The organism is Pseudescherichia sp. L3, from assembly GCF_024656065.1.
In the GTDB taxonomy this organism is placed as follows: Bacteria; Pseudomonadota; Gammaproteobacteria; order Enterobacterales; family Enterobacteriaceae; genus Pseudescherichia.
This window is the reverse complement of sequence record NZ_JANKYC010000004.1, coordinates 57,672-170,594: the sequence shown is the minus strand read 5'-3', so window position 1 is coordinate 170,594 and position 112,923 is coordinate 57,672. Positions and strand designations below refer to the sequence as shown.

At 56.1% G+C, this 112,923-nt stretch carries 114 protein-coding genes, 2 tRNA genes and 1 other RNA gene (2 of these 117 running past the window's edge); 49 read left to right on the top strand and 68 right to left on the bottom strand.

Features of this window, described 5'->3' with window-relative positions; all coding sequences use genetic code 11:
• Positions 1–269, top strand: the 3' portion of a protein-coding gene (gene ygjG, locus NR795_RS18275) for a putrescine aminotransferase (protein WP_257758951.1). 1,111 nt of this gene lie to the left of the window's left edge; 269 of the gene's 1,380 nt are visible here — the last part of the coding sequence; its start codon lies off the left edge, out of view; its stop codon occupies positions 267–269.
• Between the two features lie 38 nt (positions 270–307).
• Here the strand turns inward: ygjG and NR795_RS18270 are convergent, their stop codons facing one another.
• Complete coding sequence (locus NR795_RS18270) at positions 308–562, bottom strand: hypothetical protein (protein ID WP_257758950.1); 255 nt, start codon at positions 560–562, stop codon at positions 308–310.
• A 251-nt stretch (positions 563–813) separates the two neighbouring features.
• Here NR795_RS18270 and NR795_RS18265 point away from each other — a divergent pair, with 251 nt between their 5' ends.
• Positions 814–2,832, top strand: a complete 2,019-nt coding sequence (locus NR795_RS18265; protein WP_257758949.1) for an NADPH-dependent 2,4-dienoyl-CoA reductase — start codon at positions 814–816, stop codon at positions 2,830–2,832.
• Between the two features lie 56 nt (positions 2,833–2,888).
• Here NR795_RS18265 and rlmG read toward each other — a convergent pair whose 3' ends face one another.
• The gene (rlmG, locus tag NR795_RS18260; RefSeq protein ID WP_144817539.1) at positions 2,889–4,025 is read right to left on the bottom strand and encodes a 23S rRNA (guanine(1835)-N(2))-methyltransferase RlmG; all 1,137 of its coding nucleotides are present in this window, start codon (positions 4,023–4,025) and stop codon (positions 2,889–2,891) included.
• An 86-nt stretch (positions 4,026–4,111) separates the two neighbouring features.
• On the opposite strand from rlmG, the gene NR795_RS18255 reads away from it, so the two are divergent.
• From NR795_RS18255 to sstT, 4 genes are all read left to right on the top strand, one after another.
• Positions 4,112–4,615, top strand: coding sequence for a YgjP-like metallopeptidase domain-containing protein (locus NR795_RS18255; RefSeq protein WP_144817538.1), 504 nt, complete (start codon positions 4,112–4,114; stop codon positions 4,613–4,615).
• Positions 4,616–4,682: 67 nt separating this feature from the next.
• Positions 4,683–5,684, top strand: a complete 1,002-nt coding sequence (locus tag NR795_RS18250; protein ID WP_257758948.1) for a Gfo/Idh/MocA family protein — start codon at positions 4,683–4,685, stop codon at positions 5,682–5,684.
• Between the two features lie 248 nt (positions 5,685–5,932).
• The gene (locus NR795_RS18245) at positions 5,933–6,901 is read left to right on the top strand and encodes a TerC family protein (RefSeq protein WP_144817536.1); all 969 of its coding nucleotides are present in this window, start codon (positions 5,933–5,935) and stop codon (positions 6,899–6,901) included.
• A 208-nt stretch (positions 6,902–7,109) separates the two neighbouring features.
• Positions 7,110–8,351 (top strand): serine/threonine transporter SstT, encoded by a 1,242-nt coding sequence (sstT, locus tag NR795_RS18240; RefSeq protein ID WP_257758947.1) that lies wholly within the window; start codon positions 7,110–7,112, stop codon positions 8,349–8,351.
• 117 nt (positions 8,352–8,468) lie between these two features.
• Here sstT and NR795_RS18235 read toward each other — a convergent pair whose 3' ends face one another.
• Together NR795_RS18235 and uxaC are read right to left on the bottom strand one after the other, a co-directional pair.
• Positions 8,469–9,956, bottom strand: a complete 1,488-nt coding sequence (locus NR795_RS18235) for a UxaA family hydrolase (protein ID WP_144817534.1) — start codon at positions 9,954–9,956, stop codon at positions 8,469–8,471.
• Between the two features lie 17 nt (positions 9,957–9,973).
• Positions 9,974–11,386 carry a glucuronate isomerase gene (gene uxaC, locus NR795_RS18230; protein WP_144817533.1) on the bottom strand — a complete coding sequence of 471 codons (1,413 nt, stop codon included), beginning with the start codon at positions 11,384–11,386 and terminating at the stop codon, positions 9,974–9,976.
• A 467-nt stretch (positions 11,387–11,853) separates the two neighbouring features.
• Here uxaC and NR795_RS18225 point away from each other — a divergent pair, with 467 nt between their 5' ends.
• The 10 genes from NR795_RS18225 to NR795_RS18180 all read left to right on the top strand — a co-directional run bounded on the left by NR795_RS18225 (position 11,854) and on the right by NR795_RS18180 (position 18,590).
• Positions 11,854–13,158, top strand: coding sequence for an MFS transporter (locus NR795_RS18225; RefSeq protein ID WP_222889507.1), 1,305 nt, complete (start codon positions 11,854–11,856; stop codon positions 13,156–13,158).
• A 136-nt stretch (positions 13,159–13,294) separates the two neighbouring features.
• Complete coding sequence (exuR, locus tag NR795_RS18220) at positions 13,295–14,071, top strand: transcriptional regulator ExuR (protein WP_144817531.1); 777 nt, start codon at positions 13,295–13,297, stop codon at positions 14,069–14,071.
• A 251-nt stretch (positions 14,072–14,322) separates the two neighbouring features.
• Positions 14,323–14,985 (top strand): DedA family general envelope maintenance protein YqjA, encoded by a 663-nt coding sequence (yqjA, locus tag NR795_RS18215; RefSeq protein WP_144817530.1) that lies wholly within the window; start codon positions 14,323–14,325, stop codon positions 14,983–14,985.
• Entirely contained in the window at positions 14,969–15,370 is a 402-nt protein-coding gene (gene mzrA / locus NR795_RS18210; RefSeq protein ID WP_144817529.1) for an EnvZ/OmpR regulon moderator MzrA, read from the top strand. The genes yqjA and mzrA overlap by 17 nt, the downstream gene beginning before the upstream one ends.
• A gap of 118 nt (positions 15,371–15,488) precedes the next feature.
• The gene (locus tag NR795_RS18205) at positions 15,489–15,857 is read left to right on the top strand and encodes a DUF1090 domain-containing protein (protein WP_042390222.1); all 369 of its coding nucleotides are present in this window, start codon (positions 15,489–15,491) and stop codon (positions 15,855–15,857) included.
• Between the two features lie 33 nt (positions 15,858–15,890).
• Entirely contained in the window at positions 15,891–16,202 is a 312-nt protein-coding gene (locus tag NR795_RS18200; protein WP_042390221.1) for a YqjD family protein, read from the top strand.
• A gap of 2 nt (positions 16,203–16,204) precedes the next feature.
• Positions 16,205–16,600, top strand: a complete 396-nt coding sequence (locus NR795_RS18195; RefSeq protein WP_144817528.1) for a phage holin family protein — start codon at positions 16,205–16,207, stop codon at positions 16,598–16,600.
• A 38-nt stretch (positions 16,601–16,638) separates the two neighbouring features.
• A complete protein-coding gene (locus NR795_RS18190; RefSeq protein ID WP_144817705.1) occupies positions 16,639–16,899 on the top strand; it encodes a YqjK-like family protein in 261 nt (86 codons plus the stop codon).
• A 231-nt stretch (positions 16,900–17,130) separates the two neighbouring features.
• Positions 17,131–17,523, top strand: a complete 393-nt coding sequence (locus tag NR795_RS18185; protein WP_186370561.1) for a DoxX family protein — start codon at positions 17,131–17,133, stop codon at positions 17,521–17,523.
• An 80-nt stretch (positions 17,524–17,603) separates the two neighbouring features.
• The gene (locus NR795_RS18180) at positions 17,604–18,590 is read left to right on the top strand and encodes a glutathione S-transferase family protein (protein WP_257758945.1); all 987 of its coding nucleotides are present in this window, start codon (positions 17,604–17,606) and stop codon (positions 18,588–18,590) included.
• Positions 18,591–18,626: 36 nt separating this feature from the next.
• Here the strand turns inward: NR795_RS18180 and yhaJ are convergent, their stop codons facing one another.
• Positions 18,627–19,523, bottom strand: coding sequence for a DNA-binding transcriptional regulator YhaJ (gene yhaJ, locus NR795_RS18175; RefSeq protein WP_042390213.1), 897 nt, complete (start codon positions 19,521–19,523; stop codon positions 18,627–18,629).
• Between the two features lie 104 nt (positions 19,524–19,627).
• Between yhaJ and NR795_RS18170 the strand changes: the two genes are divergently transcribed.
• Entirely contained in the window at positions 19,628–20,326 is a 699-nt protein-coding gene (locus tag NR795_RS18170; RefSeq protein ID WP_144817525.1) for a pirin family protein, read from the top strand.
• Between the two features lie 56 nt (positions 20,327–20,382).
• Here the strand turns inward: NR795_RS18170 and NR795_RS18165 are convergent, their stop codons facing one another.
• The 7 genes from NR795_RS18165 to NR795_RS18135 all read right to left on the bottom strand — a co-directional run bounded on the left by NR795_RS18165 (position 20,383) and on the right by NR795_RS18135 (position 28,087).
• The gene (locus tag NR795_RS18165) at positions 20,383–21,687 is read right to left on the bottom strand and encodes a serine dehydratase subunit alpha family protein (RefSeq protein WP_257758944.1); all 1,305 of its coding nucleotides are present in this window, start codon (positions 21,685–21,687) and stop codon (positions 20,383–20,385) included.
• 34 nt (positions 21,688–21,721) lie between these two features.
• A complete protein-coding gene (locus NR795_RS18160; RefSeq protein ID WP_257758943.1) occupies positions 21,722–23,050 on the bottom strand; it encodes an amino acid permease in 1,329 nt (442 codons plus the stop codon).
• 367 nt (positions 23,051–23,417) lie between these two features.
• Positions 23,418–23,800, bottom strand: an RNA gene (gene rnpB / locus NR795_RS18155) — RNase P RNA component class A.
• A gap of 32 nt (positions 23,801–23,832) precedes the next feature.
• The gene (gene garK, locus NR795_RS18150; RefSeq protein WP_257758941.1) at positions 23,833–24,978 is read right to left on the bottom strand and encodes a glycerate 2-kinase; all 1,146 of its coding nucleotides are present in this window, start codon (positions 24,976–24,978) and stop codon (positions 23,833–23,835) included.
• Positions 24,979–25,039: 61 nt separating this feature from the next.
• Positions 25,040–25,930, bottom strand: coding sequence for a 2-hydroxy-3-oxopropionate reductase (gene garR, locus NR795_RS18145; protein WP_144817520.1), 891 nt, complete (start codon positions 25,928–25,930; stop codon positions 25,040–25,042).
• 28 nt (positions 25,931–25,958) lie between these two features.
• On the bottom strand, positions 25,959–26,729 hold the full coding sequence (garL, locus tag NR795_RS18140; protein ID WP_042390201.1) for a 2-dehydro-3-deoxyglucarate aldolase: 771 nt from the start codon (positions 26,727–26,729) through the stop codon (positions 25,959–25,961).
• Positions 26,730–26,755: 26 nt separating this feature from the next.
• Positions 26,756–28,087: an MFS transporter gene (locus NR795_RS18135; protein WP_257758940.1), complete on the bottom strand. Its 1,332-nt coding sequence runs from the start codon at positions 28,085–28,087 to the stop codon at positions 26,756–26,758.
• Positions 28,088–28,496: 409 nt separating this feature from the next.
• On the opposite strand from NR795_RS18135, the gene garD reads away from it, so the two are divergent.
• From garD to NR795_RS18120, 3 genes are all read left to right on the top strand, one after another.
• Positions 28,497–30,068: a galactarate dehydratase gene (gene garD, locus NR795_RS18130; protein ID WP_257758939.1), complete on the top strand. Its 1,572-nt coding sequence runs from the start codon at positions 28,497–28,499 to the stop codon at positions 30,066–30,068.
• Between the two features lie 201 nt (positions 30,069–30,269).
• Complete coding sequence (locus NR795_RS18125; RefSeq protein ID WP_257758938.1) at positions 30,270–30,638, top strand: type II toxin-antitoxin system RelE/ParE family toxin; 369 nt, start codon at positions 30,270–30,272, stop codon at positions 30,636–30,638.
• Positions 30,625–30,924 carry a helix-turn-helix domain-containing protein gene (locus NR795_RS18120; protein ID WP_144817516.1) on the top strand — a complete coding sequence of 100 codons (300 nt, stop codon included), beginning with the start codon at positions 30,625–30,627 and terminating at the stop codon, positions 30,922–30,924. Before NR795_RS18125 ends, NR795_RS18120 begins: the two co-directional genes overlap by 14 nt.
• Before the next feature lie 117 nt (positions 30,925–31,041).
• On the opposite strand, the gene rsmI is transcribed toward NR795_RS18120, so the two are convergent.
• Entirely contained in the window at positions 31,042–31,902 is an 861-nt protein-coding gene (gene rsmI, locus NR795_RS18115; protein ID WP_238082839.1) for a 16S rRNA (cytidine(1402)-2'-O)-methyltransferase, read from the bottom strand.
• Positions 31,903–31,964: 62 nt separating this feature from the next.
• Between rsmI and NR795_RS18110 the strand changes: the two genes are divergently transcribed.
• The 4 genes from NR795_RS18110 to dolP are packed head-to-tail and all read left to right on the top strand — an operon-like array spanning position 31,965 to position 35,637.
• Positions 31,965–34,085 carry a penicillin-binding protein activator gene (locus NR795_RS18110; protein WP_257758935.1) on the top strand — a complete coding sequence of 707 codons (2,121 nt, stop codon included), beginning with the start codon at positions 31,965–31,967 and terminating at the stop codon, positions 34,083–34,085.
• Positions 34,043–34,441, top strand: a complete 399-nt coding sequence (locus NR795_RS18105) for a YraN family protein (RefSeq protein ID WP_144817513.1) — start codon at positions 34,043–34,045, stop codon at positions 34,439–34,441. The genes NR795_RS18110 and NR795_RS18105 overlap by 43 nt, the downstream gene beginning before the upstream one ends.
• A 20-nt stretch (positions 34,442–34,461) precedes the next feature.
• Positions 34,462–35,052, top strand: coding sequence for a DnaA initiator-associating protein DiaA (gene diaA, locus NR795_RS18100; RefSeq protein WP_144817512.1), 591 nt, complete (start codon positions 34,462–34,464; stop codon positions 35,050–35,052).
• Positions 35,053–35,061: 9 nt separating this feature from the next.
• Positions 35,062–35,637: a division/outer membrane stress-associated lipid-binding lipoprotein gene (gene dolP / locus NR795_RS18095; RefSeq protein ID WP_144817511.1), complete on the top strand. Its 576-nt coding sequence runs from the start codon at positions 35,062–35,064 to the stop codon at positions 35,635–35,637.
• Positions 35,638–35,690: 53 nt separating this feature from the next.
• Here the strand turns inward: dolP and NR795_RS18090 are convergent, their stop codons facing one another.
• Positions 35,691–36,731, bottom strand: coding sequence for a permease (locus tag NR795_RS18090; RefSeq protein WP_257758934.1), 1,041 nt, complete (start codon positions 36,729–36,731; stop codon positions 35,691–35,693).
• A 75-nt stretch (positions 36,732–36,806) separates the two neighbouring features.
• Positions 36,807–37,454: an NAD-dependent epimerase/dehydratase family protein gene (locus NR795_RS18085; protein WP_257758933.1), complete on the bottom strand. Its 648-nt coding sequence runs from the start codon at positions 37,452–37,454 to the stop codon at positions 36,807–36,809.
• A 124-nt stretch (positions 37,455–37,578) separates the two neighbouring features.
• On the opposite strand from NR795_RS18085, the gene NR795_RS18080 reads away from it, so the two are divergent.
• Positions 37,579–38,097, top strand: a complete 519-nt coding sequence (locus NR795_RS18080) for a type 1 glutamine amidotransferase domain-containing protein (protein ID WP_144817508.1) — start codon at positions 37,579–37,581, stop codon at positions 38,095–38,097.
• Here NR795_RS18080 and NR795_RS18075 read toward each other — a convergent pair.
• Positions 38,083–38,520: a YhbP family protein gene (locus tag NR795_RS18075; RefSeq protein WP_257758932.1), complete on the bottom strand. Its 438-nt coding sequence runs from the start codon at positions 38,518–38,520 to the stop codon at positions 38,083–38,085. The two genes, NR795_RS18080 and NR795_RS18075, sit on opposite strands and share 15 nt — an antisense overlap.
• 38 nt (positions 38,521–38,558) lie before the next feature.
• On the opposite strand from NR795_RS18075, the gene NR795_RS18070 reads away from it, so the two are divergent.
• Entirely contained in the window at positions 38,559–38,876 is a 318-nt protein-coding gene (locus NR795_RS18070; RefSeq protein WP_257759087.1) for a GIY-YIG nuclease family protein, read from the top strand.
• Here the strand turns inward: NR795_RS18070 and NR795_RS18065 are convergent.
• Positions 38,863–39,366 (bottom strand): GNAT family N-acetyltransferase, encoded by a 504-nt coding sequence (locus tag NR795_RS18065; protein WP_144817505.1) that lies wholly within the window; start codon positions 39,364–39,366, stop codon positions 38,863–38,865. The genes NR795_RS18070 and NR795_RS18065 overlap by 14 nt on opposite strands.
• Positions 39,360–39,884, bottom strand: a complete 525-nt coding sequence (locus NR795_RS18060; RefSeq protein ID WP_144817504.1) for an SCP2 domain-containing protein — start codon at positions 39,882–39,884, stop codon at positions 39,360–39,362. Before NR795_RS18060 ends, NR795_RS18065 begins: the two co-directional genes overlap by 7 nt.
• Before the next feature lie 234 nt (positions 39,885–40,118).
• Here NR795_RS18060 and NR795_RS18055 point away from each other — a divergent pair, with 234 nt between their 5' ends.
• From NR795_RS18055 to NR795_RS18045, 3 genes are all read left to right on the top strand, one after another.
• Positions 40,119–41,114, top strand: coding sequence for a peptidase U32 family protein (locus tag NR795_RS18055; RefSeq protein ID WP_222889494.1), 996 nt, complete (start codon positions 40,119–40,121; stop codon positions 41,112–41,114).
• A complete protein-coding gene (locus tag NR795_RS18050) occupies positions 41,105–41,998 on the top strand; it encodes a U32 family peptidase (protein WP_042390171.1) in 894 nt (297 codons plus the stop codon). Before NR795_RS18055 ends, NR795_RS18050 begins: the two co-directional genes overlap by 10 nt.
• 80 nt (positions 41,999–42,078) lie before the next feature.
• The gene (locus NR795_RS18045; protein WP_257759086.1) at positions 42,079–43,086 is read left to right on the top strand and encodes a luciferase-like monooxygenase; all 1,008 of its coding nucleotides are present in this window, start codon (positions 42,079–42,081) and stop codon (positions 43,084–43,086) included.
• A 52-nt stretch (positions 43,087–43,138) separates the two neighbouring features.
• Here NR795_RS18045 and mtr read toward each other — a convergent pair whose 3' ends face one another.
• From mtr to NR795_RS17990, 12 genes are all read right to left on the bottom strand, one after another.
• On the bottom strand, positions 43,139–44,383 hold the full coding sequence (gene mtr, locus NR795_RS18040; protein WP_257758930.1) for a tryptophan permease: 1,245 nt from the start codon (positions 44,381–44,383) through the stop codon (positions 43,139–43,141).
• Between the two features lie 134 nt (positions 44,384–44,517).
• A complete protein-coding gene (locus tag NR795_RS18035; RefSeq protein ID WP_257758929.1) occupies positions 44,518–46,449 on the bottom strand; it encodes a DEAD/DEAH family ATP-dependent RNA helicase in 1,932 nt (643 codons plus the stop codon).
• Positions 46,442–46,522: a protein YrbN gene (gene yrbN, locus NR795_RS20745; protein ID WP_144817703.1), complete on the bottom strand. Its 81-nt coding sequence runs from the start codon at positions 46,520–46,522 to the stop codon at positions 46,442–46,444. The genes NR795_RS18035 and yrbN overlap by 8 nt, the downstream gene beginning before the upstream one ends.
• Positions 46,523–46,632: 110 nt before the next feature.
• Positions 46,633–47,517, bottom strand: a complete 885-nt coding sequence (gene nlpI, locus NR795_RS18030) for a lipoprotein NlpI (RefSeq protein WP_042390165.1) — start codon at positions 47,515–47,517, stop codon at positions 46,633–46,635.
• A gap of 112 nt (positions 47,518–47,629) precedes the next feature.
• On the bottom strand, positions 47,630–49,765 hold the full coding sequence (gene pnp, locus NR795_RS18025; protein WP_144817500.1) for a polyribonucleotide nucleotidyltransferase: 2,136 nt from the start codon (positions 49,763–49,765) through the stop codon (positions 47,630–47,632).
• A gap of 243 nt (positions 49,766–50,008) precedes the next feature.
• Entirely contained in the window at positions 50,009–50,278 is a 270-nt protein-coding gene (gene rpsO / locus NR795_RS18020; protein WP_004385056.1) for a 30S ribosomal protein S15, read from the bottom strand.
• 152 nt (positions 50,279–50,430) lie between these two features.
• Positions 50,431–51,378: a tRNA pseudouridine(55) synthase TruB gene (gene truB, locus NR795_RS18015; RefSeq protein WP_144817499.1), complete on the bottom strand. Its 948-nt coding sequence runs from the start codon at positions 51,376–51,378 to the stop codon at positions 50,431–50,433.
• Positions 51,378–51,779, bottom strand: a complete 402-nt coding sequence (gene rbfA / locus NR795_RS18010) for a 30S ribosome-binding factor RbfA (RefSeq protein ID WP_042390148.1) — start codon at positions 51,777–51,779, stop codon at positions 51,378–51,380. The genes truB and rbfA overlap by 1 nt, the downstream gene beginning before the upstream one ends.
• Before the next feature lie 82 nt (positions 51,780–51,861).
• Entirely contained in the window at positions 51,862–54,576 is a 2,715-nt protein-coding gene (gene infB, locus NR795_RS18005; protein ID WP_257758928.1) for a translation initiation factor IF-2, read from the bottom strand.
• A gap of 24 nt (positions 54,577–54,600) precedes the next feature.
• Entirely contained in the window at positions 54,601–56,088 is a 1,488-nt protein-coding gene (nusA, locus tag NR795_RS18000) for a transcription termination factor NusA (protein WP_222889490.1), read from the bottom strand.
• 28 nt (positions 56,089–56,116) lie between these two features.
• Entirely contained in the window at positions 56,117–56,569 is a 453-nt protein-coding gene (gene rimP, locus NR795_RS17995) for a ribosome maturation factor RimP (protein ID WP_238085515.1), read from the bottom strand.
• A gap of 207 nt (positions 56,570–56,776) precedes the next feature.
• Positions 56,777–56,853, bottom strand: a tRNA-Met gene (locus NR795_RS17990).
• A gap of 353 nt (positions 56,854–57,206) precedes the next feature.
• Here NR795_RS17990 and argG point away from each other — a divergent pair.
• Entirely contained in the window at positions 57,207–58,553 is a 1,347-nt protein-coding gene (gene argG, locus NR795_RS17985; protein WP_144817496.1) for an argininosuccinate synthase, read from the top strand.
• 60 nt (positions 58,554–58,613) lie between these two features.
• Here argG and agp read toward each other — a convergent pair whose 3' ends face one another.
• Together agp and NR795_RS17975 are read right to left on the bottom strand one after the other, a co-directional pair.
• Entirely contained in the window at positions 58,614–59,849 is a 1,236-nt protein-coding gene (agp, locus tag NR795_RS17980; RefSeq protein ID WP_257758927.1) for a bifunctional glucose-1-phosphatase/inositol phosphatase, read from the bottom strand.
• An 89-nt stretch (positions 59,850–59,938) separates the two neighbouring features.
• The gene (locus tag NR795_RS17975) at positions 59,939–60,298 is read right to left on the bottom strand and encodes a helix-turn-helix domain-containing protein (RefSeq protein ID WP_257758925.1); all 360 of its coding nucleotides are present in this window, start codon (positions 60,296–60,298) and stop codon (positions 59,939–59,941) included.
• Between the two features lie 100 nt (positions 60,299–60,398).
• On the opposite strand from NR795_RS17975, the gene NR795_RS17970 reads away from it, so the two are divergent.
• Positions 60,399–61,148, top strand: coding sequence for an SDR family oxidoreductase (locus NR795_RS17970; RefSeq protein WP_257758924.1), 750 nt, complete (start codon positions 60,399–60,401; stop codon positions 61,146–61,148).
• Between the two features lie 35 nt (positions 61,149–61,183).
• Here the strand turns inward: NR795_RS17970 and NR795_RS17965 are convergent, their stop codons facing one another.
• The 19 genes from NR795_RS17965 to rlmE form a co-directional block, all read right to left on the bottom strand.
• Positions 61,184–61,843: a metallophosphoesterase gene (locus tag NR795_RS17965; RefSeq protein WP_257759083.1), complete on the bottom strand. Its 660-nt coding sequence runs from the start codon at positions 61,841–61,843 to the stop codon at positions 61,184–61,186.
• A 133-nt stretch (positions 61,844–61,976) separates the two neighbouring features.
• Positions 61,977–62,063: transfer RNA gene (locus NR795_RS17960), tRNA-Leu, on the bottom strand.
• A gap of 9 nt (positions 62,064–62,072) precedes the next feature.
• The gene (gene secG / locus NR795_RS17955; protein ID WP_042390130.1) at positions 62,073–62,408 is read right to left on the bottom strand and encodes a preprotein translocase subunit SecG; all 336 of its coding nucleotides are present in this window, start codon (positions 62,406–62,408) and stop codon (positions 62,073–62,075) included.
• 232 nt (positions 62,409–62,640) lie between these two features.
• Positions 62,641–63,306 carry a M23 family metallopeptidase gene (locus tag NR795_RS17950; RefSeq protein ID WP_257758922.1) on the bottom strand — a complete coding sequence of 222 codons (666 nt, stop codon included), beginning with the start codon at positions 63,304–63,306 and terminating at the stop codon, positions 62,641–62,643.
• Between the two features lie 89 nt (positions 63,307–63,395).
• Positions 63,396–64,226, bottom strand: a complete 831-nt coding sequence (locus NR795_RS17945) for an A24 family peptidase (protein ID WP_257758921.1) — start codon at positions 64,224–64,226, stop codon at positions 63,396–63,398.
• A 5-nt stretch (positions 64,227–64,231) separates the two neighbouring features.
• A complete protein-coding gene (locus NR795_RS17940; RefSeq protein WP_257758920.1) occupies positions 64,232–65,101 on the bottom strand; it encodes a hypothetical protein in 870 nt (289 codons plus the stop codon).
• Positions 65,102–65,114: 13 nt separating this feature from the next.
• Positions 65,115–66,140 carry a type II secretion system F family protein gene (locus NR795_RS17935; protein ID WP_144817489.1) on the bottom strand — a complete coding sequence of 342 codons (1,026 nt, stop codon included), beginning with the start codon at positions 66,138–66,140 and terminating at the stop codon, positions 65,115–65,117.
• A complete protein-coding gene (locus NR795_RS17930; RefSeq protein ID WP_144817488.1) occupies positions 66,124–67,662 on the bottom strand; it encodes an ATPase, T2SS/T4P/T4SS family in 1,539 nt (512 codons plus the stop codon). Before NR795_RS17930 ends, NR795_RS17935 begins: the two co-directional genes overlap by 17 nt.
• Positions 67,659–68,045, bottom strand: coding sequence for a hypothetical protein (locus NR795_RS17925; protein WP_257758919.1), 387 nt, complete (start codon positions 68,043–68,045; stop codon positions 67,659–67,661). Before NR795_RS17925 ends, NR795_RS17930 begins: the two co-directional genes overlap by 4 nt.
• 101 nt (positions 68,046–68,146) lie before the next feature.
• Positions 68,147–69,052: a hypothetical protein gene (locus NR795_RS17920; RefSeq protein WP_257758917.1), complete on the bottom strand. Its 906-nt coding sequence runs from the start codon at positions 69,050–69,052 to the stop codon at positions 68,147–68,149.
• Positions 69,053–69,055: 3 nt separating this feature from the next.
• A complete protein-coding gene (locus NR795_RS17915; protein WP_257758916.1) occupies positions 69,056–69,598 on the bottom strand; it encodes a pilus assembly protein in 543 nt (180 codons plus the stop codon).
• 16 nt (positions 69,599–69,614) lie between these two features.
• Positions 69,615–71,069 (bottom strand): type II and III secretion system protein, encoded by a 1,455-nt coding sequence (locus NR795_RS17910; RefSeq protein WP_257758915.1) that lies wholly within the window; start codon positions 71,067–71,069, stop codon positions 69,615–69,617.
• A gap of 15 nt (positions 71,070–71,084) precedes the next feature.
• Entirely contained in the window at positions 71,085–71,447 is a 363-nt protein-coding gene (locus NR795_RS17905) for a toxin co-regulated pilus biosynthesis Q family protein (protein WP_257758914.1), read from the bottom strand.
• Between the two features lie 32 nt (positions 71,448–71,479).
• Positions 71,480–73,393 carry a type II secretion system protein gene (locus NR795_RS17900; RefSeq protein WP_257758913.1) on the bottom strand — a complete coding sequence of 638 codons (1,914 nt, stop codon included), beginning with the start codon at positions 73,391–73,393 and terminating at the stop codon, positions 71,480–71,482.
• 66 nt (positions 73,394–73,459) lie between these two features.
• On the bottom strand, positions 73,460–74,173 hold the full coding sequence (locus NR795_RS17895; RefSeq protein ID WP_144817481.1) for a type IV pilus major pilin: 714 nt from the start codon (positions 74,171–74,173) through the stop codon (positions 73,460–73,462).
• A 158-nt stretch (positions 74,174–74,331) separates the two neighbouring features.
• Positions 74,332–75,669 carry a phosphoglucosamine mutase gene (gene glmM, locus NR795_RS17890; RefSeq protein ID WP_257758911.1) on the bottom strand — a complete coding sequence of 446 codons (1,338 nt, stop codon included), beginning with the start codon at positions 75,667–75,669 and terminating at the stop codon, positions 74,332–74,334.
• Entirely contained in the window at positions 75,662–76,510 is an 849-nt protein-coding gene (gene folP / locus NR795_RS17885; RefSeq protein ID WP_144817479.1) for a dihydropteroate synthase, read from the bottom strand. The genes glmM and folP overlap by 8 nt, the downstream gene beginning before the upstream one ends.
• Positions 76,511–76,641: 131 nt before the next feature.
• On the bottom strand, positions 76,642–78,552 hold the full coding sequence (gene ftsH, locus NR795_RS17880; protein WP_042390103.1) for an ATP-dependent zinc metalloprotease FtsH: 1,911 nt from the start codon (positions 78,550–78,552) through the stop codon (positions 76,642–76,644).
• A 102-nt stretch (positions 78,553–78,654) separates the two neighbouring features.
• The gene (rlmE, locus tag NR795_RS17875; protein WP_042390101.1) at positions 78,655–79,281 is read right to left on the bottom strand and encodes a 23S rRNA (uridine(2552)-2'-O)-methyltransferase RlmE; all 627 of its coding nucleotides are present in this window, start codon (positions 79,279–79,281) and stop codon (positions 78,655–78,657) included.
• A gap of 126 nt (positions 79,282–79,407) precedes the next feature.
• Here rlmE and yhbY point away from each other — a divergent pair, with 126 nt between their 5' ends.
• Positions 79,408–79,701 carry a ribosome assembly RNA-binding protein YhbY gene (gene yhbY, locus NR795_RS17870; RefSeq protein WP_042390674.1) on the top strand — a complete coding sequence of 98 codons (294 nt, stop codon included), beginning with the start codon at positions 79,408–79,410 and terminating at the stop codon, positions 79,699–79,701.
• A gap of 154 nt (positions 79,702–79,855) precedes the next feature.
• On the opposite strand, the gene greA is transcribed toward yhbY, so the two are convergent.
• Positions 79,856–80,332, bottom strand: a complete 477-nt coding sequence (greA, locus tag NR795_RS17865) for a transcription elongation factor GreA (protein ID WP_042390099.1) — start codon at positions 80,330–80,332, stop codon at positions 79,856–79,858.
• Positions 80,333–80,580: 248 nt separating this feature from the next.
• Between greA and dacB the strand changes: the two genes are divergently transcribed.
• Positions 80,581–82,014, top strand: coding sequence for a serine-type D-Ala-D-Ala carboxypeptidase (dacB, locus tag NR795_RS17860; protein ID WP_042390098.1), 1,434 nt, complete (start codon positions 80,581–80,583; stop codon positions 82,012–82,014).
• A gap of 60 nt (positions 82,015–82,074) precedes the next feature.
• On the opposite strand, the gene cgtA is transcribed toward dacB, so the two are convergent.
• The 4 genes from cgtA to rplU form a co-directional block, all read right to left on the bottom strand.
• Positions 82,075–83,244, bottom strand: coding sequence for an Obg family GTPase CgtA (cgtA, locus tag NR795_RS17855; protein ID WP_144817477.1), 1,170 nt, complete (start codon positions 83,242–83,244; stop codon positions 82,075–82,077).
• Positions 83,245–83,259: 15 nt separating this feature from the next.
• A complete protein-coding gene (locus NR795_RS17850; RefSeq protein ID WP_257758909.1) occupies positions 83,260–84,225 on the bottom strand; it encodes a DMT family transporter in 966 nt (321 codons plus the stop codon).
• 96 nt (positions 84,226–84,321) lie between these two features.
• Positions 84,322–84,579: a 50S ribosomal protein L27 gene (gene rpmA, locus NR795_RS17845; RefSeq protein ID WP_017457338.1), complete on the bottom strand. Its 258-nt coding sequence runs from the start codon at positions 84,577–84,579 to the stop codon at positions 84,322–84,324.
• Between the two features lie 20 nt (positions 84,580–84,599).
• Positions 84,600–84,911, bottom strand: a complete 312-nt coding sequence (gene rplU / locus NR795_RS17840) for a 50S ribosomal protein L21 (protein ID WP_042390095.1) — start codon at positions 84,909–84,911, stop codon at positions 84,600–84,602.
• A gap of 260 nt (positions 84,912–85,171) precedes the next feature.
• Between rplU and ispB the strand changes: the two genes are divergently transcribed.
• Complete coding sequence (ispB, locus tag NR795_RS17835; RefSeq protein WP_144817475.1) at positions 85,172–86,143, top strand: octaprenyl diphosphate synthase; 972 nt, start codon at positions 85,172–85,174, stop codon at positions 86,141–86,143.
• A gap of 211 nt (positions 86,144–86,354) precedes the next feature.
• Entirely contained in the window at positions 86,355–86,639 is a 285-nt protein-coding gene (gene sfsB / locus NR795_RS17830) for a DNA-binding transcriptional regulator SfsB (protein WP_144817474.1), read from the top strand.
• Between the two features lie 65 nt (positions 86,640–86,704).
• Here the strand turns inward: sfsB and murA are convergent, their stop codons facing one another.
• The 7 genes from murA to mlaF form a co-directional block, all read right to left on the bottom strand.
• Positions 86,705–87,964: a UDP-N-acetylglucosamine 1-carboxyvinyltransferase gene (murA, locus tag NR795_RS17825; protein WP_144817473.1), complete on the bottom strand. Its 1,260-nt coding sequence runs from the start codon at positions 87,962–87,964 to the stop codon at positions 86,705–86,707.
• Between the two features lie 53 nt (positions 87,965–88,017).
• A complete protein-coding gene (gene ibaG / locus NR795_RS17820) occupies positions 88,018–88,272 on the bottom strand; it encodes a BolA family iron metabolism protein IbaG (RefSeq protein ID WP_042390090.1) in 255 nt (84 codons plus the stop codon).
• A 125-nt stretch (positions 88,273–88,397) separates the two neighbouring features.
• A complete protein-coding gene (gene mlaB, locus NR795_RS17815; RefSeq protein WP_144817472.1) occupies positions 88,398–88,691 on the bottom strand; it encodes a lipid asymmetry maintenance protein MlaB in 294 nt (97 codons plus the stop codon).
• The gene (gene mlaC, locus NR795_RS17810; RefSeq protein ID WP_144817471.1) at positions 88,691–89,326 is read right to left on the bottom strand and encodes a phospholipid-binding protein MlaC; all 636 of its coding nucleotides are present in this window, start codon (positions 89,324–89,326) and stop codon (positions 88,691–88,693) included. The genes mlaB and mlaC overlap by 1 nt, the downstream gene beginning before the upstream one ends.
• A 13-nt stretch (positions 89,327–89,339) precedes the next feature.
• The gene (gene mlaD, locus NR795_RS17805) at positions 89,340–89,894 is read right to left on the bottom strand and encodes an outer membrane lipid asymmetry maintenance protein MlaD (RefSeq protein ID WP_144817470.1); all 555 of its coding nucleotides are present in this window, start codon (positions 89,892–89,894) and stop codon (positions 89,340–89,342) included.
• Positions 89,895–89,898: 4 nt separating this feature from the next.
• Positions 89,899–90,681 carry a lipid asymmetry maintenance ABC transporter permease subunit MlaE gene (mlaE, locus tag NR795_RS17800; RefSeq protein WP_144817469.1) on the bottom strand — a complete coding sequence of 261 codons (783 nt, stop codon included), beginning with the start codon at positions 90,679–90,681 and terminating at the stop codon, positions 89,899–89,901.
• 7 nt (positions 90,682–90,688) lie between these two features.
• Positions 90,689–91,501, bottom strand: coding sequence for a phospholipid ABC transporter ATP-binding protein MlaF (gene mlaF, locus NR795_RS17795; protein WP_103821353.1), 813 nt, complete (start codon positions 91,499–91,501; stop codon positions 90,689–90,691).
• Between the two features lie 223 nt (positions 91,502–91,724).
• Between mlaF and NR795_RS17790 the strand changes: the two genes are divergently transcribed.
• From NR795_RS17790 to yrbL, 12 genes are all read left to right on the top strand, one after another.
• On the top strand, positions 91,725–92,690 hold the full coding sequence (locus NR795_RS17790) for a calcium/sodium antiporter (protein WP_144817468.1): 966 nt from the start codon (positions 91,725–91,727) through the stop codon (positions 92,688–92,690).
• A 13-nt stretch (positions 92,691–92,703) separates the two neighbouring features.
• Complete coding sequence (gene kdsD / locus NR795_RS17785) at positions 92,704–93,690, top strand: arabinose-5-phosphate isomerase KdsD (RefSeq protein ID WP_257758907.1); 987 nt, start codon at positions 92,704–92,706, stop codon at positions 93,688–93,690.
• Positions 93,691–93,703: 13 nt separating this feature from the next.
• Entirely contained in the window at positions 93,704–94,270 is a 567-nt protein-coding gene (gene kdsC, locus NR795_RS17780) for a 3-deoxy-manno-octulosonate-8-phosphatase KdsC (protein ID WP_257758906.1), read from the top strand.
• On the top strand, positions 94,267–94,842 hold the full coding sequence (gene lptC / locus NR795_RS17775; RefSeq protein ID WP_144817465.1) for an LPS export ABC transporter periplasmic protein LptC: 576 nt from the start codon (positions 94,267–94,269) through the stop codon (positions 94,840–94,842). The genes kdsC and lptC overlap by 4 nt, the downstream gene beginning before the upstream one ends.
• A complete protein-coding gene (lptA, locus tag NR795_RS17770) occupies positions 94,811–95,365 on the top strand; it encodes a lipopolysaccharide ABC transporter substrate-binding protein LptA (RefSeq protein WP_222889463.1) in 555 nt (184 codons plus the stop codon). The genes lptC and lptA overlap by 32 nt, the downstream gene beginning before the upstream one ends.
• A 6-nt stretch (positions 95,366–95,371) precedes the next feature.
• Positions 95,372–96,097: an LPS export ABC transporter ATP-binding protein gene (gene lptB / locus NR795_RS17765; RefSeq protein WP_042390075.1), complete on the top strand. Its 726-nt coding sequence runs from the start codon at positions 95,372–95,374 to the stop codon at positions 96,095–96,097.
• Between the two features lie 47 nt (positions 96,098–96,144).
• Entirely contained in the window at positions 96,145–97,578 is a 1,434-nt protein-coding gene (gene rpoN, locus NR795_RS17760; RefSeq protein ID WP_042390074.1) for an RNA polymerase factor sigma-54, read from the top strand.
• 22 nt (positions 97,579–97,600) lie between these two features.
• Positions 97,601–97,888 carry a ribosome hibernation promoting factor gene (gene hpf, locus NR795_RS17755; protein ID WP_042390073.1) on the top strand — a complete coding sequence of 96 codons (288 nt, stop codon included), beginning with the start codon at positions 97,601–97,603 and terminating at the stop codon, positions 97,886–97,888.
• A gap of 82 nt (positions 97,889–97,970) precedes the next feature.
• Positions 97,971–98,462 (top strand): PTS IIA-like nitrogen regulatory protein PtsN, encoded by a 492-nt coding sequence (gene ptsN / locus NR795_RS17750; protein ID WP_144817462.1) that lies wholly within the window; start codon positions 97,971–97,973, stop codon positions 98,460–98,462.
• 45 nt (positions 98,463–98,507) lie between these two features.
• Positions 98,508–99,362: an RNase adapter RapZ gene (gene rapZ / locus NR795_RS17745; RefSeq protein WP_042390071.1), complete on the top strand. Its 855-nt coding sequence runs from the start codon at positions 98,508–98,510 to the stop codon at positions 99,360–99,362.
• Positions 99,359–99,631, top strand: a complete 273-nt coding sequence (gene npr / locus NR795_RS17740; protein WP_042390070.1) for a PTS phosphocarrier protein NPr — start codon at positions 99,359–99,361, stop codon at positions 99,629–99,631. The genes rapZ and npr overlap by 4 nt, the downstream gene beginning before the upstream one ends.
• A gap of 190 nt (positions 99,632–99,821) precedes the next feature.
• Entirely contained in the window at positions 99,822–100,418 is a 597-nt protein-coding gene (gene yrbL, locus NR795_RS17735; RefSeq protein ID WP_308219189.1) for a PhoP regulatory network protein YrbL, read from the top strand.
• Here the strand turns inward: yrbL and mtgA are convergent.
• The 3 genes from mtgA to NR795_RS17720 form a co-directional block, all read right to left on the bottom strand.
• Entirely contained in the window at positions 100,393–101,121 is a 729-nt protein-coding gene (gene mtgA, locus NR795_RS17730; RefSeq protein ID WP_257758905.1) for a monofunctional biosynthetic peptidoglycan transglycosylase, read from the bottom strand. The two genes, yrbL and mtgA, sit on opposite strands and share 26 nt — an antisense overlap.
• A gap of 234 nt (positions 101,122–101,355) precedes the next feature.
• Positions 101,356–103,695 carry an aerobic respiration two-component sensor histidine kinase ArcB gene (gene arcB, locus NR795_RS17725; protein WP_257758904.1) on the bottom strand — a complete coding sequence of 780 codons (2,340 nt, stop codon included), beginning with the start codon at positions 103,693–103,695 and terminating at the stop codon, positions 101,356–101,358.
• Between the two features lie 190 nt (positions 103,696–103,885).
• Positions 103,886–104,806 carry a TIGR01212 family radical SAM protein gene (locus NR795_RS17720; protein ID WP_257758903.1) on the bottom strand — a complete coding sequence of 307 codons (921 nt, stop codon included), beginning with the start codon at positions 104,804–104,806 and terminating at the stop codon, positions 103,886–103,888.
• A gap of 671 nt (positions 104,807–105,477) precedes the next feature.
• On the opposite strand from NR795_RS17720, the gene gltB reads away from it, so the two are divergent.
• Both gltB and NR795_RS17710 read left to right on the top strand, forming a co-directional pair.
• Positions 105,478–109,938, top strand: coding sequence for a glutamate synthase large subunit (gltB, locus tag NR795_RS17715; RefSeq protein WP_257758902.1), 4,461 nt, complete (start codon positions 105,478–105,480; stop codon positions 109,936–109,938).
• A 9-nt stretch (positions 109,939–109,947) separates the two neighbouring features.
• Positions 109,948–111,366 (top strand): glutamate synthase small subunit, encoded by a 1,419-nt coding sequence (locus tag NR795_RS17710; protein WP_257758901.1) that lies wholly within the window; start codon positions 109,948–109,950, stop codon positions 111,364–111,366.
• A gap of 99 nt (positions 111,367–111,465) precedes the next feature.
• Here the strand turns inward: NR795_RS17710 and NR795_RS17705 are convergent, their stop codons facing one another.
• Complete coding sequence (locus NR795_RS17705) at positions 111,466–112,335, bottom strand: N-acetylmannosamine kinase (protein ID WP_257758900.1); 870 nt, start codon at positions 112,333–112,335, stop codon at positions 111,466–111,468.
• On the bottom strand, positions 112,332–112,923 hold the 3' portion of the coding sequence (locus tag NR795_RS17700) for an N-acetylmannosamine-6-phosphate 2-epimerase (protein WP_257758899.1). The gene runs 98 nt beyond the window's last position; only the last 592 of its 690 coding nucleotides appear in the window; its start codon lies beyond the right edge, outside the window; its stop codon occupies positions 112,332–112,334. The genes NR795_RS17705 and NR795_RS17700 overlap by 4 nt, the downstream gene beginning before the upstream one ends.

The following is a 112,923-nucleotide window of genomic DNA, read 5'->3' as shown; positions in this document are numbered from 1 at the left end:
GCCTGCTGGCGCGTCAGTACCCGGCGCTGGTGCACGACGTGCGCGGGAAAGGGATGCTGATGGCGATTGAGTTTGTCGATAACGAGAGTGGATATAACTTTGCCAGCGAGATGTTCCGCCAGCGCGTTCTGGTGGCGGGCACGCTGAACAATGCTAAAACCATTCGTATCGAACCGCCGTTAACCCTGACGGTTGAACAGTGCGAGCAGGTGCTAAAAGCTGCCGGGCTGGCGCTGGCGGCCCTGAACGTCTCCACTGAAAAAGCCTGACTACGTTGGCCCCCGTTTTCAGATGGGGGCCAACGCCACTATTTAGTGAAAAAACGTAGGCTCTGCATAATGATGTTATAGAGCACTATCGCGACCAGCAGTGAACCACCGACGTTCACGTAAAACCAGAGATCGTCAAAATTGTCCTGGCTTGCATAACCGTACATCCACTGTGAAAAATTCGATGTTGTCTCTTCGCTGATAAATGCCGATGCATCAATTACTTTTGCACACAGGCAAAAAAGAAGGGTAAAGAGCGCTGTTTTCGCCACCCTACGGGCAAGAGTTGCCATTGCTGATTACCTCAATAGAGCCAAACATCACGCGTAAATCCTCAGTCAAAATTAACCACTTATATTGTATGGTTTTATCGATTGCATTTAGTACATTTCGTGCGCATCGCTAAGATAGCCTTATGAATGTCCTTCGCGCCATTCTTTGAATCCCATCACAACTGCTTCACGCGCCTTTTCCCTTTTATCTTGCGACGGCTAAATTAGAACTCATCCGACCACATAACAATAATTTTATACTGGAAGAGACAATGCGCTATTCGTCGCTGTTTGCCCCTCTCGATCTGGGCTTTACCACCCTAAAAAACCGCGTGCTGATGGGTTCGATGCATACTGGCCTTGAAGAGCGGCCCGACGGTCCTGAGCGCCTCGCCGCTTTTTACGCCGAGCGCGCCCGTCACGGTGTGGCGCTGATTGTCACCGGTGGCGTGGCTCCGGCGCTATCTGGCGTGACGATGGCGGGTGGCGCGGCGCTGTGCGATGCCAGTCAGCTCCCGCATCATCAGTTAGTCACCGAGGCGGTACACCAGGAGGGCGGTAAAATCGCCCTGCAGATCCTGCATACCGGCCGCTATAGCTATCAGCCGCAGCTGGTGGCTCCCTCGGCTATTCGAGCCCCCATTAACCGCTTTACCCCTCATGCTCTGACCCCCGATGAGATCCTTGCCCTGATCGAGGATTTTGCCCGCTGCGCCCTGCTTGCCCGCGAGGCGGGCTACGACGGGGTGGAGATCATGGGCTCTGAGGGGTATCTGATTAACGAATTTCTCGCGGCCCGTACCAACCAGCGCGAGGATGAGTGGGGAGGCGATTACACCCGACGGATGCGTTTTGCCACCGAAGTGGTGCGCGCCGTTCGCCAGCGCGTGGGCAGCGATTTTATTATTATCTACCGCCTGTCGATGCTCGACCTGGTTGAGGATGGCGGCACGTTCGAGGAGACGGTGCAGCTGGCAAAAGCCGTTGAGGCCGCAGGCGCAACCCTGATCAACACCGGGATTGGCTGGCACGAGGCGCGCATTCCCACCATTGCGACGCCGGTGCCGCGCGCCGCTTTTAGCTGGGTGACGCGCAAGCTAAAGGGCCACGTCTCGGTGCCGCTGATTACTACCAACCGGATTAACGATCCCGGCGTTGCAGATGAGGTGCTGACGCGCGGCGATGCCGATATGGTGTCGATGGCCCGCCCTTTTCTCGCCGATGCAGAGATCTTGTCGAAGGCGCAGAGCGGCCGTGAGGGGGAGATCAATACCTGTATCGGCTGCAACCAGGCCTGCCTCGATCGGATTTTCGCTGGCAAAGTAACTTCCTGCCTGGTTAATCCCCGCGCCTGTCACGAGACGATCATGCCGATCGTTCCGGCGTTAACCGCGAAAAAGCTGGCGGTGGTTGGTGCAGGCCCGGCGGGGCTGGCCTTTGCGGTGAACGCCGCCCAGCGCGGCCATCAGGTGACGCTGTTCGATGCCGGGGCGGAGATCGGCGGGCAGTTTAATATCGCCAAACAGATCCCCGGCAAAGAGGAGTTCTATGAAACCCTGCGCTACTATCGGCGGATGATCGATATTACCGGTATCCGTTTGCAGCTCAACCGGCTGGTCACCGCAGAGGATCTTATCGACTTTGACGAGACGATCCTCGCCTGCGGCATCGAGCCGCGGATCCCGCCGATCGATGGGATCGATCATCCAAAGGTGCTGACTTACCTGGCGGTGCTGCGCGATAAGGTGCCGGTGGGTGCGAAGGTGGCCATTATCGGCTGCGGCGGCATTGGCTTTGATACCGCCATGTATCTGAGCCAGCCGGGGGAGCCATCCAGCCAAAACATTGCCGAGTTTTGCGTTGAGTGGGGAATCGATACCGGTTTACAGCAGCCAGGAGGCCTGCGTCCCGAGGGGGCAGTGCAGCCTAAAAGCCCGAGGCAGATTGTGATGCTCCAGCGTAAGCCCGGTAAGCCCGGCGACGGGCTGGGGAAAACCACCGGCTGGATCCACCGCGCCACCCTGCTGTCGCGAGGGGTGAAGATGATCCCGTCCGTGAGCTATCAGAAGATCGACGACGAGGGGCTGCACGTGCTGATCGACGGCGAACCGCAGCTGCTGGCGGTGGATCACGTTGTGCTTTGCGCGGGCCAGGAGCCGCGCCGGGATCTGGCCGATCCGCTACGTGCGGCAGGAAAAACGGTGCATCTGATTGGCGGCTGCGACGTGGCGATGGAGCTGGACGCCCGCCGCGCCATTGCCCAGGGGACAACGTTAGCGTTAGCGATTTAAGCAACGCCGAAGCAACGTAGGCCGGGCAAGCGCAGTGCCGCCCGGCAACGCTGCTATCAGCGCCTGCGCGCCAGCTTCACCGCCTTCAGCACCACAAACTTACTGTTGGTGGCGACGGTGGTGCAGTTGCCGAAGATCTTCTTCAGCTTATGGAAGTAGTCCAGGTGACGGTTAGCCACGATATACAGCTCACCGTTGGTTTTCAGGCAGCGGCGGGCGTGGTGGAACATCTCCCAGGCGATATGATCCGTCAGGGCATGCTTCTGGTGGAACGGCGGGTTGCAGAACACCGCGTTGAAGCGGTATGGCTCTACGCCGGAGAGCGCGTTGTTGATCATAAACTCGCAGCGATCCTGCGCGTCGGGCATGTTGGTCTCGACGTTCAGGCGGCTGGAGGCCACCGCCATCGGCGACTCATCAACAAACACTACCTGCGCCTCGGGGTTCTTCTCCAGCAGGGTCAGGCCAATCACGCCGTTACCGCAGCCGAGATCGACAATCTCCCCTTCCAGGTTTTCCGGCAGGTGCTGGAGGAAGAAGCGCGCGCCAATGTCCAGCCCGGTGCGGGAGAAGACGTTGGCGTGGTTATGGATAGTCCACGGCGTACCGTCCAGCGTCCAGCTCAGGGTCTCTTGCACATCGTTTAACGCCGGGGCGTTAAAGGTACAGTTCACCAACCGCGCTTTTTTCCACGCCAGCGTGGTGGTGGTCGGGCCGAGGATCTTCTCGAACAGCTCCAGCGTCGAGTTGTGGATATCGCGGGCCTTGGTGCCAGCGATAATCCGCGTCTCTGGCGTCACGACCTGACGCAGGGCGCGCAGCTGCTGCTCCAGCAGGGCCAGGGTTTTTGGGATCTTGATCAGTACGACGCCCGGCGCGGCCGGATAGGCGGCGGTGCTGTCGAGGAAGGTGACGCTGCCCTCATCCAGCTCGTTGTGACGCAGGTTCTCCCGGGTCGCCAGCTCGCTTAAGTAGGAGTCGCCGATGCTGAAAGGCGTATGTTCCACCAGCGCGCAGGCCAGCGCCCCAAAAGTATCATTAAAAATCAGGACCGGGCCGCTGATTTCGGTTTCGTCCAGCTGCTGCAGCAGATATTCATCGGCTGCTTCCCACGCCTGCAGCGGGTTGACGTCGTCCGTTTCCGGAAAACGCTTTAAGTTTAGTGAACGGAAACCGTTGTCTGAATGGCTCATCGGCCCTCCTGGATGGTAAAATTCGGTGTTGTCCCCTGAGCGGGGGCGTGAGTATACCCTTTTTTAACTGTTATCGCGGGGCAATAATGAGCAATCTTCTCTATCTCCAGGGCTATCCGGAAAATCTGCTGGCCCAGGTGCAGTCGCTCATTGCGCAAAATCGCCTTGGCGAGGTGCTGGAGAAGCGCTATCCGGGCCAGCACAGCGTCACCACCGACAAGGCGCTCTATGGCTATATCCAGGATCTCAAAAGCGAGTTTCTGCGCAACGCGCCGCCGATTAACAAGGTGGCCTATGACAACAAGATCCACGTCCTGAAGAACGCCCTCGGTCTGCATACCGCCGTCTCTCGGGTACAGGGTGGCAAGCTGAAGGCCAAGGCGGAGATTCGCATCGCCACCGTCTTTCGCAGCGCACCGGAGCCTTTCTTGCGCATGATCGCCGTCCACGAGCTCGCGCACCTGAAGGAGAAGGAGCACGATAAAGCCTTCTACCAGCTGTGCTGCTATATGGAGCCGCAGTACCACCAGCTGGAGTTCGATACCCGCCTGTGGCTGACGCACCGCTCCCTTAGCGATTTTGCGCAATAGCGCACTCGTTTTGTCATCCTGACATGCTACATTGGGCGGACTGTCCCCGATGGAGCATAAAGGATTTATGATACGTTTCGCAGTCGTTGGCACCAACTGGATCACCCGCCAGTTCGTTGATGCCGCCCATGAGACCGGCAAGCTGAAGCTGACCGGCGTCTACTCCCGCAGCCTTGAGCAAGCCGAGCACTTTGCCAGCGATTATCCCGTTGAGCATCTCTTTACCTCGCTCGACGCCCTGGCCCAGAGTGAATCTATCGACGCGGTATATATCGCTAGCCCAAACTCGCTGCACTTCCCGCAAACCGAACTCTTTTTGCGGCATAAGAAGCATGTGATCTGCGAGAAGCCGCTGGCCTCAAACTTACAGGAGGTCGAGGCGGCCATCGCGGTTGCGCGGGAAAACGGTGTAGTGCTGTTTGAAGCGTTTAAGACTGCCGCGCTGCCCAACTTCCAGCTGGTACAGCAGTCGCTGCCGAAGGTGGGCAAGCTGCGGAAGGTGTTCTTCAACTACTGCCAGTACTCCTCACGCTATCCGCGCTACCTCAACGGCGAAAACCCCAATACCTTCAATCCGGCCTTCTCTAACGGCTCGATCATGGATATTGGCTTCTACTGCCTGGCTTCAGCGGTGGCGCTGTGGGGCGAGCCGCAGAGCGTGCAGGCTAGTGCCAGCCTGCTGCCGAGCGGCGTTGACGGTCACGGCGTGGCGGTGCTGAACTACGGTGACTTTAGCGTCACATTACAGCACTCCAAGGTCAGCGACTCCTCGTTGGCAAGTGAGATTCAGGGGGAAGATGGCGCGCTGGTGATTGAACATCTCTCCGAGTGCCAGCGTGTGTCGTTTGTGCCCCGGGGCGGTAAGCCGCAGGAGATCACCCAGCCGCAGCATATCAACACCATGCTCTATGAAGCGGAGCGGTTTGCCCACCTGGTGGATGAGAACGCGGTTAACCACGCAGGACTTGAGGTGAGCCGCATTACCGCCAGGCTGCTGACCGAGATCCGCCGCCAGACGGGCGTTGTGTTCCCGGCAGACACCACGCCTGCCACTAGGTCACCGGCGTAAAGGTATGTAAAACAGGAGGGGGCTGACATTGACGCCCTCTCTGCTCTGACATATTTTGTTACTAGCAAAGGGGAGTAACTTCTTCGCCGGCAGGTCGTCATTACGATGCGTTTACGCATCCGGTCGCCGGGCACCCTCAACAGGGTGTAAGTGAGACCTTGCCGAAAGGCGAGGCCCTGTGCTCTAAAAACAAGCGGCTGCCGTCTTTCGACGTTGGCCGTTTTTGTTTTTATTGCAAGGAACTCTCTATGAATAGTGTCGGCACACCGCTCCTGTGGGGCGGATTCGCTGTAGTGGTTGTGATCATGCTGGCTATCGACCTTCTGCTTCATGGCCGTCGTGGCACCCATACCATGACCATGAAACAGGCGGCTGGCTGGTCGATCCTGTGGGTTACCCTCTCCCTGCTGTTTAACGCCGCTTTCTGGTGGTATCTGGCAAGCACCGAAGGACGGGCCGTGGCCGATCCGCAGGCGCTCGCCTTCCTCACCGGCTACCTGATCGAAAAAGCGCTGGCGGTGGATAACGTCTTTGTCTGGCTGATGCTGTTTAGCTACTTCTCTATCCCGCCAGCCCTACAGCGTCGGGTGCTGATCTACGGCGTACTGGGCGCGATTGTGCTGCGTACCATCATGATCTTCGCCGGTAGCTGGCTGATCTCGCAGTTCGAATGGCTGCTCTACGTATTCGGTGCGTTCCTGCTGTTTACCGGGGTCAAGATGGCGCTGGCGAAAGAGGACGAGGCCGGAATTGGCGATAAGCCGATGGTGCGCTGGCTGCGCAGCCATCTGCGCATGACCGATACCATTGAGAGCGAGCACTTCTTTGTGCGCCGCAACGGCCTGCTGTTCGCTACGCCGCTGCTGCTGGTGCTGATCCTTGTGGAGTTGAGCGACGTGATCTTTGCGGTGGACAGTATCCCGGCGATCTTCGCCGTCACCACTGACCCGTTTATCGTGCTGACCTCAAACCTGTTCGCGATCCTCGGTCTGCGTGCGATGTACTTCCTGCTGGCGGGCGTGGCGGAACGTTTTGCGATGCTGAAGTATGGCCTGTCGGTGATCCTGGTGTTTATCGGTATCAAGATGCTGATCGTCGATTTCTACCATATCCCGATCGCTATCTCGCTGGGTGTAGTGGGCGGTATCCTGGCGGTGACCCTGCTGATCAATGCCTGGGTTAACCATCAGAACGACAAGAAACAGCGGCTCTCATAATCATTACCCCGGGCGGCGTGAGCGCCGCCCGGAAAAATGTAAATAATTAGTTAAAAACTTTGACGCAGTACGTAAAATCCAGCACGTTGCACTTCCCCTCGATAGTTCTTTCCATATACTCAACCAGGCAAACATTTAGTTACATCCGGACATAAACGTGACATAGAGCACACTTCGGCTGGAACGCAATTTCACTTAAGGAACTATCATGGCGACACAACCGTCTGGCCTGCTCAGGCATATCATGCAGGGCAGCCTCGTAAAACAGATCCTTGTCGGGCTGGTGCTCGGTATTCTGCTGGCGTGGATCTCCAAACCTGCGGCCATTGCCGTGGGGCTGCTTGGCACCCTCTTCGTTGGCGCGCTGAAGGCCGTCGCGCCGGTGCTGGTCCTGATGCTGGTTATGGCCTCTATTGCCAACCATCAGCACGGGCAGAAAACCAGTATCCGCCCTATTCTGTTTCTCTATCTGCTAGGTACCTTCTCCGCCGCGCTGACGGCGGTGGTGTTCAGCTTCCTGTTCCCTTCGACGCTGCATCTGGTTACCGGCGCGACAGAGATCACGCCGCCGTCAGGCATCGTTGAGGTATTACGCGGCCTGTTGATGAGCATGGTCTCTAATCCGGTCGATGCCCTGTTGAACGCCAACTACATTGGCATTCTGGTCTGGGCAGTGGGTCTGGGCTTCGCGCTGCGCCATGGCAACGAGAGCACGAAGGCTCTGATCAATGACTTCTCGAACGCGGTGACCTTTATGGTGCAGCTGGTGATCCGCTTTGCTCCTGTCGGTATCTTCGGCCTGGTTGCCTCGACCCTTGCCACTACCGGGTTTGACACCCTGTTTGGCTATGCCCAGCTGCTGGTGGTTCTGATCGGCTGCATGCTGCTGGTAGCGCTGATCATCAACCCGCTGCTGGTGTTCTGGAAGATCCGCCGTAACCCCTATCCGCTGGTGTTGATGTGCCTGCGCGAAAGCGGCGTCTACGCCTTCTTCACGCGCAGCTCGGCGGCTAATATCCCGGTTAACATGGCGCTGTGCGAAAAGCTGAACCTGGACCGCGACACCTACTCCGTCTCCGTGCCGCTGGGCGCGACCATCAATATGGCGGGCGCGGCCATCACCATTACGGTGCTGACCCTCGCGGCGGTACACACTCTGGGCATTCCGGTGGATCTGCCTACGGCGCTGCTGCTGAGCGTAGTTGCCTCCCTGTGCGCCTGCGGTGCTTCCGGCGTGGCGGGTGGCTCGCTGCTGCTGATCCCGCTGGCCTGTAATATGTTTGGCATCCCGAACGATGTGGCCATGCAGGTAGTGGCGGTGGGCTTTATTATTGGCGTGCTGCAGGACTCCTGCGAGACGGCGCTGAACTCCTCCACCGACGTGCTCTTTACCGCCGCGGCCTGTATGGCGGAAGACGAGCGCCTGGCGAAAAACGCCCTGCGCAGTTAAAAAAATAGTTAAAAAGAAACAGTTAAAAAAAAGCCCGGTAGCGCTGACGCTTACCGGGCTTGCATTGAGTACGCAGTTTGTAGGCCGGACAAACGCAGTGCCGCCCGGCAATCAGCCTTACAGCGTCACACCACTCTTAAAGATCGCCAGCTCGCGGAACTCGTTGCGTTCGTTGCAAGTCTGTTTGCCGTTAGCAATCTCAACGATGGTATCCACAAACTCGGTCAGCACCTGCGGCATCAGTTTGCCGTGGATCAGCTGACCGGCATCGAAGTCGATCCAGTGCTTTTTCTTCGCCGCCAGCTCGCTGTTGGTGGCGATTTTCACCGTCGGCACAAAGCCGCCGTAAGGCGTACCGCGTCCAGTAGAGAAGAGCACCATATGACAACCCGCGCCAGCCAGGGCGCTGGTGGCAACGGCGTCGTTACCCGGCGCGCTCAGCAGGTTAAGACCATGGGTTTTCAGACGCTCGCCGTAGCGCAGCACGTCAACCACCTGGCTGGCCCCTGCTTTCTGGGTGCAGCCCAGCGACTTCTCTTCCAGGGTGGTAATGCCACCGGCTTTGTTACCCGGCGATGGGTTCTCGTAGATCGGCTGGTTGTGGGCGATAAAGTACTGTTTGAAGTCGTTCACCATGGTGACGGTTTTTTCAAACGTGGACTCATCGCGGCAGTGGCTCATCAGGATCTGCTCGGCACCAAACATCTCCGGTACCTCGGTCAGCACGGTCGTACCGCCGTTGCCGATCACGTAGTCCGAGAAGCGACCCAGCATCGGGTTGGCGGTGATGCCAGAGAGGCCATCGGAGCCGCCGCACTCAAGGCCAAATTTCAGCTCGCTCAGCTTGCCCGGTTCGCGTTTATCATTACGCATCGCGTTATAGAGCTGGTGCATATGCTCAAGGCCCGCTTCCACTTCGTCTTCCTGGTGTTGGCAGACCATAAAGTGTACGCGGTCTGGGTCGAAATCACCCAGCGTTTCGCGGAACACATCAACCTGGTTGTTCTCACAGCCGAGACCAATCACCAGCACCGCACCCGCGTTAGGGTGGCGCACCATGTTTTGCAGCATGGTGCGGGTGTTAACGTGGTCGTCCCCAAGCTGAGAGCAGCCGTAGGTATGGCTGAACAGGAAGACGCCGTCGGTGCCTTCAGCATTCTGCGTCTCTTTTAAGAAACGGGTCTGGATCTGGCGAGCGATGCCGTTGACGCAGCCAACGGTCGGCAGGATCCACAGCTCATTGCGGATCCCTACTTCGCCGTTGGCCCGGCGGTAGATCTCAACGTCACGATCTGCCGCCTGCGCCTGCACAGCCTGAAGATCGGGTTGATAGCTATACTCGTCCAGATCGCTCAGATTGGTGCGCGCATTGTGAGAGTGAATGTATTCACCCGCTGCGATATCTGCCGTGGCGTGACCAATCGGCAGACCGTATTTCACCACGTTTTGCCCCTGCGGGATGGGCTGCAGGGCAAACTTATGCCCGCGTCCCACCGGCTGGCGCAGCTGCACGGTGTGGTTATCGACAGAAATTTCCGCGCCTTCCGCCAGGTCAGCCAGAGCGACTGCGACGTTATCTAGCGAATGGATCTTGATGTATTGCATATCAACCTCAAACGGCCTTAGTTCAGTTCAATCGCGAAGTAATCACGCGCATTGTTAAAGCAGATATTTCTCACCATCTCGCCCAGCAGCTGGATATCTGCCGGTGCTTCCCCGGCGGCGACCCAGCGGCCAATCATCTGGCACAGGATGCGACGGAAGTACTCGTGACGGGTATAGGAGAGGAAGCTGCGGCTATCGGTCAGCATACCCACGAAGCGGCTTAACAGGCCAAGCTGTGCCAGTTGGGTCATCTGACGCTCCATGCCATCCTTCTGATCGTTAAACCACCAGCCGGAGCCGAACTGCATTTTGCCCGGCATACCTTCACCCTGGAAGTTGCCGATCATAGTCCCCAGCACTTCGTTATCGCGCGGGTTCAGGCAGTAAAGAATGGTTTTCGGCAGCAGGTTCTCTTCATTCTGCTTGCTCAGCAGTTTAGAGAGCTCTTCCGCCATCGGACGGTCGTTGATGGAGTCGAAGCCAACATCCGGCCCCAGCAGTTTGAACTGGCGCAGGTTGTTATTACGCAGCGCGCCAATGTGGTACTGCTGTACCCATTCGCGACGGGCATATTCTGCGCCGAGGAAGACCAGCACCGCAGTTTTAAACTGCGCCACTTCATGTTCGCTCAGGGTTTCGCCTGAGAGACGACGTGCAAGAATGCTGTCCAGCTCGGCTTCGCTCGCTTCGGCAAACAGCACCACGTCCAGCGCATGGTCAGAGACTTTACAGCCGTGGGCGGCAAAGTGATCCAGACGCTTGGTCAGCGCGGATTGCAGATCGCTAAAGCGGCGGATGTCGGTATCAGAGACTTCACCCAGCTTCGCCATGTAGTCGTTAAAGGTCGCCAGCTCGATGTTGAACGCTTTATCCGGACGCCAGCTCGGCAGCACTTTGATGGTGAAGTCGGTGTCTTTAGCCACGCTGGCATGATGCTCCAGAGAGTCGATCGGATCGTCGGTGGTGCCGACCATCTTCACATTCATCTGCTGCATGATACCGCGCGCGGAGAATTTATCCTGGGCCAGCAGCGCATTGCCCTGCTCCCAAATCTCATCGGCGGTCGCCGGAGAGAGCAGCTTACCTGTAATACCAAACGGGCGGCGCAGTTCGAGGTGCGTCCAGTGGTATAACGGGTTGCCAATGGTGTGCGGTACGGTGGCGGCCCACGCGTCAAACTTCTCGCGGTCAGAGGCGTCGCCGGTACACAGGCGCTCAGGCACGCCGTTGGTACGCATTGCACGCCACTTATAGTGATCGCCTTTCAACCAGATGTCATACAGGTTTTTGAAACGGTAGTTGTCCGCAATCTGCTGCGGCGGCAGGTGGCAATGATAGTCGAAAATCGGCTGATCTTTCGCGTAATCATGGTACAGACGGCGAGCAAATTCGGTATCCAGCAGGAAATCTTCGGTCATAAAAGCGGTCATTATCGTCTTCCTCTAAACGAGTGCGTTAGATGCGTACGTTCAATGCTGACAAAGTTATCACACCAATTTCTATAGACCGAAGATATTTTCGTGAGTTAGATCAATAAACGCTGACAAAAAAATTACCCTCAAGGGGGTAAACTCGCCGCTAACCCGCACCAGCTCTGGCTTTGCTGACGGGAAATAATGCCCACACAGAGAAAAGCACTTTTGTGATGTCACTCACCTTTTAAAGTTGTATGACAAGTTATCTTTCTGCCGTCGCGAAACATATACCGACGGAATGCATTACAGGTGATTTATCACTGAGTTTACCGGTACGGATACCGACTTGTGCACGCACACTGATGGCAAGGTCCGGGCCGTTTCGGGAGTTACTCCCGGCTACGCCCCCCGTTACACCTCTCCCGGCTCGATCCGGAGGAGGGCCCGCCCAAGGCGGAAATAACATAACGATGAGGTTTTACATGCGTAAAATTAAAGGTTTACGTTGGTACATGATAGCGCTGGTGACGCTGGGCACCGTGCTTGGCTACCTGACCCGTAACACCATTGCTGCGGCTGCGCCAACGCTAATGGAAGAGCTGCACATCTCCACGCAGCAGTACTCTTATATCATCGCGGCTTATTCCGCCGCCTACACCATCATGCAGCCGGTTGCTGGCTACGTGCTGGATATTCTGGGTACCAAAGTAGGCTACGCCGTCTTTGCTGTGACCTGGGCAATCTTCTGCGGTGCTACGGCGCTGGCAGGCAGCTGGGGTGGCTTAGCGCTGGCCCGTGGTGCAGTAGGTGCCGCTGAAGCTGCGATGATCCCGGCAGGCCTGAAAGCCGCCTCCGAGTGGTTCCCGGCAAAAGAGCGTTCTATCGCCGTAGGCTACTTCAACGTTGGCTCCTCTATCGGGGCGATGATTGCACCGCCGCTGGTGGTATGGGCAATCGTCATGCACAGCTGGCAGCTGGCCTTCATTATCTCCGGCGTGCTGAGCTTCGCCTGGGCGATGGCCTGGCTGATTTTCTACAAACACCCGCGCGATCAGAAGAAGCTGTCTGAAGAAGAACGTGAATACATCATTGGCGGTCAGGAAGCACAGCACCAGACCAACAACGGTAAGAAGATGACCGTCTGGCAGATTCTGGGTACCCGCCAGTTCTGGGGCATCGCGCTGCCGCGTTTCCTGGCAGAGCCAGCCTGGGGTACCTTCAACGCCTGGATCCCGCTGTTCATGTTTAAAGTCTACGGCTTTAACCTGAAAGAGATCGCCATGTTCGCCTGGATGCCTATGCTGTTCGCAGACCTCGGCTGTATCGTTGGGGGCTACCTGCCGCCGCTGTTCCAGCGCTGGTTTGGCGTGAACCTGATCGTCTCCCGTAAAATGGTAGTGACCATGGGTGCGGTTCTGATGATTGGCCCAGGCATGATCGGCCTGTTCACCAGCCCGTATGTGGCGATTGGCCTGCTGTGTATCGGCGGCTTTGCTCACCAGTCTCTGTCTGGGGCTCTGATCACCCTCTCCTCTGACGTGTTTGGTCGTAACGAAGTGGCTACTGCTAACGGCCTGACCGGTATGGCGGCCTGGACGGCGAGCACCATGTTTGCTCTGGTGGTCGGTGCGCTGGCTGATACCATCGGCTTCAGCCCGCTGTTCGCCGTACTGGCCGTGTTCGACATCATGGGCGCTATCCTTATCTGGACCGTGCTGAAGAGCAAGTCCGCTGCCGAGCTTGAGGAAGAGAAACGAGCTGTCGGTGGCCCGGCTACCCAGCACTAGTAAACTGCAATAACGCATTACACATTTAATGCACAGCCGCCTGCACTATTCGGGCGGCTTTTTCATTACTGGTATGGTGAGAATTTAGGAAAAGTGGTATAACAAATCTATCTATCCTGTCTCGCCCGGAGCACAAATGGAAATCACCGAATCACGCCGTTTATATCAGCAGCTGGCCGCTGAGCTAAAGAGCCGCATTGAGGCCGGCGTGTATCTTGTCGGTGACAAACTGCCCGCCGAGCGTTTTATAGCCGATGAGAAGAGCGTTAGCCGCACCGTGGTGCGTGAAGCGATCATCATGCTGGAAGTGGAAGGCTACGTTGAGGTGCGCAAGGGCTCGGGTATCCATGTCATCTCTAACCAGGCGAAGTATCAGCAGATCCCCGATGAGTCCATGGAGTTTGCTAACTACGGTCCGTTTGAGCTGTTACAGGCTCGCCAGCTTATTGAAAGTAATATTGCCGAGTTTGCCGCGACCCAGGTGACCAAGCAGGACATCATGAAGCTGATGGAGATCCAGGATAAGGCGCGCCAGGAGAAGTGCTTCCGTGACTCAGAGTGGGATCTTCAGTTCCATGTTCAGGTTGCGCTAGCCACACAGAACACCGCCCTGGCAGCAATTGTGGAAAAAATGTGGACTCAGCGCACGCACAACCCGTACTGGAAAAAACTGCACGATCACATTGATGCCCGCACCGTAGACAACTGGTGTGACGATCATGATCAAATCCTTAAAGCGCTGATTCGTAAAGATCCGCATGCGGCAAAGGTGGCAATGTGGCAGCATCTGGAGAACACTAAGCTGATGCTGTTCAATGAAACCAGCGATGACTTTGAGTTCAATGCAGACCGCTATCTGTTTGCTGAAAATCCGGTGGTTCACCTCGATACCGCCGCAACCGCCGTAAAATAATACCCTTCTCTTTTTGCCGCGGGCGCTGGTGCGCCTGCGCTGTGCAATCAATAACATAACGCGGTCAGTAACCGTATAGAGTGTCAGCCTGTGTAAATACCTTTGTCACTCCCCTCCCCGGCAAGCAAAATCAATTCCTAAAATACGCATTTTCAGTGACGCAGATCTCTGGCGTTTGTTACAATTAGATGCAATTTCTCTCCAGCGGCGTTAACCCCGATATTCGTTAACCGATGTACCAGGAACACTGAATGGAACTATTTACCCAGTTACTGAACGCTTTATGGCACCAGGATTTCGAAACGCTGGCGAATCCTTCCATGATCGGCATGCTCTATTTTGTTTTATTTATGATCCTGTTTCTGGAAAACGGCCTGCTGCCAGCGGCATTTTTACCGGGTGATAGCCTGCTGGTGCTGGTCGGTGTTTTAATTGCCAAAGGGGCGATGGGCTATCCGCAAACGATTTTGCTGCTTACCGCCGCCGCCAGCCTCGGCTGCTGGGTAAGCTATATCCAGGGACGCTGGCTCGGCAACACGCGTATCGTGCAGAACTGGCTGTCACATCTGCCCGCACACTACCATCAGCGGGCGCACCATATGTTCCATAAGCATGGGCTCTCGGCGCTGCTGGTTGGCCGCTTTATTGCCTTTGTGCGCACCCTGCTGCCGACCATCGCCGGTCTTTCCGGCCTGAATAATGCGCGCTTCCAGTTCTTCAACTGGATGAGCGGCCTGCTGTGGGTCGTGATCCTCACAACCTTTGGTTATCTGCTGGGCAAGACGCCCGTGTTTCGCAAATATGAAGATGCGCTCATGTCCTGCCTGATGCTGCTGCCGGTGGTGCTGCTGGTGGTTGGGCTGGTTGGCTCGCTGTTCGTTTTATGGAAGAAAAAATATGGAAATCGGCAGTAATCGACGTACGCGACGCACACTCATTCATCAGTGCGCCTTTGCGCTGGCCGCCGTTATGCTCTTTACCCTGCTCTTCGCTGCCTGGAGTACTCTCCAGCAGCGCGAGTCGACGCTGGCCATTCGTCCGGGTAACCAGAGCGTCAGCGTACCGGACGGCTTCTCCGTCTGGCATCACCTCGACGCTAACGGGATCCGCTTCAAAAGCATCACGCCGAAAAATGACACCCTGGTCATTACCTTTGACTCCAGCGCGCAAAGCGCGGCGGCAAAAGTGGTCTTAGACCGCACTTTGCCGCAGGGCTATATCATTGCCCTTCAGGACGACGACGACCAGACGGCAGCCTGGCTTACCCGCCTGCGCGATACCCCTCACCGTCTGGGTTAACCTTCTACTAATCCGAATCTTTTCACTTACTTTGGTGATCTTCGCGTTTACTTACTATGCTTGAGTAGACGGGAACAGTGTCACTCTTTTACTGACTGCAATAGGGAAAGTTATAAGAATGAGATACCGCATCGTACTGGCGTTAAGCCTTTTATCGTTGAGCGCCGCTTCGCAGGCCGTATCGCTTTGCCAGGAGAAAGAACAGGATATCCTGCGCGAAATTAGCTACGCCGAGAAGCATAATAATCAGAGCCGCGTTGACGGACTGAACACCGCCCTCAAAGAGTTAAAAGCCAACTGCACCGACAGCAAGCTGCGCGCAGATCACCAGAAAAAAATTGCTGAACAAAAGGAAGAGGTTGCTGAACGTCAGCAGGATCTGACTGAAGCACAGCAAAAAGGCGATGCGGATAAAGTGACCAAACGTGAACACAAGCTGAAAGAGGCGCAGGAAGAGCTGCGTGCGCTTGAGGCCCGTGATTATTAAAGGAAGTTACCACTCGCTCACCTGGAGAGAATTATGTCTAAGTCTAAAGATACTACTGCCGATCATCTGCGCGCTGAGTTGAAATCCCTGACGGATACCCTGGAAGAGGTATTAAGCAACTCCGGGGACAAATCGAAAGAAGAGTTGAGTAAGCTGCGTACTAAAGCAGAGCGTGCTCTGCACGAAAGCCGCTATCGTCTGGGTGAAACCAGCGATGTCATTGCCAAGCAAACCCGTGAAGCCGCCACGCGCGCCGATGAATACGTGCGCGAGAACCCGTGGACTGGTGTAGGGATTGCAGCTGCCGCCGGCGTAGTGCTGGGCGTGCTGCTGACGCGTCGCTGATTATGGCTGACCTACGTCAAACAAGCGGGCCAGGAAAAAGCGTCCTGGGTATTGGGCAACGCATTATGACCATCCTCGTTGAGATGGTCGAAACGCGTCTGCGACTGGTCGTGGTGGAACTGGAAGAAGAGAAAGCAAACGTCATCCAGATGCTCCTGATGTTGGGGCTTACCATGCTGCTGGCCGCCTTTGGCCTGATGAGCCTGATGGTTCTCATCATCTGGGCTATCGACCCTCAATACCGTCTTAACGCGATGATCGCTACCACTGTGGTTCTGCTGGTAGGCGCAATCATTGGCGGTTTCTGGACGCTGCATAAGGCTCGACAATCCACGTTCCTGCGCCATACGCGCGACGAGCTGGCTAACGATCGTTCTCTGCTGGAGGAGGATAAATAGTGAGCAGTAGTAAAGCGGAGCGTCTTAAACGCAAAGCGATGCTGCTAAGCCGGATCCAGCAGCAGCGCCTTGATTTGACCGCCAGTCGTCGCGACTGGCTAGAGACGACGGGCGCTTACGATCGTGGCTGGAACACCTTCCTCAGCCTGCGATCGTGGCTGCTGGTAGGCAGTAGCCTGTTGGCGGTGCGCACCGTTCGCCATCCCAACATGATGCTGCGTTGGGCGAAACGTGGCTTTGCCGCGTGGAGCACCTGGCGTCTGGTTCAGACCACCCTCAAGCAGCAGCGCCTGCGTTAATCACCATCATGCACCGGCCCACGCAGTGTGTAGGCCGGTGCAAGCGTAGCGCCGCCCGGCGTAACCGCATAGCCATCAATCATATTATTTGATAAAGATTGACAGTTTTCCTTGCTAACAATCCTTCAACGCCACGTTTATTATCCTCTCCATCGACAGCGAACAGGCGCATACGCCTGCCAATGCTGGAAAAATGACATTATTGGCCCCCGCGGCTTTATGGAGAGTAAAATGAAAAAATTAGAAGATGTTGGTATTCTGGTAGCGCGAATTCTGATGCCAATCCTGTTCATTACCGCTGGCTGGGGCAAAATCACCGGTTATGCTGGCACGCAGCAGTATATGGAGGCGATGGGCGTACCGGGCTTCATGCTGCCGCTGGTTATCCTGCTTGAGTTCGGCGGCGGTCTGGCGATCCTGCTTGGTTTCCTGACCCGTACCACCGCGCTGATTACCGCCGTCTTTACGCTGCTCACCGCGTTCCTGTTCCACAGCAACTTTGCTGAAGGCATGAACTCCATCATGTTCATGAAAAACCTGACCATCGCAGGCGGCTTCCTGCTGCTGGGTATTACCGGTCCAGGCGCGTTTAGCATCGACCGCGTTCTGAATAAAAAGTGGTAAGGCTTCTATACTGAAAGCAATTCAAGGCGGGGAGAGCGAACGCTTCCCGCTTACCCTTTTCTGGCAGTAAGGAGAGCACCATGGGACAGCTTATTGACGGCGTCTGGCATGACGTCTGGTACGATACAAAGTCAACCGGCGGACGGTTTAAACGCTCGGAGTCCGCGTTCCGTAACTGGCTAACCGCAGACGGCGAAGCAGGCCCGACCGGCGAAGGCGGTTTTGCACCTGAGAAAGATCGCTACCATCTTTACGTCTCCCTCGCCTGCCCATGGGCGCACCGCACGCTGATCCTGCGCACGCTGAAAGGCCTTGAGCCATTTATCGACGTATCGGTGGTTAACCCCCTGATGCTGGAGAGCGGCTGGACCTTTGATGATAGCTTTCCTGCTGCCACCGGCGACAAGCTCTATCAGCACGATTTTCTCTATCAGCTCTATCTTCATGCCGATCCGCACTATACCGGGCGCGTTACCGTGCCGGTGCTGTGGGATAAGAAAAACCACACCATCGTCAGCAATGAATCTGCGGATATTATTCGCATGTTCAATACCGCCTTTGACGCACACGGCGCGAAAGCGGGCGACTACTATCCGCCGGAATTGCGGGGGCAGATTGATGAGCTGAATAGCTGGATCTACGACAACGTGAATAACGGCGTCTACAAAGCCGGGTTTGCTACCAGCCAGGAAGCCTATGACGAGGCGGTAGAGAATGTCTTTGCCTCGCTGGCCCGCCTTGAGCAGATCCTTGGCCAGCACCGCTATCTCACCGGCAATCGCCTGACAGAAGCGGATATTCGCCTGTGGACGACGCTGGTTCGCTTTGACCCGGTCTACGTGACACACTTCAAGTGTGATAAGCACCGGATCAGCGACTATCTGAACCTGCACGGTTTCCTGCGCGACATCTATCAGATGCCGGGCATTGCCGAAACCGTGGACTTCGCTCACATTCGCAATCACTACTACCGCAGCCATAAGACCATCAACCCGACGGGGATCATCTCCATCGGACCGTGGCAGGATCTGGACGAGCCGCACGGGCGCGATATTCGCTTCGGCTAAGCCGTCAGGGCACCTTCAGGGTGCCCTTTTTATTTGCTATTTCCCTGCAAAAAGCTTCGGGATCTCCCGCAGACACCAGGCCTTCGCCTCACCCATGCTGTCGCGCCGCCAGGCCATAATGATATCCACTTCGCTGGTAGACTCCGGGCTGACCACCCGCAGACGCCCTTCGGCAATATCCTGCTCCACCAGCGGGTAAGGCATGGTGGCTACGCCTAGCCCGGCCAGCAGCGCGTTGCGTTTATCCTCCAGGCTGCTCACCGTCAGGCGCGGCTGCTTGTCCAGCAGCTGTACGGTAAGCACCGGGCGCTCGCGGGCAGTATCGGCCACCGCAACGCCGCGATATTTCACCCGCGTCACCTCGGAGAGCGGCTCTGGTTCCTGGTGGATCGGGTGATCCGGCGCGGCGACGTAGACGTTGAGAAGGGTATAGAGCTTGCGCGAGTTGATCTCTGACGACGAGCGGAAGTGCATATCCGGGGCGATAACGATATCCGCCCGGCCCTGCTCCAGGCGCTCCCACGCCCCTGCCAGCACTTCGGTAATAATGGAGAGTTGAGTATTGGCTTTCGTCGCCAGTCGCTCGACCAGCGGGAAAAACGCGGGCGTGGGGACCAGCGCTTCGCTCACCAACGTCAGGTGCGTCTCCCAGCCACGGGCCAGCGCTTCGGCATCGGTAGTCAGCTTGTCGGCGGCCTCCAGCAGCACGCGTCCCCGCTCCAGCAGCATGCGCCCAACGTTGGTAAATTTTGTCCGGTGTCCGGAGCGGTCGAAGAGCACCACGTCCAGCTCCTCCTCCAGCTTCTGCATGGTATAGCTTAGCGCGGAAGGTACCCGGCCCAGCTCATCCGCCGCTGCGGCAAAACTGCCGCGTCTGTCTATAGCATCCATGACGCGTAATGCTTCGAGCGTCAACGCTCTCTCTTTAGCCATCTCGTTCTCATTCAGGAAATTTGAACATACCGGGCAGAATATCTGGCTAACAATGCAGCGTCCATACCTTTACCATTGATTTAGTGTAAAGAGAGGTCAGAATTATGATTACTACCAGAACAGCCAAACAGTGCGGACAGGCAGATTTCGGATGGCTGCAGGCCCGTTACACCTTCTCCTTTGGACACTACTTTGATCCTAAGCTGTTGGGCTATGCCTCCCTGCGGGTGCTGAACCAGGAGGTGCTGGCCCCTGGAGCGTCATTCCAGCCGCGTACCTATCCTAAAGTGGATATTCTCAACCTGATCCTTGAGGGTGAAGCCGAGTACCGCGACAGCGAAGGCCATCATGTGCAGGTGAAGGCGGGAGAAGCGCTGCTGATAGCGACCCAGCCGGGGATCAGCTATAGCGAACACAACTTGAGCAAAGATAAGTCCCTGACGCGGATGCAACTCTGGCTGGATGCCTGCCCTGAACGCGAGAACGCGCCGGTGCAAAAGATTGCCCTCGCGGGCCAGCAGCAGCTGCTGGCGTCCCCAGACGGGCATGATGAGAGTATGCAGCTTCGCCAGCAGGTCTGGTTGCACCATATTGAACTGGACGAGGGCGAGCAGCTCAGCTTTCAGCTGCATGGCCCGCGCGCTTACCTGCAATCAATTCACGGTAGGTTCCATGCCCTGACGCCTCAGGAGGAGCAGAAGGCGCTCACCTGCGGCGACGGAGCCTTTATTCGCGATGAGGCAAACATCACGCTGGTGGCGGATACGCCGCTGCGAGCCCTGCTGGTCGATTTGCCGGTATAGCTAAGATGCCGGGCGGCGGCTTCGCCTGACCCGGCCTACGTCTCTAGGCTTTGTGTCTAGGCTTTGTGCGCCATAATGTCGATGATCTGCCGGTCGGTGGCCTGCATAGCGTGGCAGGCCAGGGCGCAGAGGTTAGCGATCGACTGTTCGACGTCGTGCGCCACAATCCCCTCATTGCCGGTCACGGCGGTCTCATCCAGCGCCATCAGCACGGCTTTCCACGCTGACGAGACGCTAGTCGATACTTTCATCGCGCAGCTGTTGGATGCGCCATCGCAAATCATACCGCTAACGTCGCCGATCATACTGCTGATAGCCCGCGCAAGGGTGTCATAGTGTCCATCCATTAACCACGCCATCCCTGCCGCCGCCCCCATGGCTGCCGTCGTCGCGGCGCAAAGCGCGGAGAGGCGCGGCAGCTGGTAGTGGATGTAGATCGCGCTAAGATGGGAAAGCATCAGCGCACGGGCCAGCCGCTCTTCGCTCTCACTTAAAGACTCAGCCACGACCACAACCGGCAGCGTGGCGGCGATCCCCTGGTTACCGGAGCCCGAGTTGCTCATTGCTGGCAGCGTCGCGCCGCCCATTCGTGCGTCCGATGCGGCGCTGGTGCGGATCACAATCGCCGAAGAGAGATCCTTCGCCAGCAGGCCGCGATCGGACTGTTTTTGCAGCGTGGTGCCGATGTGCAGACCCCACTCCCGCGCCAAACCTTCCCGGGAGAGCGCATCGTTCAGGCGGGCCGCACCAAGAATAAAACGGATCCGCTCAAACGGGGCCTGCTCAATAAAGGCCAAAATGTCGCGCAGCGTTGTCTGTGACAGCGCCACCAGCGGATCCTCACGGCCCTCTTCCACCTGGTCACTAAGCTGAAAAACCGTCTCGCCCTGCTTTTCGATCCTGACGATGCAGGTATGATCGCCCTCGATCGTTACGCTGGCGTCGCTATCCGCCGTATAGACACAGGCGCGGGCGTAGAGGATCTCGGCACACGGCTCCTGTAGCCTGACGCATACCCGCCCATCCGCAAGCATCGTTTTGGCATGTGCTATCGCCTCTGGCGATGCGGCTTTGAGTACCTCCAGCCCGGCGGCGGCATCGCCTCCGAGCGCGCCGAGGGCAGCGGCAATCGGCAGACCCACCATGCCCGTTCCCGGCACGGTGACCCCCATACCGTTTTTCAGCAGGTTAGGCGAAACATAACACTCCACGCGCTCGATCCTGCCGGAGAGCTGCGCGGCGGCCGTCGCGCTGGCCAGCGCCAGCGATACCGGTTCGGTACAGCCCAGCGCGGGTTTAACCTCCTGGCGGACAATCTCAATAAACCGATCCCAAAGCGGGTTCCATTTTGCATCTGACATAATAGCGTCCATCTGTTTTATTAAGTGAATAGCATCAGGCGAAGGCCAGCAGCGGTGAAATACAGAGCAGCAGGCCGGTAATAATAATGATCTTCAGCGACAGGCCTTTGTACTTATGCAGAGCCGGTACCTTATAGACCAGCCAGGCGGGAATTAAGCAGCCGATCATGCCAAATATCGGGCTACAGATAGAGGTGAAGCTCAGCACCGGGGCATTCAGCACAATGGCGCTCCAGGCCAGCAGGATAGCGAAGATCATGATCCCGCCCTGGACATACTTTTCATCAAACTGCCGGGTCGGGAATTTACGTCGCAGCAGGTTCATGACGATCCCCTGGGTCGCCTCACGGAAGCCGAGATAAACACCAAAGAAAGCGGTCATTACGGCAAAGATATTTAAAATAACGCTGACCACTTTTACCCAGCCTGCGCCGTCGCCGCTGATAAACTGGGCGGCAATAGCCAGCGCGGAGATATTTTGCTGGTAGGCTTTTACCGCTTCATCGTGACCCATCGCCAGGGTAAATGAGACGGCGTAGAAAAAGACGGTAACAAACAGAACGGTAAAGGCGATATTCATTGCCCGCAGGGCCTTATAGCGAGCAACCTCAATGGATTTCTCTTTGGCGCGGTAGGAGATAACCATCGGGCTGAGGGTCTGGATAAAGAGAATGGACGTCAGGGTAAAGGGCAGCGTAATGATGGCGTTCTTCACCAGCAGGCCAGCGGGTGGCAGCGTCCCGGCGTTGTAGAGATGCCATAGCCCCACCATGCTCAGGCCGAGGGCCGCCACCACCAGCAGCTTGGTCAGTACCATCAGGCTTGAGACCTTGAACAGCAGCTTCTCCCCGCGCGAGGAGATGGCGACCAGAATGCAGATTAGCACCAGACCATAGAAAGGGTTATCGGAGAGCAGCCCTTGGGTGACACCAAAGGTGTGCAGGTAGGAGGCGCTGTCGTTGGTGATGGCGGTGGAGTAGACGAACATCCAGATCACCAGCATAATAAAGTAGAGCGCACCTAATAAGACGCCCCAGTTTTTACCTAAATAGCCGCTAATGACGCTGGGATAATCTTTGCACTCAGGCGACTCCGCCAGAGTATTAATAAATAGTCGCTGGAACAGATACATTGCCGGGTAGCCAATAATGGAGGAGAGCAGAAATACCCACAGCCCCATTAGCCCCACCTGCACCGGTAAAAATACAATGCCCGCGCCGATGGCCATACCGATACTCATAATAACCCAGCCCGTGTCGGTGCTGTCGAATTTAATCGCCTCGCGCCACGCCTGCTCCGTCATGCCCGCTTTTTGGGCTGCTGCTGATGTGCCTTGCATCACATCACTACTATTAGTGCTCATAACGCTCTCGCTTATTAATGTAGGGACAGATTTTATTATCGATGCCGCTAATATCGCGGCTTTTGGTATAAATTAATCGTAAACATGAAGCGGGAGAAAAACTTGGCTATTACTTAATTTGAATGGGATAATTTGAGAAACACCCGCTGCGTTTGCATTTGAATTAATAAAAATATTCTAACGCGGGTGTATGTGTGAAAGGGATCACGCGAGATTTTATCCCATAAAATGCCGGGCGGCGCTGCGCTTGCCCGGCCTACAGAACATGCCAGACCGTAGGCCCGTGCAGGCGGCGGTGGGACAGATTGCAAAATGTGCATGACGGCTGAAAAACAAAAAACCCCGCCGAGGCGGGGTTCTGTGTAAAGAGTGAAACTGACCGATAAGCCGGGTTCTGTCGTTGGACAGTCATTCATCTAGGCCAGCAATCGCTCACTGGCTCAAGCAGCCTACCCGGGTTCAGTACGGGCCGTACCTTATGAACCCCTATTTGGCCTTGCTCCGGGTGGAGTTTACCGTGCCACGGACTGTTACCAGCCGCGCGGTGCGCTCTTACCGCACCCTTTCACCCTTACCTGATCCCACTTGCGTGGGCCATCGGCGGTTTGCTCTCTGTTGCACTGGTCGTGGGCTGTGACACCCCCCAGGCGTTACCTGGCACCTTGCCCTATGGAGCCCGGACTTTCCTCCCCTCCGCCCGTCTCCCCCGAAGGAGGACGACGACGAAGCGGCGACTGTCTGGTCAGCTTCGGCGCGAAGTATAGAGGGTTTACGTCCCGCTGTCACCCCTCCGTCAACATCCCGACCCGCAGGGTGGCGGCAATGTTGCGTGAAGCGCGGTAGATATTGTCAAATGCGCCGCGGAAGGCCTCTTCCAGCGTGCCGATGCTGGTCAGCACGCTAAACACCGCATCGATGCCATACTGATGAACCACGCCCACGTCATGGGTCAGACTGCCCGCAATGCCAATCACCGGCTTGTGGTATTTCTTGGCCACCTTCGCCACGCCCACGGGCACCTTGCCGTGAATACTCTGGCTGTCGATTCGCCCTTCGCCGGTGACCACCAGCGTACAGTCGTGAATATGCTCTTCCAGGTTCAGCGCCTGGGTAACGATCTCAATGCCGCTGCGCAACTCTGCGCCAAGAAAAGCCATCAGCGCCGCGCCCATGCCGCCCGCCGCGCCTGCGCCGGGTACCTCTTTAACATCCACGCGCAGGGATTTTTTAATCACGTCGGCATAGTGGCTGAGGTTGTTATCCAGCTCGACGATCTGCGCGTCGGTAGCCCCTTTCTGTGGACCAAAGATACGCGATGCGCCCTGCTCCCCCGTCAGGGGGTTGGTGACATCACAGGCAACGCGGAGGGTGCATGAGGCCAGACGCGGATCCAGCCCGCTAATATCAATGTTGTTGAGGCTCATCAGGCTGCCGCCGCCGTGGCCAATCTCGGTACCGTTGGCATCGCACAGCTTCGCGCCCAGCGCCTGGACCATTCCTGCGCCGCCGTCGTTGGTGGCGCTGCCGCCGATACCAATAATGATATTTCGCGCGCCGTGATCCAGCGCGTGCAGGATCAGCTCTCCGGTGCCGCGCGAGGTGGTAATCAACGGATTACGTAATTCAGGGGGAACGAGAGCCAGCCCGCTCGCGGCGGCCATCTCGATAAACGCAGTGTGACCGTCGCCGGACATGCCCCAGCGGGCGTCTACGCGCTCGCCCAGCGGGCCGGTCACCGACGCCGTATGCTCCGCGCCCTGGGTAGCGGCGATCATCGCCTCAACCGTGCCTTCTCCACCGTCGGCGACCGGAACGGAGACGTAGTGTGCATCCGGAAAAATTTCCCGAAATCCTTTTTCTATCGCCTGGGCTACCTCGGTAGCAGACAGGCTTTCCTTGTAAGAGTCTGGGGCGATTACGATTTTCATATCAGTAGCCTGTTACTGCACGCGGCATAGATGCCGGGCGCGTCTCCGCGCCCGTTTTTTGTTAGCGAGAGATTTCCACTTTCGCCAGTTTTTCGTAGTAGCACGCGAGGGCGCTATGGTCGTCGTTGCCGTGACCGTCAGCACGCAGCGCCTGCATCATCTCCATCACCGCTGCGGTCAGCGGCAGCTGCGCGCCCACGCCGTGAGAGGTATCCAGCGCGTTGGCCAGATCTTTGATGTGCAGATCGATACGGAAGCCCGGCTTGAAGTTACGATCCAGCACCATCGGCGCTTTCGCTTCCAGTACGGTGCTGCCGGCCAGGCCGCCACGGATTGCCTGGAACACCAGATCCGGGTTTACGCCAGCCTTGGTCGCCAGACTCAGCGCTTCAGACATGGCGGCAATGTTCAGCGCCACGATCACCTGGTTTGCCAGCTTGGTAACGTTGCCCGCGCCGATGTCGCCGGTGTGCACCACCGAGCCCGCCATCGCTTTCAGCAGGTCGTAGTATTTATCGAACAGCGCCTTGTCGCCGCCCACCATTACGGAGAGCGTGCCATCGATCGCTTTCGGCTCGCCGCCGCTAACCGGCGCATCAAGCATCTGCACGCCTTTCGCCTGCAGGGCGTCGCTGATTTCACGGCTGGCCAGCGGTGCGATGGAGCTCATGTCGATCAGCACGGTACCCGCTTTCGCCCCTTCGATAATGCCGCCTTCGCCCAGCGCCACCTCTTTCACGTGCGGGGAGTTTGGCAGCATGGTGATGATCACATCACACCGCTCGGCAATCTCTTTTGCCGTTGAGGCAGTTTCTGCACCGGCGGCAATTACTTCAGCAATAGCCTCAGGATTACGGTCAGAAACCACCAGCGAGTAACCGGCTTTAATGAGGTTTTTACTCATTGGTTTACCCATGATGCCCAGGCCAATAAAACCAACTTTCAGTGTCATATTGCGTCTCTCTCTTGTTCGGTGGTGGTTATTTCTTAAATGAATCAGCTAAACGCTGGGTTCCGGCGCGGAATACGCCCAGGTCACTCCCTACGGCAACGAAGGTTGCGCCCCACTCCAGGTAACGGCGCGCATCGGCCTCTACCGGCGCGAGGATGCCGCTCGGCTTACCGTGCGCTTTCGCACGGGCAAAAATGTGCTGAATGCAGCGCTGTACTTCCGGGTGCGATGCGTTGCCTAAGTGGCCCAGCGCGGCAGCAAGGTCGCTTGGGCCGACGAAGATCCCATCCACGCCGTCGGTGGCGGCGATGGCATCAACGTTATCCACGCCCTGCTGGCTCTCAATCTGTACCAGAATGGTGATGTTTTTATTCGCCTGGCCAAAGTAGTCCGGCACAGTGCCAAACATGTTGGCGCGATGGGAGACCGATACGCCGCGAATGCCTTCCGGCGGATAGCGGGTTGAGGCCACCGCCAGCACGGCTTCCTCTTCGCTCTCGACAAACGGGATGAGGAAGTTGTAGAAGCCGATATCAAGCAGGCGCTTAATGGCAATCGGATCGTTAGCCGGGGCGCGAACCACCGGCGCGCTGCTGCTGCCCTTGAGGGCCATCAGCTGCGGGATAAAGGTCGTGACATCGTTCGGCGCGTGTTCGCCGTCGAGTACCAGCCAGTCAAAGCCCGCCAGGCCCAGCACCTCGGTGCTGATCGGGCTTGCCAGCGCGGACCAGCAGCCAATCTGAATCTGATGCGCAGCCAGCGCAGCCTTGAATTTGTTTGGGAAGATATCGTTAGTCATCATCTATACCTTGAAGTAACCGTTGCTTAATTCCGCAGTTCCATACGCTTGATGTCGCCCACCACGAACAGGTAGCAGAACATCGCCATCAGGGCTGAACAGCCGACGAACACCAGAGCAGCGTTAAAGGAGTGCAGCTCGCTGACCAGGTAACCAATTACCAGCGGGGTGACAATGGAGGCCACGTTGCCAAACACGTTAAATACCCCGCCGCACAGTCCAACAATCTCTTTTGGCGCGGTATCGGAGATCACCGGCCAACCGAGGGCACCAAACCCTTTTCCGAAGAATGCGAGGGCCATCAGCGTGACCACCAGGGTGGTGTTATCGGTGTAGTTACACAGAATGATGCTCGACGCCAGCAGCATGCCCAGCACAATAGGCAGCTTACGCGCCAGGGTGATGGTTGCGCCACGTTTGATCAGGTGATCCGAGAAGACTCCGCCCAGCACGCCGCCTGCAAAGCCGCACAGCGCCGGAATGGAGGCCACGAGGCCCACTTTCAGAATCGACATCCCTTTCTCCTGCACCAGGTAGATAGGGAACCAGGTGAGGAAGAACCAGGTGATGGTGTTGATAAAATACTGGCCGAAGAACACACCCAGCATCATGCGGTTGGTCAATAATTGCTTGATGTAGTGCATTTTAGGCCCAGCCACGGCCGCACCCGGCTTTTTATGGTCCATATCCACCACCGCGCCGCCCTTGGTGATGTACTCCAGCTCGTTGGCTGACATGTTCGGGTGGTCGGTAGGATTATGGATAAACTTCACCCACATGCCGGTCAGCACAAAGCCAATCACGCCCATCACCGTAAACACATGCTCCCAGCCCCAGGCGAAGGTCAGCCAGCCCAGCAGTGGGGAGAAGAGTGCCAGAGAGAAGTACTGGGCAGAGTTGAAAATAGCCGACGCCGTACCGCGCTCTTTGGTCGGGAACCACGCGGCAACGATGCGGGCGTTCGCCGGGAATGAGGGTGCTTCAGAGAAGCCCAGCATAAAGCGCATGATGAACATCGACACGCCAGCCCAGGCCAGCGGAAAGACGTCAACAAACCCTTGCACGAAGGTGAACAGCGACCAGAAAAAGAGGCTGTAGGTGTAGACTTTCTTCGAACCGTAGCGGTCCAGCAGCCAGCCGCCGGGGATCTGCATCAGCAGGTAAGCCCAGCCGAAAGCGGAGAAGATATAGCCCATGGAGACGGCGCTGAGCTGCAGCTCTTTGGCCACTTCGGTACCGGCGATAGAGAGGGTTGCGCGGTCCGCATAGTTAATCGCCGTAACGATAAAGATAATGAGCAAGATTAAATAGCGGGTAGGCATACCCTTTTTTGACTCAACGGCAGTATCCAATATCATTTATTTATCCTCGGGCACGGTAATCTATTTTTATATTTTTATGAGGTGTATTTTCCTGATTATTTATCGATAGCAGGCAATATCAGTTAACTAACCAGATGCAATGAAATCGTGAATCAGTATAATCAGGCCTCAACCATCCCGCATTGTATCCATGCTCAATTAACACGGTAATTTTGGCGATTATATTGAGCATATGCACAACTCTCTGGGCGCTGATCCACAGATTTAGGCATTAGCCCTGCCGCCGGGCCTGCTACAACAATAATGAGTGACCTGGATCACATTCTTGACTGAGAACTCCTGACACTATTTATTCCATAGCAATGTTGTTTATTTCCGATAACAAGAAAGACGATACGCATTTTCCCGTTTTTGTTATCCCATACCTGGCGGAGAATACTGGACCATGGCCGACATCGAAATTAGACAAGAATCGCCAACGGCGTTTTATATTAAGGTTCATGAAACCGATAACGTAGCGATTATTGTCAATGACAATGGCTTACGAGCCGGGACCCGTTTCCCGGATGGGCTTGAACTGATTGAGCATATTCCGCAGGGACATAAAGTCGCGCTGGTGGATATTCCCGCGCACGGCGACATCGTCCGCTACGGGGAGGTGATCGGCTATGCGGTGCGCGATATTGCCCGAGGCAGCTGGATCGACGAATCCACCGTAGCGCTACCAACAGCGCCGCCGCTGGAGACCCTGCCGCTGGCAACCAAGGTGCCGGAGCCGATGCCTGCCCTTGAGGGTTACACCTTTGAAGGCTACCGCAACGCCGACGGCAGCGTCGGTACCAAAAACCTGCTGGGGATCACCACCAGCGTGCACTGCGTCGCGGGCGTGGTGGACTACGTAGTTAAAATTATCGAGCGCGACCTGCTGCCGAAATACCCCAACGTTGATGGCGTGGTTGGCCTGAATCACCTCTACGGCTGCGGCGTGGCGATCAACGCCCCGGCGGCGGTGGTGCCTATTCGCACTATCCACAACATCGCCCTGAACCCCAACTTCGGTGGTGAGGTGATGGTGGTTGGCCTCGGCTGTGAGAAGCTTCAGCCGGAGCGCCTGCTGCAGGGAACAGAAGACGTGCAGGCGATCCCCGTCGACAGCGCCAGCATCGTGCGTTTGCAAGATGAACAGCACGTCGGCTTCCGCTCGATGGTGGACGATATTCTTCAGGTTGCCGAGCGCCACCTGGTCAAGCTGAATGCTCGCCAGCGCGAAACCTGCCCGGCTTCGGAGCTGGTGGTGGGCATGCAGTGCGGGGGCAGCGACGCCTTCTCTGGCGTGACGGCCAACCCAGCGGTGGGCTATGCCTCTGACCTGCTGGTCCGCTGCGGTGCGACGGTGATGTTCTCGGAAGTGACCGAGGTGCGCGATGCTATCCATCTGCTCACCCCGCGCGCTATCAACGAGGAAGTGGGCAAGCGCCTGCTGGAAGAGATGGCCTGGTACGATAACTATCTCGATATGGGCAAAACCGACCGCAGCGCCAACCCCTCCCCGGGCAACAAAAAAGGTGGCCTGGCGAACGTGGTTGAAAAAGCGCTTGGCTCCATTGCCAAGTCGGGGCAGAGCGCCATCGTGGAAGTGCTTTCGCCGGGCCAGCGTCCAACTAAGCGCGGCCTGATCTACGCGGCGACGCCTGCCAGCGACTTTGTCTGTGGTACGCAGCAGGTAGCCTCCGGGATCACCGTTCAGGTGTTCACCACCGGGCGCGGTACGCCGTACGGTCTGGTGGCGGTGCCGGTGATCAAGATGGCGACCCGTACCGAGCTGGCTAACCGCTGGTACGATCTGATGGATATCAATGCCGGCACGATCGCGACCGGGGAAGAGAGCATTGAGGACGTGGGCTGGAAGCTATTCCATTTCATCCTTGACGTCGCCAGCGGCCGCAAGAAAACCTTCTCGGATCAGTGGGGACTGCACAACCAGCTGGCGGTGTTTAACCCGGCTCCGGTAACGTGATAGAACGATTGTAAACTCCAAAGACCGGGTAAGCGCGATGCTGCCCGGCTTTTATATTAATAACAAAATTTTGTTATCTAACTCATCCTATTGAATTGCTTAACCTCGCTGTCCCACACACCTTTTGACCTAAAGCAATGTTTCAATATAACCCATAGGTTATATTGAATTTATAACTTCCAGGTTATAGGATGAACCAAAATGTGGGAAGTCGTTACACGAGATTTGTTTGAGCATTGGCTAGCCATTCAAAATGATAATGTTCAGGAAGAAATATTAGCCATCTTAACAGTTTTGGAGCTCGAGGGGCCTATGCTTGGCCGACCATACGTGGATCACATCAAAGATTCATCGTATCCCAATATGAAGGAGTTAAGGGTACAGGTTGACGGGCATCCATTTAGAGTCTTTTTCGTATTTGATCCGGTCCGAAGAGCCATTATTTTGTGTGCAGGTAATAAGAAGAGCGAAAAAGAAAAATTGTTCTATAAACGTATGATTAAGTTAGCCGATGCTGAGTATAAATCGCATCTGCTTTTACTGGAGGTCAAAGAAAATGGCGACGCTTAAACAGTTGCTTGCACAACGCTCACCGGAAAGCCAGGAAAGGATCGCCGTGCGTGCAGCAGAGGTCCGTCAGGAAATTACTCTTGCGAAACTCCGGGAAGAGCTGCATGTATCGCAGGTACAGCTTGCTGCCGCGCTTGGCATTTCTCAGCCTTCTGTCGTTAAAATGGAGAAGGTAGATAACGATCCAAAACTCTCAACGTTAAAGCGCTACGTGGCTGCGCTGGGGGGTGAATTGACATTGGATGTTACCTTACCTGACGGTAAGCGGATCGCGTTACACCTCTAACAAGGCCTAACTTCGCCCCTATATAATGTTTTTGCCGGGCGGCGCTGCGCTTGCCCGGCCTACGCTACATCAGCAATTTCTTCCGACATTCTTCCGACACGCTGAATGTCGGTAATCTTACCCCTGCTGCTCCAGGGCGTGCTTATAGAGGGCATTTTTCTTCACGCCATGGATCTCGGCGGCCAGCGCGGCGGCTTTTTTCAGCGGCAGCTCGGCCTGAAGCAGTGCCAGAGTCCGCAGCGCATCGGCGGGCAGATCCTCTTCCTGAGCCTTATGCCCTTCGATAATCAGCACCATCTCCCCTTTGCGGCGATTTTCATCTTCCTTCACCCACGCCAGCAGCTCGCCGATAGGCGCGCCGTGAATTGACTCCCAGGTTTTGGTCAGCTCGCGGGCCAGCACGACATAGCGGGATTCCCCCAGCACGGTGCAGATGTCCTCCAGGCTATCGAGCAGGCGATGGGTAGACTCATAAAAAATCAGCGTGCGCGGCTCGGCCTCCAGCGCTTTTAACGTATCGCGGCGGCCTTTTGATTTGGCAGGCAGAAAGCCTTCATAGCAGAAGCGATCCGACGGCAGCCCGGCGGCGCTGAGGGCGGCAATCGCGGCACAGGGGCCAGGCAGCGGCACCACGCGGATCCCCGCCTCGCGGCAGGTGCGTACCAGATGGTAGCCAGGATCGTTGATCAGCGGCGTCCCGGCGTCAGAGACCAGAGCGATGTTCTGCCCCTCTTTCAGCTTCGCGACCAGCGTCTCTGCCTTCTGCTGCTCGTTATGATCGTGAAGGGCAAACAGGCGGGCGCTAATGGCAAAGTGCTGCAACAGCAGGCCGGTGTGGCGGGTATCCTCTGCGGCAACTAAATCAACGCTTTGCAACACGGTCAGCGCGCGCTGGGTGATATCAGCCAAATTCCCGATAGGAGTGGGTACAATATAGAGCTGACCTTGAGAATTCTCAGCCGATTCGTGTTGTTTCATTGTTTCATCCGTATTGCCGATTTAATATTGAGCATTGCGTAAAAAATATCACTGGATACAGAATGGTACAGTCAACATTTTTCCGTTTAAAAGCAGCGCGTTGTCTGCCCGTCGTGCTGGCCGCCCTGCTTTTTGCAGGCTGTGGGACACAGACGCCAGACCAGAGCAGCGCCCACATGCAGGGCACGGCGCAGGCGGACTCTGGCTTCTACCTAAGCCAGATGCAGCACAGCACAGATGATACCAAGACCAACTGGCAATTACTCGCCATTCGTGCCCTGCTGAAAGAGGGCAAAAGCCAGCAGGCAGGCGAGCTGTTTAACCAGCTGCCGCAGGAGCTGACCGATACCCAGCGTAAAGAGCAGTCGCTGCTGGCCGTCGAGCTTAAGCTGGTACAGAAGGATTTTGCCGCTGCGCAAGCGCTGCTGGCTAAGCTGAAGCCTGCCGATTTCGAGGGTAACCAGCTGGCGCGCTACTGGCAGGCGCAGATTGACGCCAGCCAGGGCCGTCCGTCGCTGACGCTGCTGCGGGCCTTAATCGCCCAGGAGCCACTGCTGGCAGCAAAGGATAAGCAGAAAAACATCGATGCTACCTGGCAGGCGCTCTCTTCCATGACGCCGGAGCAGGCGCAGGCGCTGGTGATCAACGCCGATGAGAACGTGCTGCAGGGCTGGCTCGATCTTCAGCGCGTCTGGTTCGATAACCGTACCGATCCGAATATGCTGAAGGCGGGCATCAGCGACTGGCAGACCCGCTATCCGCAAAACCCTGGCGCGAAGATGCTGCCAACGGCGTTAACCAACGTGCAGAATTTTAAACCCGCCTCCACCAACAAAATCGCCCTGCTGCTGCCTCTGAACGGCCAGGCCGCGGTCTACGGTCGTGCTATCCAGCAGGGCTTTGAGGCGGCGAAAAACGGTGTGCCTGCGGTGAGCGGCCCGGCAACGCCGGTTCAGGTTGCCCAGGCGGCGACGGCAGCAGATGCTGAGGTGGTGAGCCCCTCACAGGCGCCGGTGGATGAGCTGACCCAGACGCAGCCTGCTGCACCGGCGGAAGCGCCAGTGGCCGCCCCCGAAGCGACCCAGGCGCCAGCGCCCGCTGAAACCGCAGCGCCCGCTGAAAGCGCTGAAACCGCTGCGCCCGTAAACGCCCCTGAGGCGCAGACGCAGCCTGCCGCGACGCCAGCGGCGGCCAGCGCCCCGGCGAATCCGTCTGCCGATCTGAAAATTTACGACACCAGCTCGCAGCCGCTTGACCAGATCCTCAACCAGGTCCAGCAGGATGGGGCCAGCATCGTGGTCGGCCCGCTGTTAAAAGGTAACGTTGAAGAGCTGATGCGCAGCAACACCGCCCTTAACGTGCTGGCCTTGAACCAGCCGGAGTCGGTAGAGAGCCGGGCAAATATCTGCTACTTCGCCCTCTCGCCGGAGGATGAAGCCCGCGATGCCGCGCGTCACATGTGGGATCAGGGTCGCCGTGCGCCGCTGCTGCTGGTTCCACGCAGCTCGCTGGGGGATCGGGTGACCACCGCCTTTGCCGAAGAGTGGCAGAAGCTGGGCGGCGGTACCGTGCTGCAGCAGAAGTTTGGCTCCACCGCTGAACTGAAAATGGGCATTAACGGCGGGTCTGGCATCGCCCTGACCGGCACGCCAGTCACCTCCAGCCTGCCGCAGCAGCAGGGCGTGACTATTGGCGGCCTGACCATCCCTGCCCCACCGACCGAGGCGCAGATCACCGGCGGCGGCAACGTCGATGCGGCCTATATTCTGGCAACGCCGAACGAGATCGCGCTCATCAAGCCGATGATTGCCATGCGCACCGGCAGCCACAGCGGTGCTGCCCTCTACGCCAGCTCACGCAGCGCGCAGGGCGGTGCAGGCCCGGACTTCCGTCTTGAGATGGAGGGGCTCCAGTTTAGCGAGATCCCGATGCTGGCAGGCAGCAACCCTGCGCTGATGCAGCAGGCGCTGGGCAGCGTCAATAACGACTACTCGCTGGCACGCCTGTATGCCATGGGCGTTGACGCCTGGGCGCTGGCTAACCACTTCGCCCAGATGCGCCAGGTTCCCGGCTTTGAGATCAGCGGCAACACGGGCGATCTCTCGGCTACTCCCGACTGCGTGATTAACAGGAAGTTATCATGGCTCAAATACCAGCAGGGGCAGATCGTCCCGGCCAGTTAAGCCGTAAACAGACCGGCGACGCGTGGGAAGCAACGGCGCGCCGCTGGCTGGAGGGCAAAGGACTGCGCTTTGTCGCCGCCAACGTGCGTTCACGCGGCGGCGAGATTGACCTGATTATGCGTCAGGGCCCCACTACCGTGTTCGTTGAGGTACGCTACCGTAAGACAGCCCGGTACGGCGGCGCAGCGGCCAGCATCACCCGCAGCAAGCAGTTGAAACTCTTATCGGCGGCGCGTTTGTGGCTCGCCCGGCACAATGGGAGTTTTGACACTGTGGATTGCCGGTTCGATGTGATAGCCTTCACCGGAAATGATGTGGAGTGGATACAAGACGCCTTTAACGACCACTCATACTAGCTGACATTATAGGGATCACCGTGCTCGAAAGAATTAAAGTCTGCTTTACGGAAAGTATTCAAACCCAGATTGCGGCGGCGGAAGCCCTGCCGGATGCGATCTCCCGTGCAGCCATGACGCTGGTTCACTCCCTGCTTAACGGTAACAAAATCCTCTGCTGCGGCAATGGCACCTCTGCCGCCAACGCCCAGCATTTTGCTGCCAGCATGATCAATCGCTTTGAAACCGAGCGTCCGAGCCTGCCAGCGATTGCACTAAATACCGATAACGTGGTCTTAACCGCGATCGCCAACGAGCGACTGCACAATGAGATCTATGCCAAACAGGTGCGTGCACTAGGTCATGCTGGTGACGTGCTGCTGGCGATCTCTGCCCGGGGCAATAGCCGGGATATCGTGAAAGCCGTTGAGGCCGCCGTAACGCGCGATATGACCATCGTGGCCCTCACCGGCTACGACGGCGGCGAGCTGGCGGGTTTGCTGGGGCCACAGGATGTCGAAATTCGTATTCCGTCCCACCGCAGCGCACGCATTCACGAGATGCATATGCTGACGGTTAACTGCCTTTGCGATCTGATTGATAACACGCTTTTCCCTCACCAGGATGATTAAGGAGTAGACATGAAGGCATTTTCGCCCCTTGCGGTAATACTCTCCGCGCTGCTGCTTCAGGGATGTGTCGCAGCGGCCGTGGTTGGCAGCGCTGCCGTAGGCACCAAAGCAGCCACCGATCCGCGTACCGTGGGCACGCAGGTTGATGATGGAACGCTGGAGCTGCGCGTCAACAGCGCGCTGGCTAAAGATGAGCAGATTAAGAAAAGCGCACGCATTAACGTGACCGCTTACCAGGGTAAAGTCCTGCTGGTCGGCCAGGCACCGGATACCGAGCTGGCCTCCCGCGCGAAGCAGATAGCGATGGGCGTTGATGGGGCAACCGAGGTCTATAACGAGATCCGTCAGGGCCAGCCAATCAGTCTGGGCACCGCCTCGTCAGACACCTGGATCACCACCAAAGTCCGCTCCCAACTGCTGGGTAGCGATCAGGTGAAATCGTCGAACGTGAAGGTAACCACCGAAAACGGCGAGGTGTTCCTGCTGGGGTTGGTAACAGAGCGTGAAGGCCGCGCCGCCGCCGATACCGCCAGCCGCGTGTCCGGCGTCAAGCACGTGACCACGGCGTTTACGTTTATTAAGTAAGTATTGATAAGCCGGATGGCGCAGCGCTATCCGGCGATTTATCACAGTTTTTCTTACAGCAGAGCCAGCGCCCCCACAATCACCCCACTCACCGCCACCAGCCCACCGGTTAGCCACAGCGCTTTCGCCGGGAAGGATTTGCGCAGCATAATCAGCGACGGCAGGCTCACCGCCGGCAGCGTAATCAGCAGGGCCAGCGCGGGAGCCATGCCCATCCCGGCCATCATCATGGTCTGCACGACAGGAATTTCTGCCGCGGTTGGGATCACAAACAGACAGCCGACGATAGCCATCGCCACGACCCACATCAGCGAGTTGTCGATAGCGCCATCGGCGTGAGGGAAGAGCCAGACCCGCGCCGCACCCAGCAGCAGTACGGCCAGAATGTAGACCGGGATGGTGCTCCAGAACAGCGTCCACAGCGCCCGCCCCCAGCGGGCCATAAATCCGCCCTGCGGCTCGGCAGCGGTGGCCGTTTCAGGCAGGGACGACGGTCGGTCGCTCTCTTTCACCCAGCGCTGCACCAGCAGGGCAACGCCAGGTACAATCGCCAGACCGGCCAGCAGACGAATCAGAGCAAAATGCCACCCCAGGACAAAACCCATAAATACCAGCGTCGCCGGGTTAAGCAGCGGATTGCCCATCCAGAACGCCAGCGCGCCGCCCATTGATGCCTGCTGGCGGCGCAGCCCGGCGGTCACCGGCGCGGCGCAGCAGGAGCACATCATGCCGGGCACAGAGAAGAGCGTGCCGAACAGCGTGCCGCCCACGCGCTTCTGACCCAGGGTGCGCAGCAGCCAGTCGCGGGGAATAAGCACCTGCACCAGCGAGCCGAGGAGCACGCCCAGCACCGCCGCTTTCCAGACGGCGAGGAAGTAGACCATGGCATAGTCGAGCGCGGCCCGGAGCGGATCCGCCTCGGCGTTTGCAAGAATGGATTTGCCAATGCTGTGGGTTTCAGCGGCGGTAAAGGCTTTACCGTAGTAGGGCTGCCATTTCACATACCAAAGCCCAACGATAACAACGAGAAAAAAGAGTGCGGGCTTCCACCATTGGACAGGTGCTGCCGCATGAGATGAAGACTGACCAGTCATTGCATTCCCCGGAAAGATGTATGGATTATTATTAGCCGGAAGATACTACGCCTGACTGGATACTTTTGGAAACAGTTAATTCTCCTCTCCAATGGCAATCGCATGCAGCTGCTCGGAGGACAAAATAGTTACCCTCTCGCGGCAAGGAGAGAACGCCGTCAGCAGCATGGCGCGCGCCACGTCGCGGGCCTCGATGGATTTCCACCTGCCGGGCAGGAGGTGCATCATCGGCCCCAGCAGGGACTCGCCAAACCGCTGTTTTGCCCGACGACCCAGCAGCATCGCTGGACGGGCCAGGGTCAGGCGCGGCCACTCCTGCGCCATTAACGCCTCCTCCATCTTGCCCTTCACCCGGTTATAGAAAAAGGGCGAACCGGCATTGGCCCCCATCGCGCTGACCACCAGCATATGCTTCGCCCCGAGACGCAGCCCAGCCAGCGCGGTGTCCACCACCAGGGTGTAATCGGCGTGGATAAATGCCTCTTTGCTGCCCGCTTCCCGACGGGTTGTACCGAGGCAGCAGAAGACAGTATCGATAGGCGCGTTGACCTGCGCCAGCGCGTCGGTGAGCTGGCGATCGCAGGGGTTAAAGACCCCCGGCATGCCCAGCAGAGGCCGACGCGTCGGGGCGGCAATATAGTTAACCCGCGGCTCCTGAATGAGCATACGCAGCAGGTGTGAGCCCACCAGCCCGGTGGCTCCGGTAATCAGTACCTGACTCATCTCGTCCCCTTTTGCAGATTAGTCCGCCTTGCAATGTGAGATCGCTGAACCACACTTATTCATACGTCATTATTAACGATAGATGGCGAAATAACCCATCCAGAGCAAAAACAATGGAGGTAACATGGGCAAGAAAATCGCAGTCTTGATCACCGATGACTTTGAAGATTCAGAATTCACTTCCCCGGCCGAGGCATACCGTAAGGCGGGCCACGAGGTGATCACCATTGAGAAAGAAGCCGGAAAAACGGTGAAGGGGAAACAGGGCGAAGCCAGCATCACGATCGATAAATCGATTGATGAAGTATCGCCGGACGAGTTTGATGCCCTTCTGCTGCCAGGCGGCCACTCTCCAGATTCACTGCGCGGTGACGAGCGTTTTGTCTCTTTTACCCGCGACTTCGTGAACTCCGGTAAGCCGGTATTTGCCATCTGCCACGGTCCACAGCTGCTGATCAGCGCTGAAGTGGTGCGCGGACGCAAGCTGACAGCGGTGAAACCGATCGTTATCGATCTGAAAAACGCTGGCGTAGAGTTCTACGATCAAGAAGTGGTAAATGATAACGATCAGCTGATCACCAGCCGTACGCCAGACGATCTGCCCGCGTTTAACCGGGAGACTCTGCGCCTACTGGGAGCCTGATCCCCGTAGCCAGTGAAGCTTTGTACCAAAGCCCAGCGTATTGTCGGTAAACTTAATTTCGTCCAGGGAAATCTCCCATACCGGGGCCGACAATGCTCTGGCAACCGGAAAGCGACGGTTATAGCGCTCACGCGCGGCCTCGCTTTCCGCTCCCTCCAGACGCCGGATCTCACCTTTAAACTGCACGCCGCGGATCAGCGCCACCGTTTTCGGCTGGCCGTTAACCGTGCCCGCCACCGGGGCGCGAGGCCCGCTCATTTGCGCATGACGGGTGCGATCCTCGCTCATCACGTAGAAGGCGATCTTCTGCGGATCGTAGTGATAGAAGGCGTTAGCACACCAAAGGTCGCCTTCGCTGGCGACGCACCATGTCACCACGTGCTGCTTTGCCAGCCAGCGATGAATGGCGGTGAGAGTTTCCATTTTTTGTCTACCTCATGCTAAGGTGCGCTCACCTTATCCTGTTAAATTCTGCTATGACGCCCTGGTTTCTCTATCTTATTCGTACCGCCGATGACGCGCTCTATACCGGCATCACTACTGACGTTGCCCGTCGCTTTACCCAGCATCAGACGGGAAAAGGGGCAAAGGCGCTGCGCGGCAAAGGCGAGCTGCGGCTGGCTTTCTCGGCACAAGTAGGTGAGCGTTCACTAGCGTTGAGAATCGAGTACCGCATTAAGCAGCTAACGAAGCGCCAGAAAGAGCGCCTCGTTGCCGGGGATGGATCGTTTGATACGCTGCTGGCGGCATTACAGCCCGAGGCGCTTAAACCCGATTGAAGTGATCGTGGTACTCCACCAGGCCATGCACGCCGTTCAAGGCATCATCCGCCAGACGATGCACCTGGAACGCGCTCTCGCTGCCCGGCCAGCGGCAGTGAAGATCGTAGCGTGCCGCCTGCTCAAAGCCGAGACGCTGATAAAAATCCGCCTCACCCAGCGCAACCACGGCGGCATAGCCAAACTCATTGAGCGAGTCCAGCCCCTCATACACCAGCTGGCGCGCCAGCCCCTGACCGCGATAGTGTTCATCCACCGCCAGCGGCGCAAGGCCAACCCACTGCAAATCTTCACCCTCAACGTCTACCGGACTAAAGGCAACGTAGCCAATAACCTGACCTTCATCATCGGTGGCGACAAGCCCTAACGTAATCAGGCCGTCTTCCCGCAGAGAGTGGACCAGGTTAGCTTCGCTCTCCCCGCCGAATGCACGGCGGAGAAGCGCATCAATGCCGGGGGCATCGATAGGTATTTCAACTCGAATCAGCATGGCTCACCTACAGAAGTTGGTTTGGTCGCAGGCGGGGCTTGCAGGCCAGCCTCGACGAACTCCGCCAGTTGCAGCAGCATAACGCGCAGCGGTTTGGGCATCTGCTCCAGTTCAATGGCGTCCATCAGGTTCTTAACATATAGCCCCAGTTCGGTATCGCCCTCAATCACCAGCCGGCGCTGGAAGAATAGCGTGTCTGGATCCTGCTTGCGCGCGGCGATCATCAGCAGGTCGCTGGCATCAGCGCTAAAGCTGACGTCGGCAGCGGCAGACTCACGCACAATTAACTGCTCATTCTCAACGGATGTAAACCACCTGAGGCCAATATCGCGTACTTCAATGCTCAACCAGCGGCCCTCAAGGAATGCCAGCTCGCCATCCGCCAGCGCCTGCTGGAACTGCCAGCGCAGAAGCTGCTCCAGTACCTGACGTTTAAGCGCGAAAGGCGCGAGCTTTACCGGCACGCTAAGCAGAGACGGCGCGGCATGAACGAGACGTGAGCGCAGTATATCCAACACAAGCTTTACTCCCTGATATGAAAAGTCTGGCTATTCTGCCATAACCTCAAATCCACATAGCGGCATAAATCAACAATTGCGAAGATGAAACTACCCCTTATTCCTCCCATCAATACGCGATTAGCTGCCTTAAATCAAAAATTGTCGCCGGAGGGTTAACTAAAATCCCAGCTCGTTAACAATTTTGCACCTTATCGGTGCGCGGGCCATCTGGCCCCTGACCTGGGATACACTATGGAGTTGCTCTGCCCGGCCGGAAATCTTCCGGCGTTGAAGGCGGCTATCGAAAACGGTGCCGACGCTGTTTATATAGGCCTGAAGGATGATACCAACGCCCGCCATTTTGCGGGTCTCAACTTCACCGAGAAAAAGCTGCAGGAAGCGGTAAGCTTTGTCCATCAGCGGCGCAAAAAGCTGCATATTGCGATCAATACCTTTGCTCACCCCGACGGCTACGCGCGCTGGCAGCGGGCGGTGGATATGGCCGCCCAGCTGGGGGCTGACGCGCTGATCCTCGCCGACCTGGCGATGCTGGAGTATGCGGCCGAGCGCTACCCACACATTGAGCGCCACGTTTCGGTGCAGGCTTCGGCCACCAACGACGAGGCGATCCGCTTCTATCACCGCCACTTTGACGTTGCCCGCGTGGTGCTGCCCCGCGTGCTGTCTATTCATCAAGTGAAACAGCTGGCCCGCACCTCGCCGGTTCCGCTGGAGGTCTTTGCCTTCGGTAGCCTGTGCATTATGGCCGAGGGGCGCTGCTATCTCTCATCCTATTTAACCGGTGAATCCCCCAACACCGTGGGGGCCTGCTCCCCTGCCCGCTTTGTCCGCTGGCAGCAGACACCGCAGGGGCTGGAGTCGCGCCTTAATGAGGTGCTGATCGACCGCTATCAGGAGGGCGAGAACGCGGGGTATCCGACGCTGTGCAAAGGCCGCTACCACGTCGACGGCGAGCGCTACCACGCCCTGGAAGAGCCTACCAGCCTGAATACGCTGGAGCTGCTGCCCGAGCTTCTGGCAGCAAATATCGCCTCGGTAAAAATCGAGGGTCGTCAGCGCAGCCCGGCCTATGTCAGCCAGGTGGCAAAGGTGTGGCGTCAGGCGATCGACCGCTGCATGGCTGCGCCCGATCGCTATGCCCCGCAGCCGGCGTGGATGGAGACCCTCGGCGCGATGTCTGAAGGCACGCAGACCACCCTTGGCGCCTATCACCGTAAATGGCAGTGAGAGACAAGATGAAATATTCATTAGGACCGGTTCTCTACTACTGGTCAAAAGAGACGCTGGAGGATTTCTACCAGCAGGCCGCCAGCAGCAGCGCCGATACCATTTACCTGGGCGAAGCGGTATGCAGCAAGCGCCGGGCCACTAAAGTAGGCGACTGGCTGGCGATGGCGAAATCCCTCGCGGGAAGCGGCAAACAGGTCGTGCTCTCTACCCTGGCGCTGGTGCAGGCCGCCTCCGAACTGGGGGAGCTAAAGCGCTACGTAGAGAATGGCGACTTTCTGCTTGAGGCGAGCGATCTTGGCGTAGTAAACATGTGCGCCGAACGTAAGCTGCCCTTCGTCGCAGGGCATGCTCTGAACTGCTATAACGCAGTCACCCTCCGTCTGCTGCTGAAGCAAGGCATGGTGCGCTGGTGCATGCCGGTGGAGCTCTCCCGCGACTGGCTGGCGAACCTGCTTAATCAGTGCGACGAGCTTGGCATCCGCGAGCAGTTTGAGGTGGAGGTGTTGAGCTACGGTCATCTGCCGCTGGCCTACTCTGCCCGCTGCTTTACCGCCCGCTCCGAGGATCGCCCCAAGGACGAGTGCGAGACCTGCTGCATTAAGTATCCCACCGGGCGCAACGTGCTCTCTCAGGAGAACCAGCAGGTGTTTGTCCTGAACGGCATCCAGACCATGAGCGGCTATGTCTACAATCTTGGCAACGAGCTGACCTCGATGCAGGGGCTGGTAGATATGGTACGTCTCTCGCCGCTGGGAACCGAGACCTTCGCCATGCTCGACGCCTTCCGCGCCAATGAAAACGGCGGCGCGCCGCTGCCCCTGACAGCGAACAGCGACTGCAACGGCTACTGGAAGCGCCTCGCTGGCCTTGAGCTGGTTTGAAAAAAAGCTCACTTTGTTAACTACGGTAATCAATTTTTAATGCAGTATTAAAAGATTGCCGTCGACAAAGTGAGCATATGATGACTGACAAAACCGTTTCTTTCTCGGTGCTGGATTTAGCCCCGATCCCGCAGGGCGCTACGGCACGCGATGCGTTCCGCCGTTCCCTGGATTTAGCCCAGCTGGCAGAGAAGCGCGGCTATCGCCGCTTCTGGCTGGCCGAGCACCACAACATGACCGGCATCGCCAGCGCAGCAACGTCGGTGCTGATTGGCTATCTGGCCGCCAATACCCAGACGCTGCACCTCGGTTCCGGCGGCGTGATGCTGCCTAACCACGCTCCGCTGGTGATCGCCGAGCAGTTTGGTACCCTGAATACGCTCTATCCGGGGCGTATCGATCTGGGCCTGGGCCGTGCACCGGGCAGCGACCAGCGCACCATGATGGCCCTGCGCCGCCACATGAGCGGCGATATCGATAACTTCCCGCGCGACGTGGCGGAGCTGGTGGACTGGTTTGACGCCCGCGATCCAAACCCGCACGTTCGTCCGGTGCCGGGCTACGGGGAGAAGATCCCGGTGTGGCTGCTTGGCTCCAGCCTCTACAGCGCCCAGCTTGCCGCTCAGCAGGGGCTGCCGTTTGCCTTTGCGTCGCACTTTGCCCCGGATATGCTCTTCCAGGCGCTACACCTCTACCGCACGAACTTTAAACCCTCCGCGCGGCTGGAAAAACCCTATGCGATGGTGTGCATCAACATCGTCGCCGCCGACAGCAACCGCGACGCGGAGTTTCTCCATACCTCAATGCAGCAGGCGTTTGTGAAGCTACGCCGGGGCGAAACCGGTCAGCTACCGCCGCCGATTGCCGATATGGCGTCCTTCTGGTCGCCGTCCGAGCAGTATGGTGTGCAGCAGGCGCTGAGCATGTCGCTGGTGGGGGATAAAGCTAAGGTGCGCCACGGGCTGGAAACACTTCTGCGCGAGACCGAGGCCGATGAGATCATGGTCAACGGCCAGATTTTCGATCACCAGGCGCGGCTGCACTCGTTTGAGCTGGCGATGCAGGTGAAAGAGGAATTATTGGGGTAAATTTGTTTTGCCGGGCGGCGCTACGCTTGCCCGGCCTACGGTTGCTGGCGATCTATTGATATACCGGTAATACGTTAAAGCTCGATAAAATGTGCACCACGGCATTGCCTACCCCGAACAGCAGGATCAGCGCAATCATTGGCTTCCCGCCCCAGACGCGGAACGTGGGGCTACCGAATCGCTTGCGTGACGCACGCGCCAGCAGGGCTGGAACAATCGCTGCCCAGATGGTCGCCGCCAGCCCGGCATAGCCGATGGCGTAGAGGAAGCCGTTCGGCCACAGCAGCCCACCGACAACCGGCGGCAGGAAGGTCAGCAGCGCGGTTTTAAAGCGGCCGCTGGCGGAGTCGTCAAAGCCAAAAAGATCGGCCAGGTAATCAAACAGCCCCAGCGTCACCCCCAGAAACGAACTGGCGACCGCAAAGTTAGAGAACACCACCAGAAGCAGATCCAGACTGCGGCTATTCAACACGCCGCTCAGGGCCTGCACCAGCACGTCAATATTTCCCCCCTGCTGCGCAATGCCGATAAACGTCGGGCGAGTGATATTCCCCATCGTCACCAGTAACCAGATGGTATACAGACCCAGCGCCAGCAGCGAGCCGTAAGCAATGCAGCGTGTGATGGTGCGCGGATCCTTGCCGTAGTACTTCATCAGGCTCGGCACGTTGCCATGATAGCCAAACGAGGCGAGGCAAAATGGCAGGGTCATTAGCAGGTACGGCGTATAGGAGGCGTGGCGCTCGGCGACGTTAAACAGCGTGGCGGGCTCGACGTGCCCCAGCAGGCTACCGAAGGTCAGGAAGAAAGTGATGACCTTTGCGCCCAGCACAATGGCGGTCATGCGGCTCACCGCACGGGTGGAGAGCCAGACGATAAACGCGACGATTAATGCGAAGCCCAATCCCGCCAGGCGCGGCGAAACGTTGAGCGACATCTCCGAGAAGGTGTGGTGCAAAATCGATCCGCTCGCCGAGATATAGGCGTAGGTCAGAATATAGAGCACAAAGGCAATAGAGACGCCGTTAACCAGGTTCCAGCCCTTGCCCAGCAGGTCACGGGTGATGGTGTCAAAGCTGGAGCCAATGCGGTAGTTGAGATTGGCCTCCAGGATCATCAGCCCGGAGTGCAGCATACAGAACCAGGTAAAGACCAGCGCCGCAAGCGACCAGAAGAACCAGGCGCCCGACATCACCACCGGCAGCGAGAACATCCCTGCGCCAATAATGGTTCCTGCGATGATCACCACGCCGCCGAGCAGCGACGGGGTAGTATGGGTGGTGGAAAGCGTAGCCATTCTCTCTTCTCTCTAAAATGCGTTTCGCTGCGCATTGTACCAGTACATGAGTACATTACCGATAAAAAAAGCCCCGATTGTTGAGATCGGGGCTGGAACGCTTACTTTACAGTAACGTTTCTGCGCTTACACGCTTACGCGTCGTTGTTAAAACGACGGCGCGGCGTGGAGGCGTCATCACGGCGCGGACCGCGGTTTTCACGGCGCTCACCGCTGAAGCGACCTGCACCAGCACCTGCTGGGGCAGAACCTTCGCGACGCGGGCCACGACCGCCTTCACGACGCTCGCCGCCGCCGAAGCTACGACGTTCGCCAGCCGGACGGTCACCGCCGCCACGGCGCTCACCACGTTCGTGCGGCTGTGCATCGCCCAGCAGCTGCATATTCATCGGCTTGTTGAGAATACGCGTGCGGGTGAAGTGCTGCAGAACTTCACCCGGCATGCCTTTCGGCAGCTCGATGGTGGAGTGAGAAGCGAACAGCTTGATGTTACCAATGTAACGGCTGCTAATGTCGCCTTCGTTAGCGATAGCGCCAACGATGTGACGCACTTCAACGCCATCATCACGGCCCACTTCAATGCGGTACAGCTGCATATCACCAGCGTCACGACGCTCGCGACGCGGACGGTCTTCACCACCACGCTCCGGGCGGTCAGCACGCGGGGCACGATCGTTACGGTCGCGCGGAGCACGTTCGTCACGGTCACGGAACTCACGCTTCGGACGCATCGGTGCATCTGGCGGTACGATCAGCGCACGTTCGCCCTGAGCCATTTTCAGCAGTGCTGCAGCCAGGGTTTCGATATCCAGCTCTTCGCCTTCCGCTGTCGGCTTGATCTGCGCCAGCAGAGCACGGTACTGATCCAGATCGCTGCTCTCCAGCTGCTGCTGAACTTTCGCGGCGAATTTTTCCAGACGGCGTTTGCCCAGCAGTTCTGCGTTCGGCAGATCGGCTTCTGGAATGGTCAGCTTCATGGTGCGTTCGATGTTACGCAGCAGACGACGCTCGCGGTTCTCAACGAACAGCAGCGCACGGCCTGCACGACCCGCACGACCGGTACGGCCGATACGGTGAACGTAAGACTCGGAGTCCATCGGGATGTCGTAGTTAACAACCAGGCTGATACGCTCTACGTCAAGGCCACGGGCCGCAACGTCGGTAGCGATCAGGATGTCGAGACGACCATCTTTCAGACGCTCCAGGGTCTGCTCACGCAGCGCCTGGTTCATGTCACCGTTCAGCGCGGCACTGTTATAGCCGCTGCGCTCCAGCGCTTCAGCCACTTCCAGGGTCGCGTTTTTGGTACGGACGAAGATAATCGCCGCGTCAAAATCTTCCGCTTCCAGGAAACGCACCAGCGCTTCGTTTTTACGCATGCCGTATACCGACCAGTAGCTCTGGCTGATGTCCGGGCGAGTCGTGACGCTGGACTGGATGCGCACTTCCTGCGGCTCGTTCATAAAGCGGCGGGTAATGCGACGGATCGCTTCCGGCATGGTGGCGGAGAAGAGCGCGGTCTGATGATCGGCCGGGATCTGCGCCATGATGGTTTCAACGTCCTCGATGAAGCCCATACGCAGCATTTCATCCGCTTCGTCCAGCACCAGGCCTTTCAGGCCGGAGAGGTTCAGCGTGCCACGTTTTAAGTGATCGAGCAGACGGCCCGGCGTACCCACAACAATCTGTGGGCCCTGGCGCAGGGCGCGCAGCTGCACGTCATAGCGCTGGCCGCCGTAAAGGGCAACCACGTTTACGCCGTGCATATGTTTAGAGAAGTCAGTCATCGCTTCAGCAACCTGAACGGCCAGTTCACGGGTTGGAGCGAGCACAAGGATCTGCGGCGCGCGCAGGTCCGGATCAATGTTGTTCAGCAGCGGCAGCGAGAACGCTGCGGTTTTACCGCTACCGGTCTGGGCCATACCCAGCACGTCACGACCAGAGAGCAGGTGCGGAATGCACTCAGCCTGGATCGGAGAAGGTTTTTCGTAACCGAGATCGTTAAGCGCCTCAATAATAGAAGGTTTCAGCCCAAGATCGGAAAAAGTGGTTTCGAATTCAGCCATGTAGTACGAGTGCCTCAATGTCATTGGCGGCCAGTCTACATAACTCATCGTGAAAATAATTAGCAATTTTCATTGAAAAGTGTGAACCGGCTCAAAGTAGGTGTATTGACGAACAACAACGCCCTCACCCGCGAAGATGATGGCAATCAAAAAAAGATTGTGGGCTGATGTTTATGTCGTCAGCTATTGCTGGTCCGATTCTGCCAGGTCGTCTTGCTCCTGGCCCAAGAGCGATAATTCCAACAATGCATAACGGTGCTCAACATAGTTGTGTACGTTGTTAGCAACCGCTAATTTGAACAGTGCCGTAGCGCTGTCCTTTTCCCCCAGACTTAGGTAGTACTTACCTAAATAGAAGTTGGTTTCACTGAGATGCTCAGCGAGCGAGGTGTTATCCGTTGCGTCCGCCTTCAGGCGCTCCATTAACGTTTTTTCGTCAATGTTGCCCAGGTAGAACTCGACAATGTTCCATCCCCATTGCTCCTTGTCCGATTTCTCGAAGCGCTGTTCCAGTGCTTCTTTCGCCTGCTTCTCATCGAGCTTCTGCTCGGCGAGATAAAGCCACAGACTGCGGAAAGGATCGTTGGGATCGTCTTGATAAAACGCTAGCAGATCATCTTGCGCTAACTTGTCACGACCGCCGTAGTAGAGAGCGATACCGCGATTCAAGTGCGCGTAGTTGTAAGTTGGATCAAGCTCAAGTACAGAATCAAACGCTTCATAGGCAGCATCAAAATTGCCTGCCTGCGTTAAGTAAATGCCAAGGTAGTTGAATACCTCAGGCATATCGGGTCGGATTGCCAGCGCTTGTGAAAAATCATTTCGCGCTAGTGCCCTCAGACCGAGACTATCATACAACACTCCGCGCTCATATAAAAGCTGCGCGCGTTCATCATCGGTTAAAGCCCGACTGGCAAGAATTTGTTCCATACGTGCCAGAATCACTTCCTGCTGCAAAGTCGGTTGCAATGGCACTGCGAGGACTTCGTTCTTACGCCAGGCAGAGTTGCTGCATCCTGCCAGCGTTAGAGCTGTCGCAACGAAACACCAGCGCAAAAAAGGCTTCATTTCCTACTCCCGAAGACAACAAAAGGTTGAACGTCCTGTCCCCCGGCTGCAATCATGGCATCCTGCCCGGTTGTAAAAGCTCCCCGCCAGCGGCGAGGAGCTCATCGCAACGTTACTCGCCCTGGTCTGCTGCCGGCGCCTGCGGCGCGTCAGTGGACGGAGACTGCTCGGTTGCTTCTTTGATGCTCAGACGGACACGGCCCTGGCGGTCAACTTCCAGAACTTTTACCGGCACTTCCTGACCCATCTGCAGGTAGTCGGTCACTTTCTCAACGCGCTTGTCAGCGATCTGAGAGATGTGAACCAGACCCTCTTTACCGCCACCGATGGCAACGAACGCGCCAAAGTCAACGATACGGGTCACTTTACCATTGTAGATACGGCCAACTTCGATCTCAGCGGTGATCTCTTCGATACGACGGATAGCGTATTTCGCTTTCTCGCCGTCGGTCGCAGCGATCTTCACGGTACCGTCATCTTCGATTTCGATGGTGGTGCCGGTCTCTTCGGTCAGGGCACGGATAACAGAGCCGCCTTTACCGATAACGTCTTTGATCTTGTCCGGGCTGATCTTGATGGTGTGGATACGCGGTGCAAACTGCGAGATGTCGCCGCGCGGCGCGTTGATTGCCTGCTCCATCACACCCAGAATATGCAGACGTGCACCTTTCGCCTGGTTCAGCGCAGCGTGCATGATCTCTTTGGTGATGCCTTCAATTTTGATATCCATCTGCAGGGCAGAGATACCTTCGCGGGAGCCCGCTACTTTGAAGTCCATATCACCCAGGTGATCTTCGTCGCCCAGAATATCGGACAGTACGACAAAGTTGTCACCCTCTTTCACCAGACCCATCGCGATACCTGCCACGGCGGCTTTGATCGGCACACCGGCGTCCATCAGTGCCAGCGAAGCGCCGCACACGGAAGCCATAGAGGAGGAGCCGTTGGATTCGGTGATTTCAGATACCACACGTACGGTGTACGGGAACTTCTCGGTGTCCGGCATCACTGCCAGTACGCCGCGCTTCGCCAGACGACCGTGACCAATTTCACGACGCTTCGGCGAGCCCACCATACCGGTTTCACCTACGGAGTACGGAGGGAAGTTATAGTGGAACAGGAAGCTGTCGGTACGATCGCCCATCAGCTCGTCAATGTTCTGTGCATCACGTGCGGTACCCAGGGTCGCGGTAACCAGCGCCTGCGTTTCGCCACGGGTGAACAGCGCGGAGCCGTGAGTACGCGGCAGCACGCCAGTACGCACGTCCAGACCACGGATCATATCTTTTTCACGGCCGTCGATACGCGGCTCGCCTGCCAGCACGCGGCTACGCACCACGTTTTTCTCGATGGCGTGCAGAATGTCGCCCAGCTCGTTAGCGTCCAGAGAGTCGTCTTCAGCAACCAGGGTAGCGATAGTTTCAGATTTGATCGCGTCAACCTGAGTGTAACGCTCCTGCTTGTCGGTGATGCGGTAAGCATCGCTCAGACGGGATTCTGCCAGCGCAGCAACGCGTGCGTTCAGCGCTGCGTCAACCACTTCCGGCTGCCAGTCCCAACGCGGTTTACCCGCTTCTTTCACCAGGTCGTTGATGTTCTGGATCACGATCTGCTGCTGCTCGTGGCCAAAGACCACTGCGCCCAGCATCTGATCTTCGCTCAGCAGTTCTGCTTCGGATTCAACCATCAGCACGGCAGCTTCGGTACCGGCAACCACCAGGTCCAGCTTGCTCTCTTTCAGCTCGTCCTGAGTCGGGTTCAGAACGTACTGGTCATTGATGTAACCAACACGCGCCGAGCCGATTGGGCCGTTGAACGGAATACCGGACAGGGAGAGGGCTGCGGATGCACCAATCATCGCCACGATGTCTGGGTTAACCTGCGGGTTAACGGAAACCACGGTCGCGATAACCTGCACTTCGTTAACGAAGCCTTCCGGGAACAGCGGGCGAACCGGGCGGTCAATCAGACGCGCGATCAGGGTTTCGCCTTCGCTTGGACGGCCTTCACGACGGAAGAAGCCACCCGGGATTTTACCGGCAGCGTAGGTACGCTCCTGGTAGTTAACGGTCAGCGGGAAGAAGTCCTGGCCCGGCTTGGCCTTTTTCTGGCCTACAACGGTAACGAAGACCGCGGTGTCGTCCATGCTTACCATAACGGCAGCCGTCGCCTGACGGGCCATCATGCCGGTTTCCAGCGTCACGGTATGCTGACCGTACTGGAATTTACGAATGATCGGATTAAGCAAAATTTTACCCTTTCTCAAATGTTTGACAGCACACCTTGCGGCGTGCTGACGTTAAACCCGATCCTCAGTGCATCCTCGCGACTAATGACAACCGACACCCCCATGGGTGAAGCCTCTCATTAGCCGCGCGAACCTCTGCAACGAAGATCATTCAAAGCAACAATACAATAGTTTAGAGTGAATTGCTGCCGTCTGGTTGAAAAAAGGGGCCATCAAGGCCCCTTTCTCTGAAACTCGCCAGACTTAGCGACGCAGACCCAGACGCTCGATCAGCGCAGTGTAGCGTGCAACATCTTTACGTTTCAGGTAGTCGAGCAGTTTACGACGCTGAGATACCATACGCAGCAGACCACGACGGCTGTGGTGATCTTTTTTGTGCTCTGCAAAGTGACCCTGCAGGTGGTTGATCTGAGCAGTCAGCAGGGCAACCTGTACTTCGGTAGAACCGCTGTCATTTTCGCCACGACCGAACTCGGAAACGATTTTTGCTTTAGCTTCAACGCTTAGAGACATTTTGAACTCCAAAATTAAACGAATGAAAGGATGCCGATCTCTAATTCAGCGATCCCAGATATAACGCCCGCTCGCTGTTATACAGCTAACGCGACGTTAAGCGGCAATATTCTACTCGCAGTACCCTGTTATCGCAAGGTAGCTGCATAAGCTTATGCCGCCGGATACTCTACGACAAGTCGACGCGGGGCAACGCGGCCCTCATCGTCAATCTCGCCCATGCCGATGAACTTGCCTTCGTCACCTTCCGTCACGCGCACCAGCCCGTTTAGCGGCGCGCCCGTGGTGCGTACCGGGTTACCGTTCTTGAAGTAGACCGACGAGGTCAGCGGCAGATTGACTACCGGGAAGTCCGCAGCCGGGCTGTCCATTGGCATCAGCAGCGGATCCAGCAGTTGTGCTGCGGGTCGCGCCTGCTGCTCAGCCTGTTCGACCAGCGCGTGGAGCTGCTCCAGGGTCACCATGCGATCCACCGGATAGGTGCTAACGGCCAGGCGACGCAGGAAGGTCACGTGTGCGCCACAGCCCAGCTTCTCACCGAGATCGTCAATGATAGTGCGGATATAGGTGCCTTTCGAGCAGTGAACTTCCAGCTCCAGCTCGTTGTCTTCGTGGCGAATAAACAGCAGCTCGTAGACGGTAATGGGCCGGGCTTCACGCGGCACTTCAATGCCCTGACGCGCGTACTCATAGAGCTTTTTGCCCTGGTACTTAAGCGCCGAGTACATCGATGGAACCTGCATTGTGTCGCCACGAAAACTCTCCAGCGCGTCAGCAAGCTGTTGCGCACTAAAGGTCACCGGGCGCTCCTCAACGATTTCACCATCCGCATCGGAGGTATCGGTGCGCTGGCCGAGGCGAGCAACCACCCGGTAGCGTTTATCGGAGTCCAGCAGGTACTGGGAAAACTTTGTCGCCTCGCCCAGGCAGATCGGCAGCATGCCGGTCGCCAGCGGATCCAGCGCGCCGGTATGCCCGGCACGGTTGGCGTTATAGAGGCGCTTTACTTTTTGCAGCACGTCGTTGCTGGACATCCCCTGGGGCTTATCCAGCAGCAGCACGCCGTGCACGTCGCGACCGCGACGACGAGGACGACTCATCAGTCCTCCTTGCTGTCGTCCGGGTTGACGCGACGCTCATCGTCCTGTCGCACCACGTTGGTCACCAGGTTAGACATGCGCATCCCCTCGACCAGCGAGTTGTCGTAGAAGAAGGTCAGCTCCGGCACGATACGCAGGCGCATGGCTTTGCCAAGCAGCGAGCGGATAAAGCCAGACGCTTCCTGCAACGCTTTGAGGCCCGCTTTCACGGCATCTTCATCTTTGTCGTTCAGGAAGGTAACAAACACTTTGGCATAGGCCAGATCGCGGGACATTTCGACACCGGAAACGGTGGTCATCATGCCCAGACGCGGATCTTTGATTTCGCGCTGCAGGATCATTGCAATCTCTTTCTGCATCTCCTGGGCCACGCGCTGTGGGCGACCAAATTCTTTCGCCATAATAAATTCTCCAGACAAAAAAGGGGCCATTAGCCCCTTTTAATATGATTGCCGGGTGACGCGAGGCGATCCCGGCCTACAATCACTCGATGCTACGTTTGATCTCGATGATCTCGAACACTTCGATCATATCGCCAACGCGAACGTCGTTGTAGTTCTTCACGCCGATACCACATTCCATACCGTTACGGACTTCGTTAACGTCATCTTTGAAGCGGCGCAGGGACTCCAGCTCGCCTTCGTAGATAACCACGTTGTCACGCAGAACGCGGATTGGGTTGTGACGTTTAATCGTGCCTTCGGTAACCATACAGCCTGCGATAGCGCCGAATTTCGGTGATTTGAACACGTCACGCACTTCAGCCAGACCGATGATCTGCTGTTTCAGCTCAGGCGACAGCATGCCGCTCATCGCTGCTTTCACTTCGTCGATCAGATGATAGATGACGGAGTAGTAGCGCAGATCCAGGCTCTCAGCGTCGATAACTTTACGCGCGGAGGCGTCAGCACGGACGTTGAAGCCAACCAGGATGGCGTTGGATGCCGCAGCCAGGGTCGCGTCGGTTTCGGTGATACCACCTACGCCGGAACCGATGATCTTCACTTTAACTTCGTCAGTAGAGAGTTTCAGCAAGGAGTCGGAGATCGCTTCCACAGAGCCCTGTACGTCAGCTTTCAGCACGACGTTCACTTCGTGAACTTCGCCCTCGGTCATGTTAGCAAACATGTTCTCGAGTTTAGATTTCTGCTGGCGTGCCAGTTTAACTTCACGGAATTTGCCCTGACGGTACAGCGCAACTTCACGCGCTTTCTTCTCGTCACGCACCACGGTCACTTCGTCACCCGCAGCCGGCACGCCGGAGAGACCGAGGATCTCAACCGGAATAGACGGACCCGCTTCCAGCACTTCCTGACCCAGTTCGTTACGCATCGCACGCACGCGGCCATATTCGAAGCCACACAGAACGATGTCGCCCTTGTTCAGGGTACCTTCACGAACCAGCACGGTAGCAACCGGACCACGACCTTTATCCAGGAAGGATTCGATAACCGCACCGCTCGCCATGCCTTTACGTACCGCTTTCAGCTCCAGAACTTCAGCCTGCAGCAGGATAGCGTTCAGCAGGTCATCGATACCGGTACCCGCTTTCGCCGACACAGGGATGAACTGAGATTCACCGCCCCACTCTTCCGGCATAACGCCGTACTGGGAGAGTTCGTTCTTAACGCGGTCCATGTCAGCTTCTGGCTTATCGATTTTGTTCACCGCAACCACGATAGGCACCTGCGCCGCTTTCGCGTGCTGGATAGCTTCGATGGTCTGCGGCATCACGCCGTCGTCAGCTGCAACGACCAGCACAACGATATCCGTTGCCTGCGCACCACGAGCACGCATAGAGGTAAACGCGGCGTGGCCCGGGGTATCCAGGAAGGTGATCATACCGTTGTCGGTTTCAACGTGGTATGCACCGATATGCTGGGTAATGCCACCCGCTTCGCCAGAGGCTACTTTCGTTGAACGAATGTAGTCGAGCAGCGAGGTTTTACCGTGGTCAACGTGACCCATGATGGTCACGACCGGCGCGCGCGGTTCTGCCGCAGCGCCTGTATCACGGTCGCTCATTACCGCTTCTTCCAGCTCGTTTTCACGACGCAGGATAACTTTGTGGCCCATCTCTTCGGCCACCAGCTGTGCGGTTTCCTGGTCGATAACCTGGTTGATGGTCGCCATTGCACCCAGCTTCATCATCGCTTTGATGACCTGAGAGCCTTTAACGGCCATCTTGTTGGCCAGCTCGCCCACGGTGATGGTTTCGCCAATCACAACGTCACGGTTAACGGCCTGGGCTGGTTTCTGGAAGCCCTGCTGTAAAGAGGAGCCTTTACGCTTGCCGCCTTTACCGCCGCGACCCGCTGCACGTGCTTCTTCACGGTCAGCTTTAGATTCAGCGTGCTTGTTGCCCTTCTTCTGAGGACGCGCAGCTTTTGTAGCAGTACGGGTACGGCTACGGCCGCCTTCTACTTCGCGATCGTTCTCGTCTTCAGCCTGGCGAGCATGCTGAGAGGTCGTTACGTGATAATCGCTGGTGTCTTCGGTTTCTACAGGTTCGATAACCCCGTTCCTCTCGTTTTCTTCCGCCATACGGCGTGCTTCTTCTGCTACGCGACGTGCTTCTTCTTCAAGCTTACGACGCGCTTCTTCTTCGGCTTTACGCTTCAGCTCTTGCGCTTCGGCTTCACGACGTGCTTTTTCAGCCTGGGCAGCTTTGGTCATTTCGTCAGATGGTTGATTGCTCACTTTGCTCGTTTCCGCAGCGTCGCGCTTCGCCGTATCAGCGGTGTCGCGTTTCGCTTTTTCTTCGGCTTCACGTTTCGCTTTCTCTTGTGCGTCACGCTTGGCTTTGTCCTCGGCTTCACGCTTCGCAGCTTCCTCTGCTTCACGCGTTGCCTTCTCTTCCGCTTCGCGCTTCGCCTCTTCTTCCGCGGCGAGACGTTCAGCCTCTTGCGGATCGCGTTTTACAAAGGTGCGCTTTTTACGGACTTCGATCTGCACCGATTTACTCTTCCCGCCGGTGCCAGGGATATTCAGCGTGCTGCGCGTTTTACGTTGCAGCGTCAGCTTGTCCGGCGCAGAACCGTGTTCACGGTTCAGGTGCGCCAGCAGCGTCTGTTTCTCTTGCGCTGTGACTGAGTCTTCAGCAGCCTTCGGGATCCCTGCATCAGCAAATTGCTGTACCAGGCGGTCTACGGAGGTCTGAATCTCAGCGGCCAGCGTTTTTACGGTTACATCTGTCATGCTGTTCCTTCCTGCTACAGTTTATTACGCTTCGTCGCCGAACCAGCAAATATTACGTGCGGCCATGATGAGCTCACCCGCTTTCTCGTCGGTTAACCCTTCGATATCGCTTAGGTCATCAATGCCCTGGTCAGCGAGGTCTTCCAGCGTACAAACACCACGAGCAGCCAGTTTAAACGCCAGCTCGCGATCGAGGCCTTCAAGGTTAAGCAGGTCGTCAGCCGGTTTGTTATTACCAAGGCTCTCTTCCTGCGCCAGGGCCAGGGTCGTCAGGGCATTTTTCGCGCGTTCGCGCAGAGCCTCAACGGTCTCTTCGTCCAGACCCTCAATTTCCAGCAGCTCTTTCATTGGCACATAGGCCAGCTCTTCCAGGGTTGAGAAACCCTCTTCAACCAGCACGGTGGCAAACTCTTCGTCAATGCCAAGGTGTTTGGTGAAGGTATCAATCGCCGCATGGGCTTCCGCCTGATGCTTGGACTGAAGATCGTCAACGGTCATGACGTTGAGCTCCCAGCCGCTCAGCTGCGATGCCAGACGGACGTTCTGACCGTTACGGCCAATCGCCTGCGCCAGGTTACCGGCTTCAACAGCGATATCCATGGTGTGCTTGTCTTCGTCCACCACGATAGACGCTACGTCTGCCGGTGCCATCGCGTTGATCACGAACTGCGCCGGGTTATCATCCCACAGGACGATATCGATACGCTCGCCGCCCAGTTCGGTCGAAACCGCCTGAACACGCGCACCGCGCATACCCACGCAAGCGCCGACCGGATCGATACGCTTATCGTTGGTTTTCACCGCGATTTTCGCACGGGAACCCGGATCGCGGGCCGCCGCTTTGATCTCGATAACTTCTTCACCGATCTCTGGCACTTCGATGCGGAACAGTTCGATCAGCATTTCCGGTTTGGAACGGGTCACGAACAGCTGCGCACCGCGCGCTTCAGGACGCACTGCGTAGAGCACGCCGCGAATACGGTCGCCCGGACGGAAGTTTTCACGCGGCAGCATATCTTCACGCAGGATCACGGCTTCAGCATTGCTGCCCAGATCCAGCGTGATGTTGTCGCGGTTCACTTTCTTCACCACGCCGGTGATGATCTCACCTTCGTGCTCACGGAACTGATCGACAACCAGCGCGCGCTCGGCTTCACGTACCTTCTGTACGATAACCTGCTTCGCCGTCTGAGTCGTGATACGGTCAAAGGTCACAGACTCAATCTGATCTTCTACGTAGTCGCCTGGATTCAGGCTCTCATCTTCGTAGCGTGCGGCTTCCAGCGTGATTTCACGCGTCGGCATGGTGACTTCTTCAACAATTACCCAGCGGCGGAAGGTATCAAAGTCACCGCTCTTACGATCGATCTCCACGCGGACATCGATCTCTTGCTCATATTTTTTCTTTGTTGCTGTAGCCAGCGCGCTTTCCAGCGCTTCAAAAATTTTCTCGCGCGGCAGCGCTTTCTCATTGGAAACAGCTTCAACAACAGCCAAAATTTCTTTATTCATTGGGGGCCTTTCACCTCAATCCAGACTGTTAAAAGTGGGGGACCAGGTTCGCTTTCTGGATGTTGCTCAGCGCGAACACTTCATCTTTACCTTCGACCGTAACGGTGATCATCTCGCCATCGACACCTTTGATAATGCCCTGCCATTTGCGACGATTCTGAACCGCCATACGCAGTACCAGTGTGACCTCTTCGCCTACATAGCGCGCGTAGTGTTCGGCTGTGAACAACGGACGATCAAGACCAGGTGAGGAGACTTCAAGGTTATAAGCGACGGTAATGGGATCTTCCACATCCATCACGGCGCTAACCTGATGGCTGACATCAGCACAATCATCAACATTGATGCCATCTTCACTATCAATATAGATGCGCAGCGTAGATGTGCGACCACGGATAAATTCAATACCAACCAGTTCGTAGCCCAGCGCTTCGACCGGTGCGGTAATCATCTCTGTTAATTTTTGCTCTAATGTGGACAAACCCACCCCCAAGACATAAAAAAAGGGCGTAAGCCCAGTTATTCTGTAGTCAGATAACAAAAAACCCCGATAAATCGAGGCTTTAGATAACTGAACCCTATAGCCGTAACAACGGCCTGGAGAACCTTTCGCAACTGTTTTTTTCAAATGTGACGCCGAAGGCTCAAGGTCTTCATAGTATATTTGAAAAAGAACACTAAGGGAAAGTGGTTGCGGGGGCCGGATTTGAACCGACGACCTTCGGGTTATGAGCCCGACGAGCTACCAGGCTGCTCCACCCCGCGCCTGAATCGTGGCAAATACTACGCCGATATTGCATTAAATGCAAGTTAAGACAGGTGTAAACACCGGGAACGACTGATTAGACAGACATTATAATCAATTGATTTTATTCATTGCAACTAAAAAAGACGCCTTTGCTCTCTGCCCCGCTATTATCCCGTGATTTTTTTTAATGATTTTGCCATGCAACGCTTTCGGTCGCCGCGAAAAGATGATTAAATGAAAACTCACTTATTTTGCATAATCATGCATTACTGATGGGTGCCCAGGCGCTTTTTGCGGTAATGTTTAGCCTATCATCATGGCGTGGCTGTTAAGTCTCTCACCATAGGTATAGTTAGCAGGGATTTATTTTATGACGACGATTCTCAAGCATCTTCCGGTTGGACAACGTATTGGCATCGCTTTCTCCGGCGGCCTCGACACCAGCGCAGCCCTGCTGTGGATGCGCCAAAAGGGCGCGGTTCCTTATGCCTACACGGCGAATCTGGGTCAGCCAGATGAGGATGACTATGAGGCTATTCCACGCCGTGCAAAAGAGTACGGCGCAGAAAATGCACGCCTGATCGACTGCCGTAAGCAGCTGGTTGCCGAAGGCATTGCCGCTATTCAGTGCGGTGCGTTTCATAATACCACCGGCGGACTGACCTATTTCAACACCACCCCGCTGGGCCGTGCCGTCACCGGTACCATGCTGGTTGCCGCCATGAAAGAGGACGGCGTGAACATCTGGGGCGACGGCAGCACCTATAAAGGCAACGATATCGAACGCTTCTACCGCTACGGCCTGCTGACCAATGCCGAGCTGAAGATCTATAAGCCGTGGCTCGATACCGACTTTATCGACGAGCTGGGCGGCCGTCAGGAGATGTCTGAATTTATGATCGCCTGCGGCTTTGACTACAAAATGTCAGTCGAGAAAGCCTACTCCACCGACTCCAACATGCTGGGTGCAACCCACGAAGCCAAGGACCTGGAGTTTCTCAACTCCAGCGTCAAGATCGTTAACCCGATCATGGGCGTCAAGTTCTGGGACGAGAGCGTGAAGATCCCGGCGGAAGAGGTGACTATCCGCTTCGAGCGCGGTTACCCGGTGGCGCTGAACGGCAAAACCTTTGCAGATGACGTTGAGCTGATGCTGGAAGCCAACCGTATCGGCGGCCGTCACGGTCTGGGCATGAGCGATCAGATTGAGAACCGTATTATCGAAGCGAAGAGCCGTGGCATCTACGAAGCTCCGGGGATGGCCCTGCTGCACATCGCCTACGAGCGTCTGCTGACCGGCATTCACAACGAAGATACCATTGAGCAGTATCACTCTCACGGTCGCCAGCTCGGCAAGTTGCTCTATCAGGGCCGCTGGTTCGATCCGCAAGCGCTGATGCTGCGTGATGCGCTGCAACGCTGGGTGGCGAGCGCCATCACCGGTGAGGTGACGCTGGAGCTGCGTCGTGGTAACGACTACTCCATTCTGAATACGGTCTCTGACAACCTGACCTACAAGGCAGAGCGTCTGACCATGGAGAAAGGCGACTCGGTCTTCTCACCGGACGATCGTATCGGCCAGCTGACCATGCGTAACCTGGATATCACCGACACCCGCGAGAAGCTGTTCAACTACGCTGAGACGGGCCTGCTCTCCTCTTCGGCCAGCACCGGCCTGCCGCAGATGGACAGCCTTGAGCATAGCGATAAGCAGTAATATCGAGTTGAGGTATTAAGGGCGCATAAGCGCCCTTTTTTATGCCTGCCAGCTTACATCCTACTTCGCCGCGTCGTTCAGTACCGCATCGAATTTATCTACCGGGCAGAAACCCTCCGCATCGACCGGACAGCCTTTCAGCGCCAGCGTTACGCGCTGTGCCGGTGCCTGTAGCGTGAGCACATCGGCATTGCGCAGCTGTTCCGTGCTTTGATACACATACTCAATCTTCATCAGATCGCGGTTAGCGGTCTGGTCATGCCAGCGTTGGAAAATAATTTTACCGCCGATCGGCGTGCGCTCGTACTGGTCATGGAGCTGGTAGGGTTTAAAATCCAACGCCGTCAGCAGCGAGGCGATGTTAGAGTCATGGCCTACCAGCAGCGTGACTTTCGGCGCGCTGGCCCGGTCCGTCACCAGCGCCTTGTCGATATACTTCACCAGCGGTTTCGCCACGTTCTGCGCCACTGCCGTAGAGGTAAAGAGCGAATCCTGATAGCCGTTTTTCAGCTTCGACAGCACGCGCCACTGCTGGTCGGTTTTGATCTCTCCCCAGGCGACCTGATCCATCGGCAAGCCTTCGTAATACTGTAGGGTGAAGGCATCCACCAGCGAGTTGCCCACCTTCAGCGGCCCCGAGACACCCGGCTCTTTCTCATACCCGGCGCTGAAGGTATCTTTCGGGTCGGTCAGGGAGCAGACCTGTTTCTCTTTACAGGAGGGGGAGTCGGCATAATGTGTGATCTGCGCTAGCAGCTTATAGCTTTCATCCAGCTGCATCCCCTGGCGCTCGGTCTGCATGGCCTGTACCGCCTTGTCACGGAACGCCGCGTCCTTATCAGTAATAACGGGATTAAAGGTGGGATCCATCGTGCCCATCGCATCCTGATGGTGAACCGGCACGTCGCAGCCGGGGAACGCGCCGGTAATGAAGAACTGCGCCGTGGCGACGGTACGCTGCAGGCTGTTGGCGTAGGCATAGACGGCGTCAGACGTAGGGCACTCGCCCGCTTTCACCAGCCCCTGCTCCGCCAGCCATTCACGCATGTAGTGCCCCATGTAGACTTCAAGCACCCCGCCCTTGGTGGTGAGCTGCCCGCCCGGCACGTCCCACTCAGGCCATTTGTTCGGCGTCGACTGCTGCAGCACGCTGCCGTTATCTGCCAGCGGCGCGCGCAGGTTGTGGCGGCTCATGATCAACACCTGCTGTAGCTGGTAGCCTTCTGGCGTCGTTTGTGCCTGCGCACCTGCGGTTAATGCGCCGGCCAGCGCAACTGCGAGTAGTGCTTTTTTCATCCCTAACTCCTCACCTTTGTCATTGTCGTGCTAAGTGTGACAGATTAATGACAAATTTCCCGGAGCCGTTTCGCAAAGTGGGCAAGCGCCTACTGCCTAAGCTGATGACCGTATTCATGCATCCAGTCGGCCAGCGCCGCGAGGGCATGTTGCAGGGTGAGACCAAGAGGAGTGATGTGATACTCCACGCGAGGGGGAATTTCAGGGTAGACGGTACGCGTGACCAGCCCGCGCTGTTCGAACAGCCGCAGCTGCTTGGTCAGCTCTTTTTGCGTAATGGGTGCGGCGGTCCGCAGCAGCTCGCCAAAGCGTACCGGTTCGTTGATGACGATCAGACGATAGATAATTGGAATGGCCCACTTTCCGGAGAGCAGTCCGATAAAGCTGGTCATCGGGCAGGGTTCATGCTGACAATTTTTTTCTTCCGCACAGTCGAGTAATAACGCCATTGCACACCTCTTGCCTCGTTAGTATCCAATTGGTACCTGGTTTATTTTAGATAGTAACGTTTCTATAGTGCTTTCTCCAGTGTCCAATCAGGAGAAGAAAATGGGTCGTTTAGCAGATAAATATACGCTGATTACCGGCGGTACGACGGGCATCGGCCTGGCGACGGCGCAGGAATTTATCGCCGAAGGGGCGCACGTGGCGGTAACCGGCCGTAACCCCGACACGCTTGCCGAGGCAAAGCGCATTCTGGGGGATAACGCATGGGTGATCCCTGCCGATGCGGGCGATATTGCCGCGCAAAAGCAGCTTGCCGAGACGATTGCAACCCGCTGGCCGCGGTTGGATGCACTCTTCATCAACGCAGGCGATGTTACCCACGGTGAGATCGAGGCGTGGGACGAGGCCAAATGGGATCGCTTGATGGCGATAAACCTCAAAGGCCCCTTCTTTCTGATTCAGGCCCTGCTGCCACTGTTGAATAACCCCTCTTCAGTGATCCTCTGCGGCTCGGTTAGCGCACGCATCGGCCTGCCCACCAGCAGCGTCTACGCCGCCAGCAAAGCTGGCCTGCTTTCGCTGGCACGCACGCTGTCCGCCGAGCTGTTGCCGCGCGGCATTCGCGTAAACGGTCTCAGCCCCGGCCCGGTAGAAACCCCGGCGATGGGCAAGCTTGGCCTTGAGCCAGAGGCGTTACGGGCCATGCAGGAGGAGATTATCAAACTGGTGCCGCTCGGAAGAATGGGTAACGTACGTGAGATGGCAAAGGCCGCGCTCTATCTTGCGTCGGACGACTCAAGCTATACGGTGGGTACCGACTTGCTGGTCGACGGCGGCGTCGGCAGCCTGTAACTTTATGCGGGGCTTGCGGGCCCCTTTTTACTGTCTTACCCGGTCTGGATCTGCATCAGGGTCAGATTGCCACTCATTACCGCGCCGGTATCGATGTAGTATTGATTGGCAAAGCGTTGTGCCTTACGCAACGGCGTATGGCCAAAGATAAAGAGATCGGCACCATGAATATCTTTTACCCTGCCCGCCTGTGAGGCGGCCAGCCGATCCCGGTTCCAGAGGATCTGCTCTTCGTCGACCGGGGTGCCAAAAACATAGTTATCGTCAGGGTAGTCGGCGTGACACACAATCACTTTTTTACCCTGCGTGGTGACCTCAACGATCAGCGGTAGCGCAGCAATATAGGGCAGCAACGCTCTGGCCTGCTGCTCCTGCTCATCATCAAGATTGAAAAACCAGCTGCCGCCGTTCATCCGCCAGTGGCTGGCGCTGCCGTTATGGAGCAGGCAGTTCAGCATCATCTGCTCATGGTTGCCGCGTACTGTCCGGCACCAGGGACAGGTAACCAGCGTCATACACTCCACGTTCTCCACGCCGCGATCGGTGAGATCGCCAACGGAAATCAACAGATCCTGCGACGTGTCGAACCCAACGAAGCTGAGTTTATTCAACAGCAGGCTGTAGCAGCCGTGAAGGTCGCCGGTAACCCAGATATTGCGCCATGCCGCGCCGTTGAGCCGCTGCCAGGTCATGATACTGTACCGCACAGGAGTGGTTGCTGTTTTTAAGCAGTATAGCCGGGAGAGGAGAGGAGAAAGCGCGCGCCGCTGTTTTCGTGAAGTACAGACGAAAAAAAAGAGATCTTGCGATCTCTTTTCTCTGGAATATTGGTACCGAGGATGGGACTCGAACCCACAAGCCCGTTAGGGCACTACCACCTCAAGGTAGCGTGTCTACCAATTCCACCACCTCGGTACGGAATACTTACTGTGGGATATCGCTGGTCGGCTTATTAGCCGGCGCTGCGGGTTGAGTCTGCTCAGATTTCGCTGGCGCGCTCAGATTTTCCCACTCGCTCCCTTTGTTGGTTTTATTGCTGTTAATGTTACCCAGCACCAGACTGATAATGAAGAACAGGGTCGCCAATACAGCCGTCATACGGGTCATGAAGTTACCAGAACCACTTGAACCGAACAGCGTACCGGAAGCGCCTGCACCAAAGGAGGCTCCCATATCAGCGCCTTTGCCTTGCTGCAGCATGACCAGACCCACAAGGCCAATCGCCACAATAAGGAAAACTACTAAAAGAGCTTCGTACATAATCAACCTGTTCCTTGCGGAGTTGCCGCGTAACATACGCTTCAAACCCTTAGCGGGTTTCAAACCAAAAGCGGGAGTTAATGTTATTTCCCACTTGAGCGGGTGTGAATACTAACCAAAGCGCATGACCTGCGCAAGGGCAATTTTGCCGCATTGTATCAACTGCGGAAAAAAAGAGCAAAAGCCGTATTCGCAGGCTATCTGATACACTAAATGGGCAAAAAACAGTCGCTTACCGATGCCTGCTTTCCGGATCGATCTTGACTAATTTGTACTTACCGTACTTGCGTACAATTCGCCAGACATCGTCGCCCTGCTCGACAGGCTCATTCAGGCGGTAAAAAACCGTTTTATTACCCATACGCACGCCTAGCTGCAGATCGTCGCCCTCGCCGCTGATCAATGTAACCACGGGTGTACTCTCTATTACCGATAGCGCTGCGGGTTCGGCAGGCAGCGACGCGGATGCTACCGGGGCACCTGGCGAAGTGGCTATCATACGCATTGGGTCGATAACCTGCTGGTTGTGGCTCAACGCCAGATGCAGATGGGGGCCGGTCGTGCGCCCGGTTGCGCCGGAGCGCGCGATTAAATCCCCCTGCTTTACCTGCTCCCCTTTCCGGACGTTAAGCGTGTTGAGATGAAGATAACGGCTGCGCCAGCCGTTGAGATGATCAACGGTGATGAAAAAACCGGTCAACGGTCCATAACCTGTCTCTGCTACCCGTCCGTCGGCAATAGCCTTAACTTTACTGTTCATAGGCGCGTGAAGATCCACGCCTTTATGGTTAAGAAAAATATGCTCAAGCGGATGAAAGCGCATACCGAACGGTGAGGTCACCCGTAGCGGACCAGAGAGCGGCCAGCTAAATAGCGGAGCCGGTTGTTCTGGAGCCATGACTACAGCCTTTTGCAAAGGAAGCGAGGCATACGCAGACAGCGAAAAAATGCTGGCCAGAAGAGTCAGCAAAAACACGAGTACCGGCATTAACGAAGCACCTCCATGTGTAAAATCAACAGCGCGGTAGCCGCTATGGCTGGCCCGAACGGCATGTAGGGCACAGCAGTGGTAATCTGCCGAAAACGCAGCAGGCCACGGATGAAAAATGCCAGCACGCCCAGTATGGCCGACCCCAGCATCAGCTCTGCGATATGGTTAAGCCCAAGCCAGGCCGCACAGGCCGCGTAAAGCTTGACGTCCCCGCCGCCCAGCCCCTCTCGCTTGCAAACCCAAACGTACCCCCGGGCAATGCACTCGTTGAAACACCAGATAAGCAGCGCACCCACCACGCTATCCCGGGGTGATACCGGAATAATGTTCAGCACCGAGGCGGTCAGCCCGAGCCAAAGCAGAAGATAAACCAGGCAATCCGGCAGCAGAAACGTATTGATGTCTATTACAGCCAGCGTATAGAGCAGGCAAAAAAAGCAGGCCAGGAAGAGGATCTGTACCAGCGTGAAATGAGGAAAGTAGAAATAGACCAGGATAAAAAAGACAGCACCGGTAACTAACTCGCTAAGTGGATAGATAACCGGGATTGCACTTTTGCAGTAGCGGCAGCGTCCTCTTAGCAGCAGCCAACTCAGCAGAGGAATATTATCCCATGGCATGACGATATGCTGGCAGCGCGGGCAGTGTGAAGGCGGCCAGCATAAATTAACGTTGGGAAAATGACCCAGCGTAGCGTCGTCTGCCGCGCTGCGCATTAGCATGACAGGCAGGCGATAGATAACAACGTTAAGAAAGCTACCGACGAGTAGCCCCAGGCCCAGCGCAATCCATGGATACCAGACAGCGAATATCTCTTCAATACGCATCGGGATTAACGCTCAATGGAACAGCGGGAGATATACTCTTTAACTGTTCTGATATCTGCCGGGGAGAGACGCGAAGATCGCGGTGCCTGAGTGTAGGAGACGACCTCGGCATGTGGCGTTATGCCGCTGGGACGAGAGTCTGCTCTTTTCTGCCCGTCCAGCGTAATGTTCATATAAGCAAAATCGATCATATTGATATTTTTGGGTAAAAATGAGGAACCAACATAGCTCTGTGGCTGGAAGGTAATGGCTGGCGTAGCGACGCCACGGTAATTCAGGCTACCGTTCATATCGCCAGCTACGGTTGCATCGGTGCTGCGCTGATACTGAATTAAGAGCGGCCGCGTGTACCTCTCATTTCCGCTTTGGCCACCAGCAGCGCTCTTATTAAAAATCTCAATGGTCAGCAGGCGAAGGTTTCGGGAAGGGATCCAGAGGATCTGGTCGCTCGCAGAGTGTCCGGGTCCCAGCTCACCGGAGATCGAATAGATATGGCTATTTCTGTACCCGGCATCGTTGGCGATCGCGTTATAGAGTGAGATCTGGGCTGGATGGCCCGGCTTCGACCAGTAATCATCACTATAACAGGAGGTATTAAGGCACTTTATCTGACTGCTGTTATCGGTATGGATAACCGGCGAACTGCCTGCCGGGGCAAAGGTCGGAAAGATATCCTCGTCATGGTGTAATACATAAATAATATTATAGAGATAAGAGGTTTTTTCAGATGCCACGCTTTTTAAATAGAGGGGAAACGGACGTGACAGGTAATCACACTTTGGCGGTGCAAATCGGTATCCTGCAGTCGCGGTGCCCGTCAGATTGATAAACAGGAGGAACGCGGCAACGGCGGCGCCTTTTAAGTTATATTGCATTTTCTTCCCTGAATTAGCCGGTAGTTTTAGAGAGCGTATCCATGAGGGCAAAGAGTCCAATAAAGACCCAGACAACGCACCCCCCCAGGATTAGGGTTGCTAAATTTTTTAAAAAAATGGCAAGTTTGTTAATATAATTATGAATATGTTCGCGAGAACGTTCCGATACCGAAAACAGCACCTCATTAAAAGAGGGCAGATCGGCATAGAGATTAATATTAAGCAGCTCTTCAGCGCCCAGGAGCCCCGAATCCATCGCTTTACCGTAGTTCACTCCCTGCGCCATTTTTCCCAACATGCAGTCGAGATGCCATGTGAGCCAGCGATTAGCATTAGACTGGATAATGACAATAGCATCGGTCAACGGAATATTATTACTTAACATTAGCGACATGTTATTCAAAAATACGGATGAGGCCAGCTGCCGATAGGTTGAAAAAGGTAACACCCTGTCCAGAACTCTGTTACGCAGGTTACCATTCAGGTTTGCCATAGCAAACTTCGCCAGAAAAACTAAAATAATAAAGCCGATTAATATTTCTAACCACAGGCCTTCGTAGAGGCTAGTGCCAAAATGGAAAAGACTTTGGGTAACGCCTGGCCAACGCTCAATAGGCACAACCGAGGCAAAGGCCGGAAAGACCTTTTGTGCATAGCCTGCGATGACGATTAATGACAGTGAAATCATAATCAATGGAAAAGTTAACGCATTAACGAGTTTCTTACGCAGCTCATCGTTATATTTAATAATTGAGACCAGCGTAAAAAAACCCTCTGCCAGGCTACCGCTCTTTTCTGCGGCTTTAATTAAGCTTAGCTCGCTAACAGGCACCGCCCCGGTAAATACGGCGGAAACGGAGGTCTCCTGTTTCATCTGCATGAGCAGCAGCAGCAGCTTTTGGCTAAAGCCTTTTCCCAGCAGCGCCTGGCCCTCCAGCTGCAGTTTTTTCAGGGAGTCATATAGGGGCAACCCCGCTTTAATCATGTCGCCGCAGAATTGATAGATATAGATGCGCTGTTTTTTACTGAATTTTTTCAACGACAATCTCCAGATCTTCCGGGGGAATAATGCCAAACTCCATGCCGAACCAGCGAGCGTCTACCTGGCCCTGTAGTACTTTCGCCATAACCTTTTCCCGAATATTAAAGCCTTCGGTCAGCCCCGTAGCCGTATAGCGTTTTTTACGCCAGAGAGTAAAAACCTGTAGCCACGCTTGCTGAGAGATAGCCGCCAGCTCTTCATAACCAGGCAGAAAATACTCCATAGCGATCTGCCGCCCTTTGATACCGCTCTGTTTGCACGCCGGGCACCCCTCTTTGCTAGCGGTATAGAGCGTAAATGTCTTTCCGGAGATGCTGGTCGATTTATAACTTTTTTTACAGCGATCGCACAGGGTCGGGATAAGCTTCTGACACTGCAAACCGGCGATAAAACCTGGCGTAGAGAGCTTGTCGCTACCGATACCCAAAGCAGACATACGCTGCAGCAGCGAAACAATGCTGCCAGCATGGATAGTGGTAAAGCAGAAGTGACCGCTCTCTACCGCCCCGGCCAGTGCATTTGCCGAAATGCTGTCACGAATCTCCCCTACCATCAGAACATCGGGATCGCGGCGCAGGGCTGATTTGATCGCGGCATGAAAACCTCCGTCATCGCCGCTGATCACCGAGCTCTGCTTCGCGCCATAGATTTGGTACTCAACGGGATCCTCAACCGTCAGGAAGCAGCCCCTGTCCTCATAGCGGTTTATCTGTAACCACTCCATAAGATTTTTTAAGGTCGTCGATTTACCAGAGCCAGTGGTGCCAGCAATCACGTACGCACCATAGGGGTAGCTAAGGATCTTTTTCAAATCCTCACTTTCACAGGCAGAAACGCCTATTTTATCCAGCGAGCCCAGCCCCTCTTTTTGCAGTCCCGATGGAATGATACGCAGCACCGCGTGATAACACTCCGGGGACTCGCCAAAAATGGGAAAGTGAGCATAGCGAAAACGGTAGGGCTTACCGTCCATGTTATAGAGGATGTTGGCGTTCTGTGGAATCGCACGGTTCCACGTCGTATCACGCGTAGTCGCCTCCACGTTGTAGAGTACGAAGACCATCTCATCACACTGGGCCGCTTTGACCTGCATAAACGGCGTCAGCACACCATTTACCCGCGCCTCGAAGACGGCTAATACATCATTGCGTGTGATATGAAGATCGCTGGCCCCCATATTGATCACGCGCTGAAGAATATTACCGAGACGCCGCTGGGTATCGGTAATATCAATCGCGCTCTGCACGGCGCTTATCTGTTTTAATGAGATAAACTCGATAACCTTGTAGTACTGCTCTTCAGTGACCTTAGCCAGCCCAGATAACGCGCGTTTATGCAGCGTACTCAGGCGTGCCAGCTGGATCTGATACTCAAAGAGCCTGTCCATATCCAGCATGTATACCAGCAGGTACTCTTTACCGCCATAAGCGGCGGTAATACCAATACCTTCAAACTCATCATATTCCCATGCCCCTTTTAGTAGCTCTTCTGGGGCAATACGCACGTAGTCTACGCTCACCTTGCCGTTTCCTTGATAGCGAGCCGCGCTCGCTGGTCCCTTACTAGCTGGTACTGGCGACCATCAAGCGTAAAGTTATCCCCCGGCGTGACATAAAGAAGATCGCTTCCGTCGGCGCTGCCCACGGCGACCCGTGACAAACCACCAATGTTTGACTCCAGCAAAATATGTGGGAGTTCGCCGCTGGATGGTCTGCCATCGGCCTCTATAAGCGTTGAATCGGATACCGGTACTGGCTGGCTCGCTGGGCGCATTTTGTCTTCACCACGCAGCTTACGAATTTCGCTCTTCATCCTTTCCAGCTCAAGCTCGTTCGTTAACTCCCGTTTTTTTGCCTCCCAGGCATAATCCTCTTCTACCATTCTCTGGAGGTGCTGCTGCATTGCGCTCTCCTCAGGCGATGGCGCAGGCGGCAGATCCTGTGTCGGCGCGGCATAAGCCAACCCCCCCCCCAGCATGAGCAGGCCCGCCGTTAAACTCCTTATTACGCTTTGCATACTAGTCCTCCCGAAATTTTAATACCTTTATCATTTGACTCTATTTTTCTGATTAAGAAAGCATCGCGATAGGCTTGTTTATAGAGCGCAATCTGCGCGTTAATTTCAGTCGCTCGCGCATAAAAGAGATGGCTTTCGTCGTTGATCTGCATCTCCCACGCAGCGCTTCTCAAGCCACGCACTTTTAACTGACCAGCCAGCGCTTTCTCTGTATCTTTGACTGACGAAGCGGGATAACTTTTATAGGTAATGACACCATTAACGCGTGTCTTTTCACTTTTATCGCTCTTGAGTAACGAGTTATAGCTATTCACGTACGATATGATTTCGTTACAGCTATGCAGGTTTAGCGTTCTGTTACTTTGCCACTCTTTGAGCAATCGGCTCTCTTTATAGGGCAAAGCAGCTCTTGTATATTCAAAATCGTTAACCGGAGCTTTATCCTTTTCACGTTTGACCGGTATCGAAGCTGGATACGTCTTGCCAAAGAAATTAATGACCGGAAGCGTCAGGATGGCTCCAGGCTGAAGCTTAAAGCCAAATGCGCAGCTAAGCGTATCGCATTCAAAACTTACGCTTTTAATGGCGAGGCCCAATGCCGATACCGACAGCGTATTACGCCGGACTTCTGCCAGAATATCGATAGCCTGTGGAATACCCACCCCCGCCAGCGATTTTTTATAAAATGACGCAATCGCTGCAAGATCGGCCTGCTGCTTGCGTAAGGCTAGCTGATGCAGCCGCTTTTTCTCGGCAGGAACCTTTATATCGTAATACCACCAGGCATACGCTCCCCCAATAAGAGCCAGCGAGACAGTAACAATGGTCACGATGGCGATAAGTGGCGTAACATAGCCACTTTTTCTTTTCCAGAAATAGAATCTTTCCCGCATACTTTATTCGCTTAAGTAAAACTGGAGTATGACCGCCAGAATTATTAATAAAACCGCACTGGCGCAAAAACCGATCGTCATAATAAAGCGACGCCGATGCTTAAGTAAGGCTTGATGGCTATGGCACTGTTCAATAACCCTCTCAAGATGTGCATTGGTCAAAGGCTTTATGTCGAGATGCTCATATTTCCCTGAATGATGCATAAGCTCATCAAAGAGTGGACGGGCAATAAAACAGTCTGTCCCGCTTACAATTCGCCCACGGTTAATGACCAGTAGGTAGGTGGTAGCGTCATCGGTGTGGGAGAAATAGATCCCATCGCCAAACAAATTTTTAATGTAAATAGCAAAAGGTTCATAAATCATGGATACCTTACTGCAGTAGCCCGTTGCCAGCTTGCCTTCATCATCACGATAGACAAGCTTACGGTTTGCTTTAACCATTCCGCGAAATGAGGCCTGAGCGGGAAGCCCGAGACATGACATATCCTCAGCTTCCCATAGCAAACCGGTCAGGATATTCTCTTTAAGTAAAATATCATTCACCGTCTATTCCTCTTCATTAGCGAGAGGTAATCGGCTGACGGTAGTAGTCAACGCCAATAACCATGACGACCGTTGCCGAAGCATCATTACTGTTATCATTGACCCCCAGCACCTGGTACTGTAAGCCGCCGTTTTCATCCTTCATATCGTACTTCGCCACCATAAGCAGATCGCCGGGCATGATAATCGATGAATTAAAAGACTCCGTGGTGCTTACGGAAGGCAGCTGCACGTCATCGTACTCTTCAATGCCCTCCAGATAGCGCTTAGTGAACCCGCTAACGACCTCTATACGCCCGTCAGAGAGCACGCGGGGTGTAATAATAAAACTGGTACCGGTAATGATGGAGTCGGTTTCCACATCGACATTCTCTTCGCCGTTGTCATCCACGGTTCGCGTTCGGCTGGAGACGTAGTTCTGCGACCGCGTCATGTTTAGCGGCACCGGCATATTGTTGCGGGTAATAAATGAACCGCTTTGCAGGGAGCGGCTGCCGGTGAGCTTGTAGAGTGCATCCAGCCCACTATTAATATTAACGTTGCTGTTTTTCCAGCCAACAGAGACACCACCGGTTAAGGAGTCAAGAATTGATGAGTTAATTTTTATCGCGCTTGTATCATCGTCAAATGAAAAACCCAGCCCGGCTTCCAGTTGTTTTACCTTGGCTTTATCGAGGGTGAAAATTTTGTAGGTCAGGATAAACTGCCGACTGTTATCCGCTTTGTATTTATTCAGCGCTTTGCTCAGCGCTTCATACTCAGAAGGGCGTGAGTTAACCATGAGGATTGATGTGTCTTTAAACAGATTGTAGTTCCCGGAAGTGACATAGTTTTTAGCCATATCCTCGACGTCGTCCCAGAAGGATGATTCAAACTTAGTCTCTGTTTTGCCGGTTAAACCACCGTTGGTCGTCGCCTCGTTACCGGAGAGATCAAGAGTCGTTTCCGACTTGTTGTTCTCGCCGTAGAAGTCCAGTTTGATAACGTAGGTTTCATATACATTTATTTTTAATATGTTATTGCCGTCGAGTTTAGGGCTAACGTCATACAGGGAAGCGATATAGCGCATAAACTCTTCAAAGGTACCGTCAAACTTTACGCTATGAGGCCTATCCCAGCCGCTGGCCGTCCCGTCCGCTTTAGTATCGCCCATCGCTTTATCATTGATGCGATAGCTGATCCCCGTCTGAGCAGCAACCGCATCCAGAATAATAGCAAGGGTGGCTGGCTCGTAGGATGAAATTTTGACGTGTTTACTTAGCAGCTTCTGTTGCTCAACGCTGTACTCAACCTTATGACCTAAAAAAGCAGTATCATATTTAATATAGGGTTTTGCTTTAGATGCGTCCTGAGTCGTGGTATCAGAAAACGTTTTTTTTACACTCTCATCGGTATCGAATTTCTTTTCAAAATCTCCGACGCAGCCCTGCGCCAGTAGCGCCAGCAGTAAAGCTCCCATTTTGATTTTCATAATATGTCCGTATAATTACATTTCATCGATGACAATGACGCGGTTCTTTTCATACTTCTTCACTACCAGTCCATAATTTTCGGAAAAGAAGAGTTCCCCTAGCGCCTGTAAAATATCGTCGTCGGTTTTTCCTGTCAGCGTAATGTCGTTATAGACCAGGTAGTCCTTTTTGCTGTTCCAGAAAAGCTTATAACCATTGCCTGCAACCCAGGCTTTAACACCCTGGCTTAACAATTCATTTTCACGGATTACCATCGAATGGCCTACTGTTGGATCCGGATTATTAAATGGGTTTTTGGCTTCCTGCGCAGCGAATGCATTTAGAGGCATACACGCTATAAAAAAGAGCGAGAGCAATAAACGGCTTGTATAACGCATATCTATTCCTTTAAGAACGTGTTCTGACTAGACTATTGATACTGGAATGAATCTAAGAGATCGGCAGGCGTGCCCGGCTGGGGTACCGTGCTGCACCAGCGGCTAACGGTATAGGAGACTGAATAGGGGTCTACCACATTTACTCCCTCACCGGTATCGCCATCAAACATGCCTAGCATTGAACTAATAATCCAGATGTATTTTGAATTATTATAGATAACATGATCGCCTTTATTACGTCCAGGCCCTAGCGCTCGAGGTGAGTCTTCAAAATTTTGTTCGGTAAACTCAACCTGAGCAGTTATACCTGCTAATTGTCCAATTGTACTTTTTGTCAAGCTACTTCTGGTTAAACTAGGGTCGGCATATACGTAACCCCCAGTACTATACGCCCGATAAGCAGAAACTGAGGATATGGCAACGCTCAAACGAGGAAATAACTTTCGCAAAACTTTTATCTGCCGCGGTTTGTTATCAGCATCCATCAATGCTTCTCCATTAGAATCCCGTAAGGTAATGATCTGTTCTACACGAGGGCAAGTTTGTACCGGATAGCGCACGTTAGCTGTATCGTTAATAGTATTATTAATTTCCCCATCGTTATAAGCAGGTTTATTATCTTTTCCTTTTTCCATCGGAGAGCTGTTCATGCCGCCATGCGTAATATAATCCGTGACTGTCGGAGTAACTAATTCAAATGCATCATAAGTATAAGGCACATAATGATAGAGGCTATGATCATCATTAGAATGAGTGACTGTCGAATTTCCTGTTATTTCATTAACATGGAATTCGCCGATAAAAGGTTGTGATTGCCGATCCAAATACTGATAAAACTCAGGGTTACCTTCGGAATCCGTGACAAGATCGCCGCCATAGCTGCGCTGGAAGATATAGACCCTGCGTGCGGTATTCTCCATGACCAGGTTAGCCTGCAGGGTGCCGAGCTTTTGATCGCCACTCGTGTTACCTGCGTCTTTCATATTCAGCGACAGCAGCGTGTCCTCACCGTGCGTTCCGGTTCCGGTGCGCTGTTCGTAACACATCTCTACCTGGCTGTTGGACGCGTTCCAGCACATGTTGCTACCGCCACCGCTGGCGGCAGTACCGCTGTCGTTATCATTTAAATCAAAGGTAAAACGAACGCCAAACGCGCCGGAAGTATAGCCTTTTAAGGAGTTGATATTACTGGCCACCGAGCCAAACTCAACGGGTGTTTTTCCATCGTCATTTTTCGTCACCAACCGCCAGTTGGTATTGGATGAGTCCCGATGCACTACCCATGCGTGCGAAGGCATATTCCCCATATCCGCCAGCGCCTGCGTCAGAGCGGGTTGAAAACGCGCAAACTCCAGCAGGCGGTCGCTGCTGTCGGCGTTAAATTCAACGATCGCATCGATCTGATTGATGCTGCTCTGCCGGCTTTCCAGATCGCTGCCGCGAAAGCCAATTCGATCAATATGCGCTACGCTATTTTTAGCCGCATCGCTCATCCAGCAAGGAAGATACTCCTTTTCAAAGGCATAGCTGGATTTCGGCGTTTTGATGTTGCAATTACTACTAATAAAGCGATAGCGCTGTTGCTGGCTGGCATCGTTGCCGTCACCCCACAGGTAGTATTCATCTTTATTGCCGGTATCGATATCTTCGATGCTGCTGCTCAGGCGTAGCTGATAATCTGCATCTGGCGTGTCGGTATTATAAAGCGGGTTGATTATCTCCTCAGTGTCATCCGCCCCGCGCTCTTTGACTGTAACGTCAGCATCCCTGACAAAATTAATAACGCCTCTCATCTCCTGTACCAGCGCAGCAGAAATATTTCGCTGAGACGAACGATCTGCCTGCTTGCGGACATACCGGGTATACATAGTCAGAAGCCCACCCGCAATGGCCATGACGATGATAATTTCCAGTAATGAGAATCCGCCGTCCCTGCGTTTAATCATTAAAAACTCCAGATACCATGGAAAAAATATCCGCCCTAAAGCGGATATTACAGGTCTATTTAATAATTACTTACTACCGAAAACGATACCGTTATTCGCGCCACCAATATTACAGGTTGCATCGTTGACGATATCTGTACTGTTAATATCTTCCGCAACGGAGAGGGATTTCAGTACGCTACCTACTTTTTTAGCAGTATCCAGCTCAGTTCCATTCAGCTGTGCTGATGCATCCTCGCCGGCCGGCGCAGAGATAATACCAACATAGTCCCACTGGTTCCCCATCTGCGAGAGAAGGTTTCGGCATGTCTGCTGGTCAAGGCCGCTAATGAGAATCACAAAGCCTTTGTGTACGCTACTGGCAGAGTCAACCAGCGCCTGGCCAATCTGGAAAGCATCGCCTGAAATACCGTTAAACGATTCAGAGGGAGAGATTTTACCCAGTTTATTTAGCGTAACGATAGGTGCGAGGTCGGTCGATGTCGCAATATTGCCTTTGGTCAGCGTTACCGCCGTTGTGGTAGCAGGCGGATATTCGCCTTCATCCTGAAACGCCTCAGCCATTGAGGTCCGAATGGTGTTGGTATTGTTCTGAATATCTGAAATATCCTGGGCGGTAAAGGCCCGCTGCGCTAATACCACTACACCCGCAGCAATCACGCCGATAATGCCAAGAACAATAATAATTTCTAGCAGCGTAACGCCGCGCTGCTTTCTTAATAATAGTGCCGCGGCACTGTCTATTCTATTATTGTTGACGCCTAACAATCCCGTTTTCATAACCCTTCCTTAAATATGTACCATCTTTCACATGGGATAATGCAACCAATGGAATTAATTAGTAATGTAATCACACTATTCTAAATAATTATTAACGCATTAAGAAGGGTATTATTGCCTTTATGCCACTCCAAAATTGGAGTGGCATAATTATAACATCAGGCGTGTTTTACCGCGTCGGCGATACGGTGTGCATATTCAGTGACCTGGGCTTCGTTCTCGCCCTCTACCATAACGCGAATCAGCGGCTCGGTGCCGGATTTACGCAGCAGCACACGTCCGCGGCTACCCAGCGCCGCTTCAACCTCTGCCGTCACGGATTTCACAGTTTCGTGTTCCAGCGGGTCGCCAGTACCTGCGGTAAAGCGCACGTTAACGAGGATCTGCGGGAAGAGCTTCATGCCGCTGCAGAGATCGTGCAGGGTCATGTTGTTACGCACCATGGCAGCAACAACCTGCAGGCCTGCAACGATACCGTCCCCGGTTGTGGTTTTATCCAGCAGAATGATGTGTCCGGAGTTCTCTGCACCAATACGCCAGCCCTTCTCCTGCAGCTTCTCCAGCACGTAGCGGTCGCCGACCTTAGCGCGGGCAAAAGGAATACCCAGCTGCTTCAGCGCCAGCTCCAGACCCATGTTGCTCATCAGCGTACCAACCGCACCGCCGCGAAGCTGCCCCTGACGCAGGCCTTCGCGCGCAATGATGTAGAGGATCTGATCCCCATCAACCTTGTTGCCTTCATGATCAACCATGATGACGCGGTCACCGTCGCCGTCAAAGGCGATACCGAGATCGGCCTTCTCAGCCAGCACGCGAGCCTGCAGCGCGCGTACGTCAGTAGCACCCACCTCTTCGTTGATGTTTACGCCGTTCGGCTCGCAGCCGAGGGTGATAACATCCGCACCCAGCTCACGGAAGACGCTAGGGGCAATGTGATAGGTCGCGCCATGGGCACAGTCGACAACAATTTTCAGCGCTTTCAGGCTTAGCTCGTTCGGGAAGGTGCCTTTACAGAACTCGATGTAGCGTCCGGCCGCGTCCACGATGCGGCTGGCTTTACCCAGCAGCGCGGAGTCAACGCAGCTGATCTCTTTTTCCAGCTCGGCTTCAATGGCCTCTTCTACCTCATCCGGCAGTTTGGTTCCGTCGGTTGAGAAGAACTTAATGCCGTTATCGTAGAACGGATTATGGGAGGCCGAGATAACAATCCCTGCTTCAGCGCGGAATGCACGGGTCAGGTACGCTACCGCAGGCGTTGGCATCGGTCCGGTGAAAGAGGCAGAGATACCGGCAGCGGCCAGGCCTGCTTCCAGCGCAGACTCCAGCATATAGCCAGAGATACGCGTGTCCTTACCGATAATGATTTTGCGCGAGCCATGACGCGCCAGAACTTTACCTGCTGCCCAGCCCAGCTTAAGGACGAAATCAGGCGTGATAGGCGCATCACCGACGCGCCCACGAATACCGTCTGTACCAAAATATTTGCGACTACTCATAGCGTTTGTTTTCCTTCGCTGATAGCGTGGCCTCGACCACCCGCATGGCTTCTGTTGTCTCTTTCACGTCGTGGACGCGAATTATGTGCGCTCCCTGCATGGCCGCTATCGTTGCGCACGCCAGACTGCCGCTCAGGCGCTCTGATGGGCCAACGTTGAGCAGCTGGCCAATCATCGATTTACGGGACATGCCGACCAGCAGCGGTAGACCAAAATGGTGAAACTCTGCCAGGCGAGCAAGAAGCGCGTAGTTATGGGAGAGATTCTTACCGAAACCGAAGCCGGGGTCGAGTACCAATTTATCCTTTGTAATACCTGCTTTCTCACACCTTGCTATCTGCTCGTGGAAATAACGGTCAACGTCGGCAAACACATCGGCATATTTCGGTGCATCCTGCATGGTCTTCGGATCGCCCTGCATATGCATCAGGCAGACCGGCAGACCGGTTTCCGCCGCTGCCTCCAGCGCGCCAGGCTCGCTCAGGGATCGGATGTCGTTAATCAGATGCGCGCCTACGCGGGCAATCTCCCGAATAACCTCCGGCTTAGAGGTATCTACCGAGATCCACACCTCAAAACGCTGCGCCAGCGCCTCTACCACCGGCACTACGCGGGAGAGCTCTTCATCAACGCTCACCTCAGCCGCGCCCGGCCGGGTTGACTCGCCGCCGACGTCGATAATGGTGGCCCCGGCGTTAATCATCAGGTTGGCATGTTTAACCGCGTCGATCAGCGTATTGTGCGCACCGCCGTCAGAAAAGGAGTCGGGGGTAACGTTGAGGATCCCCATAACGTGCGGATGAGAGAGATCGAGCGTGGTTCCCTGAGCGAAGAGTTTCATAAAGCATCCCTTGTACTGTGTGGGTGATAGACAAGAAAAAACCCCGGAGCACGCCCCGGGGTTTTAAATAGTGCTAACGCAGATACCGCATGAGCGTATTTGTCGCCAAACTGCTCAGCGCCAAACCAGACTTACATCGTGTTGCCTGGATTAGGCGTACGCGGTTCATCAACCGGACGCGGCGCACGCGGCGTGCCATTACTGTCAGAACTGTTTGAGCCAGGATCTTCCCAGCCCGCTGGCGGACGCACATCGCGACGGGCCATCAGGTCATCAATCTGCGGAGCGTCGATGGTCTCATACTTCATGAGCGCATCTTTCATTGAATGCAGGATGTCCATGTTATCGTTCAGGATCTGGCGAGCGCGGTTGTAGTTACGCTCAATCAGCAGCTTCACTTCCTGGTCGATAATACGTGCCGTTTCATCGGACATGTGTTTCGCTTTCGCCACGCTGCGGCCCAGGAACACCTCACCCTCTTCCTCTGCATACAGCAGCGGACCGAGTTTGTCAGAGAAGCCCCACTGAGTCACCATGTTACGTGCCAGGTTAGTCGCCACTTTAATGTCGTTGGACGCCCCGGTAGAAACATGTTCCACGCCGTAGATGATCTCTTCTGCCAGACGACCGCCGTACAGCGTGGAGATCTGGCTTTCCAGTTTCTGACGGCTGGCGCTAATCGCATCGCCTTCAGGCAGGAAGAAGGTTACACCCAGCGCACGGCCGCGCGGAATAATCGTCACTTTGTGTACCGGATCGTGTTCTGGTACCAGGCGGCCGATGATCGCGTGGCCCGCTTCGTGATACGCGGTCGACTCTTTCTGCGCTTCGGTCATCACCATGGAGCGACGTTCCGCACCCATCATGATCTTATCTTTCGCTTTCTCAAACTCAACCATTGAGACAACGCGTTTGTTGCCGCGGGCAGCAAACAGTGCCGCTTCGTTGACCAGGTTAGCGAGATCCGCACCGGAGAAGCCTGGGGTACCGCGAGCAATGATTGCCGCATCGATATCCGGCGCCAGCGGTACGCGGCGCATGTGCACCTTCAGGATCTGCTCACGGCCACGCACGTCTGGCAGACCGACCACAACCTGGCGGTCGAAACGGCCTGGACGCAGCAGCGCCGGGTCAAGCACGTCCGGACGGTTCGTCGCGGCGATCACGATAATGCCTTCGTTGCCTTCAAAGCCATCCATCTCAACCAGCATCTGGTTCAGGGTCTGCTCACGTTCATCATGACCACCGCCCAGGCCTGCGCCACGCTGGCGGCCAACGGCGTCGATCTCATCGATAAAGATGATGCACGGTGCCGCTTTCTTGGCCTGTTCGAACATGTCACGCACACGAGATGCACCGACACCTACGAACATTTCCACGAAGTCAGAACCGGAAATGGTAAAGAAGGGAACCTTTGCTTCACCGGCAATCGCTTTTGCCAGCAGGGTTTTACCGGTACCTGGAGGGCCGACCATTAAGACGCCTTTCGGGATCTTACCGCCCAGCTTCTGGAAGCGGCTCGGTTCACGCAGGTATTCAACCAGCTCACCCACCTCTTCTTTGGCTTCGTCGCAGCCGGCAACGTCAGCAAAGGTAGTTTTGATCTGATCTTCGGTCAGCATACGCGCCTTGCTCTTGCCGAACGACATGGCACCTTTGCCACCGCCGCCCTGCATCTGGCGCATAAAGAATATCCAGACGCCGATTAACAGCAGCATCGGGAACCACGAAATGAAGATTGAAGCCAGCAGGCTTGGCTCTTCCGGCGGCTCGCCAACTACTTTGACGTTTTTCGTCAGCAGGTTATCAAGCAGTTTCGGATCGTTAACCGGGATGTAAGTCGTGTAACGGTTACTATCTTTCTTGGTAACGTTGATCTCACGTCCGTTGATACGCGCTTCGCGAACCTGGTCCTGATTGACCTCTTGCAGGAAGGTAGAGTAATCCACCTTACGCCCGTTCGACTCGCTGGGCCCAAAGCTCTGGAATACTGACATCAGCACAACGGCAATGACCAGCCAGAGTATTAGGTTTTTCGCCATGTCACTCAAGGGATTAACCTCATATTACAACTGTGTTAAAAACAGCGTCAGGATACTCGGTATCCCGTCTCCTTCAAACCTGGGTTTGATATCAACGGTTTATCATTTTCGCCCGGTCGCTACAATGTACACTTCACGTGAACGCGCACGCGAAGAGTCAGGTTTACGCACTTTTACCTTCGTAAACAGAGAGCGAATTTCTCTAAGATACTCATCAAAACCTTCGCCCTGAAACACCTTCACAACAAAATTTCCGCCCGGTGCGAGAACGTCGCGGCACATCTGCAGCGCCAGCTCCACCAGATACATGGCGCGGGGGATATCCACTGCCGGTGTTCCGCTCATGTTGGGGGCCATGTCGGACATGACCACCTGAACTTTTTCGTCGCCGACGCGTTCCAACAGCGCCTTAACCACTAATTCATCACGAAAATCGCCCTGAAGGAAGTCGACACCAACGATGGGATCCATAGGAAGAAGATCGCATGCGATGATCCGCCCTTTGCCACCGATCTGCGTGACCACATACTGTGACCAGCCACCCGGCGCAGCGCCCAGATCGACAACCGTCATGCCTGGCTTAAAAAGCTTGTCACTTTGCTGTATTTCATCAAGTTTAAACCAGGCGCGGGAACGTAACCCTTTTTTCTGCGCCTGCTGCACATATTTATCGCTAAAGTGTTCCTGAAGCCAGCGGCTTGAGCTGGCAGAACGCTTTTTACCTGTCATCTCTATTTCCAACGTTGTTCATCGTGAGTAGCAGGCTATCAACTATCAGCACAGCCGATTTGGCGATACACTGGAGATGGCGGTAGAATGAACCGTTTTCAATCCCAACGTAAGCAAAAATATACGATGAATCTGAGTACTAAACAAAAACAGCACCTTAAAGGTCTGGCACATCCGCTCAAGCCGGTAGTTATGCTTGGCAACAATGGTTTGACCGAAGGGGTACTGGCCGAGATTGAACAAGCGCTAGAGCACCATGAGCTTATCAAGGTCAAGATCGCTACCGAAGACCGCGAAACTAAGACGCTGATCGTGGAAGCGATTGTTCGTGAAACCGGCGCCTCTAACGTACAGGTCATCGGTAAAACGCTGGTGCTGTACCGCCCATCGAAGGAGCGTAAAATTTCGCTGCCACGCTAAGAATATCCTGGATAGAACACAAAATCTGTGTAAAACGAGGGGTTTTCTGCAAGCTGACAAGCAAAATGCCACGCTCTTGACGTTGTTAAAAGGCCGCTATGCGGCCTTTTTCTTATCTTTACATTACGTCAACATATTACAGGTTGGTGCGTAATTAAAGATATTCTACCTTGAGGATCTCATACTCTACTTCGCCACCCGGGGTGCGGATGACGACGACATCATCCTGCTCTTTCCCTACCAGTCCGCGTGCGATCGGTGAATTTACGGAGATCAGATTCTGCTTAAAATCCGCCTCATCATCACCCACGATGCGGTAGGTCTGCTCTTCATCGTTATCGAGATTCAGCACGGTAACGGTTGAACCAAAAATCACGCGGCCATTGTTAGGCATTTTTGTGATGTCGATCACCTGTGCATTGGAGAGCTTGGCCTCAATGTCTTTGATACGACCTTCACAGAACCCCTGCTGCTCGCGGGCAGCATGGTACTCCGCATTCTCTTTCAGGTCGCCGTGCTCGCGGGCATCGGCAATCGCAGCGATGATTTCAGGACGACGCACGGATTTCAGAAAATCCAGCTCTTCGCGTAATTTTTCAGCACCACGTAAGGTCATCGGAATAGCTTGCATTGTTATACCTCTTAAACATTCCTGTAGGGAGCGGTGGCCCCGCCCCGGTAGCTTTGCCCCTGCATACCGCGCAAAAGAAGGGGTCAAAAAGCAAAAAGAAAACCGACCCGGAGACAAAGCTCCAGGTCAGCAGCAATTTTTCAATTTGATACGCATTTTACCCGGAAGTTCCTTATGGGTCATCGTTTACTTTCCGGTGCGATGCACCGTAGTATGACGGCCTGTTTCCAGGTTTCTAGCGCGAGATTATGCGATTTTCCAGATATGTCATCGGATTGACCACCAGTATAGCGTTGAATGTGCAGGCCGCGAACGTTGATGAGTACATTAACCAGCTTCCTGCTGGCGCAAACCTCGCCCTGATGGTGCAGAAGGTAGGCGCTCAGGCTCCTGATATTGATTACCACAGTCAGCAGATGGCCCTGCCCGCCAGTACCCAAAAGGTGATCACCGCGCTGGCCGCCCTGCTGCAGCTAGGCCCAGATTTCCGTTTTACCACCACGCTTGAGAGTAAAGGCAGCGTCGCGAACGGGGTGCTAAAAGGGGACTTAGTAGCGCGATTTGGCGGCGATCCGACGCTAAAGCGACAGGATATCCGCAATATGGTGGCGGTGCTGAAAAAATCCGGTGTCCAGCAGATTGAGGGCAATGTGCTGATCGACACCTCGGTGTTTGCCAGCCACGATAAAGCTCCCGGCTGGCCGTGGAATGACATGACCCAGTGCTTCAGTGCGCCCCCCGCCGCCGCGATTATCGATCGTAACTGCTTCTCGGTGTCGCTCTATAGCGCCCAGAAAGCGAACGATCTGGCGTTTATCCGCATCGCCTCCTACTACCCTGTTACCATGTTCAGCCAGGTGCGCACGCTGGCGAAAGGCTCTCCTGATGCCCAGTACTGCGAACTGGACGTCGTCCCGGGCGATCTTAACCGCTTTACGCTCACCGGCTGCCTGACCCAGCGCGCCGATCCGCTGCCGCTGGCCTTTGCGATACAGGACGGGGCGAGCTACGCCGGGGCGGTGCTGAAGGACGAGCTTAAACAGGCCGGTATTACCTATAGCGGGACGCTGCTGCGCCAGACGCTGGTTAACGAGCCGGGAACGGTGATTGCCAGCAAGCAGTCCGCGCCGCTGCACGATCTCTTGAAAATTATGCTGAAAAAGTCGGACAACATGATTGCCGATACCGTGTTTCGCACCATCGGCCATGCGCGCTTTGGCGTGCCGGGGACGTGGCGTGCGGGAGCGGATGCCGTGCGGCAGATCCTGCGCCAGCAGGCGGGCGTCGAGCTGGGTAACAGCATTGTGGTGGATGGCTCCGGCCTGTCGCGCCATAACCTGATCTCCCCCGCCACCATGATGCAGGTGCTGCAATATATCGCCCAGCATGATACCGAGCTGAACTTCATCTCGATGCTGCCGCTGGCAGGCTATGACGGCTCGTTACAGTACCGTGCCGGTCTGCATGCGGCAGGCGTAGACGGTAAGGTGTCGGCGAAGACTGGCTCCCTGCAGGGGGTGTATAACCTGGCGGGCTTTATTACCACCGCCAGCGGCCAGCGTATGGCCTTTGTGCAGTATCTCTCCGGCTATGCGGTAGAGCCTGCCGACCAGCGCAACCGCCGTATCCCGCTGGTGCGCTTTGAGAGCCGGTTGTACAAAGACGTTTACCAGAATAATTAATTCGGCTACGGCACAAACAAAAACCCCGGCTTATGGCCGGGGTTTTTCGTTTTTACTGCATTAACGCTTGTAGATGAATTCGATACCTTCGTCGTCCTCTTCATCCCAGTCGTCATCTTCATCGTCCTCTTCCACTTCAGCATCTTCAAGCTGCTGGCGGTGGTAGTCATCCCACATGAATTCGACTTTTTCAGGCTGCTTCGCCTCTTCAGCCTGAACCAGCGGGTTCTCGATGATGAAGGTCATGACGTCCCAGCAGAGGTCTTTTACGCCCTGCTGGCTGGCCGCAGAGATAAGATAGTGCTTATCTTCCCAGCCCAGCGCTTTCGCAATCGCCGCGGCCTTCTCTTCGGCCTCAGCCTTATCCATCAGGTCGATCTTGTTGAAGACCAGCCAGCGTGGCTTAGCGGCCAGCTTCTCGCTGTACTTCTCCAGCTCGCCGGTGATGATGCGCGCGTTCTCAACCGGATCGGAACCGTCGATCGGATCGATGTCGATCAGGTGCAGCAGGACACGACAGCGTTCAAGGTGTTTCAGGAAGCGAATACCCAGCCCTGCACCCTCTGCCGCGCCTTCAATCAGGCCCGGAATGTCGGCAACCACAAAGCTCTTTTCGGTATCCATACGCACTACACCGAGGCTTGGCACCAGGGTGGTAAACGGATAGTCCGCCACCTTCGGCTTCGCTGCGGAGACGGCGCGGATGAACGTCGATTTACCGGCGTTAGGCATGCCCAGCATTCCGACGTCGGCCAGCAGCATCAGCTCCAGCTGCAGATCGCGCTTATCGCCCGGCGTACCCATGGTTTTCTGTCGCGGCGTACGGTTAACAGAGGATTTAAAGCGCGTGTTACCCAGACCGTGCCAGCCGCCTTTAGCGACCATCAGACGCTGACCGTGTTTGGTCATATCGCCCATGGTCTCGCCCGTACCCTGGTCAATGATGCGCGTTCCTACCGGTACCTTAACGGTGACATCTTTACCGCGCTTGCCGGTACAGTCACGGCTCTGGCCGTTCTGCCCACGCTCGGCGCGGAAAGACTTCTCAAAGCGGTAGTCGATCAGGGTGTTGAGGTTCTCGTCCGCTTCCAGCCAGACATCGCCACCGTCACCACCGTCGCCGCCGTCAGGGCCGCCGCGTGGAATATATTTTTCACGACGAAAGCTTACGCAGCCGTTACCGCCGTCACCTGCCACGACCAGAATCGTAGCTTCATCAACAAACTTCATTTTACTCTCCGTTACTCATTCGCCTGAGCGGGGTAAAGTGACAATCACTTCACGCTTGCGCCAGCGTCCCCAGAGGCGGTGGCCTATGGCGGAATACATAGCGCCCGCAACCACGACAAACGCACCGAGATAACCTAAAAGGTTTAACATCGGTCTGGCGAAAACATCAGGCCAGGCCTGTGATAATAAATCTGAAAACAACAGCGTAAACAGCGGGGTCAGCGTGATTAACGCGCTCACCTGCGCCGCCTGCCAGCGCGCCATCGCCTCGACGAGTGCGCCATAGCCTACCAGCGTATTAAGGCCGCAGAAGATCAGACAGGCCAGCTGCCAGTGGCTAAGCCGGGCTATCGTGGCAGGCTCTGCCAACGGCAGCAACGCTATTGTGCATAAAGTGTACAGCAAAAAGAGGATCTGCTGCGAGGCCAGGCGGCGTAATAATACCTTTTGCGCGACCCCGTAGCTCACCCAGACAGCGGCGGCGCTAACGCCGAAAATCACACCCCAGGTGTAATCAGTGAGTCTGGTGAAGATCTCAATCAGGCTGGTGTTGAAAAACATCACCAGCCCGCAAAGCAGCATGACGGCCCCAATGATCTGGGTGCCGCGCATTTTCTCCTTCAGGATAAACACGCTAGCCACCATCATGCCCACCGGTGAGAGCTGTCCAATCACCTGTGATGCCGTCGGGGTTAAATATTGTAGAGAAGAGCTGAAGAGAATGAAATTCCCGAACAGGCCCCCGGTAGCAATAGCCAGCAACACCAGCCAGCGGCGTTGACGGAAAATGCGCATCGGCGGCAGTTTGCCCTTGATGGCCAGAATCGAGCCGAGGCCTATCGCGGCCATTAAAAAGCGATAGAACACGATTGTAGGCGGTTCCATCACCTCCAGCACCTGCTTCATAGCAATGGGCAATGCGCCCCAGCACATGGCTGTCGTTAGCGCTAAAAGGATCCCAATGCCTGCCTGCTGCTTCATTGCCCGTATTCCCTACAAGAGATTTTCCGGACGTCGAATGTAAAAAGCCCCGCAACGTGTTGCGGGGCTTTCATCCGTTACCGGGACGCGAAAAACTTATTCAGCAACGATGCTGATGAACTTACGGTTTTTCGGGCCTTTAACTTCGAACTTAACTTTACCGTCAGTCAAAGCGAACAGAGTGTGGTCACGGCCGCAACCAACGTTAGAGCCAGCGTGGAACTTAGTACCACGTTGACGAACGATGATGCTACCTGCCAGTACTGCTTCTCCGCCAAAGCGTTTTACGCCCAGACGTTTAGCTTCTGAATCGCGACCGTTACGAGTTGAGCCGCCAGCCTTTTTGTGTGCCATTTAAATCTGCTCCCCTAGTCTTAAGCGCTGATGCCAGTGATTTTAACATCAGTGAACCACTGACGATGGCCTTGCTGCTTACGATAGTGTTTACGACGACGAAACTTAACGATTTTAACTTTCTCGCCACGACCGTGAGCAACAACTTCAGCTTTGATAACGCCGCCATCAACGAAAGGAACGCCGATTTTGACTTCTTCACCGTTTGCGACCATCAGAACTTCAGCGAACTCAATAGTTTCGCCAGTTGCGATGTCCAGCTTTTCCAGGCGAATGGTCTGACCTTCGCTTACTCGGTGTTGTTTACCACCACTTTGGAAAACCGCGTACATAAAAAACTCCGCTTCCGCGCACATCTTTCGAGTGATTCAGAGTGCGCTATAAATATTCACAATAGGGCGCGAATATTACGCAAAACGCGAGGCTTTGACAAGAGCGATCGTCAACAGACGAAGAAAAAAAACACAACGTGTATGGTAACGTTTATCTGGCGCGTTTTTTCAGTACAATCAACGATACTATAGCTAACCCGTAACCCTTTGTTATCCCATTTTGACAGGTGATAAACAGGACTTTAAGCCCGGCTTTTGCGATGAATTTAGAAAAAATCAATGAGTTAACCGCGCAAGATATGGCGGGTGTCAATGCGACAATACTGCAACAGCTCGACTCGGACGTACAGCTGATCAACCAGCTGGGGTATTACATTGTCAGCGGCGGCGGCAAACGTATCCGTCCGATGATCGCCGTGCTGGCCGCACGCGCTGTAGGCTATGAGGGACATGATCACGTTACTATTGCGGCGCTAATTGAATTTATTCATACCGCAACGCTGCTGCATGACGACGTGGTGGATGAATCCGATATGCGCCGGGGCAAAGCCACCGCTAACGCCGCGTTTGGCAACGCAGCCAGCGTGCTGGTGGGGGATTTTATCTATACCCGCTCCTTCCAGATGATGACCAGCCTCGGCTCGCTCAAGGTGCTGGCGGTGATGTCGGAAGCGGTAAACGTGATCGCTGAAGGTGAAGTGCTTCAGCTGATGAACGTGAACGACCCGAATATTACCGAAGAGAACTATATGCGGGTTATCTACAGCAAAACGGCTCGTCTGTTCGAGGCGGCTGCCCAGTGCTCAGGCATTTTGGCAGGCTGTAGCGAAGCACAGGAGAAGGGGCTGCAGGATTACGGCCGCTATCTCGGTACCGCCTTCCAGCTTATCGACGACCTGCTGGACTACAGCGCCGATGGCGAGACGCTGGGTAAAAACGTGGGCGACGATCTCAACGAAGGCAAACCTACCCTGCCGCTGCTGCATGCCATGCGTCACGGTACGCCCGAGCAGGCGCAGATGATCCGTGAAGCCATTGAGCAGGGCAACGGCCGCCACCTGTTAACCCCGGTACTGGAGGCGATGGCTGCCTGCGGTTCGCTGGAGTGGACGCGGCAGCGGGCGGAAGAGGAGGCAGATAAAGCTATTGCCGCGCTTCAGGTCTTACCGGACTCCCCCTGGCGTGACGCGCTGATTGGCCTGGCGCATATCGCCGTGCAGCGCGATCGCTGATCCCTACACTCCCGCGTGCCCGCGCGGGAATATTCCAAAAAATTCCAATAACCGAATCCTACCAAGTTCAGTAACACCATGGGATTATTCCTGGCAAATTCCTAAATCGCACTCTTTTATAAGAACTTATTAGAGCTTCAGCTCCCTTAGCGATATGATAGTCCCGCGCACCGTTTTAGCGCAGTGCTTATCGCAATTACAGGGAGGAAAAATGGAACAGAAACTGATTGACTGGCACCCAGCCGATATCATTGCCGCGCTACGTAAGAAAGGGACCTCAATGGCGGCAGAGTCACGCAGAAATGGTCTCAGCTCATCGACGCTGGCTAACGTACTGACGCGGCCGTGGCCGAAGGGGGAGATGATCATCGCCAGGGCGATTGAGACGGATCCGTGGGTCATCTGGCCGTCGCGCTATCACAATCCGATTACTCATGAGTTTATCGATCGCTCGAAGCTGATCAGAAAGAGAGAGAGGAAACAGTCCAAAGCATAAATTTCGTTAATCCGGCAAGCCAACCCCCTTCTCCTTCCGGTAAGGGGGCTGCCTTCCATTAAGCCTTACTCGCCTTTTACGCGTTCGATGTTCGCGCCCAGCGCCCGCAGCTTGTTCTCAATAGTTTCATACCCACGATCGATATGATAAATACGCTCAACGATGGTGGTTCCTTCTGCAATACAGCCCGCCAGCACCAGGCTTGCAGACGCACGCAGATCGGTTGCCATCACCTGGGCACCGGAGAGTTTCTCCACGCCGTGACAGATAGCGGTATTGCTCTCAATCTCCGCGTGTGCACCCATACGGATCAGCTCCGGAATGTGCATAAAGCGGTTTTCGAAGATGGTTTCCGTCACGACGCCGGTTCCTTCTGCCACCAGATTCAGCAGCGTAAACTGCGCCTGCATGTCGGTCGGGAATGCCGGGTGTGGCGCGGTGCGCACGTTAACCGCCTTCGGACGCTTGCCGTGCATATCCAGGCTGATCCAGTCTTCGCCGAGCTCAATATCCGCGCCCGCTTCACGCAGCTTGGCCAGCACCGCATCCAGGGTATCAGGCTGAGCTTTATGGCAGACGATTTTACCGCCGGAGATGGCCGCAGCAACAAGGAAGGTCCCGGTTTCGATACGGTCAGGCAGCACGCTGTAGACACCGCCACCCAGGCGCTCAACGCCCTCAATGGTGATGCTGTCCGTACCCATGCCGGTGATCTTCGCCCCCAGGGTGTTGAGGAAGTTTGCCGTATCGACAATCTCCGGCTCGCGGGCGGCGTTTTCGATAATCGTGGTGCCTTCGGCCAGTGTCGCCGCCGACATGATGGTCACGGTCGCGCCAACGCTGACCTTATCCATCACGATATGCGCCCCTTTCAGGCGACCGTTCACGGACGCTTTAACGTAGCCCTCTTCCAGCTTGATCTCTGCACCCAGCTGCTCAAGGCCGCTAATATGCAGGTCTACTGGACGCGCGCCGATAGCGCAGCCGCCCGGCAGGGAGACTTCGCCTTTGCCAAAACGTGCCACCAGCGGACCCAGAGCCCAGATTGAGGCGCGCATGGTCTTTACCAGTTCGTAGGGGGCGCGATAGATATTAACCGCGCTGCCGTCCATCCAGACGGAACCGTTGCGCTCGACCTTCATGCCAAGCTGGCTCAGCAGCTTCATGGTGGTATCGATATCTTTCAGCTTCGGAACGTTACGAATTTCCACGGGCTCTTCTGCCAGCAGGGCGGCAAAAAGAATGGGCAGCGCTGCGTTTTTCGCTCCTGAAATTGTCACTTCGCCCTGAAGCCGGGTCGGCCCCTGTACACGAAACTTATCCATTCATCTCTTCTCTGTTAAGAATTCATACGTACTGTCGGTCAATGACCGCCAGCTCAAAAACCATTAAGTTTGCGGTCGCGCGCCCACTCAGCGGGCGTATAGGCTTTAATCGACAGGGCATGGATGCGGTTGTCTGCAATGTACTCCATCAGCGGCGCATAGACGGCCTGCTGCTTCTTCACGCGACTCATGTCGGCAAAAATTTCACCCACCGCAATAACCTGAAAGTGACTGCCATCGCCGCTAACGTGGGCTTCCTGCAGGGAGAGTGCGTTCATCAGCACGGTCTGGATTTCATGATTTTCCATGGGCTTTAATTCATCTGGTAGTGAAAACAGTCCAACATCTTAGAGGAAAGTGGCGCTGTCTTAAATAAGCAAAAAGCCTCGCTTATCAATCAAGCGAGGCTATGAGTAGTAACGTACTGAAAATATTAGTGTGGCAGCGCATCGGCGGGCAGGTTATAGAGCTGCGCCAGGGTCCGGACCTTATCGCTGACGCCCTCAAGCACGACCTCGCGCCCCTGTTTGCGGGCAAAGGCCACCAGGTGAACCAGCAGGGCCACACCGGCGGTGTCGACGCGGGCCACCCCGGTCAGGTCAATGACGTCAACGCCGTTCAGCGCCTGCGCCCTCGCCTCCCAAAGCGCGTTCAGCACGTCCTGGTCCAGCTCTCCATGGAGAGCCAGCCGCTCGCCATCGCGCGTCCAGCGTAGCTGGTCAGCCATTATTTCTTCTCGTCCAGGGTGATTTTCTGCTGGGAGATCGATTTCAGCTGTGCGGTCAGACCGTCAATGCCTTTGGTACGCAGCAGGTCGCTCCACTCGTTCTGTTTTGTGGTGATCATGCTGATGCCTTCGGCAATCATGTCATAGGCCTGCCAGTTGCCGGTCTGGCTGTTCTTACGCCACTGGAAGTCGAGGCGCACCGGCGGACGACCGTTTGGATCGTTAATGGTGACGCGGATCGGCACGATAGAGGCATTACCCAGCGGCTTCTCCGGGGCAATCTGGTAGGTCTGGCCGTTATACATCGCCAGTGCCTGGCCATAGGCCTGCTTGAGGTACTCACGGAAGGCGGCAAAGTAGGCATCACGCTGGGCTGGAGTCGCTTCTTTGTAGTAGCGGCCCAGCACCAGTGCACCCGCGTATTTCACCTGCACGTAGGGCAGCAGCTCTTGATCAACCACCTCACGCAGGTAGTCAGGGTTAGCGCGGATTTTCGGCTGTTCGGTTTTAAGGCGATCGAAGGTCTTTTTCGCCGCTTCCTGCATCAGCGTGTACGGGTTGCTCTGATCGGCGGCGGTAGCTGCCGTCAGCGGAGCAATAGCCAGTACGGCAATCATTAACAGTCGTTTAAACATGCGTCACTTCTCCTTATGGATTCGTCGGGGTGGCGGACGGTGCAACGTCAGTATCAGCAGCGCCCGGCGCTGGCGCATCACCTGAACTCTTATTGTCGCTACCTTTGCTGTTGTAAAGGAATTGTCCGATCAGGTCCTCAAGTACCATTGCGGACTTGGTATCCTGAATGGTGCTGCCGTCTTTAAGCATAGAACTTCCCAGCTCGGGATCGTCAAAACCGACGTTAAGCGCCAGATATTGTTCCCCCAGCAGGCCCGAGGTGCGAATAGCCAGCGAGCTGGTATCGGGGATCTGGTTATAGCGCTCTTCAATATCCAGCGACACGCGCGGCAGGTAGGTTTTCGGATCGAGTTCGATATCAGCCACGCGCCCAACCACCACGCCGCCAATACGCACCGGCGAGTGGATCTTCACGCCGCCAATGTTGTCGAAAGTAGCGGTGATCCGGTAGGTTGGCTCAGTCCGCATAGAGGCGACGTCCGCCGCCTTCAGGCAGATAAAAAGCGCCGCCAGCAGGGCAATCAGAAGAAAAATACCCACCCAAATTTCTGTTTTTTTCGTTTGCATCTACTCAGTTCCCAAACATCAGAGCGGTGAGCACAAAATCGAGGCCGAGAATGGTCAACGATGAGTGCACAACGGTACGTGTGGTGGCCCGGCTGATCCCTGCCGACGTGGGGATCGCGTCATAACCATTAAACAGCGCGATCCAGGTAACAGTAATAGCGAACACCACGCTTTTGATCAGGCAGTTCACCAGATCGAGGCGCAGATCGACGGCGTTTTGCATCGCCGTCCAGAAGAAGCCGGAATCAATGCCTTTCCAGTTTACGCCCACCAGCGAGCCGCCCCAGATGCCGACCGCGACAAACATAATGGTCAGCAGCGGAAGCGAGATCACACCCGCCCAGAAGCGTGGCGCGATCACCCGGCGCAGCGGATCCACGGCCATCATCTCCATGCTGGAGAGCTGCTCAGTCGCCCGCATCAGACCGATTTCGGCCGTCAGCGCCGACCCGGCCCGCCCGGCAAACAACAGCGCGGCAACCACCGGCCCCAGCTCACGCAGCAGCGACAGCGCCACCAGCATACCGAGGCTGGTTTCGGCGCTGTAGGTGGTGAGCACCAGGTAGCCCTGAAGCCCAAGCACCATACCGATGAACACCCCGGAGACAAGGATGATGAGCATCGAGAGCACGCCCACATTATAGAGCTGGCGAACCAGCAGCGGGGCGTGCTTGCGAAACTCGGGCTTGCCGACCAGCGCATTGAATAACATCAACCCGGCGCGCCCGAACGTCGCGAGCGTTTTGATCCCGCGATGTCCAAGCGATGCCAGTGCATTTAACAGCATGAGTGGCTTAACTCCCTGTTCCTAGTAAATCATGAAGGTAGTCACCTGCCGGGTAGCGGAACGGCACCGGGCCATCCGCAATGCCGTCAAGGAACTGGCGTACCCGGGGATCGGCATTCTCCTGCAGTCCCTGCGCGCTGCCGTGGGCAACGATCTTTTTGTCGGCCACGATATAGGCGTAGTCGGCAATACTCAATACCTCGGGCACGTCGTGAGAGACGACAATGCAGGTGACGCCTAGCGCGCTGTTCAGCTCAGAGATAAGCTTGACCAGCACGCCCATAGTGATGGGATCCTGGCCAACAAAAGGCTCATCAAACATGATCAGGTCCGGCTCCAGGGCAATCGCCCGCGCCAGCGCCGCCCGTCGGGCCATGCCGCCGGAGAGCTCGGACGGCATCAGCTTTGCCGCGCCGCGCAGGCCAACGGCCTCCAGCTTCATCATCACCGTGCTTTTAAGCAGCGCAGGCGGCAGATGCGTGTGCTCACGCAGCGGATAGGCCACGTTGTCAAACACGGTCATGTCGGTGAACAGCGCCCCAGACTGGAACAGCATGCTCATACGCTTGCGCACGGTGTAGAGGCGGGTACGCGACATGGCCGGTACGTTTTCGCCGTCAAACAGGATCTCGCCGCCATCCGGCGGGATCTGCCCGCCGATCAGGCGCAGCAGCGTGGTTTTACCGATCCCTGACGGTCCCATGATCGCGGTGATCTTTCCCCGCGGCACCGTCAGTGAAATATTGTCGAAGATACACCGATTGCCACGGGAGAAGCTGACGCCACGGACATCGACTAAATTCGCCATCGTCTGGCTCATTTACTTTTCCTTCTGCCTTGTTAGGTGTAACCGGGGCGCGTCATTACGCCTGGTCACGATATTTTTACAGAATATTGTGTGCATAGGTTAGCTAAAGCTGGCATTTGTTTTACTTTTAAGCCGCTTAAAGTCAAAATTAGGACTCGCTGTGTCTAACCGATCCTTTTCTCGCCTGCGATCGCTGACTGCGGACCGGCGATTATACCTGAAGAAAGGACTTTAGATGCTTTTAGCGATGGCGCTGTTAATTATTGGTTTACTTTTGGTGGTCTACAGTGCCGATCGTCTGGTGTTTGCCGCATCTATTCTCTGTCGGAGCGTCGGGATCCCGCCGCTGATCATCGGCATGACGGTGGTCACCATCGGCACCTCTCTACCTGAAATCATTGTCTCGATGGCCGCTTCCCTGCATGGGCAGATGGATCTGGCCATCGGCACGGCGCTGGGCTCCAACATTGTTAATATTCTGCTGATCCTCGGTCTGGCCGCCCTGTTCCATCCATTTACCGTACATTCTGATATTCTGCGCCGCGAAATCCCGCTAATGTTGATCGTTAGCGCGCTGGCTGGCGCAGTATTGTACGATGGCCAGCTTAGCCGGGCGGAGGGTCTCTTTTTACTGCTGTTAGCCGTGCTCTGGCTGGTATTCATTGTTAAGATTGGCCGCCAGGGCAACGATAGCCTGACGCGGGAGCAGCTGGCAGAGCTGCCCCGTGAAGGCAGCCTGTCGGTAGCGTTTCTCTGGCTGGGGGTCGCGCTGATCGTCATGCCGATGGCAACCCGGATGGTGATTGATAACGCCACGGTGCTGGCTAACGTACTGGGGATGAGCGAGCTGACCATCGGCCTGACGGTCATTGCCATTGGCACTAGCCTGCCGGAGCTGGCTACCGCTATCGCCGGCACACGCAAAGGCGAGGATGACATTGCCATCGGTAATATCATCGGCTCCAGCATTATTAATATCGCCATTGTGCTGGGCCTGCCCGCGCTGATTGTGCCCGGCTCCTTTAACCCGCTGGCCTTTACGCGTGACTACGGCGTGATGCTGGCGGTCAGCGTTATCTTTGCCCTGCTGTGCTGGCGTCGGCAGCGCCAGACGGGCCGGGGTGCAGGGGCGCTGTTGATCGGCGGTTTTATCATATGGATGGCGATGCTCTACTGGCTATCGCCGTATATCACTGGATAATCGGAAACCTATTATGTCGCACATAGATTTGCCGCCGGGCTTTGACTTTCAACAGGCAGGCAGGGATGTACTGACCATTGAACGTGAAGGCCTGGCCGAGCTTGACCGCTATATCAACGAAGACTTTACCGAAGCCTGCGAAAAGATGTTCTACTGCACCGGTAAAGTGGTGGTGATGGGCATGGGCAAATCTGGCCATATCGGGCGTAAAATGGCGGCGACCTTCGCCAGCACCGGCACGCCGTCGTTTTTTGTACATCCAGGCGAGGCCGCCCACGGCGATCTCGGCATGGTCGCTCCGCAGGATATCGTTATCGCGCTGTCAAACTCCGGCGAATCTAACGAGATCCTCGCGCTGATCCCGGTGCTGAAACGCTTGCAGGTGCCGTTGATCTGCGTCACCAGCCGCCCGGAGAGCAGCATGGCGCGAGCGGCGGATATTCATCTGTGCGTCAAAGTGCCTCGTGAAGCCTGTCCGCTGGGGCTGGCCCCTACGTCCAGCACCACGGCGGCGCTGGTCATGGGCGACGCGTTAGCGGTAGCGCTATTGAAGGCACGCGGCTTTACTGCAGAGGACTTTGCCCTCTCCCACCCCGGCGGCGCGCTGGGACGCAAGCTACTGCTGCGGGTAAACGATATTATGCACACCGGGGATGAGATCCCCCACGTCAGCAAAGAGGCCTCCCTGCGCGACGCGCTGCTGGAGATCACCCGCAAAAACCTGGGCATGACGGTGGTGTGCGACGACCTGATGAAGATCGAAGGCATCTTCACCGATGGCGACCTGCGCCGCGTGTTTGATATGGGCGCGGACGTGAGGAATTTAGGTATCGCAGACGTAATGACCCCCGGCGGCATTCGCGTTCGCGCAGGCACGCTGGCGGTTGACGTCCTGAACCTGATGCAGTCCCGGCATATTACGGCGGTGATGGTTGCCGATGGCGACCAGCTGCTGGGTGTGGTACATATGCACGATCTGCTGCGCGCAGGCGTAGTGTAAAAAGGATACGAGAATGAGTAATGCTGGTGCGTCACTGGCGACCTGCTACGGGCCGGTCAGTACGCAAGTGATAGCAAAGGCGGAGAAGATCCGCCTGCTGATCCTGGACGTCGACGGCGTAATGTCTGACGGCCTGATTTTTATGGGTAATAATGGTGAAGAGCTGAAAGCGTTCAACGTGCGCGACGGCTACGGAATCCGCTGCGCGTTGACCTCAGGCATTGAGGTGGCCATCATTACCGGCCGCAAGGCCAAGCTGCTGGAAGACCGCTGCGCTACGCTGGGGATCACGCATCTTTATCAGGGGCAGTCAGACAAGCTGATCGCCTACCGGGAGCTGCTCGCTACCCTCGCCGTCAGCGCCGATGAGGTAGCCTACGTGGGTGACGACCTGATCGACTGGCCGGTGATGGCGGAAGTCGGTTTAAGCGTGGCCGTGGCCGATGCACACCCGCTGCTGCTGCCGCGTGCGGACTACGTTACGCATATTCAGGGTGGACGCGGCGCGGTGCGTGAAGTCTGCGATATGCTGCTGCTGGCACAGGGCAAACTGGAAGAGGCCAAAGGGCAATCGATATGAGTAAAACCAGACGTTGGGTTATCATTCTGCTATCGCTGGCGGTGCTGGTATTGATTGGCGTCAACCTCACCGATCGGGATGACGACAGCGAAGTCGTGATCAACAATAGTGAGCCGACCTACCGCAGCGAGCACACCGATACCGTGGTCTACAGCCCGGAAGGGGCGTTGAACTATCGCCTGATCGCACAGCACGTGGAGTACTTCTCTGACCAGGCAGTCTCCTGGTTTACGCAACCGGTATTAACGACCTTTGACGAAAATAAAGTGCCCACCTGGTCGATTAGGTCAGATAAAGCCAAACTGACTGATGACCGTATGCTGTATCTTTATGGACATGTTGAGGTCAATGCCCTGACAGCAGAGTCCCAACTGCGGAAAATCACGACGGATAACGCGCAGATTAACCTGATTACTCAGGATGTTACCTCGAACGATCTGGTCACGTTATACGGTACAACATTTAATTCCAGCGGCCTGAAAATGCGCGGCAACTTACGCAGCCAAAACGCCGAGCTGATTGAAAAGGTTAGAACCTCCTATGAAATTCAAAATAAACAAACTCAGCCTTAATCTTGCGCTTGCCAGCGTACTTCTGGCCGCGTCTGTCCCGGCGCTGGCGGTGACCGGCGATACCGATCAGCCGATCCATATTGAATCTGACCAGCAGTCTCTGGATATGCAGGGCAACGTGGTCACCTTCACCGGCAACGTGGTGGTGACCCAGGGCACGATTAAGATCAATGCCGATAAAGTGGTCGTTACCCGTCCGGGCGGCCAGGAAGGCAAAGAGATCATTGACGGCTACGGTAACCCGGCCACCTTCTATCAGATGCAGGATAACGGCAAGCCGGTGCAGGGCCATGCGGGTCAGCTGCACTACGAGCTGCAAAATGACTTCGTGGTGCTGACCGGCAACGCCTTCCTTGAGCAGCAGGACAGCAATATCACCGGCGACAAAATTACCTATCTGGTCAAAGAGCAAAAAATGCAGGCGTTTAGCGAAAAAGGCAAGCGCGTGACCACCGTCCTGGTTCCGTCTCAGCTGCAGGACAAAGGCAATAAACCGGCACCGGCCCAGAAGAAGAGTAACTAATTCGTTATGGCAACGTTAACTGCAAAAAATCTTGCTAAAGCCTATAAAGGCCGCCGCGTGGTCGAGGATGTGAGCCTGACCGTTAAATCCGGCGAAATTGTGGGCCTGCTTGGCCCTAACGGGGCGGGTAAAACCACCACGTTTTACATGGTCGTTGGCATTGTCTCCCGCGACGCGGGTAACATCATTATTGATGACGAAGATATCAGCCTGCTGCCGTTGCACGCCCGCGCGCGCCGCGGTATCGGCTATCTGCCGCAGGAGGCCTCTATTTTCCGCCGCCTGAGCGTGTACGATAACCTGATGGCGGTGCTGCAAATTCGTGACGATCTCTCCTCAGAGCAGCGTGAAGATCGCGCCAATGAGCTGATGGAAGAGTTTCACATCGAACACCTGCGCGACAGCCTCGGCCAGGCCCTCTCCGGCGGTGAGCGCCGCCGCGTTGAGATCGCCCGTGCGCTGGCAGCAAATCCTAAATTTATCCTGCTGGATGAACCCTTTGCCGGCGTTGACCCCATCTCCGTTATCGACATTAAGCGCATCATTGAGCACCTGCGCGACAGCGGGCTCGGCGTGCTGATCACCGACCACAACGTGCGCGAGACGCTGGCCGTGTGCGAACGCGCCTACATCGTCAGCCAGGGGCATCTGATAGCCCACGGCACGCCGCAGCAAATCCTTGAAGACGAACAGGTTAAACGCGTATATCTTGGGGAAGACTTCAGACTCTGATAGGGTTAATGACGGTAATGTTTTAGCGGGAGAGAAGTGCTCTGAACATGAAGCAAGGTTTGCAACTGCGGCTAAGCCAACAGCTCGCCATGACGCCCCAACTGCAACAGGCTATTCGTCTGTTGCAGCTCTCGACGCTGGAACTTCAGCAAGAACTTCAGCAGGCGCTGGATAGCAACCCGCTGCTGGAGCAAACCGATCTTCACGATGAGATAGACGCCCAGCAGACCCAGGACACCGAAACATTAGACTCCGCCGACGCCCTTGAGCAGAAAGATATGCCCGAGGAGCTGCCGCTGGATGCCAGCTGGGATGAGATCTACACCGCCGGTACGCCGTCGGGCAATGGCGTAGACTACCAGGACGACGAGCTTCCCGTCTACCAGGGCGAGACCACCCAGTCACTTCAGGACTACCTGATGTGGCAGGTGGAGCTGACCCCCTTCTCTGATACCGATCGCGCTATTGCCACCTCCATTGTCGATGCCGTGGATGAGACGGGCTACCTGACCGTCTCGCTGGAGGATATCCTCGACAGTATGGGCGACAGCAACGTTGGCCTGGACGAGGTGGAAGCGGTGCTGAAACGCGTCCAGCGTTTCGATCCGGTGGGCGTAGCAGCAAGAGACCTGCGCGACTGCCTGCTGATTCAGCTCTCCCAGTTCGCCAGCGATACGCCGTGGCGGGCCGAAGCCAAACTGATCATCAGCGATCACCTCGATCTGCTGGCAAACCACGATTTCCGCACCCTGATGCGCGTGACCCGCCTGAAGGAAGAGGTGCTGAAAGAGGCGGTGAACCTGATCCAGTCGCTGGATCCACGCCCTGGCCAGTCGATCCAGACCGGCGAGCCGGAGTATGTGATCCCCGACGTGCTGGTGCGCAAGCATAACGGCCGCTGGATGGTCGAGCTTAACGCTGACAGCATTCCGCGTTTGCAGATCAACCAGCACTATGCCGCCATGTGCAGTGGCACGCGTAACGATGCCGACAGCCAGTTTATCCGCAGCAATCTCCAGGAAGCCAAATGGCTGATTAAGAGCCTGGAGAGCCGTAACGATACCCTGCTGCGCGTCAGCCGCTGCATCGTTGAACAGCAGCAGGCCTTTTTCGACAAAGGCGAAGAGTTTATGAAACCGATGGTGCTGGCAGATATCGCCCAGGCCGTCGAGATGCACGAATCCACCATTTCACGCGTGACAACCCAGAAGTACCTGCACAGCCCGAGAGGTATTTTTGAGCTTAAATACTTCTTCTCCAGCCACGTGAATACCGAAGGCGGCGGCGAAGCCTCGTCGACGGCCATTCGCGCGCTGGTGAAGAAGCTGATAGCCGCAGAAAACCCTGCGAAACCACTGAGTGACAGTAAGTTGACCACCCTGCTGTCCGACCAGGGTATCATGGTGGCTCGCCGTACCGTTGCGAAGTATCGAGAGTCTTTATCCATCCCGCCGTCTAACCAGCGCAAGCAGCTGGTCTGACCCAACCGATAAGGAAGACACTATGCAGCTCAACATTACAGGGCACAATGTCGAAATTACTGAAGCACTGCGCGATTTTGTCGGTACAAAATTTGCTAAGCTGGAGCAGTACTTCGAGCGGATCAATCAGGTCTACATTGTGTTAAAAGTGGAGAAAGTGACACACGTCGCGGACGCCACACTGCACGTTAACGGTGGCGACCTCCACGCCAGTGCGGAAGGGCAAGACATGTATGCGGCTATCGACGGTTTAATTGATAAACTGGCGCGACAGTTAAACAAACATAAAGATAAACTGAAACAACACTAATTGTCCGGGCGTTCGACGGCAGTTAGCAACCTGCTGTGGTCACGCAGCAGGTTGTCTGCACGAGCAACGCTTAGGTGAATTTATGATGAACAACGATTCCGCTCTTCAATTGAGCAATGTCCTTAACCAGGAATGTACCCGCAGCGGCGTGCACTGCCAGAGTAAAAAGCGTGCGCTGGAGATTATCAGCGAGCTGGCTGCCAAACAGCTTAGCCTGCCGCCGCAGGTGGTCTTTGAGGCCATCCTGACCCGTGAAAAAATGGGCAGTACCGGTATCGGCAATGGTATCGCGATCCCCCATGGCAAGGTCGAGGAAGATACCCTGCGCGCCGTCGGCGTCTTTGTACAGCTGGAGACGCCCATTGCCTTTGATGCTATCGATAACCAGCCGGTGGATCTGCTGTTTGCCCTGCTGGTTCCGGCCGATCAGACAAAGACGCATCTGCATACGCTCTCTCTCGTTGCCCGCCGCCTGGCGGACAAAACCATCTGTCGACGCCTGCGCGCCGCGCAGAGCGATGAGGAGCTGTACCAGATCATCACGGACAGCGAAGGCAGCCACGATGACGCGTAGCCGGGGAAAGGCTTTTCTATTTGCTCGCCTGAGGAGAAACGGTACATGGTACTGATGATCGTCAGCGGTCGCTCGGGCTCGGGGAAATCAGTTGCCCTGCGAGCGCTGGAAGACATGGGCTTCTACTGCGTGGATAACCTGCCGGTAGTGTTGTTGCCCGAACTGGCGAAATCGCTGGCCGACCGCCAGATCTCGGCGGCCGTCAGCATTGACGTGCGTAACATGCCAGAGTCGCCGGAAATTTTTGAACAGGCGATGAACAACCTGCCGTCGGCCTTTTCGCCGCAGCTGCTGTTCCTTGATGCCGATCGCAACACGCTGATCCGGCGCTACAGCGATACCCGACGTCTGCACCCGCTCTCCAGCAAGAACCTGTCGCTGGAGAGCGCTATCGACGAAGAGAGCGATCTGCTGGAGCCGCTGCGCTCCCGGGCGGATCTGATCGTTGATACCTCAGAGATGTCGGTGCATGAGCTGGCGGAGATGCTGCGTACCCGCCTGCTGGGCAAGCGCGAACGCGAGCTGACCATGGTGTTTGAGTCGTTCGGCTTCAAGCATGGCATTCCTATCGATGCCGATTACGTCTTTGACGTTCGCTTCCTGCCGAATCCACACTGGGATCCAAAGCTGCGCCCGATGACCGGCCTTGATAAACCGGTAGCGGCGTTCCTGGATCGGCATACCGAAGTGCACAACTTTATCTACCAGACCCGCAGCTATCTCGAACTGTGGCTGCCGATGCTGGAGACCAACAACCGCAGCTATCTCACCGTCGCCATTGGCTGTACGGGGGGCAAGCACCGTTCGGTCTATATTGCCGAGCAGCTGGCGGACTACTTCCGCTCGCGGGGTAAAAATGTGCAGTCTCGCCACCGTACGCTGGAAAAACGCAAAACATGACCGTTAAGCAGACCGTTGAGATCACCAACACGCTGGGCATGCATGCCCGTCCGGCAATGAAACTGTTTGAGCTGGTGCAGGGGTTTGATGCAGAAGTGCTGCTGCGTAATGACGAAGGCACCGAGGCGGAGGCCAGCAGCGTGATTGCGCTGCTGATGCTCGACTCCGCCAAGGGTCGTCAGATCGAGATTGAAGTCAGCGGCCCGCAGGAGCAGGAGGCGCTTGCCGCCGTCATTGCCCTGTTTAACGCCGGTTTCGACGAAGATTAACTTCCGGTCGCGCCGGGTGGCGGTTACGCCTGACCCGGCCTACAGCGTAGCAAAATTGTACATTTCGTGCGCTTAACCCCTGCCTACGTTTCCTTAAGATAACCTTAAGCTAGCCGTTTATTTTCCATTTAAGTTGCCTGGCCATACTTGGATTGTTTCCAAAACAATTTCCAAAAAAGCAGGACAACACATGATTCGCTTATCTCATCTCACCCCGTTGGGCACCGGTCGGCACCGCCAATGCTATGCGCATCCGGATAACGCCCAGCGCTGCATCAAGATCATCTATAACTACGAGAGCGGCGGCGATAAAGAGATCAAGCGCGAGCTGAGCTACTATGCCCATCTCTCTCGCCGTTTAACAGACTGGAGCGGATTGCCGCGCTACTACGGCACGGTCGAAACCGATCTGGGGACGGGATACGTTTACGATATCATCACCGACTTTGACGGCTCGCCGTCAAAGACCCTGACGGAGTATGCCGCCCAGTGCCGTGAAGCAGGCAACAGCAAGGCGCTCTACCCGCTGCTCAGGACGCTGAAAAGCTACCTGCGCAAAAACCGCATCGTTACTATGAACCTGAAGCCGCAGAACGTGCTTTGCCGCCGCATCAGCCCGGATGAAGTGGTGCCGGTGGTGTGCGACAACATAGGCGAAGGCACGCTGATCCCGCTGGCAACCTGGTCAAGCTGGGCCTGCGCGCGTAAGCAGGCCCGCCTGTGGCAGCGCTTTATCGCTCAGCCCGCGCTTGCCAACGGACTTAGTGCAGCGAATGTTGGGTCATAAACCCCTCACCCCCTAGCTGGCGCATCTGGCGCATAATCCATGCCTGGCGGCTGCGCACGTAGCCAGAGGGAGCACTGGCCTTAAAGCGGATAGGATTAGGCAGCACGGCCGCCAGCAGCGCGGCCTCTGACATGGTCAGGCGGCTGGCGGGCTTGTTAAAATAGCGCTGGGCCGCCGCCTCGACGCCAAATACGCCCTCGCCAAATTCAGCGACGTTGAGATAAACCGTCAGGATCCGCCGCTTGCTCCACACCGTCTCCATTCCCAGCGTTAACCCGGCCTCCAGCCCTTTACGCAGCCAGCTGCGCCCGTCCCAGAGAAAGAGATTTTTCGCCGTCTGTTGCGACAGGGTGGATGCACCGCGGATCCGTCTGGCGTTACGCTCGTTATGGGAAACTGCTTTCTGGATAGCGTCAACGTCAAAGCCCCAGTGCGTCGGGAAGGTCTGATCCTCGGCGGCAATCACTGCCAGCCCCATCCAGGGGGAGATATCATCCATCCCCACCCAGTCAGAGTGGGCAACATAGTTGAAATCACCGCTCAGCCAGGCCGATATCTGGCGCTCCGCCATCACCGCCGAGAAGGGAACCGGCATAAAGCTGAACAGCAAAATACCACCGCCCCAGAGCAGAGTCAGCCCCAACAGAGTACGCAGCAACAGACGCTTTATCTTTGCCCTCAACGCGGTACTGCGTAACTTCATTTATGCTAATCCCTTATTGCAACATGCTGACGATTATTAAAAATTTTGATAAGGACGCCAGGCTTCACACATTTCATCGATTCATATAACAAATAAGTTAAGATTTGCTATCTTATGTGCGGGCTTGACACTCTTTCCGCCTGTGCCCATTGAATACCCAACTCTAAAAATACCGGCACGGCCACAATTTCCCTGGTGTTGGCGCAGTATTCGCGCACCCCGGTCTATCCGGGGTCATTTTTTCCCCGCCCCGGCTACCCATGCCTTAAGTACCGCAATATCGTCCTGCCAGGCCAGCTTCATCTCCTCAATCCATTCACCTACGTTGTCCCACCACGCCGGCAGATCGGAAGACTGAATTTGCTTGCCCAGCTGTTGCAGACGGAGCAGGCCAATCGAGCCCGCCGCGCCCTTGATCTTATGCCCCTCTTCCGCGATACCCTTCTGGTCGCGAGCGGTCAGGTTTGATTCGAGGATCGCGATATAGCCCGGCATCATCTTCTCAAACATCGCAATGCCATCGACGATCACCTTCGGGCCGATGATTTCCATGTACTGCTCCAGCATCGGAATATCTAACAGCGTCTGTGCCTTATCGTTATCGACAGCGTCCACCGTACTCTCCTCCTCGTCTTCACAGGTATCCCAAAACTTCTTGATCATCGCGGTCAGCGCCGGTACAGCCAGCGGCTTGCTCAGGACCTCATCCATTCCCGCATCCAGATACTCTTTTTTATCTTTCAAGACGTTGGCGGTCAAGGCCACCAGCGGCGGCAGATCCTCCCGGGCGTAGTTCTGGGTCAGCTGACGAGAGATGTCTAGCCCGGTCATATCCGGAAGCTGAATATCCAGCAGCAGCAGGTCATACTCGCCTGGGGTAAACATCGCCAGCGCATCTGTCCCGGTCATGGCAACATCGACGCTGCATCCCAGCTTTTCCAGCACCGATCGCGCCACGATCACGTTCAGTTCGATATCCTCTACCAGCAGCACGTTCAGGGCCGGGAGCGGCATCTCGTCATCCTCGAAACCATCCTCCACCTCCTCTGCTACCGCAGGGGCGTGTACCGTCAACACAAAGCGCGAACCTTTGCCCGGCTCGCTGGTGACGGTAATATCGCCGCCCATGCTTTTCGCCAGTCGCCGCGAGACCGCGAGGCCAATCCCCGTACCGGTGGCCGGTTTGCCGCCGTGCTTGTCTTTAACCTGGTAGTACATGGCAAAAATTTTATCCTGCTCCGCCGGCGGAATGCCGATACCGGAGTCCTCCACCTCGAAGCGCAGCATCTCGTTATCGTCATAGCGAATGCGTACCGTCACCTGGCCCTGCTGGGTGAACTTCACCGCGTTGCTGATGAGGTTCCACAGGATCTGCCGCAGCCGGGTGCCGTCGGTGATGACCTTATGCGGCAAGGGCAGCGTCGGCTCGACAACAAAGCTCAGCCCCTTCTGCTGCGCCTGCAGTCCAGAGAGCGTTTCGAGATCGGCCCGGAAGCTGGTGAAGTCTACCGGCTGGTTGTCCAGCTGGACCTTGTGACGCTCCATCTTGTCCATGTCGATAATATCGTTGAAGATATTCCCCAGCGTGACCGCAGAGACGTGGATGGTCTTCAGGTACTTCTCTTGCTCTTCGCTCAGCTCGGTATCAAGCAGGATACGGCTCAGGCCAACGATGCCGTTAAGCGGCGTGCGCAGCTCGTGGCTGATGGTGGAGATAAAGGTGGTCTTGTCCCGGCTGGCGCGCTCCAGCGCGTCCTGGTAACGCTTGCGCTCGGTAATATCCCGGCCAAAGCCCATCAGCCCGTGGCGTTTGCCCACCCGGTCGTAGTAGGGAACCTTGCGGATCTCAAAGCAGGCTTTACGCCCGTCCGGATACTCCAGCCACTGCTCGTAGGTCAGGGAGACATTGTGACGAAACACCTTCTCGTCGGTTTCATTAACCTTCTCCGCCGCCTCCGGCGAGTAAACGTCGTCCGGCTTCAGGTTGACCAGCTGCTTCTCGCTTTTACCGGTCAGCAGCTCCATCGCCCGGTTGCAGCCAGAGAACTCTTTATCTTCGTTGCGGTAGAAAACCAGATCCGGCGAGGCGTCGAGGAACGAACGCAGGAACGAGGACTGCTGCTCCAGCTGGATCTGCGTCTGCTCGCGCTCTTTCATCTCCACTTTCAGCTGCTCAAAGGTGGCCTGGCGCTCAGCCTCGGCGATAGCGCGATCGTTGAGCACCTTGTTGAGCGTAGAGATATTATCTTTAAGCTGAACGTTGAGCTTGAGATCGCGCTCGCGCATCTCTTCGAGCTTCTCTACCAGCCTGGATAGCCGCTGGCGGGACTCCTCCAGCTGCTCAACCACCACCGAAAGAAAGTAAACCGCCCAGGGCGTGATCAACAATCCGAAGAAGATCGAGCGGATCACATCGATACTTTCAACCCGGCCATGCAGTACCATGGTCACTGCCATCTGGACAACAATCGCCAATACGACCAGCGCCAGGGCTAGCAGCATAGAGAAGCGCACCAGGCCAAGCTTCATCATGAGATCGACATAGTACTGTGCGAGTAATCGGATTTGCTTCATTAACGAGTTCCTTCACCACAACGTCGCACAATAATACTCAATTCTGAGCAAAGCGTTGAAGGTTGTGCAAAAAAGTGTGGAATTCAACCTGTAGGCCGGATAAGGCGCTAGCCGCCATCCGGCGTGACCGGGTCCGCATAGATTTGTCAGGTGGCGCTTCGCTTACCTGACCTACAAAGACACTGCCAGCTTAAGCCAACCAGGGACGCCCGAGGGCGGAGCCCTGCGCGCCGTGAGCGTTGAGGTACTTATCCAGCTCTACCATGCCGGTCCAGCGGTTCTCGCACCACAGCGGCGCGAGCAGGGTCGGACGCCGGGCGCTGGCGGAGATGCGGTGGTAGATCACCTCCGGCGGCGTATGGCGGATCATCTCCCCGGCAGCATGGGTATAGGCATCCAGCGCAATACCGGTCAATCTCCCGGCCTGCCAGGCCTTTGCCATCGTACTGCCGGTAACAATATGCAGCGGATGCAGCTTGATACCATCAACGCCGGTCTCTACCACCCGCTCCAGGGTTGCAAGGCACTCCCCTTCCCCCTCTCCCGGCAGGCCAACAATCAGGTGGCTGCATACCTTCAGCCCGCGCTGGCGAGCCAGCCGGGTGGTACGCTGGTAGCAGGCGAAGTCGTGGCCGCGGTTAATGCGGTGCAGGGTTTTATCGTGGGCCGTTTGCAGACCCAGCTCCAGCCAGACCTCATACCCCTGCTGCCGGTACTCACCGAGCAGATCCAGCACCGCCTCCGGGACGCAGTCCGGGCGCGTCCCGACGCACAGCCCAACAATATTGGCCTGGCTCACCGCCTGCTGGTACATCGACCGCAGCACCTGAACCTCGGCCCAGGTACTGGTATAGGCCTGGAAATAGGCCAGATAGCGCCTGGCGCGGTTAACCCGCGTCGCCTGGTAAGCCAGCTGCTCGGCGATAGAGTGGGCCTGCTGGGTCTCATCGGCAAAGGAGGCAACGTTGCAGAAGGTGCAGCCCCCGCGGCCAATGGTGCCATCGCGATTCGGGCAGCTAAAGCCGCCGTGCAGGGTCAGCTTATGCACTTTTTCACCGTAGCGGCGGGCAAGATCGCCACCAAACATATTGACTAATTTTTGTAACTGCATAATCTGAAAGGCCGCCCTTAAAAAAGGGCCAAGCCTGCCACTTTTAGCCTCCGTCGGCGATGACCTGGATCAATCGTCATAGCGGCGCTATTTTCTTTGCATAACCAAGCAAAATTACCGCTATTTCATTCATCGCCGTGTTGATTACTTTTCCTTATATTGCCAGCCTGTTTTTCGACAATTTTTGCGCAAGTGTAAAACAGTGTCTTTATGCGGGTTACTCTACGCAACCAGCGAAAAATAGCGCCTTAATGTAAAAAAACAGTGCATACCGGTAACAATAGCGCTTTCTTATAGTGAGAGAGATCACACTCTGCCTCTGCCTGTTATTGCTGTAACCTGGCTGTAAAATAGGTAAATACTCATTAATATCAAATGATTAACCCTGTGTTAGCACATTTTTGTATAAATAAGATTGTGATTTGACCTGTGTGTCGATTCCCGATAAGTTGGATATCCGCTGGAAGCTTTCTGGGTGAGCAGTCTGCTCACCATATTTATGCAGTAATTTAGATTCCCTCTGAAGCAAGTCCTCAACACTTGTTTGACCTAAGCGAAAAGGATGATAGAGGGCGACATGCGAGGCCTGTAGGCTCCGTCGCCACGCCCTTTCTGCGCCTGTGCGCCACGGTCATGAGCGAGTCACGTAGAGCCTGGGGAGGTTCACTGATATGTTGTACGATAAATCTCTTGAGAGAGATAACTGTGGTTTCGGCCTGATCGCCCACATAGAAGGCGAACCTAGCCACAAGGTAGTGCGTACCGCTATTCACGCACTGGCCCGAATGCAGCACCGCGGTGCGATCCTTGCCGATGGTAAAACCGGCGACGGTTGCGGCCTGCTGCTGCAAAAACCTGACCGTTTCTTCCGCCTGGTTGCCGAAGAGCGCGGCTGGCGCTTAGCCAAAAATTACGCCGTGGGCATGCTGTTCCTGAACCAGGATGCTGAAAAGGCCGCCGCTGCGCGCCGCATTGTCGAAGAAGAACTTCAGCAAGAGACCCTGTCTATCGTGGGCTGGCGCGATGTGCCAACCAATGAAGGGGTGCTCGGTGAAATCGCCCTCTCCTCGCTGCCACGTATTGAGCAAATTTTTGTGAACGCCCCTGCGGGCTGGCGTCCACGCGATATGGAGCGCCGCCTGTTTATCGCGCGCCGCCGTATCGAAAAACGTCTCCAGGACGATAAAGATTTCTACGTCTGTAGCCTCTCTAACCTGGTGAACATCTATAAAGGTCTCTGTATGCCGGCGGACCTGCCGCGCTTCTACCTGGACCTTGCGGACCTGCGCCTGGAGTCGGCCATCTGCCTGTTCCACCAGCGCTTCTCCACCAACACCGTACCGCGCTGGCCGCTGGCTCAGCCGTTCCGCTACCTGGCCCATAACGGTGAGATCAACACCATCACCGGTAACCGCCAGTGGGCGCGCGCGCGTACCTATAAATTTAAGACGCCGCTGATCCCAGATCTGCACGACGCCGCGCCGTTCGTCAACGAAACCGGCTCCGACTCCAGCTCGCTGGATAACATGCTGGAGCTGCTGCTGGCGGGCGGGATGGATATCGTCCGTGCCATGCGCCTGCTGGTGCCACCAGCCTGGCAGAACAACCCGGATATGGATCCGGAGCTGCGCGCCTTCTTTGACTTTAACTCCATGCACATGGAGCCGTGGGATGGCCCGGCGGGCATCGTAATGTCCGACGGTCGCTTTGCCGCCTGTAACCTGGACCGTAACGGTTTGCGCCCGGCGCGCTACGTCATCACTAAAGACAAGCTGATCACCTGCGCTTCAGAGGTCGGGATCTGGGATTACCAGCCAGACGAAGTAGTGGAAAAAGGCCGCGTGGGTCCGGGCGAGCTGATGGTGATCGACACCCGCGGCGGCCGTATTCTGCACTCCCGCGAAACCGATGACGATCTGAAGAGCCGCCACCCCTATAAAGAGTGGATGGAGAAAAACGTCCGCCGTCTGGTGCCGTTTGAAGATCTGCCGGATGACGCGGTGGGCAGCCGTGAGATGGATGACGACCTGCTCGCCAGCTTCCAGAAACAGTTTAACTACAGCGCCGAAGAGCTGGATTCCGTGGTCCGCGTGCTAGGCGAAAATGGCCAGGAGGCGGTCGGCTCAATGGGTGACGATACCCCGTTTGCCGTGCTCTCCAGCCAGCCGCGTATCATTTATGACTACTTCCGCCAGCAGTTTGCGCAGGTCACCAACCCGCCAATCGATCCGCTGCGCGAAGCGCACGTCATGTCGCTGGCCACCAGCATCGGCCGGGAGATGAACGTCTTCTGTGAAGCCGAGGGCCAGGCGCATCGCCTGACTTTTAAGTCGCCGATCCTGCTCTACTCCGACTTTAAACAGCTGACCACCCTGTCGGAGCACCACTACCGCGCCGACACGCTGGATATCACCTTTGACGTCAACACCGCGTCGCTGGAAGACACGGTGAGCGCGCTGTGTGATAAAGCAGAACAGATGGTGCGCGACGGCACGGTGCTACTGGTGCTCTCTGACCGTAACATTGCCAAAGATCGCCTGCCGGTTCCGGCCCCGATGGCGGTGGGCGCTATCCAGACTCGTCTCGTTGAGAAGAGCCTGCGCTGCGACGCCAACATCATCGTTGAAACCGCCAGCGCCCGCGATCCGCACCACTTCGCCGTGCTGCTGGGCTTCGGCGCGACGGCTATCTACCCGTACCTCGCCTATGAAACCCTGGCGAAGCTGGTGGACACGCACGCCATCGATAAGACCTACCGTAACGTGATGCTGAACTACCGTAACGGCATCAACAAAGGCCTCTACAAGATCATGTCCAAAATGGGCATCTCGACCGTGGCCTCCTACCGCTGCTCGAAGCTGTTTGAAGCGGTCGGCCTGCATGACGAAGTAGCCGATCTCTGCTTCCAGGGCGTGATCAGCCGCATCGGTGGCGCGGGCTTTGCCGACTTCCAGCAGGATCTGCTGAACCTGTCGAAGCGTGCCTGGCTGGCGCGTAAGCCGCTTGAACAGGGCGGCCTGCTGAAGTACGTGCACGGCGGTGAATACCACGCCTATAACCCGGACGTGGTGCGCACCCTGCAGCAGGCGGTACAGAGCGGCGAGTACAGCGACTATCAGCAGTACGCTAAGCTGGTCAACGAGCGCCCGGCGGCTACCCTGCGCGATCTGCTGCGCATCAACCCGCCAGCGGACGCGGTAAGCATTGACGACGTGGAGCCCGCCAGCGAGCTGTTTAAACGCTTCGATACCGCGGCGATGTCTATCGGCGCGCTGAGTCCAGAGGCCCACGAGGCGCTGGCCGAAGCGATGAACAGCATCGGCGGCAACTCTAACTCCGGCGAAGGCGGAGAAGATCCGGCTCGCTACGGCACCAACAAAGTGTCGCGTATCAAACAGGTTGCCTCCGGCCGCTTCGGCGTGACCCCGGCCTACCTGGTGAACGCGGACGTGATCCAGATTAAAGTGGCCCAGGGCGCGAAGCCTGGGGAAGGCGGCCAGCTGCCGGGGGATAAAGTGACCCCGTACATTGCGAAGCTGCGCTACTCGGTGCCGGGCGTGACCCTGATCTCCCCGCCGCCGCATCACGATATCTACTCGATTGAGGATCTGGCCCAGCTGATCTTTGACCTCAAGCAGGTCAATCCCAAGGCGATGATCTCCGTGAAGCTGGTCTCCGAGCCGGGCGTAGGCACCATCGCCACCGGCGTGGCAAAAGCCTATGCGGATCTGATCACCATTGCCGGCTACGACGGCGGCACCGGCGCAAGCCCGCTCTCCTCAGTAAAATACGCCGGCTGCCCGTGGGAGCTGGGACTGGTTGAGACTCAGCAGGCGCTGGTAGCGAACGGCCTGCGCCACAAGATCCGCCTGCAGGTGGACGGCGGCCTGAAAACCGGCGTAGACATCATTAAAGCGGCGATTCTGGGTGCAGAGAGCTTTGGCTTCGGCACCGGCCCGATGGTGGCACTGGGCTGTAAATACCTGCGTATTTGCCACCTGAACAACTGCGCAACCGGCGTTGCAACCCAGGATGAGAAGCTGCGTAAGAATCACTATCACGGCCTGCCGTTCAAAGTGACCAACTACTTTGAATTTATCGCCCGTGAGACCCGAGAGCTGATGGCGCAGCTGGGCGTGACCCGCCTGGTAGACCTGATTGGCCGTACCGATCTGCTCACCGCGCTGGAGGGCTTCACCGCCAAACAGCAGAAGCTGGATCTCTCTAAGCTGCTGGAGACCGCCGAGCCGCACCCAGGCAAAGCGCTCCACTGCACCGAGCACAACCCGCCGTTTGATAACGGGGTGCTCAATGCCCAGCTGCTGAACCAGGCCAGGCCGTTTGTCGACGATCGCCAGAGCAAAACCTTCTGGTTTGATATTCGCAACACCGACCGTTCGGTAGGCGCATCGCTCTCCGGCTATATTGCCCAGACGCATGGCGATCAGGGCCTGGCGTCGGATCCGATTAAAGCCCACTTCAGCGGCACCGCAGGCCAGAGCTTCGGCGTGTGGAACGCGGGCGGCGTTGAGCTATACCTGACCGGGGATGCCAACGACTACGTCGGTAAAGGCATGGCGGGCGGTCTGCTGGCGGTACGTCCGCCGGTTGGCTCGGCCTTCCGTAGCCATGAGGCAAGCATTATCGGTAACACCTGCCTGTACGGCGCGACCGGGGGTCGTCTGTACGCCGCAGGCCGCGCGGGCGAACGTTTCGGGGTACGCAACTCCGGGGCGATCACCGTGGTGGAAGGCATTGGCGACAACGGCTGTGAGTACATGACCGGCGGCATCGTCTGTATTCTCGGCAAGACCGGCGTTAACTTTGGTGCGGGCATGACCGGCGGCTTCGCCTACGTGCTGGATGAAGACGGCGAGTTCCGCAAACGCGTGAACTCGGAGCTGGTGGAAGTGCTGAGCGTCGACGACCTCGCGATCCATGAAGAGCACCTGCGCGGCCTGATCACCGAGCATGTACAGCATACAGGCTCCTCGCGGGGAGAAGAGATTCTGGCGCACTGGCCTACCTTCGCAGCGAAGTTTGCGCTGGTTAAGCCGAAGTCCAGCGATGTTAAAGCCCTGTTGGGTCACCGTAGTCGCAGCGCCGCAGAGTTGCGCGTGCAGGCGCAGTAAGAGGTAGCAATGAGCCAGAACGTATACCAGTTTATCGACTTACAGCGCGTGGATCCGCCAAAGAAAGCGCTGAAGATCCGTAAGATCGAATTTGTTGAAATTTATGAGCCGTTTTCAGAAGGCCAGGCCAAGGCGCAGGCAGACCGCTGCCTCTCCTGCGGCAACCCGTACTGTGAATGGAAATGTCCGGTGCATAACTACATCCCGAACTGGCTGAAGCTGGCCAACGAGGGGCGTATTTTTGAAGCCGCCGAGCTGTCGCACCAGACCAACACCCTCCCGGAAGTGTGCGGCCGGGTCTGTCCTCAGGACCGCCTTTGCGAAGGCTCCTGTACCCTGAACGACGAGTTCGGCGCGGTGACCATCGGCAACATCGAGCGCTATATCAACGATAAAGCGTTCGAGATGGGCTGGCGTCCGGATCTGACCGGCGTGAAGCAGACTGACAAACGCGTCGCCATCATCGGCGCAGGCCCGGCAGGTCTGGCATGTGCCGACGTGCTGACCCGCAACGGCGTGAAGGCGGTGGTCTTCGATCGCCATCCGGAGATCGGCGGCCTGCTGACCTTTGGTATTCCGGCCTTTAAGCTGGAAAAAGAGGTGATGACCCGCCGCCGGGAGATTTTCACCGGCATGGGCATTGAGTTCAAACTCAACGTTGAAGTGGGCCGTGATGTACAGCTCGACGATCTGCTGACGGATTATGATGCGGTGTTCCTCGGCGTAGGCACCTATCAGTCCATGCGCGGCGGTCTGGAAAACGAAGAGGCCTCTGGCGTATTTGATGCCCTGCCGTTCCTGATCGCTAACACCAAGCAGATCATGGGCTTCGGTGAGACCGCTGATGAACCATTCGTCAGCATGGAAGGCAAGCGCGTCGTGGTGCTGGGCGGGGGTGATACCGCGATGGACTGCGTGCGTACCTCGATCCGTCAGGGCGCAACCCACGTGATCTGTGCCTATCGCCGTGACGAAGAGAACATGCCAGGCTCCCGCCGCGAAGTAAAAAACGCGCGTGAAGAGGGTGTGGAGTTCCAGTTCAACGTCCAGCCGCTGGGTATTGAAGTGAACGCTAACGGCAAGGTAAGCGGCGTGAAGATGGTGCGTACCGAGATGGGCGCGCCGGATGCACACGGTCGCCGCCGGGCTGAGATCGTCGCAGGCTCTGAGCACGTGGTTCCGGCTGATGCGGTGGTGATGGCGTTTGGTTTCCGTCCGCACAGCATGTCCTGGCTGGCACAGCACAGCGTTGAGCTGGACGCCCAGGGCCGGATCATCGCCCCGGAAGGCAACGAAAACGCCTTCCAGACCAGCAACCCGAAAATCTTCGCCGGGGGTGACATCGTGCGCGGTTCGGACCTGGTGGTGACGGCGATTGCCGAAGGGCGCAAAGCCGCCGACGGCATTATGAATTACCTCGAAGTGTAAACAACGAGCCGGATGGGTAAACGCCCTCCGGCTTTTTTTATGCGGCTAGCCATATGGCAGGTAAGCCAGAACCAACCCGCGACTGCACCTCTCCCACTATTATAACCACTCTCCTTGTGCTAACAGCGCCGCGCCCAATAGCCCGGCATCGTGACGGTAGTGTGCTGCGCGCAAAGAGACCTGATACACCGAAGGCTCCTGCACCAGGAAGTCTGCAACCTGCGGTAGAAAGCCCTCTGCCAGCCCAACGCTGCCCCCAACTACCACTGTCTGACAGTCGGTAATGGCCTTCACGTCCGCAATAAGACGCGCCAGCGTGCGGGCAGAATTTGCTACTAGCTCACGCGCCTGGGGAACGCCCTGTGCCGCAAGCATAAATATCGCTTTGGCATCCAGCCCGGCTAGCTCATCCTTTGCCAGCGCGGCAATGCCGCGCCCCGACGCAATGGCCTCAACGCAGCCTCGCCGCCCGCAGCCGCAATGGGGGCCAGCAGGATCGGCCAGCGTATGACCCAGGTGCCCGGCCAGCCCACTGTTGCCCATAAGTAGTTGTCCGTTGAGCACCACGCCGCCCCCTACGCCGGTGGAGACCGTCAGAAACACCATATCGTCCTCGCCAGGCAAGGCACAAAACTCAGCCCAGGCCGCAGCCTGAGCATCATTCATTGCCATTACGGGTAAGTCCGTTATCGCAGAGAGAAACCCGACCAGCGGAAACTGCGCCAGCCCGCCAAGGTTAGAGGGGTTGATGGATGTCAGGACACCCCCGTGGATGATCCCCGTCGAGGCCACCGCCACCCGATCGGCCTGCGCCCTGAAAGGTGCGACCAGCGAATGCAACGCCTGCTGGAGTGCCTGCGGCGTCTGGCTGGCGGGCGTAGCGCACTCCCTGCGTGCCGTAATGGTTTGGCCCTCCACCAGGGCCGCAGCCAGCTTCGTGCCGCCGATATCAATGGCCAGCGTCGTCATTTCACCGCCTCACGCATGGCGTCATTAAACCACTGGCAGATATGTTCAAGGCGGGTGATTGCTGAGCCGACAGTGACGGCCCATGCCCCGTGTTGCATCGCCTGCGCCGCCAGCGCCGGTGAGTTGTACCGGCCTTCAGCAATCACGCGGCACCCCGCATCGCTTAACGCACGCACCAGCGCCAGGTCGGGAGCGATGGGCGTGTCTGGCGTCAGGTAACCTGAAAGCGTAGAGCCTATCAGCTCTGCTCCGAGCCGCTGACAATAGCCTCCATCCTCAAGGGAAGCGCAGTCCGCCATAGCCAGCCGTTGGTGATGATGGATCCGCGCCACAATGGCTTCCCGCGTTATCGGCCGGACGCGATCGGTGCCATCAAAGGCAATAATGTCGGCTCCCGCCGCCACCAGCGCATCCACATCTTCAAGGAAGGGGGTGATGCGCACCGGCGAATCAGGCAGATCGCGCTTAATAATGCCAATCACCGGAACCGAGAGCAGCGGACGCGCGGCCCGCAGGTTCGCGATCCCTTCTATGCGTACCGCCACGGCGTCAGCCTGCTCTGCCGCCTGCGCCATCGCCGCGACAATT

Bases quoted from the DNA above. Each gene is read 5' to 3' on its own strand.
- NR795_RS18270 (WP_257758950.1), bottom strand. From the start codon at position 562: ATGGCAACTCTTGCCCGTAGGGTGGCGAAAACAGCGCTCTTTACCCTT.
- NR795_RS18265 (WP_257758949.1), top strand. From the start codon at position 814: ATGCGCTATTCGTCGCTGTTTGCCCCTCTCGATCTGGGCTTTACCACC.
- rlmG (WP_144817539.1), bottom strand. From the start codon at position 4,025: ATGAGCCATTCAGACAACGGTTTCCGTTCACTAAACTTAAAGCGTTTT.
- NR795_RS18255 (WP_144817538.1), top strand. From the start codon at position 4,112: ATGAGCAATCTTCTCTATCTCCAGGGCTATCCGGAAAATCTGCTGGCC.
- NR795_RS18250 (WP_257758948.1), top strand. From the start codon at position 4,683: ATGATACGTTTCGCAGTCGTTGGCACCAACTGGATCACCCGCCAGTTC.
- NR795_RS18245 (WP_144817536.1), top strand. From the start codon at position 5,933: ATGAATAGTGTCGGCACACCGCTCCTGTGGGGCGGATTCGCTGTAGTG.
- sstT (WP_257758947.1), top strand. From the start codon at position 7,110: ATGGCGACACAACCGTCTGGCCTGCTCAGGCATATCATGCAGGGCAGC.
- NR795_RS18235 (WP_144817534.1), bottom strand. From the start codon at position 9,956: ATGCAATACATCAAGATCCATTCGCTAGATAACGTCGCAGTCGCTCTG.
- uxaC (WP_144817533.1), bottom strand. From the start codon at position 11,386: ATGACCGCTTTTATGACCGAAGATTTCCTGCTGGATACCGAATTTGCT.
- NR795_RS18225 (WP_222889507.1), top strand. From the start codon at position 11,854: ATGCGTAAAATTAAAGGTTTACGTTGGTACATGATAGCGCTGGTGACG.
- exuR (WP_144817531.1), top strand. From the start codon at position 13,295: ATGGAAATCACCGAATCACGCCGTTTATATCAGCAGCTGGCCGCTGAG.
- yqjA (WP_144817530.1), top strand. From the start codon at position 14,323: ATGGAACTATTTACCCAGTTACTGAACGCTTTATGGCACCAGGATTTC.
- mzrA (WP_144817529.1), top strand. From the start codon at position 14,969: ATGGAAATCGGCAGTAATCGACGTACGCGACGCACACTCATTCATCAG.
- NR795_RS18205 (WP_042390222.1), top strand. From the start codon at position 15,489: ATGAGATACCGCATCGTACTGGCGTTAAGCCTTTTATCGTTGAGCGCC.
- NR795_RS18200 (WP_042390221.1), top strand. From the start codon at position 15,891: ATGTCTAAGTCTAAAGATACTACTGCCGATCATCTGCGCGCTGAGTTG.
- NR795_RS18195 (WP_144817528.1), top strand. From the start codon at position 16,205: ATGGCTGACCTACGTCAAACAAGCGGGCCAGGAAAAAGCGTCCTGGGT.
- NR795_RS18190 (WP_144817705.1), top strand. From the start codon at position 16,639: ATGCTGCTAAGCCGGATCCAGCAGCAGCGCCTTGATTTGACCGCCAGT.
- NR795_RS18185 (WP_186370561.1), top strand. From the start codon at position 17,131: ATGAAAAAATTAGAAGATGTTGGTATTCTGGTAGCGCGAATTCTGATG.
- NR795_RS18180 (WP_257758945.1), top strand. From the start codon at position 17,604: ATGGGACAGCTTATTGACGGCGTCTGGCATGACGTCTGGTACGATACA.
- yhaJ (WP_042390213.1), bottom strand. From the start codon at position 19,523: ATGGCTAAAGAGAGAGCGTTGACGCTCGAAGCATTACGCGTCATGGAT.
- NR795_RS18170 (WP_144817525.1), top strand. From the start codon at position 19,628: ATGATTACTACCAGAACAGCCAAACAGTGCGGACAGGCAGATTTCGGA.
- NR795_RS18165 (WP_257758944.1), bottom strand. From the start codon at position 21,687: ATGTCAGATGCAAAATGGAACCCGCTTTGGGATCGGTTTATTGAGATT.
- NR795_RS18160 (WP_257758943.1), bottom strand. From the start codon at position 23,050: ATGAGCACTAATAGTAGTGATGTGATGCAAGGCACATCAGCAGCAGCC.
- garK (WP_257758941.1), bottom strand. From the start codon at position 24,978: ATGAAAATCGTAATCGCCCCAGACTCTTACAAGGAAAGCCTGTCTGCT.
- garR (WP_144817520.1), bottom strand. From the start codon at position 25,930: ATGACACTGAAAGTTGGTTTTATTGGCCTGGGCATCATGGGTAAACCA.
- garL (WP_042390201.1), bottom strand. From the start codon at position 26,729: ATGACTAACGATATCTTCCCAAACAAATTCAAGGCTGCGCTGGCTGCG.
- NR795_RS18135 (WP_257758940.1), bottom strand. From the start codon at position 28,087: ATGATATTGGATACTGCCGTTGAGTCAAAAAAGGGTATGCCTACCCGC.
- garD (WP_257758939.1), top strand. From the start codon at position 28,497: ATGGCCGACATCGAAATTAGACAAGAATCGCCAACGGCGTTTTATATT.
- NR795_RS18125 (WP_257758938.1), top strand. From the start codon at position 30,270: ATGTGGGAAGTCGTTACACGAGATTTGTTTGAGCATTGGCTAGCCATT.
- NR795_RS18120 (WP_144817516.1), top strand. From the start codon at position 30,625: ATGGCGACGCTTAAACAGTTGCTTGCACAACGCTCACCGGAAAGCCAG.
- rsmI (WP_238082839.1), bottom strand. From the start codon at position 31,902: ATGAAACAACACGAATCGGCTGAGAATTCTCAAGGTCAGCTCTATATT.
- NR795_RS18110 (WP_257758935.1), top strand. From the start codon at position 31,965: ATGGTACAGTCAACATTTTTCCGTTTAAAAGCAGCGCGTTGTCTGCCC.
- NR795_RS18105 (WP_144817513.1), top strand. From the start codon at position 34,043: ATGGCTCAAATACCAGCAGGGGCAGATCGTCCCGGCCAGTTAAGCCGT.
- dolP (WP_144817511.1), top strand. From the start codon at position 35,062: ATGAAGGCATTTTCGCCCCTTGCGGTAATACTCTCCGCGCTGCTGCTT.
- NR795_RS18090 (WP_257758934.1), bottom strand. From the start codon at position 36,731: ATGACTGGTCAGTCTTCATCTCATGCGGCAGCACCTGTCCAATGGTGG.
- NR795_RS18085 (WP_257758933.1), bottom strand. From the start codon at position 37,454: ATGAGTCAGGTACTGATTACCGGAGCCACCGGGCTGGTGGGCTCACAC.
- NR795_RS18080 (WP_144817508.1), top strand. From the start codon at position 37,579: ATGGGCAAGAAAATCGCAGTCTTGATCACCGATGACTTTGAAGATTCA.
- NR795_RS18075 (WP_257758932.1), bottom strand. From the start codon at position 38,520: ATGGAAACTCTCACCGCCATTCATCGCTGGCTGGCAAAGCAGCACGTG.
- NR795_RS18065 (WP_144817505.1), bottom strand. From the start codon at position 39,366: ATGCTGATTCGAGTTGAAATACCTATCGATGCCCCCGGCATTGATGCG.
- NR795_RS18055 (WP_222889494.1), top strand. From the start codon at position 40,119: ATGGAGTTGCTCTGCCCGGCCGGAAATCTTCCGGCGTTGAAGGCGGCT.
- NR795_RS18050 (WP_042390171.1), top strand. From the start codon at position 41,105: ATGGCAGTGAGAGACAAGATGAAATATTCATTAGGACCGGTTCTCTAC.
- NR795_RS18045 (WP_257759086.1), top strand. From the start codon at position 42,079: ATGACTGACAAAACCGTTTCTTTCTCGGTGCTGGATTTAGCCCCGATC.
- mtr (WP_257758930.1), bottom strand. From the start codon at position 44,383: ATGGCTACGCTTTCCACCACCCATACTACCCCGTCGCTGCTCGGCGGC.
- NR795_RS18035 (WP_257758929.1), bottom strand. From the start codon at position 46,449: ATGGCTGAATTCGAAACCACTTTTTCCGATCTTGGGCTGAAACCTTCT.
- yrbN (WP_144817703.1), bottom strand. From the start codon at position 46,522: ATGAAAATTGCTAATTATTTTCACGATGAGTTATGTAGACTGGCCGCC.
- nlpI (WP_042390165.1), bottom strand. From the start codon at position 47,517: ATGAAGCCTTTTTTGCGCTGGTGTTTCGTTGCGACAGCTCTAACGCTG.
- rpsO (WP_004385056.1), bottom strand. From the start codon at position 50,278: ATGTCTCTAAGCGTTGAAGCTAAAGCAAAAATCGTTTCCGAGTTCGGT.
- truB (WP_144817499.1), bottom strand. From the start codon at position 51,378: ATGAGTCGTCCTCGTCGTCGCGGTCGCGACGTGCACGGCGTGCTGCTG.
- rbfA (WP_042390148.1), bottom strand. From the start codon at position 51,779: ATGGCGAAAGAATTTGGTCGCCCACAGCGCGTGGCCCAGGAGATGCAG.
- infB (WP_257758928.1), bottom strand. From the start codon at position 54,576: ATGACAGATGTAACCGTAAAAACGCTGGCCGCTGAGATTCAGACCTCC.
- nusA (WP_222889490.1), bottom strand. From the start codon at position 56,088: ATGAATAAAGAAATTTTGGCTGTTGTTGAAGCTGTTTCCAATGAGAAA.
- argG (WP_144817496.1), top strand. From the start codon at position 57,207: ATGACGACGATTCTCAAGCATCTTCCGGTTGGACAACGTATTGGCATC.
- agp (WP_257758927.1), bottom strand. From the start codon at position 59,849: ATGAAAAAAGCACTACTCGCAGTTGCGCTGGCCGGCGCATTAACCGCA.
- NR795_RS17975 (WP_257758925.1), bottom strand. From the start codon at position 60,298: ATGGCGTTATTACTCGACTGTGCGGAAGAAAAAAATTGTCAGCATGAA.
- NR795_RS17970 (WP_257758924.1), top strand. From the start codon at position 60,399: ATGGGTCGTTTAGCAGATAAATATACGCTGATTACCGGCGGTACGACG.
- secG (WP_042390130.1), bottom strand. From the start codon at position 62,408: ATGTACGAAGCTCTTTTAGTAGTTTTCCTTATTGTGGCGATTGGCCTT.
- NR795_RS17950 (WP_257758922.1), bottom strand. From the start codon at position 63,306: ATGGCTCCAGAACAACCGGCTCCGCTATTTAGCTGGCCGCTCTCTGGT.
- NR795_RS17945 (WP_257758921.1), bottom strand. From the start codon at position 64,226: ATGCGTATTGAAGAGATATTCGCTGTCTGGTATCCATGGATTGCGCTG.
- NR795_RS17940 (WP_257758920.1), bottom strand. From the start codon at position 65,101: ATGCAATATAACTTAAAAGGCGCCGCCGTTGCCGCGTTCCTCCTGTTT.
- NR795_RS17925 (WP_257758919.1), bottom strand. From the start codon at position 68,045: ATGCAGCAGCACCTCCAGAGAATGGTAGAAGAGGATTATGCCTGGGAG.
- NR795_RS17920 (WP_257758917.1), bottom strand. From the start codon at position 69,052: ATGCGGGAAAGATTCTATTTCTGGAAAAGAAAAAGTGGCTATGTTACG.
- NR795_RS17910 (WP_257758915.1), bottom strand. From the start codon at position 71,069: ATGAAAATCAAAATGGGAGCTTTACTGCTGGCGCTACTGGCGCAGGGC.
- NR795_RS17905 (WP_257758914.1), bottom strand. From the start codon at position 71,447: ATGCGTTATACAAGCCGTTTATTGCTCTCGCTCTTTTTTATAGCGTGT.
- NR795_RS17900 (WP_257758913.1), bottom strand. From the start codon at position 73,393: ATGATTAAACGCAGGGACGGCGGATTCTCATTACTGGAAATTATCATC.
- NR795_RS17895 (WP_144817481.1), bottom strand. From the start codon at position 74,173: ATGAAAACGGGATTGTTAGGCGTCAACAATAATAGAATAGACAGTGCC.
- glmM (WP_257758911.1), bottom strand. From the start codon at position 75,669: ATGAGTAGTCGCAAATATTTTGGTACAGACGGTATTCGTGGGCGCGTC.
- folP (WP_144817479.1), bottom strand. From the start codon at position 76,510: ATGAAACTCTTCGCTCAGGGAACCACGCTCGATCTCTCTCATCCGCAC.
- ftsH (WP_042390103.1), bottom strand. From the start codon at position 78,552: ATGGCGAAAAACCTAATACTCTGGCTGGTCATTGCCGTTGTGCTGATG.
- rlmE (WP_042390101.1), bottom strand. From the start codon at position 79,281: ATGACAGGTAAAAAGCGTTCTGCCAGCTCAAGCCGCTGGCTTCAGGAA.
- yhbY (WP_042390674.1), top strand. From the start codon at position 79,408: ATGAATCTGAGTACTAAACAAAAACAGCACCTTAAAGGTCTGGCACAT.
- greA (WP_042390099.1), bottom strand. From the start codon at position 80,332: ATGCAAGCTATTCCGATGACCTTACGTGGTGCTGAAAAATTACGCGAA.
- dacB (WP_042390098.1), top strand. From the start codon at position 80,581: ATGCGATTTTCCAGATATGTCATCGGATTGACCACCAGTATAGCGTTG.
- cgtA (WP_144817477.1), bottom strand. From the start codon at position 83,244: ATGAAGTTTGTTGATGAAGCTACGATTCTGGTCGTGGCAGGTGACGGC.
- NR795_RS17850 (WP_257758909.1), bottom strand. From the start codon at position 84,225: ATGAAGCAGCAGGCAGGCATTGGGATCCTTTTAGCGCTAACGACAGCC.
- rpmA (WP_017457338.1), bottom strand. From the start codon at position 84,579: ATGGCACACAAAAAGGCTGGCGGCTCAACTCGTAACGGTCGCGATTCA.
- rplU (WP_042390095.1), bottom strand. From the start codon at position 84,911: ATGTACGCGGTTTTCCAAAGTGGTGGTAAACAACACCGAGTAAGCGAA.
- ispB (WP_144817475.1), top strand. From the start codon at position 85,172: ATGAATTTAGAAAAAATCAATGAGTTAACCGCGCAAGATATGGCGGGT.
- sfsB (WP_144817474.1), top strand. From the start codon at position 86,355: ATGGAACAGAAACTGATTGACTGGCACCCAGCCGATATCATTGCCGCG.
- murA (WP_144817473.1), bottom strand. From the start codon at position 87,964: ATGGATAAGTTTCGTGTACAGGGGCCGACCCGGCTTCAGGGCGAAGTG.
- ibaG (WP_042390090.1), bottom strand. From the start codon at position 88,272: ATGGAAAATCATGAAATCCAGACCGTGCTGATGAACGCACTCTCCCTG.
- mlaB (WP_144817472.1), bottom strand. From the start codon at position 88,691: ATGGCTGACCAGCTACGCTGGACGCGCGATGGCGAGCGGCTGGCTCTC.
- mlaC (WP_144817471.1), bottom strand. From the start codon at position 89,326: ATGTTTAAACGACTGTTAATGATTGCCGTACTGGCTATTGCTCCGCTG.
- mlaD (WP_144817470.1), bottom strand. From the start codon at position 89,894: ATGCAAACGAAAAAAACAGAAATTTGGGTGGGTATTTTTCTTCTGATT.
- mlaE (WP_144817469.1), bottom strand. From the start codon at position 90,681: ATGCTGTTAAATGCACTGGCATCGCTTGGACATCGCGGGATCAAAACG.
- mlaF (WP_103821353.1), bottom strand. From the start codon at position 91,501: ATGAGCCAGACGATGGCGAATTTAGTCGATGTCCGTGGCGTCAGCTTC.
- NR795_RS17790 (WP_144817468.1), top strand. From the start codon at position 91,725: ATGCTTTTAGCGATGGCGCTGTTAATTATTGGTTTACTTTTGGTGGTC.
- kdsD (WP_257758907.1), top strand. From the start codon at position 92,704: ATGTCGCACATAGATTTGCCGCCGGGCTTTGACTTTCAACAGGCAGGC.
- kdsC (WP_257758906.1), top strand. From the start codon at position 93,704: ATGAGTAATGCTGGTGCGTCACTGGCGACCTGCTACGGGCCGGTCAGT.
- lptC (WP_144817465.1), top strand. From the start codon at position 94,267: ATGAGTAAAACCAGACGTTGGGTTATCATTCTGCTATCGCTGGCGGTG.
- lptA (WP_222889463.1), top strand. From the start codon at position 94,811: ATGAAATTCAAAATAAACAAACTCAGCCTTAATCTTGCGCTTGCCAGC.
- lptB (WP_042390075.1), top strand. From the start codon at position 95,372: ATGGCAACGTTAACTGCAAAAAATCTTGCTAAAGCCTATAAAGGCCGC.
- rpoN (WP_042390074.1), top strand. From the start codon at position 96,145: ATGAAGCAAGGTTTGCAACTGCGGCTAAGCCAACAGCTCGCCATGACG.
- hpf (WP_042390073.1), top strand. From the start codon at position 97,601: ATGCAGCTCAACATTACAGGGCACAATGTCGAAATTACTGAAGCACTG.
- ptsN (WP_144817462.1), top strand. From the start codon at position 97,971: ATGATGAACAACGATTCCGCTCTTCAATTGAGCAATGTCCTTAACCAG.
- rapZ (WP_042390071.1), top strand. From the start codon at position 98,508: ATGGTACTGATGATCGTCAGCGGTCGCTCGGGCTCGGGGAAATCAGTT.
- npr (WP_042390070.1), top strand. From the start codon at position 99,359: ATGACCGTTAAGCAGACCGTTGAGATCACCAACACGCTGGGCATGCAT.
- yrbL (WP_308219189.1), top strand. From the start codon at position 99,822: ATGATTCGCTTATCTCATCTCACCCCGTTGGGCACCGGTCGGCACCGC.
- mtgA (WP_257758905.1), bottom strand. From the start codon at position 101,121: ATGAAGTTACGCAGTACCGCGTTGAGGGCAAAGATAAAGCGTCTGTTG.
- arcB (WP_257758904.1), bottom strand. From the start codon at position 103,695: ATGAAGCAAATCCGATTACTCGCACAGTACTATGTCGATCTCATGATG.
- NR795_RS17720 (WP_257758903.1), bottom strand. From the start codon at position 104,806: ATGCAGTTACAAAAATTAGTCAATATGTTTGGTGGCGATCTTGCCCGC.
- gltB (WP_257758902.1), top strand. From the start codon at position 105,478: ATGTTGTACGATAAATCTCTTGAGAGAGATAACTGTGGTTTCGGCCTG.
- NR795_RS17710 (WP_257758901.1), top strand. From the start codon at position 109,948: ATGAGCCAGAACGTATACCAGTTTATCGACTTACAGCGCGTGGATCCG.
- NR795_RS17705 (WP_257758900.1), bottom strand. From the start codon at position 112,335: ATGACGACGCTGGCCATTGATATCGGCGGCACGAAGCTGGCTGCGGCC.